Raw genomic sequence first — 115,343 nt, 5'->3', positions numbered from 1 at the left:
TGTGGGCACGGACCGCTCTGTTCGTGATGTTCGACGAGAATGACGGCTTTTTCGACCATGTCCCGCCGCCCGCGCCGCCGTCGCGCGGGGCCGATGGCCGTCCGCTCGGCGGGTCGACCGTCGACCTGACGGGCGAGTATCATGACGTGCCCTCGACCGGCGACGCAGATGTCGACAAGCCCGCCTATCGCGGCCGCCCCTATGGCCTGGGCCCGCGCGTGCCCATGTATGTCGTGTCGCCGTGGAGCCGGGGCGGCTGGGTCAACTCGCAGGTCTTCGACCACACCAGCGTCATCCGCTTCCTGGAGACGCGGTTCGGCTTTCACGAGCCCAATATCTCCCCCTGGCGACGCGCGATCTGCGGCGACCTGACCAGCGCGTTCGACTTTGCCGCGACTGGGGATGCCCAGCCCCGCCTGCCCGATCCGCGCGGCGACGCGATCCGGGCGGCCGCGATCAAGGGACAGGTCAGCCCGCAGGCACCCTTGTCGCCCGGCATGCCCCGTCAGGAGCCCGGCCTCCGCCGCGCCCGCCCCCTGCCCTATCGGCTCGAGGTGCAGGAACTGGCGGGGGTCGACGGCCTTGGCCTGCGGTTCCAGGCGGAGGGCGCGGGCGCGGTGTTCCATGTCTATGACCGGCTGGCGCTCGACCGCGTGCCGCGCCGCTATACGCTCGACGCCGGCACCCGGATCGAGGATCGCTGGAACCTCGATGGCGAGGGACGCTACGATTTGTGGATCCTGGGACCGGGCGGGTTCCACCGGCATCTGGCGGGACGGGGCGCGATGCCACAGCCGCTGCAATGGCGGATCGCCGAGGACATGCTGCACCTGACCGTCCCCGCCGCGATCGCCGATCTTCGCATGGTGCGCGCCACGGCGGGCGGCGGCGAGACGCGGACCGTGGCGCTGGCCCCCGGCGCGCATCGCTGGTCGCTGGCCGCCGATCTGGGCTGGTACGACATGATGCTGACCCGTGCGACTCAACCCGATTATCGCCGTCGCCTGGCCGGGCGGCAGGACCAGGCGAACCGCGCCACGGTGAGCGACCCGTTCATGGCCTGACCGGGCAAATCAACCACTTCCCCGCCGCATGACGGGGCGATAGGGGTTAGCGGTCACATAATCGGGTTTCAAAAGGGGATGAGGATCATGCGAAGCATAGCGCGCGCCACGGCGCCGGGCGACCGACGCGGACGAATGGCGAAGCGACTGATCGCCGCCGCCGCGCTGCTCTGCGGCAGCGCCCCGCTCGCCCTCTCCGCCGATCCGCTGGCGACGATCGAGCGCAACGGCGCGCAGGTCTCGGTCGAACCCTATGCCCCCGGCATCGTCCGCGTCACCATCGCGATGGACCGCACGCTGGCGGAGGCCAAGCCCGGCTATGGTATCACCGCCCGGAGCGATGCGACCGGCTGGACCCATCGCACCGATGCCAGCGGCGATATCTTCACCTCGGCCGGGCTGAACGTCACCGTCACCGCCCAGCCCTGGCCCAAGCCGCCCAGCCAGATGGAGCGCTACTTCGCCCCCTCGCTGCCCCCCGTCGCGATCAGCTTCGCCGGGGCCGACGGCAAGCCGCTGACCCGGATGAACGGGTGGGAGATGGCGCCGCACACCGTCTCGGGCGAGGCGACGTTCAAGGTCGGCGCGAACTTCGCCGACACGCCCGACACCCATTATTACGGGCTGGGCCAATATCAGGACGGCGTGCTCGACCTGCGCGGCCGGACGATCGACTGCCGCCACGACTATGACCGGCCCGGCGGCGAGTCCGTCTGCGTGCCGTTCATGGTGACGGACAAGGGCTATGCGATCCTGTGGGACAATCCCTCGGCCGCGACCGTCTCGCCCGGCCTGATGAACGCGACGAAGTTCCAGTCCAATGTCGGCGAGCGGGTGTCGTTCTTCGTGATCGCGGGCAAGACGGCGGACGAGCTCTATGCGGGTTACGCCCGCCTGACCGGCGCGACGCCCTTGCCGCCCAAGGCCGCGTTCGGCCTGATCCAGAGCAAGGCGCGTTACGAGACGCAGAGCCAGCTGACCGAGATCGCCGACGGCTATCGCAGCCGAGGCCTGCCGCTCGACATCATGGTGCTCGACTGGTTCTACTGGACCCGGATGGGGCAGCTCGACATCGACCGCACTGCCTTTCCCGATCCGGCGGCGATGAACGCGCATCTGAAATCGATGGGCATGCGCAGCATCATCAGCATCTGGCCGCGTTTCGAGCGCGAGAGCCGCTGGTTCGACACGCTGGCGGCCAAGGGCTGGCTGATGAAGGACAAGGACGGCAAGCCGGTTGACGGCCTGCCCATCCGTTCCGACCGGGCGGGCGCGCTGATCGACAGCACCAATCCGGAGGCGCGCGAGTGGTTCTGGGGCAAGATCCGCGACAATATCTTCTCGAACGACTTCGACTATGCCTGGCTGGACGAGACCGAACCCGATCTGGTGCCCGAGGGGCATTTCTTCGCGATCGGCTCGGGCGACCGCTATCGCAACGTCTATCCGCTGCTCCACACCGCCAGCGTCGCGGACGGGTCGGCGCGCGACCGGCCGACCATGCGCAACGTCATCCTGTGCCGTGCCGCCTATCTGGGGACGCAGGCCAATGGCTGCCTGTTCTGGTCGTCCGACGTCCAGTCCAACTGGGAGGCGCTGAAGCGGCAGGTGCCCGCCGGGCTCGGCATGACCGCCAGCGGCATCGCCTATTGGTCGAGCGACACGGGCGGCTGGCAATGGCCGAACGGGCCGGAGGCGCAGGCCCCGGTGCTGGTCGATCCGGCGGGTGCAACCGCGATGGCGCCGTCCTATCGCGATTATCCCGAGCTGTTCGTCCGCTGGTTCCAGTATAACGCCTTCACCCCGACGCTGCGCATCCATGGCCAGCGGCCGGGCACCGCCCTGTGGGACTATGGCAAGGCGGCCGAACCGATCCTGGCGAGCAGCCTGCGGCTTCGTTATGCGCTGATGCCCTATATCTATGCGCTGGGGCGGCAGACGAACCAGAGCGGCGCGCCGTTCATGCGCGCGCTGTTCATGGACTTTCCCAATGATCCGGTCGTGAAGACGCTGGGCGACGAATATATGTTCGGCCCCGCCTTCCTGGTCGCGCCCGTCACCGAACAGGGGCAGACGGCGCGCCGCGTCTATCTGCCGGGCGGTGCCGACTGGTATGACTGGTGGACCGACAAGCGCTATACGGGCGGCCAGTGGATCGAGGCGGCGGCGCCGATCGATCATATCCCGCTGTTCGTGCGGGCGGGGTCGATCGTGCCGATGGGCGTCCAGGTGCCCAGCACCGCGACCGCGCAAGCCCTGGAGAGCATCCGCGTCTATCCCGGCCGCGATGCCAGTTTCACCCTTTATGACGATGACGGCACCACCAATGCTTATCGCACCGGCGGCGGGCGCAGCGCCACGCTGCGCTGGAACGACGCCACCCGCCAGCTGAGCGCCGGGGGCCGCCTGCCGACCGGCCAGACACTGGCGCCGCTGGTCAGGATCGTCGGCCAGTAAGCGATCGCGCCCGGCGAGTTTCCCCTTGAGGAAAACGGACCGGGCGCGATACGATTTTGGCGACGGACCGGAACGACCGGCCGTTCCAAAATGGGGAGAAGGAGCATGATCGGACTTATTGCCATGCTGTTGGCCACGCTGCCCGCCGCGCCGGGACAGGCCGCACCTAGCGCCGCCGCGCAGCCCAGCATCTTCGACAAGGCGGTCAACGCACCGGGCATTGGGTGGAATCCCTATGGCCCCAACCAGACCGCCAGGCAGGTAGCCGCCGCCGAGGTTCCCGGCGGGGCCGCGGTCCAGATCAAGGTCGCACGCGCCGGGGCCAATCCCTGGGACAGCGGCGTCACCTATCCGACGGTCAAGCCGATCGCGGCAGGCGACACGATGCTGGTCATGGTCTTCCTGCGCGCGCCCGATGCGACCGACGCCGCGCCGGTGACGATCCCGGTGGGGATGGGCGGATCGGAGCCGCCTTACACCCCGATCGCGACCGAGCCGGTTCGGGTCGGATCGACCTGGAAACGCTATTATGTCACCGGCGTCGCGAACCAGGCCTATGCCGCGGGCAAGGCCAATATCTCGGTCCAGCTGGCGGGCGCCAAGCAGGTGATCGAGGTCGGACCGGCCTTCCTGCTCGATCTGGGGCCGGGCTTCGATCGGTCGAAATTGCCGCATAACTGATGGGCTGAACGGGGGGCGGGAATCCCTCCGCCATTCAAAAAGGACCGCCCGCCTCCCCACGGGAAACGGGCGGTCGCACGTCACGTAACGCTCCGGCCGGAGCCCGAAGGCCCCGGCCGAACCTTGCCGATCAGAAGGTGCCGCGAAGCGCGAAGGTGAAGCGGCGGTCGTTGACGATGTACGAGCGCGGCGCCGTGGCGGTCGAACCGCTGATATAGGCCTGCTCGGTCTTGATGACCTGATTGGCCAGGTTCACGCCCTGCACGCCGATCTTCAGATATTTGTTCAGGTTGATGAACGCCGACGCGTCGAGCTGCCCGCCTGCATCCTGATAGATGGAGGTATAGGGAAAGATCACGTCCGCCGGGGTCAGCAGATATTTCGAACGCCAGTTATACGCCGCCCGCAGCGACACCGGACCCTTTTCATAGAAGAGCGCGGCGTTGACCGTATGCCGCGACAGCCCCTCCAGCGGAATATTGCCCGGCTTGATGTTCGAATTGTTCGCCGGAGCACCGCCGTTCAGGAACGAGTTGGGCAGGCCCGAGCTGTCGATATAGGTATAGCTGCCGCTCGCCCCCAGACCACCGAGCAGCCCCGGCAGGAAGTCGAAGGTCTGCTGATACGCCGCCTCGAAGCCCTTGATCTTGCCCGTGCCGTCATAGTTGGACGGCCCGCGCACCAGCACCGACTGGGTGATGCCGTTGCTGGTGATGTTGCGGGTGGTGACCGACTGGTAGAAGAAGTCCTTCACCGACTTGTAGAAGACGTCCAACGACAGCTGGCCGACACGGGCGAAATACCATTCGACCGTGGCGTCGAACTGCCACGCGGTGGCCGGCTTCAAATAGGGATTGCCCGCCGTCGCGGTGATCTGGCCGCCATTGGCATCAAAGCCGAGTTGCAGGAAGTTGCGGATATTGGCGAAGTCCGGACGCGTCATCACCTTCGACGCCGCCAGACGCAGCACCACGTCGCGACCGATCCCGAACTTCAGGTTCATGCTCGGCAGCCAGTAATGATATTGGCTGCGCGCCGTATCGGGCGTCGTGACCCCGGTCGAGAATTGCCGGATCGCGTTATAGGCTGGCCTGCCGAGCTGGCAGATGCCCGTCGGCACGGCGGTGACGCTGACGCCATTTTGCGTCGTGGTCTGCGGCGCGCACCGGACCTCGAACTCGTCGGTCGTGCCCGTCTGCTGCCGGGTCGGCGCACCGATCGAGCCTGCCGAGGTCACGTCGGTCAGGACATAGCGGACGCCGATATTGCCGCTCATCCGAACGCCCGGGAACAGGTCGCCCGGCGTCGCGAAGTTCAGCTGCGCAAAGGCGTTCTTGTCCTGCTGGTTCACCAGCTGGATTTCCGATGGCAGATACGGCGTGCCCGACACGACGCCCGCCCGCTGCGCCAGCGGCGACCAGGTCGTGGCGGTCGAACCATTGGCCGACTTCCACAAATTGCCGATCGACTGGAAATAGGCCGCCGCCTGCTGATAATCATCCGTCATGTTGCCGGTATAATAATAGGCGGACGGCGAACCGTTGGTCGCACCACGGAAGAAGTTCGGGAAGGTATAGAGCTCGGTCTGGCCCGGCTGCTGTGCGAAGGACACGGGGTTGCTGCCCGACCAGACTTCCGACAGCGCACCCCAGTTATAGGTGGTGTAGCGCACTTCCGACGCACGGTCGGCATAGCGGGCGCCGAACCGGGCGCGGGTAAAGAAGCTGCCTTCGTCGAACTTATAGTCGACATCGGCCTTGAACGCATATTCGCGGCCCACGCTCTCTTCGAGATGGTCCATCGCCGCGCGCCAGAACTGGACGTTGCGGTTGGCGAAATATTGCGAATCGCTCTGCTGGTTCAAGGTCGGGTTGGGCGTTGCCCAGCTCGCCTGGAGCGTCGTCGGCTTGTGCGGGATGACGACCGGCAAATTGCCCGACAGGTCGAGTTCGGAGTCGGCGAAGGTCGAGCCGAACACGCGCAGATCGGTGTTGGTCTTCTTCGCACGGGTATAGTCGCCGTCGAGATTGACCGACCAATGGTCGTCGAGCTGGGTCTTCAGGTTGACGCCGAAGTCGGTGACGGTGTTCTCGTCCCGCGTCATGCCGCGCGCCAGCGACTGCTGCGTACCGCCGGTGGGAACCCAGCAGGTCGCCTGACCGCTGCAGCTGGCGCGATACCCGTTGCCCGGCGCGGTGATGTACCCCGACTGGAACAGGCCGTTGGCGTCGTAGACATAGTTCTTGGTCGTGCCGGTCGGGCACTGGGCGATCGTCGCGTTGTTGGGGCCCAGATTGTTCTGCAGACAGCCCACCGGATAGGTGTTGTATTCGGCCAGATCGGGCGCGGTCTCGAAGGTCCGCTCCGACGTGTTGTTGACCGTGTGGGTCCGCAAGAATTGCGCCGTCAGGACGGTGCGCTCGTCATTGCTCTGCCACTGGCCCGCCAACGCGATGCCGTCACGCTTGCGATCGAATTCCTGCGTCGCGAACTGGCCGCCGATCGGTGCGTAGCGCAGCGATGCCGGGTCGAGATAGCCGTCCGCGCCCGGCGTGCTGGCCGCGCCGCACGCGAACCCGGTCGTGCCGCCCACGGGCAGCGTCGTCTGGTCGACCGTGCCGGGCAAGGGGTTGCGGCAATTCTGCGCGGTGGTCGAATTGGCCGCCAGCGCCAGCGTGTTGTCGCGGGTCTGGATATTGGTGATGCGGATGCTGTCCGCCCGGCTGCGGACGCGCGAGTAGGAGATGTTGCCGAGCAGGCCGAAGCGGCCGATGCCGGTATCCCAGGTGTTGCTGACCAGCAGAGAGCCCGTCGGCGACCATTTCTTCTTGAAGTCGCCATAATTGCCCTCGGCCGTGAAGCCGATATGGAAACCCTTGTTGTCGAACGGCTTGCGGGTGTTCAGGTTGACCGTACCGGCTAGGCCGCCCTCGATCAGATCGGCGGTGGCGTTCTTGTACACCTCGACCGAGCCGAGCAGTTCGGCGGGCACGTCGGAGAAGTTGATCGCCTGCCCGCCGATACCCGCCGAGAAGGTGTCGCGGCCGTTGAACTCGGACCGGACGAAGGTCAGGCCGCGCACCGCGACGCCCGAACCCTCGACCGAGAAGTGGTCGGGATCGTTGGCGGCGGCGAAGCGGCTGATCGACACGCCGGGCACGCGCTGCAACGCCTCGGTCACCGAACGGTCGGGCAGCGCGCCGATGTCGCTGGCGGTGATCGCGTCGACCACGGTGTCGGAATTGCGCTTGATCGACTGGGCGTTGGCCAGGCTCTGGCGGATGCCGGTGACGACGACTTCCTTTTCGCTGCCGAGCTCGTCGCCCGCGGCGGGCTGCGATCCGGCGGTGCCGACAGCGGCGCTGGTCGGCGGCGTCGCCGATCCGGCCGTGCCCTGGCCCGCGACGGATCCGGTCGGCGAGGAGGTGGACTGGTCCGCTCCGGCCGCAGCCTGCGGATCGGCGGCCTGCGCGAAGGCGGGCGCGCTCAGCGAGGCGATGCACAGCGCACCGGCGGACGCCCCGAACAGAAGGCGCGAAAAACGATTGGTATTGGACGTGAGCGGCGCAAAGCTGCGCATAACGGTCATCCCCCCCTTTTGTGCGCGCCACTATTGACGTCGCAGACTAGGTCGCGATCGCGACTGTTACCGCGATTCACCGCAACATGATTGCGCTACCAGTCGCGAAACAACAAGATACTGATCTTAAAAATGGCCGATCCGGGACAAGGTGCGACATTCCTGCCACGCTTCGCGTCGCGACGGATTGCGGCAAGGGCCAAGGCGCGGCATGACTTGGAGAATTGGCACGGGAATCGAGGCCAAAGGGGGGGATGGTAGCGTGACAACGGATCGGCTGCGGGTCGTCATCGTGGGCGGCGGGACCGCCGGGTGGATGGCCGGCGCCGCGCTGACGCGTCTCGTTTCAGGACGCTGTTCGGTACGGCTGATCGAATCCGAGGCGATCGGCGTGGTCGGTGTCGGCGAGGCCACCCTGCCCCATATCCGCGCCTTCAACGAACGGCTGGGCATCGCCGAGGCCGATTTCATGGCGCGCACCCGCGCGACGTTCAAACTGGGGATCGAGTTTCGCGACTGGGGCCGGATCGGGGACAGCTATATCCATCCCTTCGGCACCTTCGGACGCGGTTCGGGCCCGATCGACTTCCACCATTACTGGACGCGGCTGGCGCGGGAGGGGCACGCGCCGCCGCCGCTCGACCGGCTGTCCTATGCCTGCGCGCTGGCGCGCGCGGGGCGGTTCGACCATCCGGGGCGGGATCGCGAGGATCTCTCCTCGACCTTCGGCTATGCCTATCAGTTCGACGCGCTGCTCTTTGCCCCCTATCTGCGGCAATTGGCCGAGGAGGCCGGCGCGGTGCGGACCGAAGGGATGGTCGTCAATGTCGAGCGCGACGGCGAGAGCGGCCTGATCCGCGCGGTCACGCTGGCGGATGGCGAGCGGGTGGAGGGCGACCTCTTCATCGACTGTTCGGGCTTCCGCTCGCTCCTGCTCGGGCAGACGCTGGAGGAGCCGTTCGAGGACTGGTCGAAATGGCTGCCGACCGACCGCGCGGTGGCGATGCCGTGCCGGACCGAGACCGCCGTCACCCCCTATACCAGCGCGATCGCGATGCCCGCCGGATGGCGCTGGCGCATTCCGCTCCAGCATCGCACCGGCAATGGCTATGTCTATGCCAGCGACTTTATCGGCGACGACGAGGCGGCGCGCGCGCTGGAGCAGGCGGTGGAGGGCGAACCGCTCGCCAGCCCGCGCCTCTTGCGATTCAAGGCGGGGCGGCGGCGGCGCAGCTGGGTCGGCAATTGCGTGGCCATAGGGCTGGCCAGCGGCTTTCTGGAGCCGCTGGAATCGACCAGCATCTATCTGGTGCAGCAGGCGATCACCGCGCTGATCGAGCTGTTTCCCGAGCGCGGGATGGCCGCGTCGGACCGCGACGAGTTCAACCGGATCATCGACCTGGAATATGACCGGATCCGCGACTTCCTGATCCTGCATTATCACGCCACGACCCGCGACGATTCCCCCTTCTGGAACTATGTCCGCACCATGCCCATCCCGGACAGCCTGGCCGAGAAGATGGAATTGTGGCGCAGGCGGGCGCGGGTGGTGAAATATCGCGAGGGCGTGTTCCTGGATGCCAGCTGGATCGCGGTCTATCTGGGCCAGGGCATCCTGCCCGAAGGCTGGGACCCGCGCGCCGATGTCGCAAGGGCCGACGCGCTGACCCGCGCGGTCGCGGACCTGCAGGCGGAGATCGATGCCGATGTCGGCGCGCGGGCCGATCACCGCGCCTTCCTGCAACGCTATTGCCCGATGGTGGAGGCGGCATGACGGCGCGCGCCATCACGCGGGTCCTGGTCGCGGGCGGCGGGCTGACCGGCTGGTGCGCCGCCGCCGCGCTCAAGCGGCGCGCGCCGTTCCTCGACGTCACGCTGCTCGCCACCGCGATCGCGCCCGATGCGCTGGCCGACCGGATCGCCTGCACCCTGCCCTCGCTTCCCGGTTTCCAGGCCGATCTGGGGCTGGGCGAGGATGACGGGGTGACGCGTGCCGGGGCGGGCTATCGGCTGGGCACGCGCTTTGCGGGCTGGGCCGAGGGGTTGCCCGATTACGTCCATGCCTATGGCTCCTATGGCCATGCCATCGGTCCGGCCGCCTTCCATCTCCACTGGGTACGGGCGGCACGCGAGGGCAGCACCACCCCGTTCGACGGCTTTTCCCCCGCCGCCCAAGCCGCGCGTGCGGGGCGCTTCGTACCGCCGACGCCCGACACGCTGTTCGCCGCGCACGACTATGGCCTGACGCTCGACCTGGACCGGCACCGCGCGATGATGCGCGCCTTCGCCCTGCATGTCGGGGTGCGCGAGACGGTCGGCGAGATCGCCGAGGCCGCCTGCGACGCGCGCGGCTTCCTCTCCGGCATCCGGCTGACCGGCGGCGAGACGCTGGCCGCCGACCTCTATGTCGATGCGACCGGCCCGGCGGCACGGCTGCGCGGCGCGATCGACGCGGAGCGGCAGGACTGGAGCGCCTGGCTGCCCTGCGACCGGGTGTTGCTCGGCAGCCGCCAGGGGGGCGAAGGGCCGCCGGTGCTCACCCCCGTCACCGCCCATGCGGCGGGATGGCGCTGGTCGAGCGGCGGGCAGGTCGGGATCGCCTATGCCTCCGCCCATCTGTCCGATGCGCAGGCCGCCACGATGCTGGCGGACGGCGCGACACCGGACCGGCCCGTCACGATCCGCCCCGGCACCCGCGCCCAGCCCTGGCGTGGCAATTGCGTCGCGATCGGCGATGCCGCCACCCAGGTCGAGCCGCTGGAATGGTGCAACCTCCATCTGGCGCTGAGCGCGATCGACCGGCTGGTCGCGATGCTGCCCGATGCGGACATGGCCCCGGTCGAGCGCGCGGATTTCAACCGCCAGACCCTGACCGAGGCCGAGCGGGTGCGCGACTTCCTCGCCGCGCATTACCGCACCGCGTGCCGCCCCGAGCCGATGTGGCAGGCGGTGGCGCGTGCCGAGCCGCCCGCCAGCCTGGCGCATACGCTGGCGCAATTCGCCGAGCGCGGCCGCCTGCCCTTCTATGAGGAAGAGACGTTCGCGCGCGACAGCTGGGCCGCGATCCTGCTGGGTCAGGGTGTCCTGCCGCGTCGCGTCGATCCGCTGGCCGAGACCATGACCTTCGCCGAGTTGCGGGGCATGATGGACCGCTTCACCAACGCCATCGCCGCCGCCCTGCCCCGCCTTCCCGCCCATGCCGAATGGCGGGCGGCCCAGATGAGACGCCTTGCCCGATGACGACATCCCATGACCACAGCATCCGCCGGGTCGTCATCGTCGGCGGCGGCACCGCCGGATGGATGGCCGCCGCCGCCTTCGCGCGGCTGCTCAACAACGGCTATACCCAGGTCACGCTGATCGAGTCCGAGGAGATCGGCACGGTCGGCGTCGGCGAGGCGACGATCCCGCCGATCATCACCTTCAACCAGATGCTGGGGCTGGACGAGAATGAGTTTCTCGCCGCGACCGGCGGCACGTTCAAGCTGGGGATCGAGTTCGTCGACTGGGGCGAGCGCGGCGAACGCTATTTCCACCCTTTCGGACGCTATGGCCAGGATTTGCAGGGCGTCCATTTCCACCAGCTCTGGCTGCGCGAGAAGAGCCGCACGCCCGCCCTGCCCGACATCGCCGACTGGGCGATGAGCGCGGTCGCGGCGCGTGGGGGCAAGTTCGGCCGCGCCAAACCCGATGCGCGCTCGCCGATCCGCGAGCTGTTCTACGCCTTCCACTTCGATGCCTCGCTCTATGCCCGCTACCTGCGCGGCTATGCCGAGCGTGGCGGGGTGACACGGATTGAGGGGCGGATCGAGGCGGTCGGGCTGCGCCCAGAGGATGGTTATGTCGAGGCGGTGACGCTGGCCGATGGCCGCCGGATCGAGGGCGACCTGTTCATCGACTGCTCGGGCTTTCGCGGCCTGCTGATCGAGGAGGCGCTGGGCACCGGCTATGAAAGCTATGCCCGGTGGCTGCCCTGCGACCGCGCGGTTGCCGCCCCGTGCGCGCTGCCCGACCCGCGCGAACCCGATCCCTTCACCCGCGCGACCGCGCGGCAGGCGGGCTGGCAATGGCGCATCCCGCTTCAGCACCGGATGGGCAATGGCCTGGTCTATTGCAGCGAATATCTGGACGACGATGCCGCGCGCGCGCAGCTGCTCGGCAGCCTGGAGGGCGAGTTGCTGGGCGATCCGCGCCAGCTGCGCTTCACCGCCGGGCGGCGTCGGCAAAGCTGGAACCGCAACGTCGTGGCGCTGGGCCTGTCGAGCGGCTTTCTGGAACCGCTGGAATCGACCAGCATCCATCTGGTGCAGGCCGCGATCCAGCGGCTGATCGCGCTGTTCCCCGACGCCCGCTTCGACCCGGCCGAGCGGGACGAGTTCAACCGCCAGATGCACGACCTGTACGAGGATGTGCGCGACTTCATCATCCTCCACTACAAGGCGACGCGGCGCGGCGACACGCCCTTCTGGGACCGGGTGCGCACCATGGACGTGCCCGACAGCCTGGCGCGCAAGATGGCACTGTGGTCGGGCAAGGGGCGGTTGTTCCGCGAAGGCTATGACCTGTTCGGCAATCCCAGCTGGGTCGCGGTCTGCCTGGGCCAGGGGCTGGTTCCGCAGGGGTGGGAGCCTGCCGCCGACGCGCTCGACGAAAATCTGGTGGCGCAGGCGCTGGCGCAGATGCATCAGGGCTATGCCGAGACGGGGGCGCGGCTGCCCAGCCATGGCGATTTCCTGCGCGCCGTCGCGCCCTCGCCGCTGGCCCCCGCGATAACGGGCATGACGGGGGCGTCGAAGGCCGACGACACCGGCTATGATTTTGCGCGCACCGCCCCCGATGCCGGGCGGGCGCAGGGAGTGATCTTGTGAAGCGGTTCGTTCTTCCCCTGCTGGCGCTGGCCGCGATCGGTGCGACCGACGCGCCGGGGCCCCATCTCAACCAGATCGGCTTTCGCCCCGACACCGCCAAGCGCGCCATCCTGGCGCATGACGGCATGCAGCCCTTGCCCTGGCGGCTCTTGAACGAAAGCGGCGCGACGGTGGCGGAGGGGCGGAGCACGCCCTTCGGTCCCGATGCCGCCTCGGGCGACACGGTCCACCAGATCGATTTCGGCCGCTTCGCCGCGCCGGGCCGCTACCGGCTTCAGGTGGACGGGCGGACCAGCCCCGTCTTCACCATCGACGCAGGCGTCTATGCCCCGCTGGCCCGCGCCGCTCTGAACTTCTTCTACCAGCAGCGCGCAGGCGTGCCGATCGAGGCGCGTTTCGCCGGCGGGCCGCAATGGGCGCGGGCCGCCGGTCATACGAAGGAAGTCGTGACCTGCTTCAAGGGGGCGGATCTGGCGGGCACGGTCTGGCCAGGCTGCCCCTATAGGCTGGACGTCACCGGCGGATGGTATGATGCGGGCGACCAGGGCAAATATGTCGTCAATGGCGGCATCGCGCTGTGGATGCTGCAAAATCTCTATGAGGTCGATGCCGCGTCGCCGCCCTTCCCCGATGGCGCCGCCGCGCTGCCCGAGGCGGGGAACCGGATCAACGACCTGCTGGACGAGACGGCATGGGAGATGCGCTTCCTGCTGGCGATGCAGGTGCCCGACGGCCAGACGCTGGCGCTGCCGGTCGGGCGGCAGGCCGGGCGCGTCAAGCAGCTGACGCCGGTCGATGCGGGTGGGATGGCGCATCACAAGATCGCCGACCGCAACTGGACGGCGCTGCCCACCGCGCCCGCCGACGATCATGAGGAACGGCTGCTCTATCCGCCCAGCACCGCCGCGACGCTGAACCTGGCGGCGACGGCGGCGCAATGCGCGCGCATCTGGCGCGGGATCGACGACGCCTTCGCCAGACGCTGCCTGGTCGCGGCGGGCAAGGCGTATCGCGCGGCGCGGCGCAATCCCGACATCTATGCCGCGCAGGACTTCAACGGCAGCGGCGGTTACGGCGATGGCGAGCTGTCCGACGAACTCTATTGGGCGACCGCCGAGCTCTATGCCGCGACCGGGATGCCCGAACTGGCCCAGGCGCTGCACGCCATGCCGCTCCATGCCGCGCCGCTGACCGCCGAGCCGAGCTGGGGCAGCACCGCCGCGTTGGGCACCATCACGCTGGCGACCGCGACCGGAGTGGCGCCCGCCGAACGCGCCGCCGCGCGCGCCAAGCTGGTGGCACTGGCCGACCGCTTTCTGGCCGAGGAAGCGCGGTCGGGCTATCACATCCCCTTTGCCGACACCGCCTATCACTGGGGGTCGAACAGCGGCATTCTGGGCCGGGGCATGATCCTGGCGCTGGCCGCGCGCTTCACCGGGCAGGCCCGCTACCGCGACGCGGCGGTCGACACGATGGATTATGCGCTGGGCCGCAATCCGCTCGACCAGAGCTATGTCAGCGGCTTCGGGTGGAAGCCCATGAAGAACCCGCATCACCGTTTCTGGGCGCATCAGATGGATGCCCGCATGCCTGGACCGCCGCCCGGCGTGCTGAGTGGCGGGGCCAACAGCACCGTCTTTCCCGAGCCCGCCTCCGCGCCGATGAAGGGGCATTGCGTGGGCCAGCGCTGCTGGATCGACGATGCCCGCGCCTATGCGCATAACGAGGTCGCGATCAACTGGAACGCGCCGCTGGTCTGGCTGGCCAGCGACCTGACCCGGCCGGCCGCCCCGGCACGCTGACAGCCCGGGTTCACCAAGTTTCTGCAAAATTCGCTTTCAGGACAAAAGGACATTCGATGGATCGTCGTGATTTCATGAAGACCGGCATGGCGATGGGCGGTGCCGCGCTCGCCACCGGCGGCGGCACGCTGGCCGCCGCACGCGCCGCCGCGCAGACCGCCGATCTGAGCTTTCCCAAGGACTTCCTCTGGGGCTGCGCCACCGCCGCCTATCAGATCGAGGGTGCGGTCAAGGAGGATGGACGTGGGCCGACCAACTGGGACGTGTTCTCGCACACGCCGGGCAAGGTCGCCAATGGCGACACCGGCGACGTCGCCTGCGACAGCTATCACCGCTACAAGGACGACATCGCGCTGCTCAGCGATCTGGGCGTGAAGGCCTATCGCATGTCGATCGCCTGGTCGCGCATCTTCCCCGAGGGGCGCGGCAAGGTCAACCAGAAGGGCCTCGACTATTATAACCGCGTCATCGACGCGCTGCTGGCGGCGGGCATCCAGCCCAATGTCACCATGTTCCACTGGGACCTGCCCCAGGCGCTGCCCGGCGGCTGGCAGAATCGCGACACGGCCAAGGCGTTCGCGGACTATGCGGGCTTCATGGCGGGCAAGCTGTCCGACCGCGTCCACCGCTTCATGACGGTCAACGAGCTGCGCTGCTTCACCGATCTGGGCCATATGGTCGGCATCCACGCGCCGGGCCTGAAGCTACCCCCCGCACAGGTGAACCAGGTCCGCCATCACGGCGTCCTGGCGCACGGCCTGGGCGTGCAGGCGATCCGCGCCCATGCCAAGGCGGGGACCGAGGTCGGCATCGCCGACAATGCCAGCATCTTCGTCCCCGTCATCGAGACGCCCGAGCATATCGAGGCGACCAAGAAGGCGATGCGCGACGAGAATGCGATGTTCCTGACCGCCGTCATGGAAGGCCGCTATATCGACAGCTATCTCGCCTCGGCCGGGGCGGATGCGCCCAAGGTGCAGGCGGGCGACATGGCCGCGATCGGCAGCCCGCTCGATTTCGTCGCGCTCAACATCTACACGCCGACCTTCGTGAAGGCCGATGCGAGCGATCCGCGCGGCTACGTCCCCCTGCCCCATCTGCCGCAGTCGCCGCGCATGGCCTCGCCCTGGCTCTATGTCGGGCCCGAGGCCGCCTATTGGGGCGTCCGCGCGGCCAGCGAGCTGTGGAAGCCCAAGGCGATCTACATCTCCGAAAACGGCACTTCGGCCGATGACGTGCTGAACGGCACCGGCACGGTCGATGACGGCGACCGGATCATGTATCTGCGCAACTATCTGGGCCAGTTCCGCCGCGCGGCGGCCGAGGGATTCCCGCTCAAGGGCTATTTCCTCTGGAGCCTGATGGACAATTTCGAATGGGCCGACGGCTATGGCAAGCGGTTCGGCATCCATTATGTCGACTTCGCCACCCAAAAGCGCACCCCCAAGCTGTCCGCGCGCTGGTACAAGGAACTGATCCGCCGCAACGCGCTAGTCTGATCCTTCCCACATGACAAAAAACCCCGCCGATCGGCCGATCGGCGGGGTTTTCCATGCCTGTCGGCCAGGCGGGTCGGCTGTCAGAAGCGGAAGCGGACGCCTACGCCATAATAGCGGCCTTCGTCGCGCACATCGCGCGGATAGACCAGTCCCTCGCCATATTGGCGATAATTGTTGAAGGGTTTGGCCAGCAGGTTCGCGACATCGAACGCGATCGTGATTTCCTTGGTGATGTTATAGTTGAACCCGAAGTCCAGGCGCTGAATCCGCGTCGTCCCTTCCCCCTGATAGATACCGTCCGCGGTGAAGAAATTCCCGTTCAGGAACGCGTCCCGATTGTTGAAGGACAAGCGGGTGGAGACATCCCCCTTTTCATAGAAGAGAGCGATGTTGTAGGTCCATTTGGACAGATTGGGGATGGCGACGAAAGGCGGCTGCGTCGTCCCGCCCGTCGAGACGAACAGATTGGCGGGATAACGCTGCTTGCCGTCGAGATACGTCATATTGGCCTGGATGCCGAACCCGCTCCACAGTCCCGGCAGGAAGTCGAAGAAGGTCTGGCCGCCCACTTCGATGCCCTTGATCCGGCCCGCGCCTGCATTTTCCGGACGCGAGATTTCCAGCAGGCCGTAGACCGGATCGATCACGCGATTGGTATAATTGCTGATGAAGCCGTTGAGATCGCGATAGAAGACCGCTGCCGTAACCGACGCGGTCGGCGAGAAATAATATTCGACCGACATGTCGTAATTGGTCGAGGTCAGGGGCTGCAGGCCGGGATTGCCGCCACTGCCATAGGCATCAGGCCGTCCGCGCAACCCCGGACCGAACCGCGTATCCTCCACCGCGCCCGGCACCACCGCAGCCGTATTCTGCGTGATGTTGATCGCCGGGTTAAGTTGTCCGAATTCGGGCTTGGTCCGCGTCTTGGTGATGCCGAAACGGATTTGCAGCTTGTCGTCGGGACGAATGCGCAGCGAGACATTGGGTAGGACGTCGACATAGTTGGCACGGGTCGAACGCGGTTCGCTGCGCCGAACGCCATTGAACTCGACGCTGGACACACCGCGATAGGATCCCACCGTATTGACGATGCGCGTGCCGATCAGGCCGTCGAAGCGGACCGAACCCAGATAGAATTCATATTTGGCCTGCCCATAGAAGCTATAGGTCTGCTCATCCGCCAGAAAGGCCTGCAACGGATCGAGTTGGACTTCCGGCGTCGCAAAGCGGTTCAACGCATCGCGATAGCCGGTATTATCGGGGTTTCCGGCGACCAGCCGTTGAAGGGCTTCAAAGGAGAATTGCCGTAACCGGGCGGCATTGCCGGCGATCCCCTCGCGCGTCGGCATCAGCCAACTGGTGAAACCCTGGTCCCCACGAAAGGCGTTCTGGGTCAACGCCAGATCGCCTGTCGGGGTGTCGGCCAGCCCGATGGCGAGCGGTTCGGTCGAGGCATAACGATTGCCCCGACGCAGCGACGCATCGCGATCCGTCCAACGGAAACCGAATTGCAGCCGGGGAAACAGCGACACATCCGTTTCCAGGTCCAGATCCGTGCGCCATTGCCACCCCTTCCCCTTCACCCGGTAAGTGGCTTCGAAATATCCGCGCCAGATATAGTTGGCGGGATTGGTGGCGTCGAAGCCCGGCAGATCGAACGAAATGCCGTCATTGACGAAGAAGCGGACATCAGCGGTCGGCGACTTGGCAAATGCCGTGTCGAAGCTCCACTCATCCGAGCCATATTGCGACGTCGTATAGGCCAGATCGGTCGACAGATGCGCCCGGCCAATATCCCATTTCGCTCCGCCTGCGACCTGATAGGTATCGGTATATCCCTTGACCGTGCTGCGATAGGCTTCGGGACGGAAGCCCCCGGTCTTCGTCAGGCTGTCAACCTGTGCCGACTGGCCAGGGCGAAGCACGATGTTGCTGAGTGTCGGATTGCTGTCGAGCAGCGGGACGCGGAGCCAGTCATTCGCGATCTCGCCACGATAGCTTTGGTAAAGGAAATCATAATAAAGTTCGAGATTGTGGGCCGGACGCCACTGCACACTGGCGTTGACAGCGGGGCGCCAGCGTTTGCCGCTGTCATTATACACCCCGATCGCCGTCGGAATCTCGAAATTGCGCCCGACCGAACTCGGAAGGACGGTCACGCCGTCCGACGGTTTTGCCGAGTTGTTCTCGCCCCAGCGCACCGCGTTGCGATACTGGGCCTGGGTATAGGCGGCGTTGATGAGCCAGCCGATCTCGCCGATCGCGGTATCCGCCCGCTGGCTGATCTGCAGATTCCCCAGCGGGTCGAACTTCTTGGTCTGGTCGTTATAGGTTCCGCGCACGCCGCCCGCGACGGTCAGCCCCTTTTCGAAGTCGAAGGGGCGGCGCGACCGCACGTTGATGAGGCCCGCCAGCCCCGGCTCGAGCAGATCGGCTGTCCCCGACTTGTAGACTTCCAGACCCGCCAGCGCGCCCGCCGGAAAATCCTGGAGCGCAACCCGCCTGCCTTCGGCGGTGAAGATGTCGCGGCCGTTGAAGGTCGTCGCTACGTCGGGCAGGCCGCGGACCAGCACCTGGGTCACTTCGTCGCTGTACCGGCTGACCTGGATGCCGGTCACGCGCGCCAGCGATTCGGCCGCCGTATTGTCGGGCAACTTGCCGATGTCCTGCGCCACGATGGCGTCGAGGATCGCATCCGAGTTGCGCTTGATCGCCTGCGCGCTGCCCAGGCTGGCGCGGTAGCCGGTGACGACGATGTCGCGGGGATCGGCCTGATCGTCCTCCAGGCCGGTGGTCGAGGCCTGGACCGGGCTGCGATTGGGGACTTCGGAAAGATCCTGCTCGATCCCGACGGCGGTCTGCGCCTCGACCGGGGCGTTGGGATCGGTCGTCTGGGCCTTGGTCGCGGGTGCGGCGGTCTGCGCCTGGGCGGGCGCCGCCAGCAGCGCGATCGGTGCGACCGACAGCAGCAGAATGTGATGCTTCATAACCTCTCCCCTCATCGGACCCGAGTTTTCGGTGTCACCTTCGGGAGCATTTGTCTGACTATCCTTCGTGATCGTCAAGCCGTTGATGAACGAATTATGAAAGACGATGTAGTCCGTTGATTTTCCGCAACACCAGGGCACAAGGAGGGCAACGGCATGTTAGCGCGAACAATCGCTCATGCGATTGATCCGTCGCCACTAGTTCAAGTCCGCCCAGGCGAAACCCGGAAAGGCGGACACTGGCCTGACTTGTCGGTCTTAATGACCCGAATCATACCAAGGTCGGACCATTGACCAGCGGCCGTCCGAAATCGGGCGTCCCATCGGCGCGATAGCCGAAACGCTGGACGCGCGTATCGCGATTGGGATCGTAGAGGGGATCGCCGCTGATCTTCTCATAATCGCGCGCGTGATAGACGAGCACATCGCCCCCCGCCCGGTCGACGGTGAAGCTGTTGTGGCCGGGACCATAGATGTGGCGCGCGGCGTCGGTGCGGAACACCGGCTCGGGCGACTTGGTCCAGGCGGCGGGGTCCATCAAGTCGGCATCGTCGCGCGCGGTCAGCATGCCCATGCAATAGCGCGCATCGGTGGCGCTGGCCGAATAGGTCATGAAGATGCGGCCGTTGCGGATCAGCGGCGCGGGCCCCTCGGCCACCTTGAACCCCTGTATCTCCCAAGGCAGCGTCGGCACGGTCAGCCGGGTCGGCCGCGCCGCCAGCGTGGTCGGCGTCGCCATCGGCGCCAGATACAGGTTGGAATTGGTGTCGATCCCCGGCTCCTTCTGCGCCCAGGCCAGATAGCGGGTGCCGCGATGGACGAAGCTGGTCGAATCGAGCGTGAACGTATCCCACGGCGTCTCCAGCTGGCCGAGCACCGACCAGCGGCCGGTCACCGGGTCCGCACCGTCGCATTGCAGGACATAGGTGCGGATATGGAACACGTCGCCGCCGTCACCCGCCGCGACATAGACATACCAGCGGCCATCGATCCGATGGATTTCGGGCGCCCAGATATGCCCCGCCATCCGACCCGATGCGGGCCGCCGCCAGAGCACCGTTTCGGGCGCGGTCGCCAGCCCGGCGATGGTCTTTGCCCGGCGCAGCACCACCCGGTCATATTCGGGGACCGAGGCCATGAAGGTGTAGAGCCCATCGTCCTGAAGCGCGATCTGCGCATCGGCGCGCTGGCGGATCAACGGATTGCGCACCCGCTCGCCCCCGGCGGCACCGGCCCGCGCCAGAAGCGGCGCGGCGGCCAGCGCGGCGCCCCCCGCGACCAGAGCGCGCCGGGTCATCTCGATCTGGGTCATGGGTTTTCCTTTCCGATGAAGGGCCAGCCCGCCGCGTCCCAGCGCAACCGGGCGATGCGCAGCGTGGGGGCTCCCCCCGCCGCCGCGTCATAGGCATGATGGATCAGATAGTCGCGGCCGCCGCGATCGTGCAGGACACCGGCATGGCCCGGCCCGCGAAACCGGTCGCGCCCCGCCGCATCCGCCTGCAACAGCACCGTCCCGCCGCCATCCAGCATCGCGCGCCCGGCGCGGTCGACATAGGGCCCCTCGATCGCGCGCGACCGCCCGACCGCCAGATGATAGCTGCTCTTCACGCCGCGACAGCATAGGTCGAACGAGACGATCAGCCAGTACCAGCCGCCATAATCGACGATGAACGGCGCCTCGATCGCATTCGCGCCGCCCGCCCCTTCGCCCGGCCCGCGTCGTGCGATGGGTTTCGGGACCGCGCCGGGCATGGCCTTGCCGGTGCGCGGGTCGAGCCGGATCAGCTGGATGCCGCCCCAGAAGCTGCCAAAGGCCAGCCACTCGCCCCCCTGCCGGTCGCGGGCGAAGGCGGGATCGATCGCGTTATAGGCGTCGCCCGCCTTCGACGCGACGACCAGCCCCTCATCGCGCCAGCCATAGGCCGGGCTCGCCGGATCGAGCGTGGCAGAGGTCGCCAGCCCGATCACCGATTGCTGCCGACCGAAGCGCGACACCGAGTAATAAAGCCGGTAGCGGCCCCCGACCCGCGCGATGTCGGGCGCCCACATCTCGCGCGCGCCAGGCACCGCCGCCAGCGCCCAGTCGGGGATGGCAGTCAAAGGCGACGGCAACGCGGTCCAGTGCCGCAGATCGCGCGACCGCCGCGCGACCAGCGGCACCCGGTCCCGCTGCCCGGTCGAATAGCTATGATAATCCAAGCCTTCGCGGATCAGGACCGGATCATGGGCGGGCACCACATCGCCCGACAGGGCCATGTCCTGTGCGGCGACGGGATCGATGGGCATCGAAAGCAGGGCCATGCCCAGCAGCGCAGGACGCAAGGCGCACAGGCTCCGGAATCGGCGCGGCTGGCGCATGATGCTTGGCGTCCTCCCATGATAAAGCCGTGATTTTGTCCGGCTATTGATGACAGCGATATAGTCCGACATATGCGATGGCAAGCGGCTTTCGCCCGTGGCCGCGGGATCGCGTCTGCCCCTCTTGTCGCACGCCCGGCGACGCGGCACTAAGCCGTCATGCGGATCGCGATTATCGATACCAGCAGCACGCGCGCGGCGATCATCTCGGACGGGCTGCGCGAGGCAGGGCTGACCGATCTGGTGGTGATCGACCCCGGCGGGCCGCTGGCCGCGCAGGTCGAACGCGCCGCGCCCGAGGTGGTCCTGATCAACCTCGAAAATCCCAGCCGCGACGTGCTGGAGGATTTCTTCGCCATGTCGCGCGCGCTCGACCGGCCGATCGCGATGTTCGTCGACCAGTCGGAGCCCGAGGCGACGATGGCGGCGGTCGATGCGGGCGTGTCCGCCTATGTCGTCGACGGCCTGGCCAAGCAGCGGATCAAGCCGATCCTCGACCTGGCCGTTCGTCGCTTCCAGGCCTTTTCCCGGCTCCAGACCGAATTGGCCGAGGCGCGGACCGCGCTCGCCGACCGGCAGGTGATCGACCGGGCCAAGGCGATCCTGATGCGGCGGCGCGGGCTGGACGAACCCGCCGCCTATGCCTTGCTGCGCAGCCATGCCATGACCACCAACCGCCGCATCGCCGACGTGGCCGAGGCGATCGTGACCAGCGAGCAGTTGATGGGAGACCTGCCATGACCGCCGAGACGTTCCGTATCGGCTTTCTGCCGCTGGTCGATGCCGCCCTGCCCATCCTTGCGCGCGAACTGGGCTTTGCCGAGGCCGAGGCGGTCGAGATCGAACTGGTCCGCGACGTGACCTGGGCGGCGGTGCGCGACCGATTGCTCTATGGCCATACCGACGCCGCGCATCTGGTCGCGCCGCTCGCCATCTCCACCGCCTTGGGGCGCGACCGTCCGGCGGTGCCGATGGCGGTGCCCTTCGCGCTGGGCCTGAACGGCAATGCGATTACCTTTTCGACCGCGCTGGGCGAGGCGGTGGGCCTGGGCGAGACGCTAGGCGATCCGGTGGCGATCGGCGCGGCGCTGAAGGGTGTGGCCGAACAGCGCCGGGATGCGGGCAGGCCGCTGCGCTTCGGCGTGGTGCATCGCTATTCCAGCCATAATTACATGCTGCGCTACTGGCTGGCGGGGGTCGGCATCCGGCCCGACGCCGATGTCGAGATCCTGGTCACCAGCCCGCCCTTCGCCGCCGACGCGCTGGCCGCCGGAGAGGTGGACGGCATCTGCGTCGGCGAGCCGTGGAACTCGATCGCGGTCGATCGTGGCGTGGGCCGGATCGCCCTCGCCACCGCGCAGATCTGGCGACGCGGGGTGGAGAAGGTGCTGGCGCTGCGCGGCGACCGGGCGGAGGAGCGCCGCGACGGCGTTCTCCGGCTGATCCGCGCGCTCCACGCGGCGGCCGCGCATTTCGTCGATCCCGAGACGGTCGAACAGAGCGCGACGATCCTGTCGCGCCGCGAATATCTGGACGCGCCGGTCGATGCGGTCCTGCGGGCGATCACCGACCGCATCCGCGTCGTACCCGGCGGCGAGCCGGTCCATTATCCCGACTTCATGTTCCAGTATCGCGAGGCGGCGAACTTTCCGTGGCGCAGCCAGGCGGCCTGGCTCTATGCCCAGATGGTGCGGTGGGAGGGGCTGCCCTTCTCCGCACAGGATGCCGCGACCGCACAGGGCGTGTTCCGCCCCGATCTCTATCGCGCCGCGCTGGCCGGATCGGGCGCGCCGCTGCCGGGCGCCAGTTCCAAGCTGGAGGGCGCGCTGGTCGAGCCGATCGGCGCGGGCTCGACGCAGGGACGGCTGGTGCTGGGCAGCGACCGCTTCTTCGACGGCCGCGCCTTCGATCCGGATGACATTCCGGGGTATCTGGCGGGATTGCCCTGACGCCCCTTCCCGGCGCGAGGGAGGATCGATTGCTGCGATTGCGAAAGGGACTTGCGCCGGGACCGCGAATCAGGCAATTTTCCATTCGCCCGGCAATGGCGTCGGGCACGAGATAGCAGCGAATGCCGCTCCAACGACGGGGTAGCACGCTGGCGGAAGCGGGCTGAGGCGCGCGTTCCGCTTGGAGGCAACGAAGCCGCCAGGATGTGACCCACGGGTCCACGTCCTGGCGGCTTTTTCCGTTTGAGCCCGGATCAGGGGGAGAAAGCACGATGGCGACGGCATTCTGGGACGACAGCAAGACAGGGAAGGCAGCGGATGACGGCGGCTTCTGGTCGAGCGGACATACGCCGACCCTGATCGCGGCCTTTCTGTATTTCGATCTGGCGTTCATGGTCTGGGTGCTGCTCGGGCCGCTCGCGCCGCAGATTTCGGCCACCCTCGCCCTCACCCCGGCGCAAAAGGGCGTGATGGTCGCGGTGCCGACGCTGGCGGGCGCGATCCTGCGCGTGGTCAACGGCCTGCTGGTCGACCGGATCGGGCCGAAGCGCGCAGGCGCGATCAGCCAGATCATCGTGATCGCCGGGCTGTTCTCCGCCTGGGCGCTGGGCGTCAGCAGCTTTGGCGGCACGCTGGCGCTGGGCGTCATCCTGGGCTTTGCGGGCGCCAGCTTCGCGATCGCGCTTCCGCTCGCCAGCCGCTGGTATCCGCCCGAGCATCAGGGCAAGGCCATGGGCCTGGCGGGCATGGGCAATTCGGGCACGGTGCTCGCCGCACTGTTCGCCCCGGCGCTCGCCAAGCTGTTCGGCTGGAACGCGGTGCTGGGTCTGGCCTGCATTCCGCTGGGCATCGTCTTCCTGACCTATATGGTGATGGCCAAGGACGCGCCCGGCGCGCCGCCGCCGCGCCGGTTCGTCGAATATCTGGCGCCGCTGCGTCAGGCCGATGCCTGGTGGCTGATGGGCTTCTACGCCGTCACCTTCGGCGGGTTCGTCGGGCTCGCCGCCAGCCTGCCCATCTATTTCACCGATCGCTTCGGCCTGACCCCAGTACAGGCGGGCTACGCCACCGCCGCCTGCGTCTTTGCGGGCTCGCTGGTGCGGCCGATGGGCGGGGCGCTCGCCGATGCGATCGGCGGCGTGAAGGCGCTGATGGCGGTGTTCGCCGCCGCCGCCGTGACGCTGACGGGCGTGGCGATGGTCGACGGGTTTGCGGCCTCGCTCGCGCTGTTCGTCCTGTCGATGCTGGCGCTTGGCGTCGGCAACGGCTCGGTGTTCCAGCTCGTGCCGCAGCGTTTCTCGGCCGAGATCGGCGTGATGACCGGTCTGGTCGGCATGGCGGGGGGCATTGGCGGCTTCTACCTCGCCTCCTCGCTGGGTCTCGCCAAGCAGTGGACCGGCAGCTTTTCCGGCGGCTTCCTGATCTTCGCCGGACTTGCGCTGGTCGCGCTGGCCGGGCTGCTGACGGTCAAGGGCCGGTGGCGCCGGACCTGGGGCGCGGCCGAAGGCGTGCGGATCTGATGACGATGCGCAGCCCCGCCCTCTTCCTCCTGTCGAGCTCCGCCCTGGTCGCGGCCCCGGCCGCCGCGCAGACGGTGACGCTGAAGCCGCTCGTCGATGCCCGGCTGCGCTGGGAGCAGGTGGACCAAGACGGCCTGCCCCTCACCTCGGATGCGGTCACCGCCCGCCTCCGTACCGGGGTGGCCGCCACCTCGGGCCGCTGGTCGGCCCTGGCGGAGGCGCAGGGCAATCTGGCGATCGTGCCCGATTATTTCGACGGGGTCCACCCGAATGCCGACCGCCCGCTGATCGGCGATCCGCAGAGCATCGGCCTGTACCGCGCCCAGGTGCAGTACAAGTCGGCCCCGCTGACCCTGACCGTCGGGCGGCAGCGCATCACGCTGGACGACGAGCGTTTCGTCGGCCAGGCCGCGATCCGCAACAACGGCCAGACCTTCGACGCGGTGCGCGCCGAGATCGTGCCGGTGAAGGGCGTGAAGGCGGATGTCAGCTATGTCTGGGGCGTCCGCACCGTCTGGGGCATCGACGGGACCGGCGTGCGGCCCCGCTCGGTCGGCGGCAACACCGTCCTCGCCAATCTGGGCTGGGCCTCGCCGATCGGTACGCTGACCGGCTTTGCCTATCTGATCGACGAGGACGAGGCGGCGGTGCAGGGCTTTCGCCTGTCCAGCCAGACCTATGGCACGCGCCTTTCGGGCATGCGGCCGATCGGCAAGGCCAAGCTGTCCTATCAGGCCAGCTGGGCGCGGCAGTCGGACTATCACCGCAATCCCAACCGCTATGCGGCCGATTACTGGCTGGCAGATCTCGCGCTGGACTTGAACGGCCCGCGTCTGGGCGGCGGCTATGAGGTGCTGGGCGGCGATAAGGGCCAGGCACTGACCAGCTTCCAGACGCCCTTGTCCTCGATCTTTAAGTTCCAGGGCTGGGCCGACAAGTTCACCACCACCCCACCCGACGGCATCCGCGATCTCTATGCCAGCACCGGCTGGGGCTGGAAGCAGGTCGGCGCGGTCAAGGCGGTCAGCCTGTCCGCCACCTGGCACCGGTTCGAGAGCGACCGTCTGGTCCGCCATTACGGCGACGAGATCGACCTGCTGGCGCAGGGCAAGGTCGGCCGCACCACCGCCTCGCTGCGCTACGCCGGTTATCAGGCGGATCGCTTCGGCGCGGATACCAAGAAATTCTGGCTCCAACTGGACTGGACCATCTGATGGAACACACCCCCGTCGTCGCGGCGACCGATACCCGCGAGCACCTCATCGTCATTGGCAACGGCATGGCCGGGTGCCGTGCGGTCGAGGAATTGCTGGCGCGCGATCCCAGCCGCTACCGCATCACCATCTTCGGCGCCGAGCCACTGGTGAATTACAACCGGATCATGCTGTCGCCTGTGCTGGCGGGCGAGAAGACGTTCGACGAGATCGTCATCAACGGGCTCGACTGGTATGCTGGCAACGGCATCACCCTGGTCAGCGGCGATCCCGTCACCGCGATCGATCGCGTGGGCCGGACGGTGACCGCCAAGAGCGGCATGGTGCTGAACTATGACCGGCTGCTGATCGCGACCGGCTCCGACCCGTTCATCATCCCGGTGCCCCGGCCACAACTTGCCCGGCGTCATCAGCTTCCGCGACATGAAGGATGTCGAGCACATGCTTGCCGCCGCCGAGCGGGGCGGCAGCGCGGTCGTGATCGGCGGCGGCCTGCTGGGCCTGGAGGCCGCGCATGGCCTTTCCTTGCGGGGCATGAAAGTCACCGTCCTCCACCTGATGCCGACGCTGATGGAACGGCAGCTGGACGAGGCGGCGGGCTGGCTGCTGAAACAGGCGCTGGAGGCGCGCGGCCAGACCGTGCTGACCGGCGCCGATACCGCCGAGATCGTCGGCGACGGCAAGGTCGAGGCGATCCGCCTGAAGGACGGGCGCGAAATTCCCGCTGACCTGGTGGTCATGGCGGTCGGCATCCGCCCCTCGGTCGCGCTCGCCCGCGCCGCCGGGCTGGACGTAGGGCGCGGGATCAAGGTGGACGACCATATGGTCACCTCCGATCCGCGCATCCTGGCGGTCGGCGAGTGTGTCGAGCATGACGGGCAGGTCTACGGCCTGGTCGCGCCGCTCTGGGACATGTGCCGCAGCCTGGCCGATGCGCTGACCGACGCGCCCTCAGGCTATCGCCCCACCGCCACCGCGACCAAGCTGAAGGTCGCCGGGCTCGACGTCTTCTCGGCAGGCGATTTCGGCGGCGGCGACGGCGCGGAGGACATCGTCCTGCGCGACGCGGCGCGCGGCATCTACAAGCGCGTGGTGGTCAAGGACGACCGGATCGTCGGCGCGGTGCTGTACGGCGACACCGCCGACGGCAACTGGTATTTCGACCTGCTCAAGAAGGGCGAGAGCGTCGGCGACATTCGCGACGCGCTGATCTTCGGCCAAGCCTTTGCCCAGGGGGGCGCCTCCGCGGACCCTAAGGCGGCCGTTGCGGCGCTTTCCGACGATGCGGAAATCTGCGGCTGCAACGGCGTGACCAAGGGCAAGGTCTTCGCCTGCATCGACGGCGGCGCGCACAGCCTGGATGCGGTCCGCTCGGGCTGCAAGGCGTCGGCGAGCTGCGGCTCGTGCACCGGCATCGTCGAGAGCCTGTTGGCGATCCGCCTGGGCGGCGAGGTCGAGGCGGGACCGAAGACGATGTGCAAATGCACCAGCTTCGGCCACGACGACGTCCGCCGCGAGATCGTCGCGCAGGGGATGCGCTCGATCCCCGAGGTGATGCAGAAGCTGCACTGGTCGACCCCCGATGGCTGTTCGTCCTGCCGCCCCGCGCTCAACTATTATCTGCTCTGCGCGCTGCCCGGCGAATATGTCGACGATCAGCAGAGCCGCTTCGTCAACGAGCGGATGCACGCCAACATCCAGAAGGACGGCACCTATTCGGTCGTGCCGCGCATGTGGGGCGGCATCACCAGCCCCAAGGAGCTGCGCGCGATCGCCGATGTGGTCGAGAAGTTCAACGCGCCGATGGTCAAGGTGACGGGCGGCCAGCGGCTCGACATCTTCGGCATCAAGAAGGAGGATCTGCCCGCCGTCTGGGCCGATCTGAACGCGGCGGGGATGGTTTCCGGCCATGCCTATGGCAAGTCGCTGCGTACCGTGAAGACGTGCGTCGGTTCCGAATGGTGCCGCTTCGGCACGCAGGATTCGACCGGCCTCGGCGTCAAGCTGGAGCGGGCGACCTGGGGCTCGTGGATGCCGCACAAGTTCAAGATCGCGGTGTCGGGCTGTCCGCGCAACTGTGCCGAGGCGACGATCAAGGATTTCGGCGTGGTCTGCGTCGACAGCGGTTACGAGCTGCACGTCGGCGGCAATGGCGGGATCAAGGTCCGCGCCACCGACCTGCTCTGCAAGGTGGCGACCGAGGCGGAGGCGATGGAGATGTGCGCGGCCTTCATCCAGCTCTATCGCGAGGAGGCGCGCTATCTGGAACGTACCGCGCCGTGGATCGAGCGGGTCGGGCTGGCCTATATCCAGTCGCGCCTGCTGCCCGACGAGGAGGCGCGGGCCGAACTCGCCCGCCGCTTCTTCTTCTCGCAGAGCTTCTCGCAGGACGATCCCTGGGCGGCGCGGGTCGCCGGGGCCGAACGCGAGATCCATGCACCGATGGCGCGCTTTCAGCCCGCCAGGGAAATGATGGGAGAAATGGCATGATGGGCGAGTGGCTGGATATCGGCTGGCTCGAGGAAATTCCCCTGCGCGGCAGCCGCACGGTGCAGGTCGAGGGCGGCGATGACATCGCCGTCTTCCGCACCGGAGACGACAGCGTCTTCGCGCTGCTCGACCGCTGTCCGCACAAGCATGGGCGGCTGAGCCAGGGGATCGTCCATGGCGGCGCGGTGGCATGCCCGCTGCACAATTGGCGGATCAGCCTGACCACCGGCGAGGCGCTGGGCGAGGACAAGGGCTGCACACCGACCGTGCCGGTGAAGATCAGCGGCGGCCGCGTGCTGATCTGCCGCGCCTCGACCCTGAAGGCGGCGGCGTGAGCAGCATCCACCTCCCTCTCCCCTCCGGGGAGAGGGTCGGGGTGAGGGGCGGGTGTCTCACCGAGCCGAACCCCTCTGCGAGGCCCCTGCCCCTCACCCAACCCTCTCCCCGAGGGGGAGAGGGCTAATGACCATCAAGACCACCTGCGCCTATTGCGGCGTCGGCTGCGGCATCCGCGCGACCGTGACCGGCGACCGGCAGGTGCGGATCGAGGGCGATCCCGACCATCCCGCCAATCAGGGCAGGCTCTGCTCCAAGGGCACCCATCTGGGCGAGACGGTCGGCCTGGAGGGTCGCCTGCTCCACCCGATGATCGGCAAGCGCCGCGCGAGCTGGGACAAGGCGCTGGACCTTGTCGCGAAACGCTTTCGCGACACCATCGCGCAGCATGGGCCGGACAGCGTGGCCTTCTACGTCTCGGGCCAGTTGCTGACCGAGGATTATTACGTCGCCAACAAGCTGATGAAGGGATTCATCGGCTCGGCCAATATCGACACCAATTCGCGGCTGTGCATGTCGAGCGCGGTGGCGGGTCACAATCGCGCATTCGGCGAGGATATCGTGCCCGCCAGCTATGACGATCTCGACGAGGCCGACCTGATCATACTGGTCGGCAGCAACACCGCCTGGTGCCACCCGATCGTCTATCAGCGCATCCGTGCCCGGTGCGATGCGGGCGCGAAGCTCGTCGTCATCGACCCGCGCCGCACCGAAACGGCGGAGCAGGCCGACCTTCACCTCGCCATCCGGCCGGGCAGCGACGTGGCGCTGATGAACGGCGCCCTCGCCTGGGCACGTGCCGCGGGCGTGGTGGACGCGGACTTCCTCTCCGCCTCGGTCGCGGTGCCGGAGGATTTCTGGGCGGCGCTGGAAGCGGGCAGCGACCTGTGGTCGGTCGCCAGGACCTGCGACGTCGCGCCCGCCGACCTGCGCCGATTCTACGAGCTGTTCGCCGCCACGCCGCGCACGGTGACGATGTTCAGCCAGGGTATCAACCAGTCGGTCACGGGCACCGATCAGGTGAACGCGATCCTCAACCTGCACCTTGCGACGGGACGGATCGGCAAGCCCGGCGCGGCCCCCTTCTCGATCACCGGCCAGCCCAATGCGATGGGCGGTCGCGAAGTCGGCGGGCTCGCCTCGACGCTGGCCGCGCATATGGACTTCGCGCCCGAGAATCGCGCCCGCGTGCAGCGTTTCTGGGCCTCCCCCGCCATCGCGCCCAAGCCGGGCCTGAAGGCGGTCGATCTCTTCCGCGAACTGGGCCAGGGCCGGATCAAGGCGCTATGGATCATGGCGACCAACCCCGCCGTCTCGATGCCCGACGCCGGGTCGGTGCGCGAGGCGCTGGCCGCCTGCCCCTTCGTGGTGGTCAGCGATGTGATCGCCGAAACCGACAGCTCGGTGAACGCGCATGTCCGCCTGCCCGCCGCCGCCTGGGGCGAGAAGGACGGCACCGTCACCAATAGCGACCGCACGGTCAGCCGCCAGCGGGCACTGTTTCCCCTGCCCGGCGAGGCCCGGCCCGACTGGTGGATCGTCAAGGAAGTCGGCCGCCGCATGGGGTGGAAGACCGCCTTCGCCTATGACCGCCCGGCCGAGATCTGGCGCGAGCATTGCCGCCTGTCCCATTATGAAAACGACGGTTCACGCCTGTTTGCGCTGCCCGGCCGGTCGAGCGGCGGCAATGCCGATTATGACGCGATGCAGCCGTTCCGCTGGGGCGGCGTGCCCTTTGCCGATGGCCGTTTCCCCACGCCGGACGGCCGCGCCCGGCTGGTTCCCGTCGCACAGAAGACGCTCCCCGAGCCGCTGCGCGACTGGCCGATGACGCTCAACACGGGCCGCTACCGCGATCATTGGCACACGATGACCCGCACCGGCCTGGCCCCCAAGCTGGCGCGTCACCGCGAAGAACCGCTGGTCGAGGTCCATCCCGACGATGCCGCGCGGCTGGACCTGACCGATGGCGGGCTGGCGCGGGTCGGCACGCCGCAGGGAACGAGCCTCTACCGCGTCTCGGTCAGCGCCGGGCAACGGCCGGGCGAGCTGTTCGTGCCGATCCACTGGACCGACCAGACCGCGACCGGCGGCCGCACCGGGCTGCTTTCCCGCCCGCTGACCGACCCCTATTCGGGCCAGCCTGGCTTCAAGCGCACCCCCGCCGCCATCACCCCCGTCGCGACCCGCTGGCGCGGCTTCGTCATCCTGTCGGGGGAGGCCCGCGCGACGCCGGATTGCCTCTGGGCAACGCGGGTCGCGATTCCCGGCGGCTGGTTGTGGGAAGTGGCGGGCGACGGCGATGCCGGGGCACTGGAGACGATGCTCCCCAAGGGCCAGCGGATCGAGGCCACCGATCCCGCGCGGGGATCGCACCGGATCGCGGTGATCGCCGACGGTCAGCTTGCTGCCGCCCTGTTCCTGACCGAACGCGGCGAATTGCCGACACGCGATTGGCTGATCGCGCAGTTGAGCGCCAGCGAGGTCGCCCCCACCGTCCTTGCGGGTCGCGCGCCCGGTGCGCCGGTCGATCGCGGCGCGATCGTCTGCGCCTGTTTCGATATCGGCGTGCGGACCATCGTCGCCGCGATCCGCGACCAGAAACTGACCGATGTCGCCGCGATCGGCGCGGCTCTGGGCGCGGGCACCAATTGCGGATCGTGCCGCCCCGCCCTTGCCCGCCTGCTCACCGAAGCCCAGGAGCCCGCCCATGCGCATGGATGATTTTCCCGCCGGTTCGGTCTGGCTGGTCGGTGCGGGTCCCGGCGATCCCGACCTGCTGACCCGCAAGGCCGAACGCCTGATCGCCGCCGCCGACATCGTCTTCTACGACGCGCTGGTGGGACCCGATATCCTGGCGCTCGTCCCCGACACCGCCGAACGGGCGAGCGTCGGCAAACGCTCGGGCCGTCATTCCAAGGACCAGGGGACGATCGACAGCTTGATCGTCGCGGCGGCGCGCGCAGGGCGGCGCGTGGTCCGGTTGAAGGGCGGCGATCCGTCGATCTTCGGCCGCTCGACCGAGGAGATCGACGCGTGCCGCGCCGCCGGTATCCCGGTTCGGATCTGCCCCGGCATCACCGCGGCCAGCGCGGCGGCGGCATCGGGCATGATCTCGCTGACGCTGCGCGGCCTGTCGCGCCGCCTGACCCTGGTGACCGCGCATCTGCGCGAGGGCGAGCCGCTTTCGCTCGACTGGCAGGCGCTGGCCGCGCCCGATGCGACGCTGGCGGTTTATATGGGCCGCGCCGCCGCGCCGGAGATCGCCCGACAGCTGATGGCGGCGGGCATGGCGCCGGAGACGCCGGTGATGATCGCGGTCAACGTCTCGCTCCCCTCGGAGCGACTGATCACCGGCCGCCTCGACGCGCTCGGCTTCCTGACCCGCACGATCGGCGACAGGGACCCCGCGCTGCTGCTGATCGGGGAGGCGGTGGGGGCCGGGCGAGTCGCGGACGGCGGCATCACGCTTCCCCGCCGCGCTGCGGTGGAGGCATAGCCCCAACCCTATGCGCGCACTATGCGAAAGGGCGAAACCGCGCTCGAAATGCTATGCCGCGCCCGATAGGTGGACAGCCGCAACAAGGATTGTGGCATGGCAAAATGGCATCGCTCCCGACGCGCCGATCTGGGCCTGCGTGCTCTCGGAGCCATTCTCTGCGGGCTCGCCTATCTGGCGATCCGGACGCTTTGCGCCCTCCCCTCCACCGCGATGGCGGCGCATCTCCTGCCGGCCGAACTGGCCACCGCCGGCTTCCTGAGCGCCAGCGCGGGGAGCGCTCTGGCGATGCTGGGCGCGCATCTGTTCGACGACATGATGGTCAGCGCCCGCTGGTGACGGTGGAAAGCCATATCTAGGGCATCGGCGACCATCCTGTTCAATCGGGTCGATCCTGAGCCGGTGCGCTTTTCCAAGCCTCCGCAGTCTCCGCAGCGAACGCCGCATAGCGCCTCGGCGCGCGGCCCAGCAATGTCGTCATGGTCGAAAGGTCTTCGGCGCTGGCGCGGGCGCCATGACGCTGGAAGGCGCGAAGCATCAGCGCCAGATCGTAAGCGAACCCCGCTGGCACGAACGGCTTGAGCCGATCCTGGAACACATCCAGATCGTCACCGGCATAGGTCACGGCACGGCCAAGGGCTTCGCTCCAGATCCGCGTGATCGTCTCCGGCGTCAGATCGTCCGGACCGACGATATTATAGCTGTCCCTGGGCAGCGGGGTCGGGGCCGCGTGGCGCCGCAGGAGCTGCTTGGCCGCGATCTCGGCAAGGTCGCGGGTATCGACGGCCGCAATGCCGACATGGCCCAGCGGCATGCCATAGACCCCATGATCCAGCAGCTGCGCCTTCTGCCCCAGGTCGTTCTGCATGAAATAGGCGGAGCGTAGGGTCGTCGCGGGCAGATCGCATCGTTCGATCATCCGTTCCGCCGCGACCTTGCAGGCGAAATGCGGAACGTCGGCATGACGATCGCATTCGAAGACCGACAGATAAACGATCCCGCGCACACCCGCGTCCCGGGCCAGAGCGAGCGCGGTAAGCGTCTGGTTCAGTTCGTCCGGAACGTTGGGCGCCACCAGCAAAAGCGTCTCAACCCCCTCGAGCGCGCTCCGCATGACCTCGATATCGGACAGGTCGCCCTGCACCGGCGTCACACCGGCCGGGAAGCGGGCCTTGTCGGGCGAGCGCGTCAAAGCCCTTACCGGAACAGCTTGCGACGCGAGCATGCGGGCGACGTCCATACCCGTATGGCCGGTGCTTCCCGTCAACAGAATGGCCATTGGTCGCTTCTCTTTCTCTGACTGTGTCGGTGTTCGGCGCAGTGGCCGGAGGGTGTTTGAGGAAGGCTGTGGGCGCACGCGACGGCGTCAGGCCGATCGCCTAACGGGATCGCACCATCGAGGAGAACACGCCGTCGCGGTAAACCCAGCCGTGCAGCAGAGCCGCCGAAAGATGAGCGATCACCACGGCGAACAGCAACCAGGCCAGAATGCCATGGGCATCGCGCAAAAGGGCATAGAGCGTCGGGTCGACCGGGGCGATCGGCGGCACATTCCATCCCTTGATCATCCTGACCGGCCAGCCCCCGGCCGACCGCATCCCCCAGCCGAGGAGCGGGATCAGGACCATCAGGCCGTATAGCATCCAGTGGCTGCCCAGCGCCGCCAGCGCCTGCCAGCGGGGTGTCTCGGCCGGTAGCGGCGGTGCACCGTGACGCAACCGGTTGGCCAGCCGGACGACGACCAGCAGCAGGATGGCGAGCCCGAGCGGCTGGTGCAGGTCGAGCAGGGCCGGACGCCAGGTCAGCGACGTCGTCATGCTGACACCGATGAACAGCATGGCGAAGATCGCCGCCGCCATCGCCCAATGCAGCACCCGCGCCAGCCGATTGAAATGCCTCTTGTCCGTCATCGGCCGTCCTTCCTGCCGACCGCATCGGTGGCCCGGCCATAGCCGATCTCGCGCAGGCGGGCGTTATAGGAATGCGCGTAGATCCCGCCGCGCGCGGCCAGCACCGGATCGTTCGTCAGCGCCATACCCTTCGGCACCAGCGTCGGATCGAAATTGACGTCCCGGCATGCCCCCTTGGCCTGGTCGACCACACGCGTGACCTCCAGCGTGCCGCCGACGATCTGCCTGCGTGTCGCGGGCCATGGCTGCGACGGATCGTCGACGGGGTCCCCCGGCTCGGCCAGTTGCAGCACGAGGTCCCAGCGCAGCGGGCCGTGCGTCAAACGCTCGGCAATATCCCTGAACAGGTGATCGCGATTGGCCTTGGCGCGCTCCTCGACGCTCCAGCCGGTGAAATCGGCATGCGGGCGCCACCACCATCGCACCGGCTGGCGGCGGCCATCCGGGCCGACGAACAGATAGGCGTGGATCGCATAATAATGCACGCCCGCGAAGCTGCTGGGCCATGGCGCCCTGGCCTTCGCTTCGATGACGCCGCGCGCCTCGGGATAGACGCGGTAGAATGCGGCGACCTTCGCCGGATCGGGCTGGCCGGTCGCCGGATCGGGCGCAAAGGCCGCGATGCGGGCGAGGAAGCCTTGCGCATCATGCGTCGGGAAGAGCGGCTCATTGTTCATTTTCATGCGCCATTGCTCACCGTCATCGGCGGCGATCAGCATGGCCATGCTGACGGTGCGTGTCGAATTGTCCGGCGCATAGGGATCGGCCGTTCCGATCGAGAAACGACCGATCGCCGGTGTCTGCGCTTGGGAAAACACGCGCGATGTCGAAATCGACGCGGCGGCCCCGCTCGCGCGGAAGACCCCGTCGAAGCAGATGCCCTTGCCATGCGCGCGGCGATAGCCTGCCGGAAAGGATTTCGGCGTGTCGGCCAGGAAGGTCGAAGTGGTGATCCGGTCGCCGACCAGTCCCGCGCTCCAGGCAAATGCCGCGCCCAGCGATCCGGCGATCGTCGCGATGCCGACCAGCGGAAGCCAAGCGCGTCTCAACGAACCCCTGCCAGCCATAGACGACTCCTGATCCCGCTCGATCACCCCGACCGGCGCTTGCTTGCCCCTGACATGCGATCTCTAGCCGCAAAGACTTGCGACGATTAGATGGACAATCCCGAATGAGCTGGTGAATGATATCGAACAATGGGCCGACATCTTCAGGAAATCGCCGCGTTCGTGGCCGTCGCCGACCGGCTCAGCTTTCAGCGGGCCGCGCTGGATCGCGGGGTCACCCGGTCCACGCTCAGCCACGCGGTCCGGACGCTGGAGGAACGGCTGGGGGTTCGGCTGCTCAACAGGACCACGCGCAGCGTTTCGCTCACCGAGGCCGGTCGCGTCCTGCATTCCCGTGCGAAGCAGGCATTGGGCGACCTCGACCACGCCGTCGATGCGATCGACGATTTCCGCGACCAGCCGCATGGATCGCTTCGCATCACCGTGCCCCGGTCGGTCAGCGCCAGCATCATCGGGGCGGTCACCGCGCTGGCCACGACCTATCCCGGCTTGTCGGTGGAGATCGATGCGAACGACCAGATGGTCGACATCGTCGCCGAGGGTTACGACGCCGGTATCCGGTTCGGCATCGCCATGCAGCAGGACATGATCGCGGTGCGGCTGAACCAGGCATTCCACTTCGCGGTCCTCGCCTCGCCCGCCTATCTGGCCGGGCGAGACCTGCCGATGAGCCCGGACGACCTCGCGCACCACCGCTGCATCCTGTACCGGCTGCCGAGCGGCGTGTTGACACCCTGGATGTTCGAGCGGAATGGCCAGATCAGCAAGACGAACGTCGCGGGATCGCTGATCCTCAACGATCAATCGCTCATGATCGAAGCCGCCCTGCAAGGCGCCGGCCTCGCCTTCGTCTTCGAAGAGGGGGCGCGGGCCCATCTGGACAGCGGGCGGCTGATCCGGTGCCTGCCCGATTATCGCGCGCAGTTCAGCGAATTGTTCCTTTATTATTCGGGGCACCGGCATGTGTCCGCCGCCCTCAGGTCGCTTATCGACCATTTGAAGAGTCCGAAGTGAAACGGCGGTGGCGAAGAGTTCGCCCGCATCGGCCAGCCGGGCGGATCTGAACCACGCCGGGTTTGCCGGAGGCCCCGATGACGCCAATCGGGTCAGCGCGACGCCTGCCCGCTTCCACGTCCGTGGATCATTGTGTGAAGGCCGTTCCGGGGCCTCCTGGCAAGCGGACGGAAAACGCGGCCTTGCCAGCATCGCCAATCTAATAGTTTTATGAACCGATCGCCATGATGACGCTCTTAACCTCCGCAGCGTAGACGCGCCACAAGAGGGAGGCGTCGTATTTTCCCCTACATATGCTCAACCCATAATGGTATTCGCAATATAACGTCGACTTCACATTCCGTGTCAGCGGCGCAACATCCGCGCGACTTTTGGATCATGAAATATTGGCGTCATTTACAGCCGGAACGCGCCACCAATACTAGGTCCACCTACGAAATATTGCCGAGGCCACAGGTCACGGAAAAAGGGTGGAGTATCGAGACATGACCAGCGTATCCGTCATCCGCGCAACCCTGTTGCGGGGAACCGCCGCGCCCGCCGTGCTGATCGGCAGCCTTCTGGTGGCCAGCCCGGCGTTGGCTCAGGATAACGCCACCCCGGCTCAGGGCGCGCCGTCCGCCAGCACCGCCCCCGCCGCTGCCCCGTCCGACACCAATGGCAAGGACATCGTCGTCACCGGCACGCTGTTCCGTCGTACCAATACCGAAACCCCCTCGCCGGTCACCATCCTGTCGGCCGACAATCTGAAGAAGGCCGGGATCAACAACGTCTCGGACGCGATCCGTTCGATCTCGGCCGACAGCAGCGGGTCGATCCCGACCGCCTTTGCCAATGGCTTCGGCGCAGGTTCTTCGGCGGTGTCGCTGCGCGGCCTGACCGTCAACTCGACGCTGACCCTCATCGACGGGATGCGCACCGCCAATTATCCGCTGTCGGATGACGGCCAGCGCTCCTTCGTCGACCTGAACACCATTCCCGACGCGATCGTCGACCGGGTCGAGGTGCTGAAGGACGGCGCCTCGTCCAGCTATGGCGCCGACGCGATCGGCGGCGTGGTCAACATCATCATGAAGAAGGAAATCACCGGCGTCGCCGGCACGCTGGAAGGCGGCGTGACCCAGCGCGGCGATGGCGGCGAGCAGCGCGCGACCCTGACGCTGGGCACCGGCAAGCTGAAGGAGCAGGGCTTCAACGTCTATATCAGCGGCGAATATCAGCATGACGACCCGATCTGGTCGCGCAATCGCGGCTTTCCGTTCAACACCGCCGATCTGACCCGCATTGGCGGCGACAACAACCAGGCCGGCTCGGTCGTGCCCGGTTCGACGACCAGCGCGCTGGTCGCCCCGACGACGCAGCTGACGCCCGGCAACATCCTGTCGGGTTCGGGCGTGGCCAACGGCCCCTTCCAGGTCCTGAACCCCAATGGCTGCACCGGCACCACCTCGCCGGTCAGCGGCGCGCTGGGCAATGGCTGCACCCAGAACACCGTCGCCGATTACGGCCAGATCGCCCCCGAACAGACCCGGTTCGGCGTGACCGGCCATGCGACGGTGCAGGTCAACGCGCAGACCCAGGCCTATCTGATGGCCTCTTATTACCAGAACGAGGTTCTGGCGGCGGGCGGCCCGGCCAATATCCGCTCGATCAACCCGATCAACACCCAGAACATCGTCTTGCCCGCGGTGCTGGCCAATGGGCAGTTGAACCCGAACAATCCCTATGCGGCGTCGGGCCAGCCCGCCGCGATCCGCTATCTGTTCGGCGACATCCCCGCCTCGTCCGACTATAAGAACCATGTGCTGCGCGCCGCCGCCGGGATCGACGGCGCGTTCGGCGACGGCTGGACCTATTCGGTGTCGGGCACGATCGCGCATAGCTGGCTCGACATCACCCAGAACGGCTATCTGAACCTGGCCGCGCTGACCAACGCGATCAACAACGGCACCTATAACTTCGTCGACCCGACGCAGAACAGCGCTGCGGTCCGCAACGCCCTGTCCCCGGCGGTCCATACCCAGGCGACGACCGACCTGGACATGATCCAGGGCGTGATCACCAAGGAGGTCGTGCAACTCCCCGGCGGCCCGTTGCAGGTCGGCGTCGGCGGATCCTTCCGCTACGAGGCGCAGAACGATCCCAACCAGAATCCGAACCTGACCACGCTGGGCCTCAACCAGTTCTCGGCGATCGGCCATCGCACCGTGGAGTCGGGCTATTTCGAGATCAACGCGCCGATCCTCACCAGCCTGGAGATCGACGGATCGGGCCGCTACGACCATTATGAGGAAGGCTATAACCGCTTCTCGCCCAAGGTCGGGATCAAGTTCACGCCGTTCAAGCAACTGGCCCTGCGCGGCACCTTCTCCAAGGGCTTCCGCGCGCCGAGTTTCGCCGAAAGCGCGGGCACGGTCATCGGCTTCACCTCGACCAAGGCCCCCTGCTCGATCCAGCTCCAGCATGGCGCGACCGCGACGGCCACCGGCTGCACCGGCGGCAGCGCCTATAACCAGAGCTATTCGATCGGGTTCAACACGGTCGGCAATCCCAACATCAAGCCCGAATTGTCGCAGAGCTTCACGGCGGGGGCCGTCGTCCAGCCGACGCCCTGGCTGAGCTTCACCGCGGACTATTACAACATCAAGAAGACCGACGTGATCACCGGCGGTCCGCTGTCCAACCAGGCGCTGGCGGCCTTTTACGGCAATGGCACGATGCCCGCGGGCTATTCGGTGACGCCCGACGTCATCGACCCCGCTTTCCCCAACGCCCCGACGCGCGCGCTGTTCGTCAATGCGCCCTTCGCCAATGCGGCGGCGCTCAAGACCTCGGGCATCGACGTGTCGGCGCAGGTGCAGTTGCATCGCGATGATCTGCGCTTCACCAGCCGCGCCGAGGCGACCTACATTCTGCATTATCTGTTCAAGCCGAGCGCGGACCAACCCTATACCGACTTTGTCGGCACCCAGTCGCCCTATGTGACTTCGTCGGGTGCGGGCACGCCGCAATGGCGCGGCAACTGGCAGAACAGCGTCGACTACGGCCCCTACTCGCTGACCGCGACCACCTATTACGTGTCGGGCTACAAGGCGGTCGGGTTCGACCAGTTCGGCACGATGGATTGCAACGGCGGCAGCACCTATGGCGGTTCCGACCCCAACTTCAACTGCCATGTCCGCCGCTTCATCGACGTCGACCTGGTCGGCAGCGTGCGGGTCAACGACAAGTTCACCTTCTATATGGACGTCATCAACCTGACCGACGAGAAGGCGCCGTTGAACGCGGGCAACTATGCCGCGACCAACTATAATCCGACCTATACGCAGATCGGCGCGGTGGGGCGGACGTTCCGCTTCGGCGCGAATTTCCGGTTCTGACGACCGGCATCGGCGGGGGGCCATTGCGGTCCCCCGCCGACCACGGACGAAGGCTGGCGCTGGCGTATCCGTCGGGCCAGGTCTCGATCGGGTGGCTTGGCGGTGCCCGCCAGGCTGCGACGCGCCAGTTCCGCCAGCCTATTTACGTTGACGACCAGATGTCATTTAGTTATGTTATCTCATTACATAGTATAATGTTCATGTCGTGGCCCTATAACCCTATGCCCGTGCTCATAGCGCCTCTGCCCGCTTGTCCGAACGCGTGCCAGACATTCTCGCCCGGCCACATCCTCGTGCATGTCGGCTCCGCACCGCTCTGGTCTGAACCGAGACCGTGACGACCCTGCCCTTCCTGCTCGGCGCGATGGCAAGCCTGTCGACCTATGTCGGCGGCAGGCTGGCGATGCGCTGGGGGCAGCGGCGCGACCTGTTGTTTGGGCTGACCGGCGGCATGGTCATCGGGCTGGCCCTTCTCGATCTATTGCCCGAGGCCCTGGAAAGTGGCGAAAGCGTACACGGCGCCGACATCGTCTTCGGTGCGACGGTGGCTGGCGTGGCCCTCTATATCCTGCTTCACCGGATGCCAGCCGCCGGTGCGGCGGGGCGGATCAGCCTGATCCTGCACAGCGTGATGGACGGCCTCGGCATCGGCATCGCCTTTCAGCTTTCGAGCGCAACCGGCTGGCTGGTCGCGATCGCGGTGCTCGCGCATGACATGGCCGATGGCGCCAACATGGTCGGCTTGAGCACGCTGGCGGGCAAGACCGAACGCACGCATCGGTGGCTCATCGTCAATGCCGCCGCGCCGCTGGCCGGTGTCGCGATCGGTCAGGCCGTGCCCGTCGATCTCGAACGCTTCTCGCTGCTGCTTGCGCTCTTCGCCGGTGGCTTCCTCTATATCGGCGCGTCGGAACTGCTGCCCCGCAGCCGGTGTGGACGGTCCGGTGCGGCAAGCGGGCTGGCGAGCCTGTGCGGCATCGTCGCCATGGCCGGAGTGGTTCATTTCGCCGGTTAGCCTTCCACGTCTTTCCTCAGCCTCATCAAAGGAACTTATAGCCTCATGCGCCTTCTGACGATCCCCCTCCTGACCGCCCTGACGATCGCAGCCCCCGCCCTGGCGCAGGATGCGCCCAAGGACGCGCAGCCCGGCGGAAAGTCTCCCGCTGCGATCCATGACGAGAAGGTGGCGCAGGATCTGGCCGACGCCTGGGTGGCGCCCCCCGCCAAGGAGCAGGAAAGCGTGACCGCGCACAGCGTCGTCGTCGATGGCCGCACGCTCAAATATCATGCCACCGCCGGGACGGTCACGATCAAGGACGACGACGCCAAGCCGACCGCCAGCGTCTTCTACGTCGCCTATACGCTCGACGGCGCCGCGCCCGGCACGCGGCCGGTGACCTTCTTCTACAATGGCGGTCCCGGCTCCTCGTCGGTGTGGCTGCACATGGGGTCTTTCGCGCCGGTGCGGGTGAAGACCGCCAATCCCGAATATATCCGCCCCGCCCCCTATGGCTTTGGCCCCAACCCGGACACGCTGCTGGACAAGACCGATCTCGTCTTCATCGACATGGTCGGCGCCGGCTATTCACGCCCGCTCGGCGATGCGAAGGGCAAGCAGTTCTGGGGCGTCGACGAGGATGCCGACGCCTTCGCCAAGACGATCCTTCGCTGGACGACGAAGAACGGCCGCTGGACCAGCCCCAAATTCCTGTTCGGCGAAAGCTATGGCACGACACGCTCGGCGGCCCTCGCCTATCAGTTGCAGGATCGGGGCATGGCGCTGAACGGCGTGGTGCTGCTCTCGTCGATCCTCAACTACGGCATCGAGCAGCAGGGTTATGACCAGAGCTATATCAGCTATCTGCCAAGCTATGCCGCGACCGCATGGTATCATGATCGCCTCGCGAACAAGCCCGCCGATCTTCCGGCCTTTCTGAAGGAGGTACGCGCCTTCGCCGCCGGTCCCTATGCGCAGGCGCTCAGCAAGGGACAGGATCTGTCCGATGCCGAGGAGGATGCGATTGCCACCCGGATGGCCGCCTATACCGGCCTGTCTGCGACCTTCATCAAGCGCGCCAAGCTGCGCGTCGATCTCGGCCGTTTCCAGAAGGAGCTGCTGCGCGACCAGGCGCTGACGGTGGGACGGTTCGACAGCCGCTATACGGGGGTCGATGCGGACTCCGCTGGCGAGAATCCCGATTTCGACGCCTCGGATACCGCGATTTCCGGCGCGTTCGTCACGACGTTCAGCGACTATGTGCAACGCGACCTGAACTACAAACCGGGGCTGGATTATCGCATCGGCACCTATGGCCTCAAGGACTTCGACTGGAACTGGAAGCATAAGGCGCCGGGATCGGGTTATCCGATGAACAACCCCGATGTCGCCGTCGATCTCGCCGCCGCGATCCGCACCAACCCCTATCTCAAGGTCCTGTCCTTGAACGGGTGGTACGACATGGCGACGCCGTTCTTCGCCACCGAATACGACATTTCGCACATGCTGCTGGACAAGAAATTGCGCGGCAATGTCAGCTTCAAATACTATCCCTCGGGGCACATGATCTATCTCAACCCGGACGCCTTGCACCAGCTCCATACCGATCTGGCGAACTTCTATGACAAGACGCTGGCCGCGTCCGTGCAGAACCGTCCGGCGGGGCGGGAACGCTGACGATGCCGGGCCTCGCCCCCGCGGGTCTGACTGGCGTTTCGAGCTTACCTTCTCCCGCCCTTCGCCGAACCAGCGCGGGCGGGAATGCGGCGGCTGTCTTGATCGGCATCTTCCCAACGTCGCCCCCAGCCCGAACCGCTGGCACCGCCTCAGCGGAGCCAGCGGCGGACCAAAGCGCCGTGCCGCGCGCTTCTGGCTATGATCAACGCGTCCTGACCCTAGAAACGGTAGCGGATCACGCCACCATAGGTCCGCGCCATGAAGATGACGTCGCGCGGCTGATCGGGATAGCCGTAGAAGCTGCGCCGGGCGCTCGCCAGGACGTTCTGGACCTGAAGCGAGAACCCGAGGTTCTTCAGCGGCCCGTTGGGAATCGTATAGTTGATCGCCGCGTCCATCCATTCTCGTGGAATGATGTAGCTCGAATTTTCTATCGGCGAAAATTGCTGATCGAGTTGCGTCCCATTATAATTGAAGCTTACCCGCGCGTTCAGCAACCCTCGTTCGAATAGCCCGGCAACGTTATAGACATATTTGGCGACACCAAAGATTGGCGCCTTCACCGGCGGGGATGATTTTGCGCCGGGCAGGCTGTTATAGGTCTGTTCGGATTCGGTATAAGTGAAATTGGCACTCGCGCCGAAATTCTTCAAAATGCCCGGCAGGAAAGTGAAGAAGGTCTGCGCCTGCGCCTCGACGCCGCGCCGATATCCCGAGCCAGCATTATACGGACGGCTGACGGTATAAAGGCGCCCGTCCTGCCCATTCTCGAGCAATTCCTCGGTCTGGAAGTTCGTGATGCTGCCGTTCAATTTCCAGTAATAGGGATTGATCGTGATGAGGCCGACCCGCCCGAAATAATATTCGAAGATCGCGTCGTAGCGCGTCGTCCGCTCCGGTCGCAGATTGGGGTTGCCTGCGGACCCGAAACCGTTGACGTCGCTAAAGGATACAAAGGGGGTCACAAGGCTCACGTCCGGACGGCGAACACCGACATTATAAGACAACCGGGTCTGAAACTTGTCGGAAAACTTGATGATCGCCGTGACCGTCGGCTCGACCGAAACATAATTGCCCCGACCGGATAGAGGCTCGACAAGCAAGGTATCCGTTGTGACGCCGTTCACCACGCGGCGCACGGTCCGCGAACTGTAGGACAAGGCGGAGCTGGTCCAGTTGGTGATGCGCGCGCCGATCAAACCGCTGATCGGGAAGATCAGCTTGGTGTTGTAATATGCGGTCGCATAGGCCGCGACGCTGCGTTCGGTGGCCCGGAAGAACTGCGAACGGTCTTCCGGAAGCTCATCCGTCGCGAAGGCCGGGAAAAATGGCGTGAGGAACTGCCGCAGAGCGGCATAGTCGTCGCGCGCTGCGGAACGATCATAGCTGAGCCACCGCGCATTGTTGACGACGCCGGTTCCTCCGAACCCCTCGGCGATCGGCACCAGTTTGCCCCAGCCCGCAGGCAGATCCGATAGCGGAATCTGCAGGGCGGTGGCGTTCCGGCTCCCATAGTCGCGCGACCGCTGCGTCTGCGTGAATCGCATACCCACCTGGAACCGATCAATGAAATTGCCAAATGTCCGCAACGTCAGGTCGGCACGGGTAAAGATGCTGCTATTCTGGCCCCTCAGCCGGTCTTCGAATACGCCGAAGAAGCGATATTGATTGGGGTCCAGCAAGTCGAGATTGCGGAACTGAAGGTTCATCATCGGAAAGCGGAACTTGTCCGATGCGAATTCGACGTCATAGACGGGCCGATTGACGAAACGATTGCGCGTTTCCAGCTGCGATCGGTCAAAGTGGCTGCCGGTGACGGCAATCTCGGTGGTCGCGTCGAACCGATCCTCGCTATGCCGTCCGGACAGTTTGAGCAGGTAATTGTCGCTGTTCTCCTGGTTCAGGTAGGAGATCGGCCCCACCTGATTGACGGGCGACACGGTGACCGATGCGATGCGATTGGTACCCGGAACCAGCGTGATATTACTTAGCGCGGGCAAGGCGTTGGTGGACGTCGCCTGGATCGTGATCGGCATGTACAGCTGGTTGGTATGCCGATCGAATTTGGGCGTCGCATAATTGCCTTCGAGCACGATGCTGGTCTTGTCATTGGTCCACTGGACCGAAGCGCTATAGCTGGGCGTCGCGCGTGCGCCGGTCGTGTACTGGAAGAAGACCTGATTGGGCGCATAGGTCGGCAGCGGCAGGATTTGCGGGCCGACGACCTGGCGCGTCTGAACCTGTCCAAGCGGATCATTACGTGCCTGGGATTCCAGGAACGGGTTCTTGTTCCAGGTGAAACCCAATTGCGCACCCAGATCGCCGATCCCGGTTTCGAAGCGATAGTTCACGATGCCGGTATAGGTCTGGTTATACTGACGCGCCTGATTGTTGTAGCGCGCCGCAACGTTGCCGCTGAAGGTGAAGCCGTAGTTGAAGTCGGTCGGCTGGCGGAACTGGATGTTGATCGTGCCCGCGCCTGCACCGTCCACCTGATCGGGCGTTCGCGTCTTGTATACCTCAACCGACTTGACGAGGTCGGAAGGCAGATCGGCGATCGAGGCGACGCGTGCCGCACCGCTTTCGATCGGGGTGCCGCCGATCGTAGTTTGCACGCCGCCCAGACCGCGCAGCTGAATATTGTCGACCTCGCCTTCGCGCCGGAAAACATTGATGCCCGGGATAGAGGCGATCACGTCGCCGACGGTGTTGTTCGGCAGCTTGCCGATGTCGTCGGCCTCGACGATGTCGACGATCGTGTCGGCCTTTTTCTTTTTGTCGCGCGCCTGAGCCAAGCTGCTGCGAACACCGGTGACGACGACGTCCTTGTCCTTTTCGTCCCGCAGCGCGTCATTGTCCGACTGCGGGGGCAAGGGCTTGTCGTTACCGGCCTTGTTGCTGGCCTTTTTTGATCCGCCCTGTTCGACATCTTCCGGCGGCAGGCCCGGAACCATCGCGAGCGTGGTGAGCGCAGTCAGGCGCGGCGGCATTGTCACAAACTGCGGCAAATCCTGCGCGAAAGCCGGTCCGGCGGCCGCGCACCCGGCGACGATCAATGCCATCGTCGACGCTCGAACGAGCAAAGCTGTGTGGCTCATATCCCTGTTCCCCCATTGACCTTCTTGTCCGGTCTGCGGCGACGCTCTGGTCGCGCGGACGACGGCACCCCCCGGTTGCGTCAGCCGCTGTTGGCGCTGCTTTGCTTCAACACGCCATTCAGCCCCGCCGGGAAGAAGCCTCCAGAGGTCGTCGTTGCCTGAGTCATGTAGAAGGTGTTGATCGTCAGGTTGGGCAGGCGACCATAGATTTCGCCATCACCGTCCGCCGGATTGATATCCGCCGTGGCCAAGCCCGATCCGGTGGTACCGGCGGCGACCCCGCGATCGTCGTCGACCGGGGCGAAGGTGTCGCGAATGTCGCTCAACCGGATCGTCGACTGGCGCAACTGGCTGCCCGAAACGCCCCCCCGCGCGAACAATTGCGAGCGGATGAGCCCGGCATGGGCCGCGCTGGTTCCCAACAGGCCCGCCGCGACATCGATATTGCTGGCACTGACCATCAGGGTGGCCACACCGCGCCATCCCGCCATGACCGCGTCCTCGATCAGGAAGGCGCCCAGCAAAAATTGCTCTTGATTGGCGTAGACGTCGCCGATCACCGCCGTGCTTGCCGTCGAATTGACGGTGGAAGTCGGCGCCGAGGCCAGCGCATTGTATCGCCCGAATACGCCGTCCGTGCCGGTGGCCAGATTGATGGCGGGGCGGGCGGGTGCCGAAGAACCGAGCACGGCGCGCAGACGAACGACTTGGTCGATCTTTTCCGCCGCAATCTCGCGCAAGATGTCAGCCAGAATGGGGTCCGCGATTGTTACCGCACGGGGGCCCGTTACGTCGCCTGCAATCCCGGAACCGCTCGTCAGACTTGCGGGCAGCGGCGCCCCCAAAATCGCTCGGCTGTAAAACTCAGCCTGGAGATAATGGAGTTGGAGCATCAGGACGAGCATGTCCGTGTCGGTCACGGGCAGGATCGTCGGGGTTGATGTGGCCGTCGGTGTCGGGTTCGTTTTGGCGAGCGGAGACTGATCGCCCTCACCGCAGCCTGCCAAAATCATGACCTGCCCGAGCGCGGCACCGACCGCTGCACGGCGCAGGAAGCGCCGGCGATCGCTATTCGGCGCTTGCCCCCCAGGCGCATCGGCAAAGGACGACGCGTGGGCGGCGTCTGTAATGACGGAGTTTCTCATATGGGTATCCTCCAAGACGAAGGCAGCGGGTCAGGCGCTGGCGCTGGTACGGATCGTGCCGTTGACCCCCTCGGGAAAGAAACCACCGGACGCGGTCGCGGCGCTGCTAAGATAGAATTGATTGAGCATCTGCCCCGCCGAGCGGCCGCTTACCGCGCCGTCAGATTGCGCGGGTGCGATATTGGCCACCGTGATGGGCGAAGCCGACACAGCAGTCGTTCGGGTGCGCGGCGACACACCCTGGAAGACGCCGCCGCCATTCAGGCTGTTCTGGTACGCAGCGATCTTGTCGGCATTGTCGCGCAACCGCTGATTGGTTGCGCCGCGGGCGTAGAGGTAGCTGCGGATCGTGGCGAGGTGGATCGCTTCGGCTCCCAGCAGGCCGGTGAAATTCTGCACCACCACGCGGTTGCTGATCGTCGACGCCAGACCGCGATAGGTTGCGACGCTGACATTCTTCAGGAAGAACATCGCATACAGGAAGTTTTCTTCCGATGCATAAGGATTGAAGGTCACCCCCGCGCCCACAACCCCGGCCTGCTGCATCAACATCGAAAACGGAGCGGTTGGGGAAACGGAGATATCGATCAGCGGCTGGCGGACCGATAGCGCTCCGATGACGTTGCGGATCGGCAGCAGATGATTGCGATTGTCGTTCGCCATCTCCTGAACCATTGAGCGCAAGACGGTGTCGGAGAAGGAAACCGCCGCTCCGCCACGTACCGCGACACCGGCGATCCCGTTCCCGGTCAGACGATCAGCCGGCACGGCTGCCGCCACCGCCGCGCTCTCGAACTGAGCCAGGAGATATTCCATGTTTAAGACGAGATTAAGCGCGTCGATATCGCCAGCGGTTTGCGCCTTGGCGGGTGTCGCCGTCATCACCGCACCGGCGAGGACCGCTGATGCGAAAGCCGCACGTATCACTTCCCTGCGACCCGTATAGTCGCAGGGCTCCCTAAGGGATTCCATATTCCCTCCTCCCGTTGCTTGCGATCTTTGTATACGAAACCGGCGTCTCTGGCAATGTTGTATTACAAAAATGGGAGAAAGAATGTGTCATCCTGTCGTTGCAGCGCGACGGAGTTTCGCTGCAAAACTTATGATCCTATATTTTCAGGATTTATTGGATCGCTCAGATTATGGGATTGCGCGCCCCAGAACGACGCGACGCCTAGTCAGGCCAATGCGCGATGGCCTCCTATCGGCAGGCGAATATGGTTAAGATAGCCAGAACCGTTTGGTCAAAATTCAAAACCGGAAATTTTATTGTTTAGACACAGGATTTTACCCGGCCTTCGACGTGACATTTATCTGAGCGATCGATCGAAGTCGGATGTCCGGCGAAGGGAATGCGCACGGCATCCTCAGGCTTGTCATACAATTTCAAACTTCAGCGACTCAGCGTGCCAGCCAGCCGCCATCGACTGCCAGAATATGGCCATGGACATAGTCGGCCGCAGAGGACGCCAGAAAAACGGCAGCCCCTCCCAAATCCTCGGGCTCTCCCCAACGATGGGCCGGAATACGGTCGAGGATCAATTGGTGGCGCGTCGCATCGTCTCGCAGGGCCCTGGTGTTGTTCGTTGCAATATACCCCGGTGCAATCGCGTTGACGTTAATGCCGCTGGACGCCCACTCATTGGCCAGCAGCTTGGTCAAACCGCCGATACCGCTCTTTGCGGCGGTATAGCTCGCCACCCGGATGCCGCCTTGAAAGGTCAGCATAGAGGCGATGTTGATGATCTTACCCCGGCCCTTGGGAAGCATCGTACGGGCGGCGGCCTGGGACAGGAAGAACGCGGACTTCAAATTGGTATCCATCACCGCATCCCAGTCGGCCTCGGTGAAGTCCACCGCATCCGCCCGACGGATGATCCCCGCATTGTTGACCAGAATGTCGAGCCCGCCCAGTCGCTCGACGGTTTCCGCCACGATACGACCCGCCGGAGACGCCCTCGACAGGTCGGCAGCGATCAGTCCCACCTTTCGCCCCATTGCGTGGATACGCTCGGCAGTGTCTTCGGCAGGCGTTCGCCCGACCGCCGCGATATCTGCACCTGCCGCCGCTAAGGCAATGGCGATCGCCTGACCAATGCCCGTATTGGCACCCGTGACGATCGCAACGCGACCCGTAAGGTCGAACATCCGATCCGTCACACCAACTGGCAGATGTCACACACCTGCATATCGGCATAATCCATATTTTCCCCCGCCATTGCCCAAATGAACGTATAGTTGCTCGTCCCCGCCCCCATATGGACCGACCAGGGCGGCGAAATGACCGCCTGTTCATTCTCCATGACCAGATGGCGCAAATGATCGGGCTGGCCCATGAAATGGAACACTCGGTCATTGTCATCCATGTCAAAATAGAGATAGATTTCGCTACGGCGCTCGTGAACGTGCGGCGGCATAGTGTTCCACACGCTGCCCGGCTTCAATTTGGTAAGGCCAAGGCAAAGGGAGGCACTCTTGCACAAATGGGGAAGGATCAGCTGGTAGATGGTTCGAGCGTTTGAGCCTTCCAGGCTGCCCCGCTCCATCGGGTTGGCCTCGTCCAATGTTACCTTGCAAAGAGGATAGGCTACCTGAGCGGGTACGCTCAGCAGGTAGAAGCGCGCGCCCGCTCCCTCGAAAGTGACGACTTGCGATCCCATCGGCACGTAAAGAGCTTCATACCTGTCCAGCGTGATCGCCTCGCCTTCTACCGTGACGATGCCGCGCCCTTTGCCGATATTGACGACACCCAGTTCGCGACTCGTCAGAAAGGCCTGACCCGCAGCACTGGGCGGTTCGCTATGCGACGGCAGCGTCAGAATTGCGTCGCCCGGCACTGCACCGCCGATCACAAACCGCTCGCCGTGCGAATAGGTCAGGACAAGTTCACCCGGCCGGAACAGATTGGACACGAGGTATCGATCACGAAGATCACCATTGGATGCCCCGTCCATCATCTGCGGATGTGTGGCGTAATATGTCTTTTCGTACACGATGGAGTCCTTGATCAAGAAGGTTGCGCGGGCATGCTGAGCTTTGCCGGCTGCAATCTGGGGCTGAGCAGGTGTAAGGCCGTCAGGGCGGCCAGATAGGCCGTTCCCGCCACGGTAAAGATCAGCGCATAGCTTCCGGTGGCCTCAAGCACGTAACCCACGAATTTGGCGATCAGCATACCGCCGATCGCACCTGCCGTACCGCCGATGCCGACCACCGATGCGACCGCCTGGCGCGGGAAAAGGTCGGAGGGCAAGGTCAACAGATTGGCGGAGAAAGCCTGGTGCGCCGCAGCCGCAAGGCCGATAAGCGACACCGCAAGCCAAAGCCCGTCCACATACTGAACCGTGATGATCGGCAAGACCGCCAGGCCACAGATCGACATGGTCGTCTTGCGTGCCGCATTGGGGGACCATCCCGACCGAATCCAACGGGACGAAATCCAGCCGCCGATCACGCTGCCAGCGTCCGAAATCACGTAGATGACTACCAACGGTAGCCCGAAACCCTTCAGATCGAGACCATATCGCTTGCCGAGAAAGTCCGGCAACCAGAATAGAAACATCCACCAGACGGGATCGGTCATGAATTTCGGTACGGCATATGCCCAGGTTTCACGTACCAGAAACAGTCTAGACCAAGATATTCTTTCGGATACGAGTTGCGGATCGCTTCGGATCAGGGCGAGTTCGGATTCGTCTATTCGCGAATGCTCCTCGGGCCGCCTGTAGATAAGGAGCCAGGCCCCTAACCAGATCACGCTGAAGGCACCTGTCACGACAAACGCGGCACGCCAACCATAGGATAGCGCGATGGCGGGAACGACAAGCGGCGTGACGATGGCACCCACATTGGCCCCCGCGTTGAACAGGCCGACGGCAAGGGCGCGCTCGCGCTGTGGAAACCAGTCGGCCACAGCCTTCAACCCCGACGGGAAATTTCCGGCTTCGCCCAGCCCGAGGGCGAACCGCACCACGACGAACTGTGTGACGGAATGCACAAGGCCATGGGCCATATGGGCAAGCGTCCATATGCCGAACGCGATGGCATAGCCAAATCGGGCCCCCGCTCGGTCGATCAATCGGCCCATCAGGAGAAAGCCGACCGCATAAGCGGCCTGGAACCAGAATACGATGTCGGCATATTGCCGCTCGCTCCAACCCAGATCAGCCTGGATGGCGGGCTTCAGAACCCCGATCATCTGACGATCAATGTAGTTGATGGCGGTGGCGGCAAATAGAAGGGCGCAGACTTTCCACCGATATCGCCCGGAGCGCCGCGCTGCCCCCGCAATAATATCGCCGTCCGTCACCCAATGCTCCTCAGCTTTTGGTGCAAAAAAGCGATATCTGCCCCGAAGGACAGATATCGCAGAGTGGAGACGTCAAATTTCGCCATCGAGAAGAAGGTGGGGGCAAAGCCATTCGGAGAAGCCACGCTCGCCGAACGCCATGAACAAGGCACCGCCTTTGGGAGACAGAAGCCCATCCCTGCGCTGGTTGATGCAGCGATCACCTTCGCCGCCGACGAGGCAACGCGGTTTTAACGCCATGGCAAATACCCCCCCGAGATTCAGTAATTGCACCTAACAATCTATCATACAAATCATACCGCCCGTCAAATGCAAGTCCAGCGAACACCTGATCGAGCACGCCACACCCCATTAAATTATTGTATTTACTCGATAATATTAATTTATACGATTTTTTCTTGCACAACCCTCCGCAGCGCTGCATCCTGTTTGTCATATAAGATTGCAGTAAAAGAGATAATTGCTCATGCTACGGCATGAGGCTGCGGTTTTGATCCGGGCTTGTGCTGCGATACATTGTGGGAAGAACTGATGATACGCGGTCAGCATGCCCCATCTTGAAGCAGAATGTGGCGGATAGTCCGATGAGAGCGGGCACGACGCACAGGGTTCGCCTGATGAAGGGGCGGCCGAACCGAGGCCGGGGCCTGGCAATGCCAGCCCTTCTGCTGACCCTGGCGGCAACGGGGGTGGCATACGGGCAACAGGCGGGGCCGGTCATGCCGATTGACAAGCCGCTACCCCCTCCCCCCGATCGACGGGCCGCCTCTGTCGCCGTGCTGGCCGATTATCGGCACGATGATCTGTTGTGGGAAAACGACCGTACGGCGCACCGCATATATGGGCATGCTCTGGAAGCGGTGGAACCGCCATCAGGGTCCGGGATCGATAGCTGGGGCAAGCAATATCCCTGGCCTTTTGCCGACCGGCAACTTCGCACCGGCGACCAGCATAGCTATCACGGCGAAGGCGTCGACTTCTACAATGTCGGCACCGGACGGGGGGCTGGCGGGCTCGGCGTGTGGCTGGACAATAAGCTGTGGACGTCACGCAACTTCGTCCGCCACCATATTCTGAAGAGCGGCGGCAATGTGGCCGACTTCGTGGTCGAGTATGCGCCCTGGCCGGTCGGAGTTGACCGCCGGGTCTGGGAAACCCGCCGGTTCACCCTGCCGCTCGGCACGCATTTCACTCGCATGGTATCCACCCTGTCCTCGAACCGGCCCGAGGCGTTGATCGTTGGCATCGGGATCGGCAAGAGGACCACAGGCGCGTCCGATGGCCACGTCGTGATCGATCGCCCCCACGGCGTCATGACCTGGTGGGGGCCCAGCGATCAGGTGCATGGCCGGATGGCCATCGCCTTGCGGGTCGATCCGGCGATGATCGTCGACCAGCGTAGCGACTTCGACAACCATCTGTTTCTCGTACGCGTCTCGCCCGGCCACCCCTTTGTTTATTATTCCGGCTCTGCCTGGGATCGCGGCGCGGGGGCCTTCTCCACGCATGACCAATGGCACCGTTATGCCGAAGGCGAACATCTCGATTTCACACCTCCCGCCCGTTGACGAAGGGGAAATCCATGCAGCGACGCGAGTTCATGAGTGCCGTCTTGGGCGGCGGCGCGGCGGCATCGCTGCCATCGGCCGGATTGTCGCGAGAAAAGGGGGCAAAGCCCGCGCTCCTGCCAAGCGGCGTATCCGACCGCGCCTTCATGCTAGGACTGTTAGAAAAGATGGCGTCGCCGATCCTGTCGCGCATGTCGGCGGGGCGCCTGCAAAGCGAATGGAAACCCGAACTCAGCCCGACCTGGGACAAGCGCGATCCCAAAGTATCCTATATGGAAGGCTTTGCGCGCCTGATCGATGGCATCGCGCCCTGGCTCGCACTGCCTGACGGCGAGGATGCCGAAAGTCGGTTGCGGCATATTTTGCGCGAACAGGCGGTGCAAAGCTATGTCCATTCGGTCGACCCCGCCAGCCCGGACCGACTGGGCTGGGAAGGCCATGGTCAAGCCCTGGTCGACAGCGCCTACTTCACCAGCGCGCTCCTACGAGCGCCGAAAAGTCTCTGGGACCCGCTGGATGCCAAGACCAAACAGCGCATCGTCTCGGCCATCAAGGGGCTTCGCCGTATCTCGCCGCCCTATCAGAATTGGCTGCTCTTTGCCGCGATGAACGAAATCTTCCTTTTGTCGATCGGCGAGGACTGGGACCCCATGCGCGTCGACATGACGGTCAAGCTGTTTGCAGGCGATTGGTATGCAGGCGACGGCTGGTATAAGGACGGCGACAGTTTCCATTATGACTATTACAACAGCTATGTGATCCATCCGATGATGGTCCAGGTCCTGGAAACTCTGGCGACGCACAAGACTTCGTTCAACAGCTTGCGACCCCAAGTCGAATTCGACCGCGCCCTGAAGCGCATGAAGCGGTTCGGGGAGCATCTCGAACGCATGATCGGACCGGACGGTGCCTATGCCGCGATCGGCCGTTCGCTGACTTACCGCATCGCGGCGCATCAGGTTCTGGGCGTGCTGGCATGGCGCCATTGGTTGCCCGAAGCGCTGCCCGCGCCGCAAGTGCGAGCGGCGACGGTGGCAGCGGCACGGCGCATCTTTGCCGACCCCTCGAATTTCAATGCGCAGGGCTTCATGACCATCGGCTTCACCCGCGCCCAGCCGACATTGGGCGACTGGTATTCCAACGCCGGGAGCATGTATATCGCGTCCGAAGGATTGATTGCCCTGGGATTGCCAGCAACCGATACCTATTGGGCGTCGCCCGCTATGCCGTGGACCATGCGACGCGCCTATTCCGGCGAGGATTTCCGCAAGGACTATCCGGTTGGTTATTGAGAGCGGCCACCGCCCCACATGACTGGACCAATGGGACGCAACGGCATATTGATATGACAAACACGGCTTAGCAGGAATCTTCGATGGCCAAGGCCGCTTCTATGGCAGACGAGCTATTTGCAAAGCTGGAAGCCAGCATTCTCTCCGGTGCTTTGCAGCCCGGCGAGCAGATGCCCACGCAAAAGGCGATTGCGGAATCCGAGGAGGTCAGCCGAACGGTCGTCCGCGAAGCCGTTGCGCGACTGGAAGCCCAGGGACTGGTCGTGGCCCGGCAAGGGTCTGGCGTCTATGTTGCCGAGGACGCCCGCTACCGCGCATTCCAGGTGACCCGTAACGAACTATCGGAATTGGCCGATGTCATCCGGCTCTTGGAAACCCGATTGGCGATCGAGACCGAGATGGCCGCTTTCGCGGCGGCGCGTCGATCGACCGAAGATATTGCCGCTATGCGGATCGCCTTGCGTCACATGGCACAGGTTAGCGATGATCCGATCGCCGCAGCCGCCGCCGATGTCCAGTTCCACCTCGCCATCGCGCGTGCGACCCGCAACGACTATTTCGTTCGCCTTATCGACTTTCTCGGCCTTCGGCTCGTTCCGCCCCGCAACCTCTATCTGCGCGATCAGCCGGACGACGCGCATCAGGCCTATGTCGCAAAGGTGCGCGCCGAGCATGAGGCCATATTGGATGCCATAACGCGGATGGACGTACCGCGCGCACGGCAAGCGGCATGGGACCATATGCAGGAAAGCCTCAACCGCCATTCGGAACTTAGCGATGTGGAACTGGAAGCGCAGCCGCCTGCCAACACACCCTGAGGTGGGCCCACCCAAAGTTATCCTATGAATTTTGCCATGTTGTGCGGATTCCGTGCGTAATCCGGATCAAGGATGCAATCGCCCGCGACATCCAACTGGCCTGCCATGACCAAGCCGCCATCGCGCAACGACGATCAGGGAGGGACAATCATTGAGCCGTTTCCGCTTCTACCCCTTGGCCGCGCTGACTTGCGCCATGGCCGCCCCACTCGCGGCGGCTTCGGCGGACACGATCGATCCGGTTGTGGTTCGCGATACGGCGGTACGCCTTGCAGACTGGCAACTCGCCCGGCTGGCCCCCCGCCACATCGAAAAGGCAACCGGCGAAACCCGCAATCCCCGTGCTTGGGAACAGGCCGTTTTCTGGGTCGGCATGACGGCGCTCGCTGATATGCCCGGCGCCCCGCTACGCATGAAGCAGGCCCTTTTTGAGATGGGTGAGCGCAATCAGTGGACTCCGGGCCACCGCCCGTATTTCGCCGATGATCATACGATCGCTCAGGCCTATCTATGGGCGGCCCGACGCGGCGCGGGTGCTGCTGCACGCGCGCCGACCCGCATCGTTTTTGATCGCGTCATAGACAAGCCGGCGGTCACCACCCTGGCCTTTGCCGTTCCAAAGAACGGTGGCTATGGCGCGACCGAATGCCTTGATCGCTGGTGCTGGTGCGATGCCCTGTTCATGGCCCCACCCGCTTTCGTGGAAATGACGAACCAGACGGGCAATATCAAATATCGCGCCTTTGCCATGAAGGAATTCTGGGCAACGACCGACTTTCTGTTCGATCCGGTCGAGCATCTTTACTACCGCGACAGTCGCTTCTTCGAACGACGCGACGACCGGGATCGCAAGCAGTTCTGGGCACGAGGGAATGGCTGGGTCTTTGGCGGCATGGCGCGGATCATTCCATACCTTCCAGTCGGGAGCCCAGACCGCAAGCATATGGAAGCGCTGTTCCGTGAAATGGCGGCCAAGCTTCTGACGTTACAAAGGGCCGACGGCTATTGGAGCCCGTCGCTGCTCGCGCCGGAAAACGCGCCGCCCGAGACGAGCGGGACCGGCTTCTTCACCTATGGTTTTGCCTGGGGCATCCGGTCTGGACTGCTGGACCGAGCAACCTATCGCCCGGCGGCCATTCGCGGCTGGAACGCGCTCACCCGGGCGATCCAGCCCGACGGACGGCTGGGTTGGGTGCAGCAGGTCAGCGACCGTCCAGACAAGGTCTTACCATCCGATACGCAATATTACGGAGTCGGCGCTTTCCTGCTTGCCGCATCCGCAATTGCGGATCTCGATCGCCCCAGGACTGGGCGAATTCAGCCCAACAATCGCCCTCATCACTAGAGGCTGTTATGAACCTGCGGCGAACGCGGCAGCCTGCTTCATCATGATGCAGGCGAAAGCGACGACGTGAAGTCCGGCGAGTGTTTGAGCATAGCGTTCATAGTCTTTGACGAGACGGCGGAAGCGGGTTGCCCAGGCGAATGACCGCTCGACGACCCAGCGGCGCGGCAGGAGAACAAAGCCGCGCTTGGCCTGCGGCAGTTTGACGACTTCGAGCGCGATGCCGTGCAAGGCTGCGGCATCGGCGGCCCGCCCGCCGGTATAGCCCTGGTCCACCCAGGCCAGCTCGACCGTGTCGCCGGTGACCGCCTGTACGGTGCGGGCGAGCCGCTCCACCTCGCCGCGATCCTCGGCGCTGGCTGGCGTGACATGGAGGGCCAGCAGATGGCCCAGCGTATCGACGGCCATGGGGATCTTCGAGCCCTTCTTGCGCTTGGCCCCGTCATAGCCGGCCCGCTCGCCACTCTCGGGCGTCGATCGAAGCGTCCGGCTGTCGATGATCGCAGCGGTCGGCTCGGCCTTGTGCCCCGCTGACAGCCGCAGCACCGCGCGCAAGTCGTCCACCAGCGCCTCGAAGCAGCCCGCCGCCAGCCAGCGCTGTGTCTGCTGGTACACAGCTGCCCAGGGCGGCAGATCGTTCGGCATCCACCGCCATGGCGCGCCCGTCTTAACAATGTAGCCAAGGCCGTTGAACACCTCCCGCAGGTCATGCTCCCGCTGCCCGGCATCCTCGCGTTGCAGCAGTAGGTACGGTGCAACCAGCAACCATTCCTCGTCGCTCACGTCAGATGGATACGGCTTGCCGCAAATGCTCATCCCACCTCGGATGAATCAGCAAACCTCTCAAGTCCATAACAGCCTCTAGAGCGGATTCTGATCAGTCTGGATCATAACCACAGGAGGTGAAGTAGTTGGCGCATTCCTGTGGTTGGAACAGATCGACTGAGCTGGCCCCCATTTCGACCGGACGGATTCAAGCCTAAGAAGGAGGCTTGGGGCTATCCCCTAAGCATAGGCTTATGTCCGTGTCCGAAATCATCACCGACGGCGGTCGTCGCCGTCACTGGAGCACGCCTGAGAAGCTGAGGATCGTCGAGGAGACGCTCGATGGTCGCGAGAGCATATCGGTGGTGGCACGCCGCAACGGCGTGGCGCCGAACCTGCTGTACCGCTGGCGGCGGCTGATGCTGGAGGGCGGGAGCGTCGCGGTCGCCGGCGACGACGACGTGACCAGCAATCGCCAGGTCCGCGAGATGGAGACCCGCATCCGCGAACTGGAGCGCCAGCTCGGCCGCAAGACGCTGGAGGTCGAGATCCTGAAGGAGGCGCTGGAGCGCTCACGCCCAAAAAAAGCGAGCTTGCTCATGCACTCGCCGTTGCCGGAGACTATCCGGTGAGCCTGGTCGCCAAGACGCTCGGGGTCGGGCGCTCGACGGTGTACGACCGCCTGACCGGCCGCACCCGGACGCGCGGGCCGTACGCCAAGGCCGACGACGCGGACCTGCTGCCCCGCATACGCCAGATCGCCGCGCAGCGGCCCACCTACGGCTACCGCCGCATCGCGGCAGTCCTCAATCGACAGCAACGCGCCGAAGGACTGGCGCCGGTCAATCACAAGCGCGTCTATCGCATCATGGCCGCGGACCGCCTGCTGCTGGCGCGGCGCTACACCGAGCGGGCCGACTATGGCCATGACGGCGTCGTGGTGGCGATCCGCTCGAACCTGCGCTGGTGCTCGGACGGCTTCGAGTTCACCTGCTGGAACGGCGAGGTCGTGCGCGGCGCCTTCATCATCGACGCCCATGACCGCGAGATCATCGCCTGGCGCGCGATCGCCAATGCGGGCATCAGCGGCTCGGACGTGCGCGACATCATGCTGGAAGCCGTGGAAACCCGCTTCGGCGGTATGCGCGCGCCCGTGCCGGTCGAGATGCTGTCCGATAACGGCTCGGCCTATACTGCCCGCGAAACACGCACCTTTGCCCGGCAGCTGGGCCTCAAACCCTGCTTCACGCCCGTTCGCAGCCCGCAGTCCAACGGCATCTCGGAGGCCTTCGTTCATACCCTCAAGCGCGATTACGTCCGCGTCTCGCCGCTGCCTGATGCTCCCACCGCGTTGACATCGCTTGCCGGATGGATCGAGGACTACAACGACAACCACCCCCATTCAGGGCTCAAAATGCGTTCACCGCGCGAACATCGCGCACTGGTTTCTGCAACCGCCTGAATCCGTCCGGTGAAACGGGGGCCAGATCATCGACCAACCTGCCGATGAGGGACCACAAGCCCGACACGGTGCGTTCGCCGGCCCTGCGCAGCATAGCCTTGAGGCGGGCGAAGGCCTTCTCGATCGGGTTGAAGTCGGGACTGTAGGGCGGGAGAAACATGAGGCGGGCGCCTGCGGCTTCGATGGCTTCACGGACGCCGGCACGCTTGTGGCTGGACAGGTTGTCCATGATGACCACGTCGCCGCGTCCGAGGTCGGGCACGAGAACCTGTCGGACGTAGGCCTCGAACCAGTCGCCGTTGATCGGGCCGTCGAGCACCATCGGCGCGATCATGCCGGTCATGCGCAGGCCAGCGACCAGCGTGGTCGTCTTGCGATGACCATGTGGGTAACCCATCCGCAGCCGCTCGCCCCGCCGGCAGCGGCCGTGGCTGCGGGTCATATTGGTCGCCGTCCAGGTCTCGTCGATGAAGACGAGCCGCGCAGGGTCGAGGTCGAGCTGGCCATCAAACCAGTCCTCACGCGCACTCAGGACGTCGGCGCGATCCTGCTCGATCGCATGCCCGGTCTTTTTTTGCGCGTGATCCCGTGACGGGCAAAGAAGCGGTGCAGCGTCGAGATCGCCACCGTCACGCCCGCCTGACCCAGCTCGCGACGCAGCTCGTCCAGCGTGATGTCGCGACGCGCTTCGTGCAGCGCCAGGATCGTGGGCGCATGCGGCTTCGATCCGCCGCGACCGCGTGTCCCCGCCCTGCGGCTTGGCGGCATAGGTGCCCGTGCTGCGGCGCTGGTCGTGCCACCGGATCACCGTCGCGGCCGCCACACCGAACCGCACCGCCGCAGCCCGGCAACTCATCCCCTCGTCAACCGCGGCCAGCGCTCGCGATCGTAGATCCATCGACAACGGCTTGCCCATCAATGCCGGCCTCCATCCAGCCAGCACCGTGAATCAGATCAGCTCGGCCATGGGAATCCCCCTTCGACTCAGGTCGGCCGGAAAACGCTCTAGGTGATTGGTCCCACGGTTTGATGATGCATCCGTTCGTTGAAATAGAGAAAGGCCGTATGTGAAAGGTGCGTCATGGGTAACGCCACGGCCACGCACGCCGTCCGGACAGCAATATAGCGGGCCAAGCTTCGTTAGCGACGGTCAGCTTTCGAACTTGGAATCAATCCCAAGACGGTTGCGAAGGGGCGCAAGCGGGTAACTGTCGAGGATCTGAAGACTGGGCCGAAGTCCCCTCATTCTGCGATCCGTACGGTCCGCAGACCACCTGCGACAACCGCTTCGTGCGATGGCGAAAGGCGGGCATCTGGGATCGGCCGATGGATGCCATTACCGCCACGCACGACGGCGAGATACAGATGATCGACAGCACCTCCGTTCGCGTCCACCAGCAGGCCGCGACGGCAAAAAGGGGGGTGCAGATCACTGTCTCGGTCGATCACGCGGCGGGCTTACGACCAAGATCCACGTGGTCGTCGATGCGCAAGGCCTCCCGATCCGGCTTGGCTTGACCGCCGGGCAAACCCACGACGGGCAGATCGCCGACACGTTGCTCGACCACCTCGGCCCGCGCACGATCGTGCTCGCCGACAAAGCCTACGACGCCGACCGCATCCGCGAACTGATCCAGGACCAGGGTGCCACGCACAACATCCCGCCGAAGAGCAATCGCAAGTGGAAGCCGTGCTTCAGCAAGCGGCTGTACCGCGAGCGCAACCTCGTCGAGCGGTTCTTCTCCAAGCTGAAGCACTTCCGCCGTGTCGCCACCCGCTACGACAAGCTCGCCACCAACTTCCTTGCCATGATCCAGTTCGCCTCCATGCGGCTGTGGCTGCGAGCTTATGAGTCTACGGCCTAGTTCGCCAAGCAGCCTCGTAACTGAAACACCGCTTGGCCCCGCCAGATGCGCTTCGACAGGATTTGCGAAGCACCGACATCGAGCACCAGCCACCTAACCGAACCCTCCCTGGACCAGCGCGCCAGTCGAGCGGATGAACCGCACTATCGAGAATGGCGACCGTCAAACGCATCCGTTGTGACAGTCATAACCAGCTGCGGACGCCCCTCGCCGACTTCCATGGCTGCCTATAATTTCGCCCGCCGGCTCAAGACGCTCAGCGCGCTCATACCCTTAAAATACATCGCCAGGATCCGGATCTCAGAGCCGGATCGGTTCATCGCCGACCTGATCCACCAGATGCAGGAGTGAACACCAGACGGTATCGACCGCCGGAAATAACAGGAGCCATCATCACGCTTGAGCAGGTACGGGCTCGTCCTTGCCTCGCCACGATTGTAGCAGGCACTCGTCACAAGCAGCGATTTCCGCGAAATACCCAGCCTCTTCAAAAGCTTGGGAAAGTGGTGCCCCTGGCCGGACTCGAACCAGCATGCCTTGCGGCGTTCGATTTTGAGTCGAATGCGTCTACCAATTTCGCCACAGGGGCAGCGAAGGGGTGCTGCTAGACGAGGGTGATGCGTCGCGCAAGCGGGGATTGTCGGCAATATCGCCCCTTATGCCGCAGGCCGATCAATTCACCGGCGGACGCTGGCGATAGCTGAGCGCTTCGGCGACATGGATGCGGCCCACCTGCTCCACCCCCGCCAGGTCGGCGATCGTCCGGGCGACGCGCAGGACGCGGGTATAGCCCCGCGCGGTCAGGCGAATCCGCTCCGCCGCCTCGACCAGCAAGGCGCGGCCCGACTCGTCCGGGGTGGCCCAGCGTTCGAGCCAGGCGCCATCGGCCTCGGCATTGGTGCGGATCGTGACCGGGGCGTCGCGATAGCGCTGGGTCTGGCGCGCGCGGGCGGCGGCGACCCTTTGGGCGACGATCGCGGACGATTCGGCGGCGGCGGGGGCGAACAGGTCGATGGCGCGGACCGGCTGGACCTCGACGGACAGGTCGATGCGGTCGAGCAGCGGCCCGGAAATCTTGGCCTGATAATCCGCCGCACAGCGCGGCGCCCTGGCACAAGCAAGCGCCGCGTCGCCCAGATGGCCGCAGCGACACGGGTTCATCGCCGCGACCAGCTGGACCCGCGCCGGAAAGGTCACATGGGCGTTGGCGCGCGCGATGCTGACCGTGCCCGTCTCGAGCGGCTGGCGGAGCGAATCGAGCACGGCGCGCTGGAATTCGGGCAGCTCGTCGAGGAACAGGACGCCCAGATGCGCCAGGCTCACCTCGCCCGGCCTCGCCTTCAACCCGCCGCCGGTCAGCGCCGCCATCGAGGCCGAGTGATGCGGCGCGCGGAACGGACGCGTGCGGGTCAGCCGTCCTCCAGCCAGCGTCCCGGCGACCGACTGGACCATGGACACCTCGAGCGCCTCGGCCGCATCGAGCGGCGGTAGGATGCCGGGCAGGCACGCCGCCATCAGCGACTTGCCCGACCCCGGCGGGCCGCTCATCAACAGGTTGTGACCACCCGCCGCCGCGATCTCCAGCGCGCGGCGGGCATTTTCCTGGCCCTTCACCTGCGACAGGTCGGGGCCGGGCACGCCGTCCTCGACCACCCCGCCCTGCGGCATGGGCAGCAGCGAATGCCCCTTGAGATGGTTGATCAGCGACAGCAGGTCGGGCGCGGCGATCACCGCCCCGCCCCCGGCCCAGCTCGCCTCGGCGCCTTGCGCGGCGGGACAGATCAGCCCTTTGTCGAGCGACCCCGCATGGAGCGCGGCCAGCAACACCCCCGGCGACGGCCCGATCCGCCCGTCCAGCGCCAGCTCACCGACCACGACATGATCGGCCAGCAACTCGGCATCGATCACGCCCATCGCCGCCAGCAGGGCGAGCGCGATCGGCAGGTCGAAATGCGATCCTTCCTTGGGCAGGTCGGCGGGCGACAGGTTCACCGCGATCCGCTTGGGCGGCAGGGCCAGGCCCATCGCGGCGATCGCGGCGCGCACCCGCTCCCGGCTTTCGCCCACCGCCTTGTCGGCGAGGCCCACCAGGTTGAAGGCGGGCAGTCCGGCGATCAGTTGGACCTGCACCTCGACCGCACGCGCCTCCAGCCCCAGATAGGCCACCGTGGACACGATCGTCGCCATGCAAATCCCCCTGTACGGACGCTCCCCTGCCCGCTTATGCTTCCTGCAAAGGATGCCGCCCGATCGCAAGGGGCGACGGGTGTACGGGTATCGCGTGCGGCGGATTGACTTGAAACCCCGCTTTGCGTAAGCGGCTTGCCACCAAGGCCGTCCTCGTGGCGGCCGTTTGTTATTCAGACGTATCCAAGGAATGAACGATGAAGCGGACCTTTCAGCCCAGCAACCTGGTGCGCGCTCGCCGTCACGGCTTCCGTGCGCGGATGGCGACCCCCGGTGGCCGTGCGGTGATCCGGGCGCGTCGCGCGCGCGGCCGCAAGAAGCTGTCGGCGTAATCACGACGCTGACCCGCCGCCGCGACTTCCTCGCGGCCAATGGCGGGCGACGCGTGGCGATGCCCGGCTTCGTGCTGCAGGTTCGCCCGCGTGACGATGGTGAGGCCACGATTCGCGTCGGCTTCACCGTCACCAAGAAGATCGGCAACGCGGTCGTTCGCAACCGGATGAAACGCCGGTTGCGGGCGCTCGCGCGCGATCTTTTGCCGGTAAAGGGCATTGCGGGCGCCGATCATGTCCTGATCGGACGGCAAGGCGGGATCGAGCGCGATTATGCCGCCCTCACCGCCGAGCTGGCCAAGGCGCTGACCCGCGCCGCCTCGCCCGACACCGGCGGCGACCAGAAACCGCGCGAACCGCGCGTGCATCATGGTCGCGGCAAGGGGCGCAGCCCCCGCGGCGGCGCGCATCGCCAGCCCGCTACACCGTCTCAGGAGCCCGCGTGACCCTGTTCGCGCGGGCCTTGATTCTGATCGCGCGGGGCTGGCAACTCGGCCCGTCGCTCATTTTACCGCCCACTTGCCGCTATCAACCATCCTGTTCGGCCTATGCAATACAGGCCATTGGCCGCTATGGCGCGGTCAAAGGGGGCTGGTTGGCGCTCAAGCGCATTGCGCGGTGCCATCCCTGGGGCGGGCACGGACCCGACCCGGTCCCCTGACGTAACTGGCGTCACAACTGGGGTTTCCACGTGAACCAAGACCGCAAGAATTTCGTCGTGTTCGCGGTGATCGCGGCGCTGATCCTGTTCGGATGGCCGCTCATCCAGAACAAGTTCTTCCCGAGCAACCCGCCCGCGACGAAGATCGTCGACGGCAAGCAGGTGCCGGTGGCCAACTCGACGGCCAATCCGACCGCGACGACGCCCTCGGCGATTCGCGACCGCCGCGTCGTGCTGGCCGAAACCCCGCGCGTGGCGATCGAAACGCCGCGCCTGAAGGGCTCAATCAACCTGAAGGGCGCGCGGATCGATGACCTCGTCCTGCTCGACTATAAGGAAACGGTCGCCAAGGATTCGCCGCCGATCCGCCTGTTGTCGCCCGCCGGCGCGCAGGGTGCCTATTTCGCCGGTTTCGGCTGGCGCACCGACGGGCTGAACCCGCCCGCCGCCGATGCCGTCTGGACCGCCAGCGCGCCCGTGCTGCGCCCCGGCCAGCCGGTCACGCTGACCGCCGCCAACGCGACCGGCCAGCGTTTCCAGATCACCCTGTCGGTCGACAAGGATTATATGTTCACCGTCCAGCAGACGGTGGCGAACGGCGGCAATGCGGCCGTGCCGGTCGCGGCATACGGCTATGTCAATCGCGGCATCTCGGCCGATCCGGACACTTGGACGATCCATGTCGGCCCGATGTCGGTCAATGACGGCACCGCGCATTATGGCCCCAACTGGAAGGATCTGGACAAGGCCCCGACCCGCTTCACCACCACCGGCGGCTGGCTGGGCTTTACCGACAAATACTGGCTGGCGACGCTGATCCCCGACCAGTCCAAGGCCTTTGACGGCCAGTTCCGCGCGGGCGCGGGCCAGACCTATCAGGCCGACTATACGCTCCAGCCGCAAACGCTGGCGCCGGGCAAGCAGATCACCCAGACGACCCGTTTCTTCGCGGGCGCCAAGGAAGTCGCGCTGCTCGACCGCTATACCGACAAGGAAGGCGCGACGAAGCTCGATTACGCGCTCGACTGGGGCTATCTGCGGGTCCTCGAAAAGCCGATCTTCTATTATCTCGACTGGCTGTTCCGCCTGGTCGGCAATTTCGGCGTCGCGATCATCCTGCTGACCGTCACCATCCGCGCGCTGATGTTCCCGATCGCGCAGCGCCAGTTCGCCTCGATGGCGGCGATGCGCGCGGTGCAGCCCAAGATGAAGGCGCTGCAGGAGCGGTTCAAGGACGACAAGGTCCGGATGCAGCAGGAGGTCATGGCCCTCTACAAGCAGGAGAAGGTCAATCCGCTGGCGGGCTGCCTGCCCACGCTGATCCAGATCCCGATCTTCTATGCGCTCTACAAGGTGCTGATGCTGACGATCGAGATGCGGCACCAGCCGTTCGTCGCCTGGATCAAGGACCTGTCCGCCCCCGATCCGCTGACCCCGGTCAACCTGTTCGGCCTGCTGCCCTTCGTGCCCCCGCACTTCATCGCGATCGGCGTGGTGCCGATCCTGCTGGGCATCTCGATGTACTTCCAGTTCAAGATGAACCCGCAGCCGATGGACGATGCGCAGAAGCAGGTCTTCGCGATCCTGCCCTGGGTGCTGATGTTCGTGATGGCGCCGTTCGCGGTCGGCCTTCAGGTCTACTGGATCACGACCAACTGCATCTCGATCCTGCAGCAGCGCCTGCTCTATGCCCGCCATCCGGGCCTGAAGCAGCCGGTCGCCAAGTGAGCGAGCTTCCCACCCCCCTCCCCTCCGAAGAGCCGACCGGTTTTTCGGAGGAGCTGGTCGAGTCGGCGCGCAAGCTGTTCGCCGGTCCCGTCTCGTTCCTGAAGTCCGCGCCCGCGCTGAAATTCCTGCCCGATCCGATCGTGCCGGAAGTCGCGGTGGCGGGCCGGTCGAACGTCGGCAAGTCGTCGCTGCTCAACGCGATGACCAACCGCAACGGCCTGGCCCGCACCTCGAACACGCCGGGCCGGACGCAGGAGCTGAACTTCTTCGACGTCGGCACGCCGCCGACGCTGCGGCTGGTCGACATGCCGGGCTATGGCTTTGCCAAGGCGCCCAAGGACATGGTCAAGCAGTGGCGATTCCTGGTGAACGACTTCCTGCGCGGACGGCAGGCGCTGAAGCGCGCATTGGTGCTGATCGACTCGCGTCACGGCATCAAGGAGGTCGATCGCGAGATCCTGGAGATGCTCGACCGCGCGGCGGTCAGCTATCGCATCGTCCTGACCAAGGCGGACAAGGTGAAGGCGAGCGAACTGGCCGCCGTCGTCGAGCGGACCGAGGCGGAGGCTCGCAAGCGGGCCGCAGCGCATCCCGAGATCCTCGCCACCTCCAGCGAGGGCGGGCTGGGCATTCCCGAACTGCGCGCCGCCGTACTCGAAGCGATCGGCTGAATCGGCCATGGGAGCCCGGCCGCGTGGCGGCGGGCTCCCGTCTTGCCATGACATTCCGGCCACATGTCGGAACCTAGGTCGGATCGGCATTCAGCATTGCTTCTTCCTCCCCTCTCCCCTGGACAGGGGAGAGGGTTAGCGCAGCTTGCCAGCCTGCTGGCTAGCGCAGCTTGGGTGAGGGGTTGAGCGAGCCCAAAGGCTCGCGCGCTCGCTTCGCGAGCGCCCACCCCTCACCCAGCTCCGACTAGGCCTTTGCTTTAGCAAAGACCAAGTCTGCGCAACCCTCTCCCCTCTGCGAGGGGCGAGGGAAGGAAAGGCATCGCTGAATGTCGATCGGGCCGAGACGAACTAACTGATATTGTTGCAAAAATGCAGCGACGCCTGACAAATGTCAGCAAATATGACGCTTTTATTGACCTCCTGTCATACGCAGGAATAGCCCCATGAAAACAAGACCATAACATGGGGAAAGCGTATCATGTCCCGGAATATCCGCTCGCGCGCCTTGCGCGACGTCAGCGCCGTCGCGCTGCTCACTCTGCTTGCGGCCCCCGCCGCCGCGCAGACCCTGCCCCCCAACGCGCCGGAAACCACCACCGCGCAGGATAGCCCGGCGGATCAGGACGCGGCGGGCAGCCAGGACGTGGTCGTCACCGGATCGCGCATCGCCCGTCCCGAGTTCGAAACCTTGCAGCCGACCCAGGTCGTGGGCGCGGCGCAGATCGAAAATCGCGGCTATACCAATGTCGGCCAGGTGCTGAGCGAAATCCCCGCCTTCGGCCCTCCGGGCAATAGCGGCGTCGGCGCCCAGTCGTCCTTCGGCCCCGCCCAGACCTTTGTCGACTTTTTCGGCCTGGGCACCCAGCGCACGCTGGTACTGATCAATGGCCGCCGCTTCGTGTCGTCGAACACCGCCAGCATCTTCGGCCCCGTCTCGGCCGGTACGCAGGTCGACCTGAACAACATCCCGACCACGCTGGTCGATCGGGTCGAGACCGTCGCCATCGGCGGCGCGCCGATCTATGGTTCGGATGCGATCGCGGGCACCGTCAACATCATCCTGAAGCGCAATTACGAGGGGCTTCAGCTCGAGGGCCAGGCAGGCGTCTCGCAGCGGGGCGACGCCCCCGACCAGCGGCTGAGCGTGCTGGCGGGCAAGAATTTCGCCGACGGGCGCGGCAACATCACCATCTCGGGCGAGTATAACCGCGTCACCGGCCTGACCTATGCCGATCGCGAAGTGACCGCCGAGGGCCGCTTCTTCGGTACGCCGACCGATACCAGCTCGCCGTTCCAGCGCATCCTCTATCCGTCGCAGCGTTACAGCGCATTCACCGTGGGCGGCGTGCCGTTCAGCGCGGACGACTATCTCGCCCGCCGGTCGGGCATCCGCAACGCAGCGGGCCAGCTGCTCCAGTTCGGCGCGGACGGCTCGCTCGTTCCGCTCGACCTCGGCACGCCGATGCGCCAGGGTTACATCAGCAGCGGCGGCAACGGCTTCAACCTGCCGCTCCAGAACAATCTGCTGACCAATTCCGAACGCTATATCGCCAGCGCGCAGGCCAGCTATCAGATCAGCGACCGCATCCGCTTCTTCGGCGAGGCCTGGTACACGCACAGCAAGGGCGTGAACCTGATCGACCAGCCGAATTACAACACCGCGCTGTTCGACGCTGCGGGCACGGCCGACGGCAACATCATCGTCAATCTGGACAATCCGTTCCTGTCCGCCGCCGACCGCGCGACGATTGCCGCCAACCTGCCCGCAGGACAGAACCAATTCTATCTGGGCCGCGCGCTCGCCGACCTGACCACGGGCCGCGCCGAGGCGAAGGTCGAGACCTATCGCTTCGTCGGCGGGTTCGACGGCACGGTGCCGCTGCTCGGCCGCGATTTCAAATGGGAAGCCTCGGGCGTTTATGGCCGTTCGCAGACCGACGGCCGCAATTACGAGCTGGTGCAGCAGAATTTCGCCAATGCGATCGACGCGGTGCGCGATGCGTCGGGCAACATCACCTGCCGCCCCGGCGTCGTGAACGCGACCATCCCGACCGCGAACCAGAGCTGCACGCCCCTCAACATCTTCGGCATCGGCCAGGCCAGCCAGGCGGCGCGTGACTATATCTTCGCGGTCGCCACGCCGCGTTCGGTCAACGAACAGATCGTGCTCAACGCCAACATCAACGGCCCGGTCTTCCAGCTGTTCGGCAACGACGTCTCGCTGTCGCTGGGTTACGAGCATCGTGAGGAAAAGACCCGCTTCGATCCCGGCACCTATTATTATGGCGAGCCGCAGGCGGACGGCAGCCGTGTCCAATATGGCCGGATCATCCCGATCGACCCGATCCGTGGCAAGTTCCACACCAACGAGGTGTTCGGCGAATTGGTCGTCCCCTTCGTGTCGAGCAAGAACGAGCTGCGCTGGCTCAAGACGCTCGAGTTCGACGGGGCGGCACGCTATGTCGACAACTCGCTGTCGGGCGGCGACCTGACCTGGACCGCCGGCGGCCGGGTCGGCTTCTTCCAGGGGCTGACCTTCCGCGGCAACTTCACCCGCTCGATCCGCTCGCCCGCGATCACGGAGGTGTTCAACCCGACCTCGCGCGCATTCGATTCGGGCAACGATCCGTGTGATGCCCGCTATGTCGGCAATGGTCCCAATCCCGCCGTCCGTCGCGCAAACTGCGTCGCCGCCGGGATCAATCCGGACAGCTTCACGTCGAACTTCAGCGACTTCACCGTGCCGGTCACGGTCGCGGGCAACCCGAATCTGCGCAACGAGAAGGCGGACAGCTGGACCGTCGGCGCCATCGCGCAGCCGCGCTTCATCCCCGGCCTGTCGATCGCGGTCGATTGGGTGAACATCAAGCTGAACGATGCCATTGCCTCGCTGGGCGGGACGGACATTCTGAACGCCTGCTATGATTCGTCGAGCTATCCCAACCAGTTCTGCGGCCTGCTGGATCGCGGTGCCGACGGGCAGATCACGACCATCCGCGAAGGCTATTACAACGCCGCCGTGCTGGAGACGGCCGGGCTGCAATCGACCATCGCCTATCGCCTGCCGCTCGACCGGGTCGGGCTGACCGACGGAGGAACCGTCGGCCTGTCGGTCAACTATTTCTACCGCGACAAGCTGCAGACCCAGGTCGGCACCGGCGACATCAACCATAATGCGGGTGAGATCGGCTATCCGCGCCATTCGGGCACCGCGAACCTCACCTATGAGGGCCGCAACTTCAACGTCCTGTTCCAGGGGCAATATACCGGCAAGGTCCGCTTCGACATGGACGAGGCCGCCAATGCCCGCGACGTGAAGGGTGCCAGCGACTGGATGGTGTTCAACACCACGGTCGGCATGAAGGTGAACGAGCAGTTCAACCTGCGCTTCATCGTGGACAATGTGTTCAACGCCCGGCCGCCTTACCCGCTGCCGGTCGGCACCACGGGCGTCCGCCCCTATTATTCGGGCATCATCGGGCGCTTCTTCCGCGTGGCGGCCACCGCCCGCTTCTGATCGGCCCCGGCCGAAACGAAAAGGCCCGTCCGGTTCCCTCCGGGCGGGCTTTTTTGTGTGGTTGCGGCGTCGCGTCGGGCCGGTTACGCCTTGGCCTATGAAGCTGATCATCGGTAACAAGGCCTATTCCTCCTGGTCGCTGCGCGGCTGGCTCGCCTGTCGGCAGTCGGGCATCGCGTTCGAGGAAGTGGTCGTGCCGCTCTATGACGAGGATTGGGACCGCCGCCGCGAGGGTGCCGAGTTCGCCCCCTCCTCGGGCAAGGTGCCGATCCTGTGGGACGGCGAGGCGGTCGTGTGGGACAGCCTGGCGATCATCGACTATCTGGCCGACAAGGTGGGCCGCGACCGTTTCTGGCCCCAGGACGATGCCGCGCGCGCCATGGCGCGGTCGATGGCGGCCGAGATGCATTCCAGCTTCGTCGCGCTGCGCCGCAAGCACAGCATGAACATCCGCCAGGTCTATGCAGCGCAAACGCCAGACGAGGACGTCATCGTCGATCTGAAGCGCATCATGGAACTATGGGCCCAGGCACGCGCGCGCTTCGGCGGCGGGGGCGACTTCCTGTTCGGGGCGTTCGGCGCGGTCGACATCATGTTCGCGCCGGTCGTCACCCGCATCGTGACCTATCAGCTGCCCGTCGCGCGCTTCGCCGTGCCCTATATGGACGCGGTGCTGCGCCATCCCTTCATGCAGGACTGGATCGCCGCCGCGCAGGAAGAGGAATGGGTGATCGAGCGGTTCGAGCAGCCCGTGGCGTGACCGCCGCCCCTCCGCTCGCACCTCGACAGGGCGCGAGCGGAGGCGGAACCTAGCGCGCGGTCGGCCGCACCTCGTTCAGTGGCGCGCGCTGTTCGTCCGCCGGTTCGGCTACGCGCGTGCTGAAGGTGTAGAGCAGGATTCCCGCAATCCCCAGCGCGATCACCAGCCACATCAGCAATCGTCCACCCGCCTTGTGCCCCTTATGATCGGGATCGTTCATCGCATCGCTCCTGTTGTCCGGGGACAGAACGAAGCCGGGCGGCGCAGGGGTCCAAGCCGTCGCCCTTGAGCTTTACGTCAAACGGGGAATTGCCGAGCGGCCATGCGGTGCCTATGCCGCCGGGCATGACCGAAGTTCTCGACCTCGCCCAGGCGCTGATCCGCGCCGACAGCGTCACGCCCGCGATGGGAAGCGTGTTCGACGTGCTGGAAGCGGCGCTGACCCCGCTCGGCTTTGCGGTGGATCGCTTCGTGGCGGGCGAGGCCCCCGACGGTCCGGTCGAGAATCTGCTGGCGACGCGCGGCGGCAGCGGCACCCATCTGGCGTTTGCGGGCCATGTCGATGTCGTGCCCGCGGGCGATGGCTGGCAGGGCTCGCCCTTTTCGGGGGACGTGCGCGACGGTCTGTTGTTCGGGCGCGGCGCGGTCGACATGAAGGGCGCGGTCGCCGCCTTCGTTGCGGCGGTCGCCGCCTGCCCCGCGACCATCCCCCTATCGCTGATCATCACCGGCGACGAGGAAGGCCCCGCCATCTACGGCACCCGCGCGCTGATCGACCGGATGGCGGCGCGCGGGATCGCACCCGATCTGTGCCTGGTCGGCGAGCCGACCTCGACCCAGCGGCTGGGCGACATGATGAAGATCGGACGGCGCGGCTCGGTCAATATCTGGATCACCGTGCCCGGCCGGCAGGGCCATGTCGCCTATCCCCATCTGGCCGACAATCCGATCACTCCGCTGGTCGCGATGCTGGCGGAGATCGAGGGGATCACGCTCGACACCGGCAATGCCTGGTTCCAGCCGTCGAATATCGAGATCACCGACCTGCATGTCGGCAATCCGGCGACCAACGTCATTCCCGGCTCGGCCCAGGCGCGGCTGTCGATCCGCTTCAACGACGAACAGAGCGGCGACGCGCTGGTCGAGCGGATCACCGCGATCGCGCAGAGCCACGCCCCCGCCGCGCAGGTGACGGGCCGCATCTCGGGCGAGGCCTTCCTGACCCAGCCCGGCGCCTTCTCCGCGATGATCGCGGAGGCCATCCGTGCCGAAACCGGGATCGAGCCGGAGCTGTCGACCACCGGCGGCACCTCCGACGCGCGCTTCCTGTCGAAGCTGTGCCCGACGGTCGAGTTCGGCCTGCTGAACGCCACGATGCACAAGGTCGACGAAGCGGTGGCGGTCGACGACCTGCGCGCGCTGACCCGAATCTATGCCGGTGTCATCGCTCGCGCGGGCGCCTGAACACAATATAGAGCGCGCCCAGCCCGCCATGGCGCGGATGGGCGCCCCGGATCGCCGCGATCGCATCGGCATGGCGCGACGCCCCCAGCCAGTCGCTGATCGCCGCACGGATCGCACCGCGCGCATGGGGCCGTTCGCTTTCGGGGCGCGGCGGCTTGCCGGTGACGAGCAACAGCACCCGGTCCCCCCGCGCGATCGCCCGGCCCAGCCCCTGGTCAAGCAGCGCATGCGCTGAGGCCAGCGTATGGCCATGCAGGTCGAGCGAGCTGTCGGGCATCACGCTGCCCCGCGACAGCCGCTTGTCCCAACCGCCGTCCAGCGTCTCGCCCGGCCCCTTCTTTGGCGCGGCGGGCGGCGGCGCGGGCTGGCGCAGCGGCGGTACCCGTCCCTTCACACGAACCTTGGGCGCGCCGGGGGTTTCGTGGAACACCGCCTCCATGCTGGGCGGGGGCGGCGCAGGACGTGCGGGGACGATGGCGGCGCGCAAAGGGCGCACCGTCTCCATCACCCGCGCCCAGAGCTGCGCTTCGTCAGCGTTGAGGGGGCGCACCGGGCGTTCCGCTCGCGCTCGCCAAACCTGCCCGTGCCAGCGTGCCCACCGGCAGCAGCAGGAACGCGGTGCCGCGCGCCGACATGCCGCCCGCGACGCTGCGCGCCGTGTCGCCCGCGCCCCAAAAGGTGTCGAAGCGGTTGGAGCCCTTGATCGCACCTCCGGTGTCCTGCACGACCCACAGGCCGGTCACGTCCTGCCGGTCCATCGACAGGAAGACCGGCGCGCCCAGCGGCACGAATTTTGGATCGGCGGCGGCGCTGACCTGCCCGGTCACCGCATAGCCCATCGCCCCCTGGGGTGCGCCGTTCAGCTCGCGGAAGAAGACGAAGCTCTTATTCTCGCGCATGATCGCGCGGCCTTCCTCGGGATGCTCGTGCAGCCACGCGACGATGCCCTGCATCGAAGTCTGCCCCGGCCCCAGCAGCCCGCGCGCCTTCATCAGCGCGCCGATGCCGGTATAGTCGCGGCCATTCTGGCTGTCATAGCCGATCCGCATGACCGACCCGTCGGGCTGGCGCAGCCGCCCCGATCCCTGGATCTGGAGGAAGAACACCTCGACCGGATCGGCACCCCAGGCCAGGATCGGCGCACGCCCCGCCAGCGATCCCTGCTCGATCGCGGTGCGGTCGTCATAGGGGACAAGGTTGCTGCCCTGCACCTTGCCGCGCACCTTCTTGCCCTTCAGATCAGTCGAGAAGGCGCCCAGATCGACATCGATCAGGTCGCGCGGCCGGGCATAGATCGGCACGTCATAGCCTGCGCGCCGGTCGCGCGATCCGGCGATTTCGGGCTCGTAATAGCCGGTGGCGAGCGAGCGGCCGTCGCCGACCTGCACCGCCTCGAAATAGCGCGCGAAGAAGTCGCGGGCCTGCCCGGGCGGTACGCTGGCGGCGGCCTGGCAGGCGGGTTGCCAGTCGGCGCCCTGCGTCAGGCCGCTGGCATCGGTACGCCGCATCAGGCCGGGGCAGGATAGCGCGAAGGCGGCGCGCGCGGCCTCCGCCTGCGGCTCGGTGATGGGAAGCGAGGCGACGGGCGGCCCGGCCAGGATACCCGATTGCGCCGCGTTCAGCGCGCCCGCAACGGGCACGACCGGGGTGGCGGGCAGCGGCGTCGCTCCCACGATCCGGGCCGGACCATTGGGCACGCGCGACACGCTGGGACCGCCCGGCTGAACCGCCGCGCCACCGGCACGGGGCCGGGCGGGCTCCGGCCGAACCCCATGTCCGCGCGACGGCACCTCACCCGCCGCGCCCGGCGGCACGATCCGTCCGGCACAGGCCGCCAAGCTCAACGATAGCGCGACCGTCGCCGCGAGCCTCAGCCCCCTCACCGCTTTCCTGTCCCCCATATGGCCGCGTCAGGCTTCGTCGGTGTCGATGAGCTTCCAGTTCGGATCGCCGCTCTTGAGCGTCCGGGCAAAGGTCCACACGTCGTGCGTCTCGACCGCGTCGCTCAGCGAACCGGCAATGACGTTGCCATCGGCATCGCGCGTGATCGCGGCGATATCGGCATCGAAGCGGACGGTGATGCGCGCATCGCGGCCCTGCACCTGCGCGTCGACGATCTTGGCGCTCTCGATACGGATCAGGCGGTTGTCGAGCGTCTGGCCCGCCGCGCGCCGCTGTTCGATCGCCTCGGCAAAGGCGCCCAGCACATCGGCCTCGACCAGATCGGCCAGCACATCCTCGTCGCCCTTCCAAAAGGCTTCCAGCGTCATGCGATAGGCCGCCTGCGCGCCGTTCAGGAACTGCGCCACGTCGAAACCGGACTCGCCCGCGATCACCGCGCGCAGGCCCTGTTCGGCGCGCGGATCGATGTTGCGGTTCATCACCGGCATCGCCGCCTGCGCCGGTTCGGGCGCGCGGGGCAGCGTGACCGGCAAGGCCCGATCGTCGGCGCTGCGCGCCAGCGGCTGCTGTTCATGACCGGTGCGCTTGCCCAGCACGCTGTACAGCCTCAGCGCGAGGAAGAGCGCGACCATCGCGAGAAGAACGACGTAGAATAACAACGCAGGCGCCTTTCACTAATAGGGCCGATATAGGCGCGCGGCCCGACAATGGAAACCCGCACGGCCCATGCAAGAGGCCAAGGTTGAATCCCCGTCGACCCGCTGCTACGCGAAGCGGCCATTGGGCCGAACGCGCGAACCCGCCCTTTCGGTTCCCTTTTCCCCTTTATGCTACGCTAGAAGGTATTGACGATGGACGAACAGGGTTTGCCGCAGGGCTTCGAAGCGCCGACCGCCGAGGGTGAGGATGGCGGCCCCGCCGCCGGTCTGATCTCGCAATATGTGAAGGACCTGTCGTTCGAGAACCCGAACGCGCCGGGCATCTACCAGGCGCAGGCCGCCCCCGGCATCGACGTGCAGTTCAACATCTCGGCGTCGCAGGTCGGCGAGGAAGTGCACGAACTGGTCCTGAAGATCGAGGTGCGCGCCGAGTCCGAGGGCAAGACCGCCTTCATCGTCGACCTCAGCTATGCCGGCCTGTTCGGTTTCCGCAACGTGCCGGTCGACCAGATCCAGCCCTTCATGCTGGGCGAAGCGCCCCGCCTGCTCTTCCCCTTCGCGCGCCGCGTGCTGGCCGATGCCGTCCGCGACGGCGGCTTCCCGCCGCTGATGCTGGAGCCGATCGACTTCGCGCAGCTCTATGTCCAGCAGTCCGAAGCGCAGGGCACGGCCCAGCCGAACACCCCGGAAACCGGCCACGCCTGACCCGGACTGATCGATGAACCTGACCAAGGCGCTGGGCTCGGTCGGCGGGCTGACTCTGGCCAGCCGCGTGCTTGGTCTGGTTCGCGACTCGCTGTTCTTCCGCTTCGTGGGCGCGAACTTCGCCTCCGACGCGTTCCAGATCGCGTTTCGCCTGCCCAACCTCTTCCGCGCCCTCTTCGCCGAGGGCGCCTTTTCCGCCGCCTTCATCCCGATGTTCAACCGCAAGGTGGCGGAGGGGGACAAGGCGGCGGAAGGCTCCGGCCTGGCGCTGGGGCTGGCCTTTGCCGAAAATGCGCTGTCGGTGCTGTTGCCCGTCCTGATCGTGATGACCGCGATCGTCGAGGTCGCCGCCTGGCCCGTCACCTGGCTCCAGACCTTCGGCTATGGCGACGGGACGGCCGCGCAGTTCGATTATATCGTGCTGCTCAACCGGCTGACCTTTCCCTATCTGCTGTTCATCAGCCTGGTGTCGCTGCTGGGCGGCATCCTCAACTCGCTGCACCGTTTCTGGGTTAATGCGGCCGCCCCCATCCTGCTCAACCTGACGCTGATCGCGGCCCTTCTGCTGTTCCACGCGCATGATCCGCTGCCCACCGCGCGCAACCAGGCGATCGCGGTGTCGGCCGCGGGCGTCCTGCAATTCGTCTGGCTATGGTGGGCCTGCCGCCGCGCCGGGGTTAGGTTGCGGCTGAAGCGGCCGACGATCAATGACGACGTCAAGCGGCTGCTCAAGCTGATCCTGCCCGCCGCCGCCGGGGCGGGCGCGGTGCAGATCAACCTGCTGATCTCGACCGGGCTGGCGGCGCGGTTCCTGCCTGCGGGCTCGGTGTCCTATATCTACGCCGCCGACCGGCTGAACCAGTTACCGCTGGGGCTGATCGGCATCGGCCTGGGCACCGTCCTCCTGCCCACCATCTCGCGCCTGCTGGGCGCGGGCAAGGAGGCCGAGGCGATGGAGACGCAGAACCGAGGCATGGAGCTGGCGCTGCTGCTCACCCTGCCCGCCACGGTCGCGCTGATCGTCTGCGGCCAGCCGATCACCGCCGCGCTGTTCCAGCATGGCAAGTTCACCGCGACCAACAGCCTCTACACCTCGCAGGCGCTGGCCGCCTTCTCGATCGGGCTGCCCAGCTATATTCTGGTCAAGGTGCTGACGCCGGGCTTCTACGCCCGTGCCGATACCCGTACGCCGGTGCGCTTCGCCACCCAGTCGATGCTGGTCAATCTGGTGCTCAACCTGATCCTGATCTGGCCGCTCAAGCATATGGGCCCGCCGCTCGCCACCGCGATCGCCTCGACTGTGAACGTCGCGCTCCTCTACCGCACCCTGTCGAAGCGCGGGCATTTCGTCGCGGATGCGCAGCTGCGCCGCCGGGCGTGGCGGATGGGGGTCGCGGCGTTGCTGATGGGCGCGGCGATGGCGCTGCTCAACACGCAGTTCCAGCCCTATGTGACCGGCTCCAACCTCGAACGCTGGGGTGCGCTCCTCCTACTGGTCGCCACCGGCATGCTGGTCTATGCGATGGCCACCTTCGCGACCGGCGCTTTCCGGATCGCGGACATCAAGCGGCTCGTTCGCCGCAACAGTTGAGGACCATCATGCGCGTCGTTTCCGGCATCAAGCCCACGGGCAACCTTCATCTCGGCAATTATCTGGGCGCCGTGAAGCAGTGGGTGGCGATGCAGGACCAGATCCAGGCGCAGGGCGGCGAGACGATGTACTTCATCGCCGACCTGCACGGCCTGACCGAGTGGATCGCGCCCGAGGCGATGGCGGCCAACACGATCGAGATGACCGCGACCCTGATCGCGGCCGGGATCGATCCCGAACGCTCGATCCTGTTCAACCAGACCCGCGTACCCGCGCATAGCGAGCTGGGCTGGCTGCTCAACAATGTCGCGCGGGTCGGCTGGCTGAACCGCATGACCCAGTTCAAGGACAAGGCGGGCAAGAACCGCGAGGGGGCCAGCGTCGGCCTGTACGACTATCCGGTGCTGATGGCGGCCGACGTGCTGCTCTACAACGCCACCCATGTGCCGGTGGGCGAGGACCAGAAGCAGCATCTGGAGCTGGCCCGCGACATCGCGACCAAGTTCAACAACGACTATGGCCGCGAGGTCTTCACCCTGCCCGAACCGCTGATCAGCGCCGCCGCGCCGCGCATCATGTCCCTGCGCGACGGATCGGCCAAGATGTCCAAGTCCAACCCGTCGGAGATGTCGCTGGTCAAGCTGATCGACAGCAACGACCAGATCGCCGAGAAATTCCGCAAGGCCAAGACCGACCCGGACGTGCTGCCCGAGACGCTGGAGGGGCTGGAGGGCCGCCCCGAGGCGCGCAACCTGATCACCATCTATGCCGCGATGGCGGACCGCGCGCCCGCCGATGTGCTGGCGCAGTTTGCGGGCCAGGGCTTCGGCGCGTTCAAGCCCGAGCTGGCTGATCTGGCGGTCGCGACGCTGGGCCCGATCCGCGAGCGGCTGACCCGGTTGCTCGACGATCGCGGCGAGGTGGGCCGCATTCTGGAACGCGGCGCCGAGAAGGCGCGCGATCTGGCCGCGCCGATGCTGCTCGACGTGCAGCGGACCATGGGCCTGCAAATCTGATGCCCCCCGGCCCCGTCACCCGCATCATGGTGATGGGGCCGCCGGGTAGCGGCAAGTCGACGCTGGCCCGGCAATTGGGCGAACGCCTGGACCTGCCCGTCTGGCACGCCGATGCGCTGTTTCATGGTCCCGGCTGGGTCGCCCGGCCGAGGGAGGCGTTCATCGCCGATCTGGCGGCGATCGCCGCGCAGCCCCGATGGGTCATCGACGGCAATTATTCCCATGCCCGCCATGGGCCTGCGATTGGCGAACGGCTGGCACGGGCGGATCGGATCATCCTGCTCGATCTGCCGCGCCGCGTGACCATGCCGCGTGTCCTGCGGCGCGTGGCACGCTATCGAGGGCAGGTCCGGCCCGATAGCGCGCCCGGATGCCCCGAACGGCTGGATCTGGCGTTCCTGCTATATGGCTGGCGATGGCGACGCGCCGTGCGGCCGGGGATCTTGCAGGTGCTGGAAGCCGTCGGGGAACGGGTGATCCGCTATGAGCGGGCGCCGACGCTCGAGCGTGTGCTGGCCGATCTGGGGTGAATGAACGGGCGTGGCCTTCGACTTCGCTCAGGCTGAACGGCTGTTGGCACGGGGCTTGTTTCCCTCGCTCCGTTCAGCCTGAGCGAAGTCGAAGGCCACGCCCCCGCCCCGCCCGGCGGAACCTCAGCCCTCCAGTTCCTTCATCAGCACCCGCACCGCATTGTCGATATCGCGGTCGGTATCGCGCAGTTCCTCGATCTTGCGCACCGCATAGATCACGGTCGAATGGTCGCGCCCGCCGAACTTGCGGCCGATCTCGGGCAGCGAGCGGGTGGTCAGGCGCTTGGCGAGATACATGGCGATCTGGCGCGGGCGCGCGATCGCGCGGGCGCGGCGGGCCGAGACCAGGTCGAGCGGCTTGAGCTCGAAATGGCGGCTCACCAGCTTCTGGATCTCGTCGATGGTGATTCGCCGCTGGGCACCGCGCAGCACCTCGCCCAGCGTCGCCACCGCGAATTCCAGGTCGATCTTGTCGCCAGTCAGCTGCGCATAGGCGACGACGCGGTTCAGCGCGCCCTCCAGCTCGCGGATATTGCCACGAATCCGCGAGGCGAGCAGGTCGAGCACGTCGTTCGGGACATTCTCGGGCAGGTCGGCGACCTTGCGGTTCAGGATCGTGCGGCGGAGCGTCAGGTCGGGCGCCTTGATGTCGGCGACCAGCCCGGCGCCCAGGCGACCGATGATGCGCGGCTCCACCCCGTCGAGCGACTGGGGCGAACGATCGGCCGAAATGACCAGCCGCTTGCCCGCACCGACCAGCTCGTTGACCGTGTGGAAGAATTCTTCCTGCGTCGAATCCTTGCCCGCGATGAACTGGAGATCGTCGATCAGCAGCAGGTCGGCCGAGCGCAGCCGCGACTTGAAGCTGTGCGTATCGCGCGCGCGCATCGCGGCGACGAAATCGAACATGAACCGCTCGGCCGACATGCACAGCACGACCGCCTCGGGATGCGATTCGAGAAAGGCATGCGCGATGGCATGCATCAGGTGGGTCTTGCCCTGCCCGGTGCCGCCATGGAGGAAGAGCGGGCTGAAGCGCGGCGGGCCCGGTTCGGCGAGCGACAGCGCCGCATTGAACGCGACCCGGTTCGACGAATCGACCACGAATCGGTCGAAGGTCAGGCGCGGGTCGAGCGGCGGGCGGTCGCTCGTCACCCGAATCGCGGGCGTGGCGGTGGTCGCGGGAGCGGCCTCCTGCGCGACCGGATGCGGCGCGGCGGCGGGGGCCGCACGCGGCGCGCGGGCCCGCGACGGCGCAGGCGGCGCGGCCACCGGCTCGGCCGGAACCGCGAACAGCGACGGCTGCTCGGCGGGCGGCGCGGCCTCCTCGACACGCGGCGCGGCGACCGCACGCAGCGGGGTCACGACGTCGAGCGTGTCCGCGCTGGTCAGCCGTGCGGTGCGGCTGGGCGCGCGGGTTTCGATGACGACCGAGCGGACCTCGGGCAGCACCGCCTTGAATTCCAGGTGGAGCCGGTCCGCATAATGGCTGCGCACCCAGTTGGTCGCAAAGGCCGAGGGAAGCGCCAGGCGGACCGTATCGGGCTCATCGCCCTCGATCAGTTCCATGGGCTTGAGCCACTGGTCGAACAGCCGCGCCCCTGCCGATTCGCGCAGGTTCGCGCGGACGCGCGCCCAGGCACGAGCCTGGTCCGACGTCGGTCGCGTTGCCTGCCAATTCGTCACCCGCGCACTCCATACTCACCGGCCGCCGCTGACGGCCGACCCTGTTTCACTTGGCGACAGGACATCCCTGGAGCGAATCGAGGGGATTCGGCCCGGTCCTGTCACCTTGCTATTTCCATGACGCGGCGACGTAACGCCGCTGCTGGGATACCGATTATGAGCCATGGTGGGGTCTGATCAAGACCGTGTCCGGCCATAAATCTGAAATAAACCGGATTGACAGGCAAAAGCCCGCAGAAACCCGTCCAATTATCTCTTAACCCACTGAAATCGCTACAAATTAACCAAGGCGCACGAAAGCCTTCCCCGGACCCGATCTAGTCGAATCGCGGAGAATCCTAGGGTTCGGCAAAGCGCGGATTTGTTCCCGACGCCCGATACGGAATCGATGCGTTAACCCGGGACAGGCGCACGAAAAAACCCGCCGGGGGACCGCCCCCGGCGGGTTTCGTTCGTCGCTTTGAGAGGCTTAGGCCAGCGCGGCGATGCGCTTGGTCAGGCGCGAGAACTTGCGCGCCACGGTGTTCTTGTGCAGCACACCCTTGGCAACGCCACGCGCCATTTCGGGCTGCGCCGCGGCCAGAGCGACCGTCGCGGTTTCCTTGTCACCGGCGGCCAGGGCGGCTTCGACCTTCTTCACGAAGGTACGGATGCGGCTGACGCGGTTGCCGTTGATGACGGCGCGACGTTCGTTGCGACGGATACGCTTTTTGGCCTGCGGCGTGTTCGCCATGAAAACCTCTAAATTTCGATCAAAAGGAATAGCGGCGCGACGCACCAGCTTTGAAGCCGCGCCCCTTAAACCTTGGCGGGACGGTCGTCAACTCCGCTGGCAGGTCGCACACCAGAAAGTCGACCGCCCCGAATCGGTCCGGCGCCGGACGATCGCCCCGCATTCGCAGGCCTCGCCCTCGCGACCATAGACCCGCCACTCCTTCGAGAAATAGCCCAGTTCGCCATCGGGGCGGACATAATCGCGCAGCGACGACCCGCCCGCCAGGATCGCGGCCTCCAGCACCGCCCGGATCGCCTCGACCAGCCGCACGAGTCGCGCCCGCGAAATCTGCCCGGCCGCACGCCCCGGCGTGATCCGCGCCATGTGCAGCGCCTCGCACACATAGATATTGCCCAGGCCCGCGACGATTCGCTGGTCGAGCAGCATCGCCTTGATCGGGGCCGCCCGCCCCTCCAGCGCCGTCGCCAGATAGTCGGCGGTAAAGTCGGGGCCCAGCGGCTCGGGCCCCATGGCGAGGAACGGCGGATAGCCGGCCAGTTCGGCGGTCGGCCACAGATCGACGAAACCGAACCGCCGGGGATCGTTCAGCGCCAGCCGCCGCCCCGCCCCCGTCTCCAGCAGCAGATGGTCATGGACCAGCGGCTCGCCCGGATCGATCCGCCAGCGGCCCGACATGCCCAGGTGGAAGACCATGGTATCGCCCCGATCGGTGTCGATCAGGCCGTATTTGGCGCGACGCCCCAGCGCCGTGACCGTCGCGCCCGTCATCCGCTGGCGCAGCTCGGCGGGGAACGGGCGACGCAGGTCGGCACGGCGCGGCTCGACCAGCGTCAACCGCTCGCCCGCCAGCACCGGCGTCAGGCCGCGCACGGTGGTTTCGACCTCGGGAAGTTCGGGCATCGTCCCTCTGAATGGCTTTCGTCGCCCAAACAGCTAGGTAGCGTTTGCCCCGCCAGCAAGGCCGGGCTAGGGCAAGTCCATGAGCGATACCGTCTCCTTCGGCTATGAAGATGTGCCCCGCGACGAGAAGGCTGCCCGTGTCGGCGGGGTCTTCACCAACGTCGCCTCCAAATACGACCTGATGAACGACGCCATGTCGGGCGGCATGCACCGGCTGTGGAAGGATCGCTTCGTCCGCCGGGTGAAGCCGCGCGCCAGCGACCAGATCCTCGACATGGCGGGCGGCACCGGCGACATCGCCTTCCGCCTGGCCGAATCAGGGGCGAGCATCACGGTCGCCGACATCAATCCGGCGATGCTGGAAGTCGGCATGAAGCGTGCGCAGGACCGCGGCATCGACGGCCTGGTCTGGACCGAGGCCAATGCCGAGGTCCTGACCTTCCCCGACAAATTCTTCGATGCCTATACGATCGCGTTCGGCATCCGGAACGTCACCGACATCCCGGCCGCGCTCAAGGAAGCGCACCGCGTGCTGCGCCGTGGCGGGCGTTTCTTCTGCCTGGAATTCTCGACCACCGTCTGGCCGGGCTTTTCGGAAGTCTATGACGCCTATTCGCACAAGCTGGTCCCCAAGCTGGGCCAGATGCTGGCGGGCGATGCCGACAGCTATCGCTATCTGATCGAATCGATCCGCCGCTTCCCCGACATGCCGACCTTCGAGCGGATGATCCGCGAGGCGGGCTTCGTCGAGACCAAGGTCGAGCCGATCATGGGCGGCCTGGTCGCGATCCATTCGGGCTGGAAGATTTGATGCAGCCAGGCATGGGCGGGTACGCCCTGTGACCCAGCCGGTGGTGCATCTCTGGCGTCTGCTCAAATGGGGGCGGACGCTGGCGCGGCATGGCGCGCTGCGGGGTATCGAGCGCGATCCCAACACGCCCGCCCCCGTCCGGCGGCTGGCGCGCGTCGCGCGATTCGGCGCGCGCGTGCCCGTCCAGCCCGCCTATGCCGATGCCTTCCAGGCGATCGGCCCGGCGGCGATCAAGCTGGGCCAGACGCTGGCCACCCGCCCCGATCTGGTCGGCGAGGAGGCCGCGCAGGATCTGCTGCGGCTTCAGGACCAGCTGCCCCCCGTCCCCTTCGCGACGATCTGCGCCGCGATGGAGGCCAGCATGGGCCGCCCGCCCTCGCATTTCTTCACCTCGATCGAGGAGACGCCGGTCGGGGCCGCCTCGATCGCGCAGGTGCACCGTGCGGTCACGACTGATGGCCGGACGGTCGCGGTCAAGGTGCTGCGCCCCGGCGTGGAGGAGGACTTCACCCGCGCCATCGACACCTATCAATGGGCCGCCGCGCAGGTCGAGGGGATGAGCGGCGAGGCGGCACGCCTGCGCCCGCGCCTGACGGTCGAGAATTTCCGCCGCTGGACGCTGCGCGAACTCAACTTCCGGCGGGAGGCCGCCTCGGCCTCCGAACTCGCCGAGGCGATGACCGCCGAGCCCGATTTCGTCGTGCCGCAGATCGACTGGGCGCGCTCGACCGCCAAAGTGCTGACGGTCGAATGGATCGACGGGATCAAGCTGTCCAACCGGCAGGCGCTGGTCGAGGCGGGGTATGACCTGCCGCACCTCGCCCAGACGCTGGTGCGCGCGTTCCTGCGCCAGGCGATCGCGGAGGGCTTCTTCCATGCCGACATGCACCAGGGCAATCTCTTCGCCCTGCCCGGCAACAAGATCGCCGCGATCGATTTCGGCATCATGGGCCGGATCGACCGGCGCGCGCGGGTCTGGCTGGCCGAGATCCTCTATGGCCTGATCACCGGCAACTATAAGCGCGTCGCCGAAATCCATTTCGAGGCGGGCTATGTGCCCGCGCACCACAATGTCGCCGAGTTCGCCACCGCCCTGCGTGCGGTGGGCGAGCCGATGCGCGGGTTGCCGGTCAAGGACATGTCGATCGGCATGATGCTGGACGGCCTGTTCTCGATCACCCGCGATTTCGACATGGTGACGCAGCCGCACCTGCTGCTGCTGCAAAAGACCATGGTGATGGTCGAGGGCGTGGCGACCAGTCTCGACCCCGATATCAACCTGTGGGACTCGGCCGCACCGTTCGTGCGCGAGTGGATCCGCACCGAGCTGGGCCCCGAGGCCAAGATCGCCGACCGGCTGATCGAGGATGTGCAGACGCTCGCCCGCCTGCCCGAACTGGTCCGCCGGATCGAGGCGCGCTACCCCGCGCCGGGTGGCGAGCCGCCCGCCCCGCCGCTCAAGGAGATCGAGGTCGTGCGGATCGGCGGCGGCTGGCGCTATGCGCTGCTGTCCATGGCCTCGGCGGCGGTCGGGGTCGCGGCAACACTGGCCGTGCTTCGGTAGGAATGCCGGGCAGCGCGCCGCCTGTTCCCGTGCGCCGCCTGTCGCGGCCGCTCTGGCTGGGCCAGCCGGGGCGGATGACGGGCGTGTCGCCCATGGTGGCGCGCGCGGTGCTGGCGCTGCTGATCCTGCTGGTCGCGATCGGCTATGCCACGCAGGGCGCCTTCGAGCCGGTGGCCGAGCGGCTGTCGCCGGTGACCATGGCGATCCTCGACCATGTGCGGCACGGCCAGTCCTTCTATCCGGCCGCGCTCGACGCTTTGCGCGAGAATGGCCGGGCGCTTCGTCCCGCGCTGCTGGCGGTTCCGCTGCCCGCGTTGTTCGTCACGCTGGCCGCCCTGCCGCCGCTGGTCTGGCATGCGGGAATGATGGTGCTGGGCGTCGGGCTGGTCATGGGGTGGCTGCGGCGGATCGTGCCGGTGCTGGAGGGGCGGATCGCGATCGGGCTGGCGGCGATCCTGCTGATCGCGGGCTTCTTCCCGCTTCCCAACCTGCCGATGGTGACCACGCCCGAAGGCTGGGCGGGGGCGCTTATCGCGCTGTCGCTGGTCCAGCGGCGGCCCGAGGCAGGCCTGAGCGCGGTGGCGCTGGGGCTGGTCGCGATGATCCTGACCCCGATGGCGCTGCCCTATGCCGTCATCATGCTGGTGCTGGCGGCGCAGGCGGGCGCGCGGCGCGAGGCGATCGGATGGATGACCGCGCTGGCGGTCGCGCTGCTGGTGCTGGCGGCGCATGCGCATGCGCTGCACGGCATGGTGACCGCGATCGACCCGGCGATGGACGGCCCGGTCCATCCGATCGCGCCCGGCACGCTGATCGCGTCGATCGCAGCGGCGCAGCCGGTCGGCGGCCTGCCGATCAGCATGGTCGTACCGCTGGCGGTGCTGGCCGCGCTCGGCTGGGCGCATTGGCGGCAACCCGTGGCGCGGCGGGCGGTCGCGACCATGGCGGTCTATGCGGCGCTGGCGCTGGTAACGGGGTCGCCCGCCATGGTGCTGGGCCTGTCGCCGATCTTCTTCCTCGGCGTCGTCTTCGCCCCCGATGCGGTTCGCGAGCTGATCGCGGCCGCGCGCGACCGGCGACGCATCACCGTTACGCGAGTCGTGCGATGAGCCAAATCCTGTTGATCGTCGGCGGCGGCATCGCCGCGTACAAGGCGTGCGAGCTGATCCGCCTGCTCCGCCGGAACGGGCATGGCGTGCGCTGTGTCTTGACTGAGGGGGGCAGCCATTTCGTCACCCCGATGACGCTGGCCGCGCTATCGGAGAATCAGGTCTTCACCACCCTGTGGGACCTGAAGGACGAAGCGGAGATGGGGCATATCCAGCTCAGCCGCCAGGCCGACCTGATCGTCGTCGCGCCCGCCACCGCCGACCTGATGGCGCGGATGGCGGGCGGCCATGCCGACGATCTGGCGACGACGTTGCTGCTCGCCACCGATACGCCGGTGTTGGTCGCGCCCGCGATGAACGTCCGCATGTGGCAGCATCCCGCGACGCAGCGCAACGTCGCGCGGCTGCGCGCGGACGGGCTGACCGTCATGGCCCCCGACGAAGGGGCCATGGCCTGTGGCGAGTTCGGCCCCGGCCGCCTGCCCGAGCCGCCCGCCATCCTGGCCGCAATCGAGGCCGCGCTGGCCCCCAGGGCCGGTCCGCTGAACGGCCGCCATATCCTGGTCACCGCCGGGCCGACGCGTGAGCCGATCGACCCCGTCCGCTATATCGCCAACCGCTCCTCGGGGCGGCAGGGTTTCGCCATGGCCGAGGCGCTCGCCCGGCTGGGTGCGCGCGTGACCCTGGTCGCGGGGCCGGTGACGCTGCCGACGCCCGTGGGGGTGGACCGGATCGATGTCGAGACCGCGCGCCAGATGGCCGATGCCGTCGCGGCCGCGCTGCCCGCCGATGCGGCGGTGATGGTCGCCGCGGTCGCCGACTGGCGGGTCGAGGCGGCCGGGCAGAAGGTCAAGAAGGACGGCGGTGCGGCCCCTGCCCTGACGCTGGTCGAAAATCCCGACATATTGGCAAGCGTCGCCGCCGCGCCGAACCGCCCCGCGCTGGTTGTCGGCTTCGCCGCCGAGACCGAGCATGTCATCGACCATGCCGTCGCCAAGCGCGCCCGCAAGCGTGCCGACTGGATCGTCGCCAATGACGTATCTTCGGACGTGTTCGGGGGCGAGGCGAACAGCATCCACCTGGTCACCGCCGATGGCGTCGAGAGCTGGGACCGGATGGGCAAGGACGCGGTCGCCAGGGGGCTCGCGCAACGCATTGCCGATGCGCTACAAGCGCGGTCATGACGATTGCACCCATTTCGATTGCTCTCAAACGCTTGCCCCATGGCGAGGGGCTTCCCCTGCCCGGCTATGCCACGCCCGGCGCGGCCGGGATGGACGTGGTCGCGGCCGAGACGCTGACGCTGGAGCCCGGACGGCGCGCCGCCGTCGCGACCGGGTTCGCCATCGCCATCCCGCCGGGTTACGAGGTGCAGGTGCGCCCCCGCTCGGGCCTGGCGCTCAAGCATGGCATCACCTGCCTCAACACCCCCGGCACCATCGACGAGGATTATCGCGGCGAGGTGAAGGTGATCCTCGCCAATCTGGGCGACGAGCCCTTTGCGGTGGTGCGCGGCGAGCGGATCGCGCAGTTGGTCCCCGCCCCCGTCCAGCGCGCCATGCTGACCGAGGTCGATGAACTGGACGCGACCGAGCGCGGGAGCGGCGGTTTCGGATCGACCGGCCGATGATCGCGCTCGCCACCCTGTTCGCGCTCCAGACCGTGTCGGTCGCGCCGCAGGTGACGGTGCCCCAGCCCCCGCCCCCGGCGGCGGCGCCCTCCGCCAGCGAGCCGCCGCACGACTGGACCACGCTTCCCACCCTCACCCTGCCGCCCGCCGGGCCGGATATGGTCCGCTTCGTCCACGCCGAGGTCCAGGCCGGGCGTTGCCCGCGCGATCGGGTGACCGAGGAGGGGCAGGTGGTGCTGGTCGTGCCGATGGCGGTCTGGCTCAACGCCGATGGCAGCGCGCAGAGCGTGGTGCCGCTGGCCATCGGCTGCCCCACGGTCGAGCAATATAGCGCGGGCGTGGCACAGCGGATGATCCGGCAAATGCCGTACCGCCCGATGCGCCAGGGCGACCGCTGGTATCGGACCGTCATCACCTATACATGGCCGGGATGATCCTGACCGACGACGAACTGGCCCGCTATGCCCGTCACATCGTGCTGCGCGAATTTGGCGGCGGGGGCCAGCTCCGGCTGAAACAGGCGCGGGTCGCGGTGATCGGCGCGGGCGGGATCGGCTCTCCCGCCATCCAGTATCTCGCCGCCGCCGGGGTGGGATCGCTGGTCCTGATCGATGACGATGTCGTCGAGCCGTCCAATCTGCAACGCCAGACGATCTTCACGACGGAGGATCGCGGCACGCCCAAGGTGGAGGCCGCCGCCCGCTTCGCGCGCCGCCTGAACCCGCATGTCGCGGTGGACACGCACCGCGCGCGGGTGACGCCCGACACCGTGCTGTCGCTAATCGACGGCGCCGATGTCGTGCTCGACGGATGCGACAATTTCGCCACCCGGCTGACGGTGGCCGACGCCGCGCTGTCGCGGCGCATCCCCCTGGTCTCGGCCGCGGTCGGGCAGTTCGAGGGGCAGCTGGCGACCTATCGCGGCTGGGAAGCCGACAAGCCCTGTTATCGCTGTTTCGTCGGCGACGCGGTCGATCAGGCCGGGCTGACCTGCGCCGATGACGGTGTGCTGGGGCCGGTGACGGGCATCATGGGCAGCCTGGCCGCGCTGGAGGTGCTGCGCGCCATCGCCCCCTTCGGTCGCGACAGCGCGGGGAGCGTGCTGATCGCCGATCTCCTGTCGCTGCGCTTCCGCACGCTTGCTTTGCCCAAGGACCCTGGCTGCCGCTGCGCCGGCGCGGCGGTGGCGGCATGAGCGGGGCTCCCCGGCCGCCCTCGGGCTGGCTCGACTGGACGGGGGACAAGGGGTGGATCGGCCAGGTCACCGGCCTGCCCGACAGCACGCTGCATGTGCATGCGGGCATGGCGATCCTGGTGCTCGCCGCGCTGGTGATGCGGCGCAAGCCCTGGGACTGGCGGTGCTGGCTGACCGTGCTGGCGATCGAGACGGTCAACGAGGCCTATGACCTGCTCCAGCCCTTCTATCCCACCGACGAGGGCAATCTGGCCGCCAGCTGGTCGGACATGTGGGCGACGATGCTGTGGCCGACGGTGATCCTGCTGACCTTCGCCTGGCTGTCGCGGCGAGGGCGATGAACGACCTGTCCGGGACGGCAAAGCTCCGCCACCATCGCTGACGCGATGGTCCCCCTCCCCAGTCGGCGCTCGGGGGAGGGAATGAAAAAGGGGCGGCGGCCTTTCGGCCCCGCCCCTTCTCCAAACACAAGGAAGGCGATCAGCCGAGCAGCGTCTTGGCGAATTCGCGCACCGCCGGGCCAATGTCCTCGCGCGCGAGGCCCAGTGCCAGGTTGGCGGTCAGCCAGCCCGCCTTGTCGCCACAGTCGTAACGCTGGCCGTCGAAGGTGAAGCCGTGGAACGGCTGGTTGCCGATCAGCTTGGCCATCGCGTCGGTCAGCTGGATCTCGCCGCCCGCACCCGGCTCCTGCGCGTCGAGGATCTGCATGACCTCGGGCTGGAGGATGTAGCGGCCGGGGATCATCAGGTTCGACGGCGCCTTGCCCTTGGGCTTCTCGACCAGCGCGGTCACTTCGGTCAGGCGACCGTCCTGCTTGCCGGGCGAGATGATGCCGTATTTGTCGGTCTCGCTGTCGGGCACTTCCAGCGCGCCGATGACGTTGCCGCCGACCTGGTCATAGGCTTCGACCATCTGCTTCATGAAGCCGCCGACCATCAGTTCGTCGGGCAGCAGCACCGCGAACGGCTCGTCGCCGACGATCTCGCGCGCGCACCACACGGCATGGCCCAGGCCCAGCGGCTCCTGCTGGCGGACATAGACGGGGCTGCCCGGCTTCTGGCGGATGCCCTCGATCACGGCGAGCGACTTGCCGCGCGCCTTCATCGTGGCTTCCAGTTCGTAGGAGATGTCGAAATGATCCTCCAACGCGCCCTTGCCGCGGCCGGTGACGAAGATGATCTGCTCGATCCCCGCTTCCAGCGCTTCCTCGACCGCATATTGGATCAGCGGCTTGTCGACGACGGTCAGCATTTCCTTGGGCATCGACTTGGTCGCCGGCAGGAACCGCGTACCGAGCCCGGCCACCGGGAAAACCGCTTTGCGAACTTTCTTGATCGTCATGAAACCTCCCTGGGACGAAGCGGCCCTATCTGCATCATGCACTGCAACAAAGTGCCGTGATGACAAAACGCGGTTAGGGTGTCTTTAAATGCGACAAGCTACAGGTAAACCGCATGAATCGGGCCCCCATCCTCGTCGTCTTCGGCACAAGACCCGAAGCGATCAAATTGTTTCCCGTGATCCGGGCCCTGTCGCTGGCGACGGGGCGGCCGGTGCGGACCTGCGTCACCGCGCAGCATCGCGGGATGCTGGACCAGGTGCTGGCGATCGCCGGGCTGACGCCCGACCATGACCTGGACCTGATGGAGCCAGGCCAGTCGCTCGATCGGCTGACCGCACGGCTGCTGACCGGGCTGGGCGAGGTGATGGATCGCGAGGCCCCCGCGATGGTCGTCGTGCAGGGCGATACCGCCACCGCCATGGCGGGCGCGCTGGCCGCCTATTACCGCAAGGTGCCGATCGCCCATGTCGAGGCCGGACTGCGTTCGGGCGACATCTATCAACCCTGGCCCGAGGAAGTGAACCGGCGGATGATCGCCCCGATCGCCGCGCTCCATTTCGCCCCGACCGAAACCGCCGCCGCCGCGCTCCGGGCCGAGGGGATCGCCGCCGAGCGCGTGCATGTCACCGGCAACAGCGTGATCGACGCGCTGCACTGGACCCGCTCGCGCATCGCCGCCGAGCCTGCGCTGGCCGCCGACCTTGATCCGGTGCTGGCGCGGATGGCGGGTCGGCGGATCGTCCTGGTCACGACCCATCGGCGGGAGAATTTCGGCGACGGCATGGCCGCCATCGCCCGTGCGCTGCGCCGGATCGCCGCGCGGGCGGATGTCGGCATCGTCTTTCCCGTCCACCCCAATCCGCAGGTCGCCAGCGTGATGGACCGCGAGCTGGGCGACCATCCCGGTATCGCGCGCATCGCGCCGCTCGACTATCCGCATTTCGTCCGGGCGCTGGACGCCGCGCATATCGTCCTGACCGATTCGGGCGGCGTGCAGGAGGAAGCCCCCGCGCTCGGCAAGCCGGTGCTCGTCATGCGCGAGACGACCGAGCGGCCCGAGGGCGTCGCGGCGGGCACCGCGCGGCTGGTCGGCACCGACGAGGACCGGATCGTCGCCGAACTGTTCGCGCTGCTCGACCAGCCCGACCGCTATGCCGCGATGGCGCGCGCGCACAACCCCTTCGGCGACGGCGACAGCGCCGACCGGATCAGCAGGATCATCACACATGCCCTTGGACACTGAATTCGCGGTCACGGTCATGGGGCTGGGCTATATCGGCCTGCCCACCGCCGCGATCATCGCGCGCACCGGCGCGATGGTGACCGGCGTCGACGTCACGCCGTCGGTCGTGGAGACGATCAATTCGGGCCGCGTGCATATCGAGGAGGTCGATCTCGACGGTCTCGTCTCCGGCGTGGTGTCGCGCGGATTGCTCAGGGCGGCGCTGACGGTCGCGCCCGCCGACGTGTTCGTCATCGCGGTGCCGACGCCCTTTACCGAGGAGCGACAGCCCGACATCACCTATGTCCTCGACGCCGCGCGTGCGGTCGCCCCGGTGCTGAAGACCGGCGACACGGTGATCCTCGAATCGACCTCGCCCGTCGGCACGACCGAGCAGGTGCGCGACCTGATCGCCACCTTGCGCCCCGACCTGAAGATGCCGGGGCTGGCGCGTGCGGGCGAGCAGGCCGATCTCGCCATCGCCTATTGTCCCGAACGCGTCCTGCCGGGGCGCATCCTGGTCGAGCTCATCGACAATGACCGGGTGATCGGCGGCATCACCCCGCGCTGCGCGCGCAAGGCGCTGGCCTTTTACCGGCGCTTCGTGCGCGGCGCCTGCGTCACCACGACCGCGCGCGCGGCGGAGATGACCAAGCTCACCGAAAACGCGTTCCGCGACGTCAACATCGCCTTCGCCAACGAACTCAGCCTGGTCGCCGACACGCTGGGCGTCGATGTGTGGGAGGTGATCCGCCTCGCCAACCGCCATCCGCGCGTCAACATCCTGTCGCCCGGCCCCGGCGTCGGCGGGCATTGCATCGCGGTCGACCCCTGGTTCCTGGTCGCCGCAGACCCGCAGAACACACCGCTGATCCGCACCGCGCGCGAAGTGAATGACGGCAAGACCGCGCATATCATCGCCCGCGCCAGCGCGATGATCGAGGCGCAGGGACCGGACCGTCCGGTCGCCTGTCTCGGCCTCGCCTTCAAAGCGAATATCGACGATTTCCGCGAAAGCCCCGCGCTGAAGGTCGCCGCCGCCCTGGCCCGACGCTTCGGCGCGCGAATCCGGATCGTCGAGCCTTATGCCCGGTCGCTGCCCTCCGGCTTCGACGGGACCGGCGCCACCCTGATCGACATCGACACCGCGCTGGAAACTTGCGACGCCATGGTCGTTCTGGTCGATCACGACATCTTCCGATCGGTTCCCCTGGAAGAGCGACGCGGCAAGACGGTGCTGGATACGCGCGGGCTGTGGCCCGACCAGGCCTGAGACCGCGCTTCGCGTTTGCGTGGGGGGCCGGGGGAGATTAAGGACAACCGCCTGTTGCGGATTTAAAGCCACCCATGCTTGCCAAATTATTGAATCTGCGCAAACGCGCGCCCGAGTTCGTGCCCTTCATGCAGCCTGGCCTTCGGGTCTATGCGATCGGTGACATTCACGGTCGGCTCGACCTGCTCGACATGCTGCTGGCGCGGATCGAGGCCGATCATGCGGCGCGCGGTCCGGCCGAGCGGCATATCATCTTTCTCGGCGACCTGATCGACCGTGGCCCCCATTCGGCCGGGGTGCTGGAGCGGGTGCGCGGACTGTGCGCGGCGGACCACCGGGTGCATTGCCTGATGGGTAATCACGAGGAGATCCTGATTCGTGCCCTCCAGGGCGAGGACAAGGCGCTCCGGCTGTTCTGCCGCGTCGGTGGTCGGGAGACGATGCTGAGCTATGGCGTGACGGCCGAGGACTATGAACGGCTCGACTATGCCGAGGTCGCCGAGCGGTTGAAGGCCGTCATCCCCGCCACGCATCGCGAGTTCCTGAGCGATCTGAAAGAGATCATGGTGCTGGGCGATTATGCCTTCGTCCATGCGGGCGTCCGGCCGGGTATCGCCATCGCCGACCAGAAGCTGGCCGAGACCCGCTGGATCCGCGATCCCTTTCTCGACCATCGCGGGGTGCTGGAGAAGGTCGTCGTGCATGGCCATACCGTTGCGGACGAGGTGGAAATTATGCCGCATCGCATCGGCATAGACACCGGCGCCTATCAGACCGATCGCCTGTCGGCGCTGATGCTGGAAGACGGTATCCAGGAGATTTTCACCACTTGAGGTCGCTTTACCGAGGCGAAACGTTTGCCGGGGCATTCCGTTTGTCGGTAAAGCACAGTATAGCCGCAGGGCGGTGAAGCAATGTTGCAATGCCGCATCAGTGTGGGAGCATAACTGTCCCGCACTCGTTGGTGGGGTTGCCATGATACGGCTGCCGTGTCATGAGCCCACTGACATTTATCAAGGGAGTTTAACATGCGTCTTGGGAAGTTTCTCGTCGCCGCTGCCGCCGTTTCGATGACCGTTGCCCCGGCGATGGCTGCGAACCCGGCTGCCAGCCTCTCGGTTTCGAAGTCGGTTCGCGCTTCGGCTCCGGCCGCCAAGAAGAACGGCCTGGCCGGCGGTGGCGTTCTCGTTGCGGTTCTGGCGGCTGCTGCCGTCGTAGCCGGCATCGTGGTTGTCGCCGACTCGTCGGACAGCAACTAAGCTGCTTCAGCCTCACGGCTGAAAGGAATAGCGGCCTTCGGGCCGCTATTTTTTTGCCTGACGTCCGAGGCTCGCGGGGCTATGGCGCTTGGAATACCCGCGGGGGTGTCGCGCAGCGATCCAGCTAAATCGCACTTCCTTTTGGGCTAAGACCGCCAGACCGGCCTAGGGCCGATCGACATTCAGCGATGCCTTATCCTTCCCTCGCCCCTCGCAGAGGGGAGAGGGTTGCGCAGACTTGGCCTTTGCGAGAGCAAAGGCTTAGTCGGAGCTGGGTGAGGGGTGGGCGCTCGCGAAGCGAGCGCGCGAGCCTTTGGGCTCGCTCACCCCCTCACCCAAGCTGCGCTAGCCAGCAGGCTGGCAAGCTTCGCTAACCCTCTCCCCCGTCCAAGGGAGAGGGGAAGAAGACACAATACTGAATGTCGATCCGGCCTAGATCCATAGCTGGGGATTTGGCGCAAGACAGGCACCGCTCTGGCCTTCGACTTCGCTCGGGTCGACCGGCGAAAGCAGAGTTATGCTGATCCGCTTCCTCTGGAAACTCACAACGAGGCAGCGTCGAACGGCTACAATAGACTGCTATCCCTACCCCGCAGGCAAACGAAAATCGCCGGAGTCCATGGGACTCCGGCGACTATTTTCGATCGGCAGGAGGGTCGCTCGTGCGACCGACCGGTCAGCGCGGCGAGGGGGCGCTGGGGACGCCGCCGGGCATCGCCCCGGGCGCGCCGCCCATCATCGACTGCTGGGCCTGCATCTGGCGCAGGACCGATTCGGGGATGAAGTCGATCAGATCGACATCGAACACCAGCGTCGAATTTGCCGGGATCGCACCGTTCGCGCGGTCGCCATAGCCCAGCTTGGCGGGCAGCCAGAAGCGATACTTCGCGCCCTTGGGCATCAGCTTGAGCGCCTCGGCAAAGCCCGGCAGGACACCCGAAAGCGGCATCGGGGCCGGCTGCTGCGACTTGTCGAAGACGGTGCCGTCGATCAGACGACCGGTATAGTTGATCAGCGCCACGTCGCTGGCGGTCGGATGCGCACCGCCATTGCCGGGCACCAGCACCTTGTACTGCAGGCCCGAAGCGGTCGTCTCGACACCCGGTCCACGCGCCTCGCGCAGGAGCGCAGCATCACCCTGGCGTGCCAGCAAGGCCGCCACCACGATCGCGGCAGCCACCGCGACCCATATCCAGACCAGATAGGCACGCCGGACGGGACGAAGGGGAACAGCGGTTACGGACATGCCTGTTTCTCGCTCTGTGCGTTGGCGTTCGTGGTACGCATCAAGGATGCGGCGCGCGAAGCGCGAATCGATTCGTCCAGGCGAATCGATGGCCGGTGGAACCGTTCCCCACCCCAGGCCGCTCGGAGCGACGGGGCGGGGACGATCCGCCGGATATTACCGGGCGCCGTCGCGCTCGGCGCGCTTGCGCTCCAGCTTGCGCGCACGACGAACCGCCGCCGCACGCTCACGAGCGCGCTTTTCCGACGGCTTCTCGTAGTGGCGACGGAGCTTCATCTCGCGATACACGCCTTCGCGCTGCAGCTTCTTCTTGAGCGCGCGGAGGGCCTGATCCACATTGTTGTCGCGAACGATGATCTGCATAAAAACGAATTGCTCCGGCAAAACAGGATAAAGCGGCCACAGAACAACTGTAGCCGCATCGTTGGGCGCTCCTAGCAGGGGAGTCTGTCCAATACAACCCGTCGGTGCGGATTTCGCCCCGTCCGCCAAGGCGACATGAACCATAATGTCATGTGCCAGCCATGCCGACGTGATGTCGCCACCGCTATCACGCCGTTCGTCCGGTTTCATCCCCGTGTACCGGACACCCCTGTATGACATGTCGGCTCATTCCCCCGAGTGACCGGCATCATGACGCGGCGCCTCCCCTGTCGCTGCGTTTGCCCCGGTCCGAACTCCCGTCGGACCGGGGCCCCCTTTCGGGGGACAGGCGACATGGCTAAGGCAGGCCGCATGACCGCGCCCGACCTTTCCAATCCGCTGATCCTCTACAACAGCCTGACCCGCGCGCCCGAGACGTTCCGGCCGATCGATCCGGCCAATGTCCGCGTCTATTCCTGCGGGCCGACCGTCTATAACTATGCGCATATCGGCAATCTGCGCGCCTATGTCTTCACCGACACCCTGGCGCGCGTGCTGCGCTGGAAGGGGTGGCCGCTGACCCATATCATCAACATCACCGATGTCGGCCACCTGACCTCCGACGCCGATGCGGGCGACGACAAGATGGAGGCCGCCGCGAAGAAGAGCGGCCAGGACATCTGGGCGATCGCCGCGCATTACACCCGGACCTTCAAGCAGAATCTGAAGGATCTGGGCATCGCCGAGCCGACCCGCTTTCCGCTGGCGACCGATCACGTGCCCCAGATGATCGCCTTCGCCAAGGCGATCGAGACCAAGCATTGCTATCGCCTGCCCGACGGGCTGTATTTCGACGTGACGACGGTGCCCGATTATGGCCGCCTAGCCCGCCATCAGGACGATGAGGGCGAAAGCCGGATCGATCCCGTCGCGGGCAAGCGCCATCCGGCCGACTTCGCCATCTGGCGCGCCTCGGCACCCGGCGAGAATCGCCAGATGGAATGGGACAGCCCCTGGGGCCGCGGCGCGCCTGGCTGGCATCTGGAATGCTCGGTGATGAGCAAGCAATATCTGGGCGCGCAGTTCGACATCCATACCGGCGGCATCGACCACCGCGAGATCCACCATCCCAACGAGATCGCGCAGAACCAGGCGCATGGCTGCACCGCCGAGACCGGCGCCAATATCTGGATGCACAACAACTTCCTGGTCGACCGCACCGGCAAGATGTCCAAGTCCTCGGGCGAGTTCCTGACGCTCCAGGCGCTGGTCGATCGTGGCTTCCACCCCCTCGCCTATCGGCTGATGTGCCTTCAGGCGCAGTATCGTTCGGAAATGGAGTTTGGCTGGGACGGCCTCGCCGCCGCGCAGGTGCGACTGAAGCGGCTGGTCCAGACGGTCGAGGGGCTGCGCACGCGGGCCGATGCGCCCGCCAAGGGCGATGCGGCGACCTATCGCGAGCGGCTGGACGCCGCGCTGTCGGACGATCTCGCGACGCCGCGCGCGCTGCCCGTGCTCGACGAGATGCTGGCCGACAAGAAGCTGTCGCCCGGCGTCCGGCTGGCCGCGCTGGCCGATTTCGACGCGACGCTGGGGCTGCAACTCGCGACGCTGACCCGCGCCGACCTGCGCACCCGGCCCAAGGCGGCCACGCTGGACGAAGCGGGGATCGAGGCACAGCTGGCCGAGCGGCGCGCGGCGCGGGCGGAGAAGGACTTTGCCCGGTCGGATGCGATCCGCGACACGCTGCTCGCCGCCGGGGTCGAGGTGATGGACGGCGATCCGCTGGGCTGGGACTGGAAGCCGGTGTTACCGGCCGCCTGATCCCCGGCGCCAGCCGCCATATCCGCCGCGCGGTGACCGCAGGCGCAGGCCGATGAACAGCACGGTGGGCCAGAACATCGTATTGGCGATGTCGCCCAGCGTGTCGGCCCAGCGCCACGACCCGTAATGCAGCCGGTCGAGGACCTCGTTGCCCGCCTCGGCCAGCGCGACGCAGAGCAGCGGGATCGGGGTCGCCAGCGACTTGCGGGTCAGGATGCGGGCGAGGAACAGGACCGCCATGCCCGCATGGACGTGCAGCAGGCTGTCGGCCATGCCGGTTCCGTCGCCGACCCATTGGATGAAGGCGGCATAGCGTGCGGGAATATCCATGGCGGCCGCTTGCCCGGCCCGGACAGGGGTGACAAGCCCCTTCCTCCGAATGCGAAAGGCCCGCCACCCCGACGACCGGGATGGCGGGCCTTTTATCGACCGCTCAACGGGATAGGACGTCGATCAGAAGCTGCTCCAATCGTCATCGTCCTGCCTGACCGCCAGATTGCCCTGGGAGGGCACCGGCGCGGCCATGCGGCGCGGCGCGGGCGATACCGCCGCCGGCCGCCGGATCGCGACGACGGGCGCGGCGGGCTGGGGCAAGCCGCCCTCGATCCGGAAGCGGCCGATCTGCTCCTCCAGCGCCTGGGTCTCGGCGGACAGCGCCCGGACGGCGGCCGTCACCTCCTCGACCATGGCGGCATTGGCCTGGGTCACGCCGTCCATGTCGTTGATCGCCAGATTGACCTGCTGGATGCTGGTCGCCTGCTCGGACGCCCCGCCCGCGATCGATTCGACCAGTCCGGCGATGTCCTGCATCCCGGTCGCAATCAGGCGCAGCGAATCGTCGGTCTTGTTGGCCAGTTCCACGCCGCTGCGCACCCGGTCGACCGTGGTGGTGATCCGCGCGCTGATGTCGCGCGCCGCCTCCGCCGAGCGTTCGGCCAGCGCACGCACTTCGGAGGCGACGACCGCAAAGCCCTTGCCCGCGTCGCCCGCCCGCGCCGCCTCGACGCCCGCATTCAGCGCGAGCAAATTGGTCTGGAAGGCCAGGCCGTCGATCACCGCGATGATCTCGGCGATTTCGCTCGACGAACGCTCGATGTCGCCGATCGCCGACACGGTGCGGCGGACGATCTCCTCGCTGTTGCCGACATCGCTGCTCGCCTTGCGGACGATCGTCTGCGCCGATTGCGCCTTGGCCGCGGCGGCGGTGACCGACTGGGCGATCTCGTTCATCGCGGCCGAGGTTTCCTCGATGCTGGCCGCCTGCTGCTCGGCGCGGCGGGCCAGATCGTCGGCGGCCTGGTTCATCTCCACCGTGCCGCTGCTGATCCCGGCCGCATTGACCCGCACCGCGCCCAGCGAGCCCGACAGCCGCGACACCGCCATGTTGAAGTCGCGCTCGATGGCGGCATAGGAAGGCGGGAAGCCGCTCAGCTTGACCGTCAGGTCCGAACCGGCGAGCTGCTCCAGCGCCTCGCCGATCTGGCTTACCATCTGGTTCTGCTCGGCATCGGCCTGCGCCTTGGCGACCGCGGTGTCGCGGAAGACGACGACGGCGCGCGACATGCTGCCCAGTTCGTCGCCGCGTTCGGCATCGGGAATCGCGATGTCGTTCCGCCCCCGCGCCAGCGCATCCATCACCCCGGTCAGCCGGACGATCGGCCGACCCAGCGCCCGCGACAACAAAATGGCCATCGCGACGGCGACACTGATCATGATCAGGCCGCCGATGGCGAGGCTCCATTGCGCCGTCCGCAGCACGATCTTGCGCTCGTTGCGGACCGCCCCCATCATCTCGACCCTTCGGGCGCGCAGATCACGCAAGGGTTGCAGGATCACCGTGACCCGCGACCGCTCGCTATTGGCACGGAGCCAGGCCTGCGCGCCCTCGCGGTCGGTCCGGCTGCGCGCGATCAGCGGGTCGCCGATGTCGCGGCGCCATTCCTCCATCCTGGCATGCGACGCCGCTACCTCGGCGCGCGCCCTGGGGTCCTCGACCAGCGCCCTGTCCAGCTCCGCCGCCGCCTGCCTCTCGGCGGCCCGTGCCGTATAATATTGCGTCAGATAGGCCTCGTCCCCGGTGATCAGGAAGCCGCGCATCTGGCTGTTCTCGCGCTGGACGCCGCCCTCCATGTCCAGCGTGGTGGTATAGGTGGTCTGCGCATGGACGCTTTTTTTCGTCGTCCCCTCGATCCGTGACAATGCCCACCACAAGGTCCCCATCATCGCCAGCACCGACAGGACGACGATGGCGAAGGACAGACCGATTTTCTTCGGTATGGGCATGGAAGAGAGCATGACGAATCCTGGCAGGTCGAAAGCCCCTTCGCTTCCGATTGCCTCCGACTCCTAAGCGGTGACTCCAAATAGTTGGTTAAGCCGTTACACAGGGAATGGGTTTTGCGACGGACCGATTATTGCAGCGCCGCCCCCGCCCGGTCGATCAGCGCGGGGCGATAGGGAATCGGCGCCCCCGTCGGGATCGCGGCGATCTCGGCCGCCACCGCATCGGCACGCGCCGAGGACGAGGGATGGGTCCGGCTGCGGAACAGGCCGCCATCGACCTCGCCGCCATGTTCGCGCCAGAAGCGCACCGCATCCTGCGGGTCATAGCCCGCATTGCGCATGAGGTGCGCGCCCAGCAGATCGGCCTCGGTCTCGGTCTGGCGGAACAGCCGCCCGTTGCGCCCGAACTCAGACAGCAACCCGCGCTTGACGCCCGCCGCGTCCAGCCGCTCGCGATGGTGCAGGATGTTGTGCGAGAATTCATGCGCGACGACAACCGCGATCATCCGGTCGTCGAACCGCTCGAAGAAGCGCGATCCGATCTGGACGATGTCCCCGTCCGCCGAGGCGGTCAGGTCGGGGCCGATCCTCATCTCGAACCGCGACCGGCAACCCGGCTGCGCGGCCACCGTCACGTCGCGCCGCTCACCATGGCGCAGGATGGTCAGGCGCAGCGGACGATCGGCGGGCTCGGCGGCGATCCGGCGCTGGGCGGCGTCGCGCGTGGCGCTGTTGGCCTGCGTCGCACCGGCCGGATCGACCGCCAGGGGCTGGCCGTCGACCGCCAGGATCGTGTCGTCGGGGGCGATCCCCGCCTTGTCCGCCGCGCTGCCTGGCACCACCGCCTCGACCGCGACCGGCCCCTCGAACCCGAAGGTCGCGGGGAGTTCCTTGCGCAGCGCGGGCTCATATTGGTCGATCGCATGGATGACGAGGCCGGGCGTCGGCGCCGTATCCCGGCACAGCGTGACATTGGCCGTCGCCAGCCGCCACGCGATCGTCGCCAGCCGAAGATCCGCCGCGCGCATCGCATCGAACAGCGCCCGGTCGTCCGTCGCCTCCACCGCAACCGTGGACACGGCGTGGGCCGGCACGGGCGGCGCCACGGCCAGCGATAGAGCGGACAGCGCGACCATGGCGGCCGATGGGATGAGCGAACGCGACATGGCCCCCCTGCTAACCGCTTCCCCACCGATCCGCAAAGCCCGCCGCCGCAACCGCCAACGGCTCGGCGCAAAGCCGTATCATGCGCAACAATCGGCGCGACTTGAGGGGCCCAAACGCCAACTTCATTGCGTATCCCCACGATTCGGCGCATGGCGGGCAAATCAACAAAGAAGACGAAAGAGCAGGATATCATGGCCGCGAAATGGGCCCCCGACAGCTGGACGAGCGCCGAAGCCCGCCAGCTTCCCAACTATCCCGACCGCAACGCGCTGGACGCCGCGACCCGTACGCTGGCGACCTATCCCCCGCTGGTCTTTGCGGGCGAGGCGCGCAGCCTGACCGCCGAGCTGGCCGAGGTGGCGGCGGGCCGGGGTTTCCTGCTCCAGGGCGGCGACTGTGCCGAGAGCTTTGCCGAGCATAGCGCCAACAACATCCGCGACACCTTCCGCGTCATCCTCCAGATGGCGGTCGTCCTGACCTTCGCCTCCAAGCTGCCGGTGGTGAAGCTGGGCCGCATGGCGGGCCAGTTCGCCAAGCCGCGCTCGGCCGATACCGAGGTGATCGGCGGGGTCGAGCTGCCCAGCTATCGCGGCGACAATGTCAACGACATCGCCTTCACCGCCGAGGCCCGCATACCCGATCCGCAGCGGATGCTGCGCTCCTATGCCCAGTCGGCGGCGACGCTGAACCTGCTGCGCGCGTTCGCGCAGGGCGGCTATGCCAATCTGCACCAGGTGCATCGCTGGACCCATGACTTCATGGGCCGCAGCCCCTGGGCGCAGAAATATGCCGAGACCGCCGACCGCATCGGCGAGGCGCTGGACTTCATGGCGGCCTGCGGCATCGACCCCGCCTCTGTGCCCCAGCTGGCGCAGACCAGCTTCTACACCAGCCACGAGGCGCTGCTGCTCCCCTATGAGCAGGCGCTGACCCGGCAGGATTCGCTGACCGGCGACTGGTACGACACCTCGGCCCACTTCCTGTGGATCGGCGACCGCACCCGCTTCGAGGGCTCGGCGCATGTCGAGTTCCTGCGCGGCATCGACAACCCGATCGGCGTGAAGTGCGGACCCAGCCTCGAGCCCGAGGCGCTGCTGCGCATGCTCGACACGCTCAATCCGGGCCGCGTGCCGGGCCGGATGACGCTCATCACCCGCTATGGCCATGACAAGATCGAGGCGCATCTGCCCAGGCTGGTCCGCGCCGTCACGCGCGAGGGGCATCCGGTCGTCTGGTCGTGCGACCCGATGCACGGCAACACGGTCAAAGCCGCGACCGGCTACAAGACCCGCCCCTTCGACCGTATCCTGGCCGAGGTGCGCGGCTTCTTCGCCGTCCACCGCGCCGAGGGCACGCATGCGGGCGGCATCCATGCCGAGATGACCGGGCAGAACGTCACCGAATGCACCGGCGGCGCGATCGACGTCACCGAACAGTCGCTGGCCGACCGCTATCACACGCATTGCGACCCGCGCCTGAATGCGGGCCAGAGCCTGGAGCTGGCCTTCCTGCTGGCTGAGATGCTCAACGAGGAAATGGCCGAACGCCGCAAGGCCGCCGCCTGACCGGTATGCGGGGCGGGGAAGCCGCAAGGCTCCCCGCCCCGATCTTATCCACAGTTTCCGTACACCGTCCGCTTGACGCCCCGCCCCACCCCCGCTAATTGCGCCCCTCCACCGCAAACGGCCCCTTCGTCTAGCGGTCTAGGACGTCGCCCTCTCACGGCGAAAACACGGGTTCGAGTCCCGTAGGGGTCACCAGCCTTTTCAAAGGTTGGATAGCGCTTGGTATGGTTCAGCCATGTGCCGATAGGCGAAGAGCCACACCCGTCGGATCAGCGACCTTTTCACACGTCGATCGCTCCCGACCAGACACGGCCCCCCGCCTCAATCCGTGCCCGTGCAGGCCAGCATGGCGAAGCTCGCCAGCCAGTGTTCGCCCATATAGTCGCCTGCGACCTCGTCGATCGCCGCGGCGAGGTGGTCGGCGGCGGCGGCTTGCAGGGCGTCGCGCAGCCTGGCCTCCGGTGTCGCCGCCAGCGCCTGCATCGCCCAGGCGCGGCTGAGGTTCAGGCCGTCGAGATGCGCGATCCGGCCGTCGCTGCGGTCGCTGACGCGTGCCGGGGTGGCCAGCGTATCGGGAAGCCCCGGCAGGAACGCCGCGAACCAGTCGGCAAAGGCGTCGGCGGGCAACAGGCGCTGCATCGCCATGGCCTCCATCAGCGTCGGGGACAGGAAATCCTCGCCGCTCGGCTCCCAGACCTGAGCCTGGCGATCCGCGCCGAACCAGTGGTGCGCGCGCTCGATCATCGCGCCGCGCATCGCCTGGTCGTTGGCGACCCGCGCATAGCGATCGGCGAGCACCAGCGCGAAGGCGGTGTTGGCATGCGTCCCCGCGCGCACCGGATAGGTCATCAGCGGCAAATGCGCGCGCCATCGTGCCGCAAAGGCCTCCGCCAGCGGTCGCAGCGTGTCCGCATGGCCCAGCCCCGCGACCATCAACTCGCTCTGGAGCATCAGCAGCCACGCCCAGCCATAGGGCCGCTCGAACCCGCGCGCGCTCGGCCGGTCGAGATAGGCGCACTCCGCCGCGACCTTTTCGGGGGTGAAGGCCGCGTCGAACAGCGCGTCGATGGCGGCGACCTCGGCCAGATCGGGGAACAGCCGCCGGATCCGGGCGAGCAGCCAATAGCCATGGACGCAACTATGCCAGTCGAAACTGCCGAAGAAGATCGGATGCACCGCGCGCGGGCGATACGGGTCGTCCTCGCCGGTCATCACATGATCGGCCTTGTGCGGATATTCGCGGGTGACATGGCCGAGCGCGATCCGCGCGAATGTCGCGGCACGAATGGGGGTCATCGCAATCCTCCAGGAAAGGCGCAGAGCGTCAGCACCGCGATATTGAACGCCAGCAGCATCAGCGCGGTCGGCCACTGGACGCGGATCACCCCGAACCGGTCCCGCAGTTCGAGGACCGCCGCAGGCACCAGGTTGAAGTTCGCCGCCATCGGCGTCATCAGCGTCCCGCAAAAGCCCGACAACATGCCCAGCGCCGCGACCACCGCCGGATCGCCGCCGAAATGGCGGATCAGCAGCGGCAGGCCGATGCCCGCCGTCATGATCGGAAAGGCGGCAAAGGCATTGCCCAGCACCATCGTGAACAGCGCCATCCCGACGCAATAGGCGATCGTCCCGGCCAGCGGCGTGTCGAGCGCGACGATGTTCACGACGCCGCTCGCAACGACCTTGCCCACGCCCGCCATCGCGAACACGCCGCCCAGCGCCGCCAGCATCTGGGGCAAGACCATCGCCCAGCCGATCGAGTCGACCAGCCGCCGCGCCTCGGCGACCGGCGCGGTGCGCGGCGGCCGGGTGAGACGCACGGCCAGCAGGAGGGCGACGATCGAACCGGCCACCAGCGCGACCAGGGTCACCTGTTTCGGGTCGATCAGCGCCACACCCGCGATCCGGCCCTTGCCGACCGATAGCGTCCCCGCCAGCGTGACGGCGGGCAGCATCAGCGCGGGCACGAACAGCCGGCGGCCCAGTCGCGCCGCGGAGGCGGCGCGCTGCTCCGCGTCGCTGCTGGCGACGGCCGAGGGACGCAGCCCCCAGGTCGCGAGGCCCACCATCACGAGGACGAGACACCCGGCGAGCAGATCGGGCAGCCACGGCCCCACCCCCAGCAGCGCCGCGAAGAGTCCCCAGAACCCGGCGTTGCGCCAGCGCGTCGGCGCCCCCCGATCGCAGGCATGATGCGCCGCCACCGCCGCGGGCAGCGTCGCCGCCGCCATCCCGATCGCATCGAGCCCGATCATGCCCGCCGCCGCAACCGCCGGTCGAGCAGCAACAGGCGCGCGCCGTGGATCAGGAACGCCGCGACGGCGGTCGGGATCGCCCAGAGCGCGACGTCCAGCGGTGCGACCGCCACGCCGTCCTGTTCGAGGATCGCGCGGATCAGCAGGATCGATCCGATCGCGATGAACACATCCTCGCCGAAGAACACGCCGATATTGTCGACGGCGGCGGCATGCGCGCGGATTTGGTCGCGCGTGTCGGGGTCGAGCGGCTGGCGCTCGTCGCGCTCCTCCGCCCCCTCTGCCATCGGGGCGACGATCGGCCGGACCATCTGGACATGCCCGCCCAGCGACACCAGCCCCAGCGCCGCCGTGATCTGACGCAATGCGAGATAACCGAGCAGCACCCGCCCGGTCGTCGCCCGGCGCAACCCCCGCACGATGTCGCGCGCCTTTTCGCGCAGCCCTGCGCGCTCCAGAAGACCGATCATCGGCAGCGCCAGGAACGGGACCGCCAGGAACCGCGCATCGACAAAGGCCCGCCCGATCATTGCGATCACCGCGACCGGCCCGAACCCCGCAGCCGCCGCACTGGCTAGCGCGGCGACGGTCACCACCAGCAACGGGTTCACGCCCAGCGCGAAGCCGATGATGATGATTGCGATTCCCGACAGGACGAGCATGGCGGCGGCCTCTCGCTAAAGCGTCGCGGCAGCTCGCGCCGCCTGGTTATACTGGCCCGACAGCGAGCGCAGCAGGTCGGCCGCCTCCGACAGCGCCTGGCCGTCCGGACCGTCGGCGACGACGGCGCTGGCCAGCACGCGTTCGCGGATGTCGCGATAGTGCAGGCAGAAATCGCGGCCCGCCTCGGTCGCCGCGATCCGCTTTTCCTTGCCGGACCGATCGGTGGCGACAAGTCCCGCGCGTTCCAGCTTGCGGATCGCATAGGTGATGAGATGCGTGTCCTCGACATCCAGCACCAGCGCGATGTCGGCGATCCGCTTGGCGCGATCGCGGTGGCGGACGGTGTGCAGGATCAGCACCTCCAGCGGTGCCAGCGCCAGTCCCGCCGCCGCCGCGCAGCGCACGATCCAGCGTTGATAGGCGGCGGCGGCCAGCGTCAGGCTGAACTCCAGCTCGGACAGCGCCGGGGCCGCGCCATCGGCCAGATGCGCCGAAGATACGATCGCCCGCTTGTCGTTGGTCATGCCGCCTCCTGCGCGATCAGGGTTGCGGCGTTTCTATGGGCTGTCAATCCATCGCCGATAGTTTATCGACGATTCGTCGACAATTTCTCATGGAGGTGGCGCGATGGCAGGCTGGTCGTTCTGGATCGATCGTGGCGGCACCTTTACCGACGTGGTCGCCCGCGCCCCCGACGGAACGCTGACCACCGCCAAGCTGTTGAGCGAGGCGCCCGAACGTTATGCCGATGCGGCTATCGCGGGCATCCGCACGATCCTGGGGCTCGCGGACGACGCGCCCCTGCCCGCCGATCGCATCGCCGAGGTCAAGATGGGGACGACCGTCGCGACCAATGCGCTGCTGGAACGCAAAGGTGCGCGGACGCTGCTGGTGGTCGACCGGGGCTTTGCCAATCTGCTCGTCATCGGCGACCAGACCCGCCCGCGCCTGTTCGACCTCGCCGTTCGCCGCCCCGCCCCGCTCTATGACGGGGTGATCGAGATTGGCGGCCGGATCGACGCCGACGGCATGGTGGTCCTACCGCTGGACGAGGAGGAAACCGCCGCGCAGCTGGCGGCGAAACGCGCGGAGGGTTTCGAGGCGGTGGCGATCGCGCTCACCCATGGCTGGGCGCATGGCGACACCGAAGCGCGCGTCGCCGCGCTGGCGCGCGCGGCGGGCTTCACCCAGATTTCTGCCAGCCATGTCGTCAGCCCGATGATCGGCCTGGTCGCGCGCGGGCGGACGGCGGTGGTCGATGCCTATCTGTCGCCCGTGCTGCGTCGCTATGTCGATCGGGTGGCGGGCGCGTTGGGGCCGATCCCGCTCCACTTCATGCAGTCCAGCGGCGGGCTGGCCGATGCGCGCGCCTTTCAGGGCAAGGACGCGATCCTGTCGGGCCCGGCCGGAGGCGTCGTCGCCGCCGCGCGCACCGCGCAGGCGGCGGGGATCGACCGGGTGATCGGCTTCGACATGGGGGGCACCTCCACCGACGTCGCGCTCTATGCCGGGCGGTTCGAGCGGGTGCTCGATGCCGAGGTCGCGGGCGTCGAGATGCGCGTGCCGATGATGGCGATCGACACGGTCGCGGCGGGCGGCGGATCGATCCTGCATTATGACGGATCGCGGTTCCGCGTCGGCCCGGACAGCGCGGGCGCCCATCCCGGCCCCGCCTGCTATCGGCGCGGCGGCCCGCTGACCGTGACCGACGCCAATGTGCTGGTCGGCAAGATCCAGCCCGCGCATTTCCCCGCGGTCTTCGGCCCGAACGGCGACCAGCCGCTCGACATGGAGGCACCCCGCCGCGCCTTTGCCGAGCTGGCGGCGGAGATGGGCATGGCCGATCCCCGCGCCGTGGCGGAGGGATTCCTGGAGGTGGCCGTCGCGCATATGGCGGCGGCCATCAAGCGTGTCGCGCTGGAGCGCGGCGAGGACGTGACCGGCTTCGCGCTGCAATGTTTCGGCGGGGCCGGTGGGCAACATGCCTGCCGCGTCGCCGAGGTGCTGGGGATGCGCACGGTGCTGATCCATCCGCTAGCGGGCGTGCTGTCGGCCTATGGCATGGGACTGGCCGACCGGGTGGCGATCCGTCAACGATCGGTCGAGCGGCCGCTGGGCACGCCGCTGGACGCCATCATGGCGGCACTCGGCGACGAAGCGGCGGCGGAGGTCGGCGCCGGGGCACGCCGCGTCGCCACCGTTCACCTGCGCTATGCCGGGACCGACACCGCGCTGCCCGTCGACTGGGCCGAGGACGACGCCATGCACGCCGCGTTCGAGGCGGCGCACCGGGCGCGCTTCGGCTTCGTCAGCCCGAACGCCGAACTGGTCGTCGAAAGCGTGATGGTCGAGGCGATCCTGCCCGGCGAGCCGGTGACGCCCCCGCCGCTCCCGCCGCGCGAGGGTCCGCTGCCGCCGCCGCTTTCGCATGTGTCGGTCTGGACGAACGGTGCGGAGCACGCGACCCCCGTCCATGACCGCGCCACGCTGAGACCCGGCGACCGCATCGCAGGCCCCGCGCTGATCCGCGAGGCGATCGCGACGACGATGGTCGAGCCGGGCTGGACGCTGCGCGTCGGCGACGGCGGCGAACTGCTGCTCGCGCATGACGCATCGGACACGCGTAGCGCCCCCGACCCGCGCCTGGTCGATCCGGTGCAGCTCGAACTGTTCAACACCCGCTTCATGGGCATCGCCGAGCGCATGGGCGTCGTCCTGCGCAACACCTCGCGCAGCGTGAACATGAAGGAGCGGCTCGACTTCTCCTGCGCGCTCTTCGACGGCCAGGGACGGCTGGTCGCCAACGCGCCGCACGTCCCCGTCCATCTGGGCGCGATGGGCGAAAGCGTCCGCGCCGTCATCGCCAGCCGGTCCGCCACGCTCAAGCCCGGCGATGTCGTCGCGCTCAACAACCCGTTCAACGGCGGCACCCACCTGCCCGACGTGACGGTGATCGCCCCCGTCTTCGACGAGGCGGGCGAGCATATCCGCTTCTTCGTCGCCAATCGCGGCCATCATGCCGATATCGGTGGGCTGACCCCCGGATCGACCCCGCCGCTGTCGCGCACGCTGGAGGAAGAGGGCGTGGTGATCGACGACTTCCTGCTGGTCGATGGCGGCACGCTGCGTGAGGCGGCGTTTCGCGAGCTGCTGGCCGGGGCGCGCTATCCCGCGCGCAGCCCGGACACCAATGTCGCCGACATCAAGGCGCAGCTCGCCGCCAACGCGACCGGCATCGCCGAGCTGAACGCGCTGATCGCCGCCAGCGGCTGGCCGATGGTGCACGCCTATATGGGGCATGTCATGGACCAGGCGGAGGAAAGCATCCGCCGTGTCCTGTCGCGGCTGGAGGACGGGGCCTTCGCCTATGCGATGGACGACGGCACGCCGCTGGCGGTGCGGGTCACGGTCGACCGGGCGGCGCGGGCGGCGACGATCGACTTCACCGGCACCGGCCCTGCCCGCCCCGGCAATTTCAACGCGCCCCCGGCGGTCACCCGCGCGGTCGTGCTCTATGCCTTTCGCTGCCTGATCGGCGAGGACCTGCCGCTGAACGAGGGATGCCTGGCGCCGCTGACCATCATCATCCCGGCGGGCAGCTTCCTGTCGCCCCCGCCCGGCAGCGCGGTGGTGGCGGGCAATACCGAGGTGAGCCAAGCGGTCTGCAACGCCCTGCTCGGCGCGCTGGGGGCTTGCGCCGCGTCGCAGGGGACGATGAACAACTTCCTGTTCGGCAACGACCGCTATCAATATTACGAGACGATCTGCGGCGGAACCGGTGCCGGGCCGGGCTTTGACGGCGCATCGGCGGTGCACAGCCATATGACGAACACGCGGATCACCGATCCCGAGATACTGGAACTCCGCTATCCCGTCCGACTCGACCGGTTCGACATCCGCCGGGGATCGGGGGGCAGCGGTCACCATCGCGGCGGCGACGGGGCCATTCGCGAGATCACCGCGCTGGAGCCGATGACCGCCACCATCGTCGCCTCGCGCCGGATCGTCGCGCCCTTCGGCCTGGCGGGTGGCGGTGCCGGAGCCGTGGGCCGACAATGGCTGGTCCAGGCGGACGGCACCAGGCACGCCCTGCCCGGCGTCGATCAGGTCGAGCTCCAGGCGGGGGACCGGATCGTCATCGAGACACCCGGCGGGGGCGGCGCGGGCCTCTGACCGCTCGCGCCCATCTCCGCTTCAGGGTTGGAGGCGGATCATCGCCACGCCGTGCGGCGCCACCTCCGCCTCGTAGCGGCGGGACAGACGGCCCAGATCCTTGTGCGTCCACAGGTCGCGCGCGCGCAGGCGGGTTGTGGCGGGCAGGCCGAGTTGCGTCCAGTCCGCCCCGATCCGCGCGGGGGTCTCGCCCCGGTTCCAGAACAGCAGGGCGCGGCCGCCATCGGCCATGGGCTTGACCCAGACCTCGCGCTGGCCGTCGCGCGCCACCCGGTGGCCCTGCGCGCCCAGCGGGTCCTGATCGACCGCGATGACGTCGCGGTTCAGCAGGATGTCGCGGGTCGCGGGCGTCATGGCCGCGACGTCCGTTGCCCGCGATCAACGGCGCGGCCATCATCGCCCAGAGCGAGAAATGCGCGCGATATTCGGTGTCGCTCAATCCGCCATTGCCGACCTCCAGCATGTCGGGATCGTTCCAGTGCCCCGGCCCGGCAAAGGGCCAGAGCGGCTCGTTCATGTCGACGATCGACGCCACGCCCCAGCTATAGCCGTGCTTGCCTTCCCATTTGTCGGTGATGTCGCCGGTGGTGCGCCACATATTGCCGATCTTCGCACCCCATAGCCAGGGCCGCGAATGGCCCCATTCGCATAGCGAGAACAGGATCGGCCGCCCCGTCGCGCGCAGCGCATCGGCCATGGTCGCATAGGCTTCCTCGGCATTGCGCACGCCCGTCGAGCACCAGTCATATTTCAGATAGTCGACGCCCCAGCGCGCAAATTTCAGCGCGTCCTGATATTCATGCCCCTGGCTGCCCGGACGCCCGCCACAGGTCTTGGTGCCCGCATCCGAATAGATGCCGAACTTCAGCCCCTTGGCATGGATATAGTCGCCCAGCGCCTTCAGCCCGCCGGGAAAGCGCTGGCGATCCTCGGTGATGAAGCCATTGGCGTCGCGCGCGCCGTGCCAGCAATCGTCGATGACGATATATTCATATCCCGCCGCCTTCATCCCGTTGGAGGCCATCGCATCCGCCGTCCGGCGGATCACATCCTCGTTCACGTTGCAGGCGAACTTGTTCCAGCTGTTCCAGCCCATGGGCGGGGTCTGGGCGAGGCCATTGGCGGTGCGCTTGGGGTCCTGGGACGGGGCGAGCGTGTTGGGGTCGGTGTCCAGCACCTCCTGCGCCGTGGCGGGAACGGCCATCTGGAGCAGCAGCGCGGCGGCGAGCGGGCGGGCGAAACGACGGAGCATGGCGGCCTGTCCTTGCGCTTATCGGGTCTTGGGGAGACGGGCGACGGCCGCGGCATGGTCCGCGACGATGCGGACCGTCGTGTCGCCGGTGAAGATGCCGTACCAGCCCTGCGGCTCGTGCGGCGGATCGCCCATATATTGGCCGTCGCCGTCGCGGAACCGATAGTCGGGATGCTGCGCGCGCGCCTCGCCGTTCCAGGCCCAGAAATTGGTGCCCGCGATCGGCCCGCCCGCCGCCATGTCGCGCAGCGCGGCGGCATAGATCAGCCGGTAGAAACGGTCCTTATAGGTCGTCGCTACCTTCGGATCGTTGCTGCCGCCGTCGCGCGGATAGCCGAACTCCTCGATGATGAGCGGCTTGTCCAGCTGGTGGGCATAGCCGACATGGCGGGCGATATAGTCCTGGGTCAGCGTCTCGCCGCGCTTGTAGGTGTTCGCCAGATCGGCCTGTTTCACCCAGTCCCAATTGTTGGGCCAGATATGCGCGGTCAAATAATCGATCGCGTCGATGCCATGTTCGGCCAGCAGGATGTCGGGCTTCTCCAGCGTGCCCTTCAGCCCCTCCGATCCGGTGCACACCAGATGGTTGGGATCGAGCGACTTGATCAGCGTCGCGCTGTCGCGGACCCAGCCATGGAATTGGTCGAGATCGGCATGGGCCAGGTCGCCCGCCGGGCGCGGCTCGTTGGACAGCTGCCACGCCATGATCGTCGGGTCGGCCGCATAAAGCTTCGCGGTGACGCTGTTGGTGCGCGACACGATGGTGCGGATCCAGTCGCGGTACATCTCCTTGGCGCGCGCATTGCCATAGAATTGCGCGTTGAAATTGGCGAAGGCGGGCCAGGGATGCGCCGGGTCGTTGGCGTTCAGGAACTGGCCGCCGTTCACATAGGACAGATAGGTCATCATGCCCCCCGACCATTCCCAGAAATTGGTCAGGTACAGGACCGCGCGCATGTTGCGCTTGGCCATCTCCGCCAGCGCATAGTCGAGCCCGGCGAGCAAGGTCCGGTTGGTCGTGGTGGCGGTGCGGAAACCCGGCTTGATCGAGTCGCGCAAGGGGCCTTCCTCGGCCGAGGCGAGGATGCGGATATTGGTCACGCCCATCGCCGCCAGCGCGTCCAGCTCACGCCGCAGCCGAGCGCGGTCGCCATAAGGAGCATCGGCGCCCAGATAGGCGGCATACCACATATTGGCCCCGACGAAGCGATAGGCTGCGTCGCCGATCATCAGGCGGGTGCCCTTGCGACGGACGAACTCGTTGCGGGCCGCTCCGGCCGCATCGGCCCGCCCCGCGACGCCGGCGCATCCCGCCAGCAAGGCCGCCGACCCCAGAAAGCCGCGACGATCGATATCCATGGTCATGCCCGCATCCTCCCCCTCATATCGTTTCCCGACGCGGCTTTGCCGTCGTCATGGTGCAGGTCGATCGACCTGATTCCATTGGCATAACGAAGAATAATGCAAATTGCTTGCGGTATTTTGAGTGGCCGAAACCCTCCCCCACCCGTCACCTCGGCGACGGCCGGGGTCCAGTTACGGGGCGATGGCAACAACCTACCAGCGCTTGCCCAACTGGATCCCGGCCTGCGCCGGGATGGTCAGGTGTTTTCGCAGCGCCTCCCTTACGGAGAGGATAGCCGATCAGCGCATCCCGCAGCTGACCGGGCCCGGCGGCGCGCTGGCGATGCGGATCGACGAGATGTCGAGGCCCAGCTCGCCGGTCGTCACGATCGTCCATGGCTTCGTCACCGAGGCCATGGTCACGCCGCCATCCGCGAAACAGCGCAGCGGCACCGCCAGTTGGCGCCATTCGCCGAGCGTCCCCTTCAGCAGCCCGGTGATCGGCACGGTGGCGGGCTTGCCGCCTTCCATGCCGAGCAGGACCTCGGCGGTAGGGGCCTGGGTCACGCGGTAATCGACCAACAGGCTCAACTGGCCGTTGGACTCGCGGGTGATGTCGATCGGCTTGGCTTCCTCGATCGCGGCGCTCGCCGGGCCGGTGCCCGCGAAGGTGAAGCGCAGGCTGTCCTCCTGCGCGGCGCGGTCGACGCGGCTCTGCTGCACCGCGCCCGCCACGTCCAGCCGCGCCCCCGCGACCACCCGGCCGCGCACGAACAGCGCATTCTGGTCCCCCGCCGCCACCGCCGGACGCGCCTCGCTCAGCACCGGCACGGTCGCGCCCTGCGCATAGGTCAGGCCATAGCCGATCGGGAAGAGCGGGTCGTAATTCGCGTCCCGCTTGTTCAGCACATATTGGTCGAGCCGCTTGGGCCAGGAAAAGCTGAGCTTGCCATGGAAGTCGTGGCGCGGCTTGCCATCGCGCCCGGCGATCAGCACGTCCGCCACGCCGCCGCCCTCGGTGCCCGGCAGGAACGCCGCGACAAAGGCGTCCGCCGCGTTCATCTCCGGGTTCACCCAGAGCGGGCGCCCCGACAGGAACACCGCGACGACCGGGATACCGGCGGCCTTCAGCTTCTTGAGCAGCGCCAGGTCGCTCTTGTCCTCGGGGCTGTATTCCAGTGTCGGGCGGTCGCCGGTAAACTCGGCATAGGGGGTTTCGCCGAACACCACGATCGCGGCATCGGGCTTGGCGCTATAGGCGCCGTCGACCGCCAGCACCGCCTTGCCGCCGCCCGCGCGGACCGCCTCGTCGATGCCCGCCCAGATCGACTGGCCGTTGGGGAAGTTGGCGTTGGTGACGCCGGTGCCCTGCCAGGTGATCGACCAGCCGCCCGCCTGCTGCCCGATATTGTCCGCGCCGCGCCCCGCGACCAGGATATTGGCGCCGGGCTTGAGCGGCAACAGGCTGCCATTGTTCTTCAGGAGGACCATCGACTCGCGCACCGCCTGACGCGCGATGGCGCGGTGCTCGGGCGATCCGATCAGGTCGAACTTGCCCGACACAGGCCGCGAGGACGGACGCCCCGCCTCGAAGCTGCCCGCCAATATCTTCACGCGCAGGATGCGGCGCACCGCATCGTCCAGCCGCGCGGCCGGGATCGTGCCGTCCTTCGCCTCGCGCAGCGTATTGGCGTAAAGCTGCTTCCAGCCCGCGCCCGAATACATGAACATGTCGAGCCCGGCATTGATCGCCGCCGGGCAATCCTCGTTGTTGCAGCCGGGCACCTGGCCATGGGCGTTCCAGTCACCGATGGTGAAGCCGTCAAAGCCGAGCTTGTCCTTCAGCACGCCGGTCAACAGGCTCTTGTTGCCGGTCATCTTGGTGCCGTTCCAGCTGGAGAAGCTGGGCATCACGGTCAGCGCGCCCGCGACCAGGCCGCTGCGATAACCGGCGGCGTGCACGTCGCGCAGCACTTCCTCGGACACGCGCGTATCGCCCTGGTCGCGACCGCCGGTGCCGCCATCGCCCAGGAAATGCTTGATCGACGAGATGACATGGCCCGGCTTCATGAAGTCGCCGCCGACGCTGCCCTGAATGCCCTCGACCATCTTTCCGGCATAGGATTCGACGATCGCCGGGTCCTCCGAATAGCTTTCATAGGTGCGGCCCCAGCGGTCGTCCTGCACCACCGCCACGGTCGGCGCGAAGCTCCAGTCGATGCCGGTCGCCGCCGTCTCCGCCGCCGTCGCCGCGCCGATCTTGCGGATCAGCTCGGGATCGCGCGCCGCGCCGAGGCCGATATTGTGCGGGAACAGCGTCGCGCCGACGATATTGTTCGCGCCGTGCACCGCGTCGGTGCCCCAGATCAGCGGCACCTGCGGACGGCCATCGCTGCGCTTCGCCGAGGCGTCGTAAAAGGCGTCGAACAGCTTCAGCCATTCGGGCGCGGGCGCGAACTCGTCATTATTGGGCGCCGAATTGCCGCCGTTCAGGATCGAGCCGAGCTTGTACGTCTCAAGGTCCTTGGGCGTGATCGAGGCGATGTCGACCTGGATCAGCTGGCCGACTTTGTCCTCGACGCTCATCTTGGACAGGATCTGCTCGACCCGCGCCTCGACCTTCGGGTCGCGCTGCCGCTTCAGGGGCAGTCGGGGCCAGAGATCGGGATGCGCGACCGCCGAGGCCTCGGCGGGGCTGGCGGCCTGTTGCCCGGCTGTCTGGGCGGAAACGCCGCTGCTGAGCGCGGTTGCGGCCACCATCAGGGCCAGCGTGCGGGAAAACGGCATCGTACATCCTCTCCTGTCGATTTTCATGCGACGTTCCGGCTTCATGACAGCGCTGTCAACAAAACATATTTCAAATTTTCTTTTTACCGCTCTACGCTTCGCAACGGTTTCGTCGGATATGACCGAGGGCACGAAAAACAAAGGCGGCGCCGTGCCTTGCGACCGCCTGATGCTTGCTGGAGACGTTGATGCGCTACGCCACTGCCCTTCTGCTGCTGCTCGGTGCCGGAGCCTCCGCGCAGCAGACGCCGCCGCCCGCCGCCAAGCCCGACGAGGGCGAAATCCGGCTGCACAATGATTTCGGCTGGCTGGGACGCTACCAACAGGCCAATGCCCGCGTGACCGGGCCGGTGACGATCGTCTTCATGGGCGATTCCATCACGCAAGGCTGGTTCGACAAGATGCCGGGCTTCTTCACGCCGGGCCGGATCGGGCGCGGCATCGGCGGCCAGACGACGACCCAGATGCTGCTCCGCTTCCGCCAGGACGTGATCGACCTGAAGCCCAAGGTCGTCCAGATCATGGCGGGCACCAACGACATTGCGGGCAATACCGGCCCGATGACGCCCGAACAGACCGAGGCGAACATCATGTCCATGGCCGAGCTGGCGCGTGCGCATGGCATCCGCGTCATCCTGGCCTCCATCCCGCCCGCCGATCATTTCCCCTGGCGGCCGGGCCTCGACACCGCGTCGCGGATCGCGGTGCTCAACGACTGGATGAAGGGCTATGCGGCGCGCACGGGGGCGACCTATGCCGATTACTGGTCGGCGCTGCACGACGGCCAGGCGACCCGCGCCAGCCTGACCTATGACGGCGTCCACCCCAATGAGGCGGGCTATGCCGTGATGGCCCCGGTCGCCGAGGCCGCGATCCGCACCGCGCTGGCCAGACCAGCGCCCAAGCCCATCGCCCGCTGATCGGCTCGGGAAAAAACAAGGGCCGCGGTGTCGCCACCGCGGCCCTTTTTCATGCGATCGTGCCGACCGATCAGTAGGTCAGGCGGACGCTCAGCTGGAACTGGCGATCGCTCTTGAAGTACGAACGCGGCGCTTCCAGGCCCGAGCTGTTCAGCACGAAGGTCGTGCGCGTCGTCGCGTCGAGCAGGTTCTGGACCTGCAGACCGATCTTGAACTGCTTGTTGACCGTGTAGAACAGCGAGGCGTCCGCCTGGCCCGCCGCCAGCGAATAGACCGGCAGGAACGGGAAGCAGCAGTCGCGGTTGGTCAGCAGATACTTCGACCGCCAGCTATAGGCGATGCGCGCATAGATGCCCGCATAGTCATAGAAGGCCGACACGTTGAAGTTGTACTTCGACAGCTGGGCCAGCGGCAGCGTGCTGTACAGCCCCGCAACGTCGACCGGCGGACGGTTGCCGTCGGCAGGCCCGTTGTTCGGCGTCGCATTGGGGATCTTGCCCGGATCGACATAGGTGAACGTCGCCTGCGTCCCCAGGCCGCGCAGGATGCCCGGCAGGAAGTCGTAGGTCTGCTGGTACGAGATTTCCGCGCCCTTGATATGCGCCGTGCCCGGTGCATTGGCGGGGCCGTTCACCGACACGGCGTAGGTCTGGCCGTTGTTGGTGAAGTCGCGGACGAACCCGTAATTGTCGAGGATGATGTTCGACAATTCCTTGTAGAACACCGCACCCGTCAGCGAGCCGACCTTGGCGAAATACCATTCGGCGGTCAGGTCGACCTGCTTGGCGTCGACCGGACGCAGATAGGGGTTCCGCGCGCTCGACTGGAAGCCATAGGACCCGGTCGTGTTGCTGCCCGACGGGCTGAGGCCGACGAAGTTGCGCAGATCGGTGAAGCCGGGGCGCGAGATCGCCTTGGACGCCGCCAGACGGAACAGCAGGGTCGGCGTCACTTGGTACTTCAGGTTCAGGCTGGGCAGCCACTTGTCGAAGCTCTGCTTGGCCACGTCGGTGGTCGATGCGCCGTTCGAGAAGG

The 115,343-nt window shown here is 66.7% G+C and carries 91 protein-coding genes, 2 tRNA genes and 5 pseudogenes (2 of these 98 running past the window's edge); 57 read left to right on the top strand and 41 right to left on the bottom strand.

Going from position 1 to position 115,343, the window contains the following annotated elements:
• The 3 genes from QE385_RS17945 to QE385_RS17935 all read left to right on the top strand — a co-directional run.
• Window positions 1-1,064, top strand: partial view of a phosphocholine-specific phospholipase C gene (locus QE385_RS17945; protein WP_307104191.1) — the 3' portion only. The gene continues 1,006 nt to the left of window position 1, outside the view; 1,064 of the gene's 2,070 nt are visible here — the last part of the coding sequence; its start codon lies off the left edge, out of view; it ends in the stop codon at window positions 1,062-1,064.
• A 135-nt stretch (window positions 1,065-1,199) separates the two neighbouring features.
• The gene (locus QE385_RS17940) at window positions 1,200-3,521 is read left to right on the top strand and encodes a TIM-barrel domain-containing protein (protein WP_307104815.1); all 2,322 of its coding nucleotides are present in this window, start codon (window positions 1,200-1,202) and stop codon (window positions 3,519-3,521) included.
• Between the two features lie 105 nt (window positions 3,522-3,626).
• The gene (locus QE385_RS17935; RefSeq protein ID WP_307104189.1) at window positions 3,627-4,202 is read left to right on the top strand and encodes a hypothetical protein; all 576 of its coding nucleotides are present in this window, start codon (window positions 3,627-3,629) and stop codon (window positions 4,200-4,202) included.
• A 130-nt stretch (window positions 4,203-4,332) separates the two neighbouring features.
• On the opposite strand, the gene QE385_RS17930 is transcribed toward QE385_RS17935, so the two are convergent.
• Window positions 4,333-7,791 carry a TonB-dependent receptor gene (locus QE385_RS17930; protein WP_307104187.1) on the bottom strand — a complete coding sequence of 1,153 codons (3,459 nt, stop codon included), beginning with the start codon at window positions 7,789-7,791 and terminating at the stop codon, window positions 4,333-4,335.
• Window positions 7,792-7,993: 202 nt separating this feature from the next.
• Here QE385_RS17930 and QE385_RS17925 point away from each other — a divergent pair, with 202 nt between their 5' ends.
• From QE385_RS17925 to QE385_RS17905, 5 genes are read left to right on the top strand one after another with little or no spacing between them, the layout of a single operon-like run.
• Window positions 7,994-9,556 carry a tryptophan halogenase family protein gene (locus tag QE385_RS17925; RefSeq protein ID WP_373424699.1) on the top strand — a complete coding sequence of 521 codons (1,563 nt, stop codon included), beginning with the start codon at window positions 7,994-7,996 and terminating at the stop codon, window positions 9,554-9,556.
• Entirely contained in the window at window positions 9,553-11,022 is a 1,470-nt protein-coding gene (locus QE385_RS17920; RefSeq protein ID WP_307104181.1) for a tryptophan halogenase family protein, read from the top strand. The genes QE385_RS17925 and QE385_RS17920 overlap by 4 nt, the downstream gene beginning before the upstream one ends.
• Window positions 11,019-12,650, top strand: coding sequence for a tryptophan halogenase family protein (locus QE385_RS17915; protein ID WP_307104179.1), 1,632 nt, complete (start codon window positions 11,019-11,021; stop codon window positions 12,648-12,650). Before QE385_RS17920 ends, QE385_RS17915 begins: the two co-directional genes overlap by 4 nt.
• Window positions 12,647-14,452, top strand: coding sequence for a glycoside hydrolase family 9 protein (locus tag QE385_RS17910; RefSeq protein ID WP_307104177.1), 1,806 nt, complete (start codon window positions 12,647-12,649; stop codon window positions 14,450-14,452). The genes QE385_RS17915 and QE385_RS17910 overlap by 4 nt, the downstream gene beginning before the upstream one ends.
• 56 nt (window positions 14,453-14,508) lie before the next feature.
• On the top strand, window positions 14,509-15,951 hold the full coding sequence (locus QE385_RS17905) for a GH1 family beta-glucosidase (protein ID WP_307104175.1): 1,443 nt from the start codon (window positions 14,509-14,511) through the stop codon (window positions 15,949-15,951).
• 80 nt (window positions 15,952-16,031) lie between these two features.
• On the opposite strand, the gene QE385_RS17900 is transcribed toward QE385_RS17905, so the two are convergent.
• From QE385_RS17900 to QE385_RS17890, 3 genes are all read right to left on the bottom strand, one after another.
• On the bottom strand, window positions 16,032-18,941 hold the full coding sequence (locus QE385_RS17900; protein WP_307104173.1) for a TonB-dependent receptor: 2,910 nt from the start codon (window positions 18,939-18,941) through the stop codon (window positions 16,032-16,034).
• A gap of 271 nt (window positions 18,942-19,212) precedes the next feature.
• A complete protein-coding gene (locus tag QE385_RS17895; RefSeq protein ID WP_307104171.1) occupies window positions 19,213-20,253 on the bottom strand; it encodes a glycoside hydrolase family 43 protein in 1,041 nt (346 codons plus the stop codon).
• Complete coding sequence (locus tag QE385_RS17890) at window positions 20,250-21,227, bottom strand: arabinan endo-1,5-alpha-L-arabinosidase (RefSeq protein ID WP_307104168.1); 978 nt, start codon at window positions 21,225-21,227, stop codon at window positions 20,250-20,252. The genes QE385_RS17895 and QE385_RS17890 overlap by 4 nt, the downstream gene beginning before the upstream one ends.
• A gap of 231 nt (window positions 21,228-21,458) precedes the next feature.
• On the opposite strand from QE385_RS17890, the gene QE385_RS17885 reads away from it, so the two are divergent.
• From QE385_RS17885 to QE385_RS17845, 9 genes and pseudogenes are all read left to right on the top strand, one after another.
• A complete protein-coding gene (locus QE385_RS17885) occupies window positions 21,459-22,040 on the top strand; it encodes an ANTAR domain-containing response regulator (RefSeq protein ID WP_307104166.1) in 582 nt (193 codons plus the stop codon).
• Window positions 22,037-23,248: an ABC transporter substrate-binding protein gene (locus QE385_RS17880; RefSeq protein WP_307104164.1), complete on the top strand. Its 1,212-nt coding sequence runs from the start codon at window positions 22,037-22,039 to the stop codon at window positions 23,246-23,248. Before QE385_RS17885 ends, QE385_RS17880 begins: the two co-directional genes overlap by 4 nt.
• 272 nt (window positions 23,249-23,520) lie before the next feature.
• On the top strand, window positions 23,521-24,768 hold the full coding sequence (locus QE385_RS17875; protein ID WP_307104162.1) for a NarK/NasA family nitrate transporter: 1,248 nt from the start codon (window positions 23,521-23,523) through the stop codon (window positions 24,766-24,768).
• The gene (locus QE385_RS17870) at window positions 24,768-25,982 is read left to right on the top strand and encodes an alginate export family protein (RefSeq protein WP_373424697.1); all 1,215 of its coding nucleotides are present in this window, start codon (window positions 24,768-24,770) and stop codon (window positions 25,980-25,982) included. Before QE385_RS17875 ends, QE385_RS17870 begins: the two co-directional genes overlap by 1 nt.
• A pseudogene (gene nirB, locus QE385_RS17865) lies at window positions 25,982-28,472 on the top strand (nitrite reductase large subunit NirB). The gene QE385_RS17870 and the pseudogene nirB overlap by 1 nt, the downstream one beginning before the upstream one ends.
• On the top strand, window positions 28,469-28,807 hold the full coding sequence (nirD, locus tag QE385_RS17860; protein WP_307104160.1) for a nitrite reductase small subunit NirD: 339 nt from the start codon (window positions 28,469-28,471) through the stop codon (window positions 28,805-28,807). The pseudogene nirB and the gene nirD overlap by 4 nt, the downstream one beginning before the upstream one ends.
• 127 nt (window positions 28,808-28,934) lie before the next feature.
• Window positions 28,935-31,532, top strand: coding sequence for a nitrate reductase (locus tag QE385_RS17855; protein ID WP_307104157.1), 2,598 nt, complete (start codon window positions 28,935-28,937; stop codon window positions 31,530-31,532).
• Window positions 31,525-32,307 carry a uroporphyrinogen-III C-methyltransferase gene (gene cobA / locus QE385_RS17850; RefSeq protein ID WP_373424735.1) on the top strand — a complete coding sequence of 261 codons (783 nt, stop codon included), beginning with the start codon at window positions 31,525-31,527 and terminating at the stop codon, window positions 32,305-32,307. Before QE385_RS17855 ends, cobA begins: the two co-directional genes overlap by 8 nt.
• Window positions 32,308-32,403: 96 nt before the next feature.
• Window positions 32,404-32,646, top strand: a complete 243-nt coding sequence (locus QE385_RS17845) for a hypothetical protein (RefSeq protein ID WP_307104152.1) — start codon at window positions 32,404-32,406, stop codon at window positions 32,644-32,646.
• 40 nt (window positions 32,647-32,686) lie between these two features.
• Here QE385_RS17845 and QE385_RS17840 read toward each other — a convergent pair whose 3' ends face one another.
• Genes QE385_RS17840 through QE385_RS17830 form a run of 3 tightly spaced genes read right to left on the bottom strand, consistent with a single transcriptional unit; the run spans window position 32,687 to window position 35,266 of the window.
• On the bottom strand, window positions 32,687-33,664 hold the full coding sequence (locus QE385_RS17840) for an SDR family oxidoreductase (protein ID WP_307104150.1): 978 nt from the start codon (window positions 33,662-33,664) through the stop codon (window positions 32,687-32,689).
• A gap of 22 nt (window positions 33,665-33,686) precedes the next feature.
• Window positions 33,687-34,217: a cytochrome b gene (locus tag QE385_RS17835; protein ID WP_307104148.1), complete on the bottom strand. Its 531-nt coding sequence runs from the start codon at window positions 34,215-34,217 to the stop codon at window positions 33,687-33,689.
• Complete coding sequence (locus QE385_RS17830; protein ID WP_307104146.1) at window positions 34,214-35,266, bottom strand: catalase family peroxidase; 1,053 nt, start codon at window positions 35,264-35,266, stop codon at window positions 34,214-34,216. Before QE385_RS17830 ends, QE385_RS17835 begins: the two co-directional genes overlap by 4 nt.
• A 147-nt stretch (window positions 35,267-35,413) precedes the next feature.
• Between QE385_RS17830 and QE385_RS17825 the strand changes: the two genes are divergently transcribed.
• The 4 genes from QE385_RS17825 (at window position 35,414) to QE385_RS17810 (ending at window position 42,352) form a co-directional block, all read left to right on the top strand.
• A complete protein-coding gene (locus QE385_RS17825) occupies window positions 35,414-36,298 on the top strand; it encodes a LysR family transcriptional regulator (RefSeq protein WP_307104144.1) in 885 nt (294 codons plus the stop codon).
• Between the two features lie 485 nt (window positions 36,299-36,783).
• Entirely contained in the window at window positions 36,784-39,678 is a 2,895-nt protein-coding gene (locus QE385_RS17820) for a TonB-dependent siderophore receptor (protein WP_307104141.1), read from the top strand.
• Between the two features lie 334 nt (window positions 39,679-40,012).
• A complete protein-coding gene (locus tag QE385_RS17815) occupies window positions 40,013-40,693 on the top strand; it encodes a ZIP family metal transporter (protein WP_307104139.1) in 681 nt (226 codons plus the stop codon).
• Window positions 40,694-40,738: 45 nt separating this feature from the next.
• On the top strand, window positions 40,739-42,352 hold the full coding sequence (locus QE385_RS17810) for a S10 family peptidase (RefSeq protein ID WP_307104137.1): 1,614 nt from the start codon (window positions 40,739-40,741) through the stop codon (window positions 42,350-42,352).
• A gap of 218 nt (window positions 42,353-42,570) precedes the next feature.
• Here QE385_RS17810 and QE385_RS17805 read toward each other — a convergent pair whose 3' ends face one another.
• The 7 genes from QE385_RS17805 to QE385_RS17775 all read right to left on the bottom strand — a co-directional run bounded on the left by QE385_RS17805 (window position 42,571) and on the right by QE385_RS17775 (window position 51,174).
• Window positions 42,571-45,414, bottom strand: coding sequence for a TonB-dependent receptor (locus QE385_RS17805; protein WP_307104135.1), 2,844 nt, complete (start codon window positions 45,412-45,414; stop codon window positions 42,571-42,573).
• 116 nt (window positions 45,415-45,530) lie between these two features.
• Complete coding sequence (locus tag QE385_RS17800) at window positions 45,531-46,595, bottom strand: ferritin-like domain-containing protein (protein WP_307104133.1); 1,065 nt, start codon at window positions 46,593-46,595, stop codon at window positions 45,531-45,533.
• A 30-nt stretch (window positions 46,596-46,625) separates the two neighbouring features.
• On the bottom strand, window positions 46,626-47,477 hold the full coding sequence (locus QE385_RS17795) for a ferritin-like domain-containing protein (protein ID WP_307104131.1): 852 nt from the start codon (window positions 47,475-47,477) through the stop codon (window positions 46,626-46,628).
• A 519-nt stretch (window positions 47,478-47,996) separates the two neighbouring features.
• Window positions 47,997-48,743: a 2-dehydro-3-deoxy-D-gluconate 5-dehydrogenase KduD gene (kduD, locus tag QE385_RS17790; RefSeq protein ID WP_307104128.1), complete on the bottom strand. Its 747-nt coding sequence runs from the start codon at window positions 48,741-48,743 to the stop codon at window positions 47,997-47,999.
• 8 nt (window positions 48,744-48,751) lie between these two features.
• The gene (kduI, locus tag QE385_RS17785; RefSeq protein ID WP_307104126.1) at window positions 48,752-49,588 is read right to left on the bottom strand and encodes a 5-dehydro-4-deoxy-D-glucuronate isomerase; all 837 of its coding nucleotides are present in this window, start codon (window positions 49,586-49,588) and stop codon (window positions 48,752-48,754) included.
• A gap of 14 nt (window positions 49,589-49,602) precedes the next feature.
• Window positions 49,603-50,901 (bottom strand): MFS transporter, encoded by a 1,299-nt coding sequence (locus tag QE385_RS17780; protein ID WP_307104124.1) that lies wholly within the window; start codon window positions 50,899-50,901, stop codon window positions 49,603-49,605.
• A gap of 72 nt (window positions 50,902-50,973) precedes the next feature.
• Window positions 50,974-51,174, bottom strand: coding sequence for a hypothetical protein (locus QE385_RS17775; RefSeq protein ID WP_307104121.1), 201 nt, complete (start codon window positions 51,172-51,174; stop codon window positions 50,974-50,976).
• A 344-nt stretch (window positions 51,175-51,518) separates the two neighbouring features.
• Between QE385_RS17775 and QE385_RS17770 the strand changes: the two genes are divergently transcribed.
• Window positions 51,519-52,469: a DUF4861 family protein gene (locus QE385_RS17770; RefSeq protein ID WP_307104119.1), complete on the top strand. Its 951-nt coding sequence runs from the start codon at window positions 51,519-51,521 to the stop codon at window positions 52,467-52,469.
• Here the strand turns inward: QE385_RS17770 and QE385_RS17765 are convergent.
• Window positions 52,450-52,617 carry a hypothetical protein gene (locus QE385_RS17765; protein ID WP_307104117.1) on the bottom strand — a complete coding sequence of 56 codons (168 nt, stop codon included), beginning with the start codon at window positions 52,615-52,617 and terminating at the stop codon, window positions 52,450-52,452. The genes QE385_RS17770 and QE385_RS17765 overlap by 20 nt on opposite strands.
• Window positions 52,618-52,636: 19 nt before the next feature.
• On the opposite strand from QE385_RS17765, the gene QE385_RS17760 reads away from it, so the two are divergent.
• The 3 genes from QE385_RS17760 to QE385_RS17750 all read left to right on the top strand — a co-directional run bounded on the left by QE385_RS17760 (window position 52,637) and on the right by QE385_RS17750 (window position 55,924).
• Window positions 52,637-53,761 carry a DUF2264 domain-containing protein gene (locus QE385_RS17760; RefSeq protein WP_307104115.1) on the top strand — a complete coding sequence of 375 codons (1,125 nt, stop codon included), beginning with the start codon at window positions 52,637-52,639 and terminating at the stop codon, window positions 53,759-53,761.
• 83 nt (window positions 53,762-53,844) lie between these two features.
• The gene (locus tag QE385_RS17755; protein WP_307104113.1) at window positions 53,845-54,579 is read left to right on the top strand and encodes a FadR/GntR family transcriptional regulator; all 735 of its coding nucleotides are present in this window, start codon (window positions 53,845-53,847) and stop codon (window positions 54,577-54,579) included.
• A 151-nt stretch (window positions 54,580-54,730) separates the two neighbouring features.
• Complete coding sequence (locus QE385_RS17750; RefSeq protein WP_307104112.1) at window positions 54,731-55,924, top strand: glycoside hydrolase family 105 protein; 1,194 nt, start codon at window positions 54,731-54,733, stop codon at window positions 55,922-55,924.
• Window positions 55,925-55,930: 6 nt separating this feature from the next.
• Here QE385_RS17750 and QE385_RS17745 read toward each other — a convergent pair whose 3' ends face one another.
• Entirely contained in the window at window positions 55,931-56,740 is an 810-nt protein-coding gene (locus QE385_RS17745) for an IS5 family transposase (protein ID WP_307104109.1), read from the bottom strand.
• Window positions 56,741-56,943: 203 nt separating this feature from the next.
• On the opposite strand from QE385_RS17745, the gene QE385_RS17740 reads away from it, so the two are divergent.
• A protein-coding gene (locus QE385_RS17740) for an IS3-like element ISGbe2 family transposase (protein ID WP_307098189.1) occupies window positions 56,944-58,151 on the top strand; the annotation gives its coding sequence in 2 pieces (ribosomal slippage) (window positions 56,944-57,268 and window positions 57,268-58,151; 1,209 coding nt in all).
• Here QE385_RS17740 and QE385_RS17735 read toward each other — a convergent pair.
• Window positions 58,099-59,067 (bottom strand): annotated as a pseudogene (locus tag QE385_RS17735) (IS630 family transposase). The gene QE385_RS17740 and the pseudogene QE385_RS17735 sit on opposite strands and share 53 nt — an antisense overlap.
• A 338-nt stretch (window positions 59,068-59,405) precedes the next feature.
• On the opposite strand from QE385_RS17735, the pseudogene QE385_RS17730 reads away from it, so the two are divergent.
• A pseudogene (locus tag QE385_RS17730) lies at window positions 59,406-60,016 on the top strand (IS5 family transposase); the annotation flags it as partial.
• A gap of 106 nt (window positions 60,017-60,122) precedes the next feature.
• Window positions 60,123-60,367, top strand: a pseudogene (locus QE385_RS17725) (IS481 family transposase); the annotation flags it as partial.
• A 153-nt stretch (window positions 60,368-60,520) separates the two neighbouring features.
• Here the strand turns inward: QE385_RS17725 and QE385_RS17720 are convergent.
• Together QE385_RS17720 and QE385_RS17715 are read right to left on the bottom strand one after the other, a co-directional pair.
• A tRNA-Leu gene (locus QE385_RS17720) sits at window positions 60,521-60,605 on the bottom strand.
• An 83-nt stretch (window positions 60,606-60,688) separates the two neighbouring features.
• Window positions 60,689-62,203, bottom strand: a complete 1,515-nt coding sequence (locus QE385_RS17715) for a YifB family Mg chelatase-like AAA ATPase (RefSeq protein WP_307104107.1) — start codon at window positions 62,201-62,203, stop codon at window positions 60,689-60,691.
• A gap of 197 nt (window positions 62,204-62,400) precedes the next feature.
• Between QE385_RS17715 and rpmH the strand changes: the two genes are divergently transcribed.
• The 7 genes from rpmH (at window position 62,401) to QE385_RS17680 (ending at window position 69,872) form a co-directional block, all read left to right on the top strand.
• Entirely contained in the window at window positions 62,401-62,535 is a 135-nt protein-coding gene (rpmH, locus tag QE385_RS17710; protein WP_007404632.1) for a 50S ribosomal protein L34, read from the top strand.
• Between the two features lie 59 nt (window positions 62,536-62,594).
• Window positions 62,595-62,981: a ribonuclease P protein component gene (gene rnpA, locus QE385_RS17705; RefSeq protein WP_373424734.1), complete on the top strand. Its 387-nt coding sequence runs from the start codon at window positions 62,595-62,597 to the stop codon at window positions 62,979-62,981.
• Between the two features lie 2 nt (window positions 62,982-62,983).
• Window positions 62,984-63,196 (top strand): membrane protein insertion efficiency factor YidD, encoded by a 213-nt coding sequence (yidD, locus tag QE385_RS17700; RefSeq protein ID WP_042490341.1) that lies wholly within the window; start codon window positions 62,984-62,986, stop codon window positions 63,194-63,196.
• 30 nt (window positions 63,197-63,226) lie between these two features.
• Window positions 63,227-64,924, top strand: coding sequence for a membrane protein insertase YidC (gene yidC / locus QE385_RS17695; RefSeq protein ID WP_307104105.1), 1,698 nt, complete (start codon window positions 63,227-63,229; stop codon window positions 64,922-64,924).
• Window positions 64,921-65,595: a ribosome biogenesis GTP-binding protein YihA/YsxC gene (yihA, locus tag QE385_RS17690; protein WP_307104103.1), complete on the top strand. Its 675-nt coding sequence runs from the start codon at window positions 64,921-64,923 to the stop codon at window positions 65,593-65,595. Before yidC ends, yihA begins: the two co-directional genes overlap by 4 nt.
• Before the next feature lie 478 nt (window positions 65,596-66,073).
• Window positions 66,074-69,112: a TonB-dependent siderophore receptor gene (locus QE385_RS17685; protein ID WP_307104101.1), complete on the top strand. Its 3,039-nt coding sequence runs from the start codon at window positions 66,074-66,076 to the stop codon at window positions 69,110-69,112.
• Window positions 69,113-69,209: 97 nt separating this feature from the next.
• Complete coding sequence (locus QE385_RS17680; protein WP_307104099.1) at window positions 69,210-69,872, top strand: glutathione S-transferase; 663 nt, start codon at window positions 69,210-69,212, stop codon at window positions 69,870-69,872.
• Between the two features lie 49 nt (window positions 69,873-69,921).
• On the opposite strand, the gene QE385_RS17675 is transcribed toward QE385_RS17680, so the two are convergent.
• Window positions 69,922-70,092: a hypothetical protein gene (locus tag QE385_RS17675; protein WP_307104098.1), complete on the bottom strand. Its 171-nt coding sequence runs from the start codon at window positions 70,090-70,092 to the stop codon at window positions 69,922-69,924.
• Between the two features lie 125 nt (window positions 70,093-70,217).
• On the opposite strand from QE385_RS17675, the gene dapE reads away from it, so the two are divergent.
• Window positions 70,218-71,336 carry a succinyl-diaminopimelate desuccinylase gene (dapE, locus tag QE385_RS17670; protein ID WP_307104095.1) on the top strand — a complete coding sequence of 373 codons (1,119 nt, stop codon included), beginning with the start codon at window positions 70,218-70,220 and terminating at the stop codon, window positions 71,334-71,336.
• Here the strand turns inward: dapE and QE385_RS17665 are convergent.
• From QE385_RS17665 to QE385_RS17655, 3 genes are read right to left on the bottom strand one after another with little or no spacing between them, the layout of a single operon-like run.
• A complete protein-coding gene (locus tag QE385_RS17665; RefSeq protein ID WP_307104807.1) occupies window positions 71,314-71,841 on the bottom strand; it encodes a Smr/MutS family protein in 528 nt (175 codons plus the stop codon). The genes dapE and QE385_RS17665 overlap by 23 nt on opposite strands.
• A gap of 25 nt (window positions 71,842-71,866) precedes the next feature.
• Window positions 71,867-73,237, bottom strand: coding sequence for an MltA domain-containing protein (locus QE385_RS17660; RefSeq protein WP_307104093.1), 1,371 nt, complete (start codon window positions 73,235-73,237; stop codon window positions 71,867-71,869).
• 9 nt (window positions 73,238-73,246) lie between these two features.
• Complete coding sequence (locus QE385_RS17655) at window positions 73,247-73,870, bottom strand: Tim44/TimA family putative adaptor protein (protein ID WP_373424733.1); 624 nt, start codon at window positions 73,868-73,870, stop codon at window positions 73,247-73,249.
• Window positions 73,871-74,089: 219 nt separating this feature from the next.
• Between QE385_RS17655 and secB the strand changes: the two genes are divergently transcribed.
• From secB to QE385_RS17635, 4 genes are read left to right on the top strand one after another with little or no spacing between them, the layout of a single operon-like run.
• The gene (gene secB / locus QE385_RS17650) at window positions 74,090-74,602 is read left to right on the top strand and encodes a protein-export chaperone SecB (RefSeq protein ID WP_307104089.1); all 513 of its coding nucleotides are present in this window, start codon (window positions 74,090-74,092) and stop codon (window positions 74,600-74,602) included.
• 13 nt (window positions 74,603-74,615) lie between these two features.
• Window positions 74,616-76,193 (top strand): murein biosynthesis integral membrane protein MurJ, encoded by a 1,578-nt coding sequence (gene murJ, locus QE385_RS17645; RefSeq protein WP_307104087.1) that lies wholly within the window; start codon window positions 74,616-74,618, stop codon window positions 76,191-76,193.
• An 8-nt stretch (window positions 76,194-76,201) separates the two neighbouring features.
• Entirely contained in the window at window positions 76,202-77,209 is a 1,008-nt protein-coding gene (gene trpS / locus QE385_RS17640; protein WP_307104085.1) for a tryptophan--tRNA ligase, read from the top strand.
• A complete protein-coding gene (locus QE385_RS17635) occupies window positions 77,209-77,739 on the top strand; it encodes a topology modulation protein (protein ID WP_307104083.1) in 531 nt (176 codons plus the stop codon). The genes trpS and QE385_RS17635 overlap by 1 nt, the downstream gene beginning before the upstream one ends.
• A gap of 123 nt (window positions 77,740-77,862) precedes the next feature.
• Here the strand turns inward: QE385_RS17635 and dnaA are convergent, their stop codons facing one another.
• From dnaA to mutM, 3 genes are all read right to left on the bottom strand, one after another.
• On the bottom strand, window positions 77,863-79,425 hold the full coding sequence (gene dnaA / locus QE385_RS17630; protein ID WP_307104081.1) for a chromosomal replication initiator protein DnaA: 1,563 nt from the start codon (window positions 79,423-79,425) through the stop codon (window positions 77,863-77,865).
• A 469-nt stretch (window positions 79,426-79,894) separates the two neighbouring features.
• Window positions 79,895-80,158, bottom strand: a complete 264-nt coding sequence (gene rpsT, locus QE385_RS17625; protein WP_007404699.1) for a 30S ribosomal protein S20 — start codon at window positions 80,156-80,158, stop codon at window positions 79,895-79,897.
• 87 nt (window positions 80,159-80,245) lie between these two features.
• Complete coding sequence (mutM, locus tag QE385_RS17620) at window positions 80,246-81,061, bottom strand: bifunctional DNA-formamidopyrimidine glycosylase/DNA-(apurinic or apyrimidinic site) lyase (protein ID WP_307104079.1); 816 nt, start codon at window positions 81,059-81,061, stop codon at window positions 80,246-80,248.
• A gap of 79 nt (window positions 81,062-81,140) precedes the next feature.
• Here mutM and QE385_RS17615 point away from each other — a divergent pair, with 79 nt between their 5' ends.
• The 8 genes from QE385_RS17615 to QE385_RS17580 are packed head-to-tail and all read left to right on the top strand — an operon-like array spanning window position 81,141 to window position 87,711.
• Window positions 81,141-81,872 carry a class I SAM-dependent methyltransferase gene (locus QE385_RS17615; protein ID WP_307104077.1) on the top strand — a complete coding sequence of 244 codons (732 nt, stop codon included), beginning with the start codon at window positions 81,141-81,143 and terminating at the stop codon, window positions 81,870-81,872.
• Window positions 81,873-81,900: 28 nt separating this feature from the next.
• On the top strand, window positions 81,901-83,436 hold the full coding sequence (gene ubiB, locus QE385_RS17610) for a 2-polyprenylphenol 6-hydroxylase (RefSeq protein WP_307104075.1): 1,536 nt from the start codon (window positions 81,901-81,903) through the stop codon (window positions 83,434-83,436).
• A 29-nt stretch (window positions 83,437-83,465) separates the two neighbouring features.
• Complete coding sequence (locus QE385_RS17605) at window positions 83,466-84,545, top strand: hypothetical protein (RefSeq protein WP_307104073.1); 1,080 nt, start codon at window positions 83,466-83,468, stop codon at window positions 84,543-84,545.
• Entirely contained in the window at window positions 84,542-85,729 is a 1,188-nt protein-coding gene (coaBC, locus tag QE385_RS17600; protein WP_307104071.1) for a bifunctional phosphopantothenoylcysteine decarboxylase/phosphopantothenate--cysteine ligase CoaBC, read from the top strand. Before QE385_RS17605 ends, coaBC begins: the two co-directional genes overlap by 4 nt.
• Window positions 85,726-86,175, top strand: a complete 450-nt coding sequence (gene dut, locus QE385_RS17595) for a dUTP diphosphatase (RefSeq protein WP_307104069.1) — start codon at window positions 85,726-85,728, stop codon at window positions 86,173-86,175. The genes coaBC and dut overlap by 4 nt, the downstream gene beginning before the upstream one ends.
• Complete coding sequence (locus tag QE385_RS17590; protein WP_307104067.1) at window positions 86,172-86,609, top strand: hypothetical protein; 438 nt, start codon at window positions 86,172-86,174, stop codon at window positions 86,607-86,609. Before dut ends, QE385_RS17590 begins: the two co-directional genes overlap by 4 nt.
• Window positions 86,606-87,370 carry a HesA/MoeB/ThiF family protein gene (locus QE385_RS17585; protein WP_307104066.1) on the top strand — a complete coding sequence of 255 codons (765 nt, stop codon included), beginning with the start codon at window positions 86,606-86,608 and terminating at the stop codon, window positions 87,368-87,370. Before QE385_RS17590 ends, QE385_RS17585 begins: the two co-directional genes overlap by 4 nt.
• The gene (locus QE385_RS17580; RefSeq protein ID WP_307104064.1) at window positions 87,367-87,711 is read left to right on the top strand and encodes a hypothetical protein; all 345 of its coding nucleotides are present in this window, start codon (window positions 87,367-87,369) and stop codon (window positions 87,709-87,711) included. The genes QE385_RS17585 and QE385_RS17580 overlap by 4 nt, the downstream gene beginning before the upstream one ends.
• 139 nt (window positions 87,712-87,850) lie before the next feature.
• On the opposite strand, the gene galU is transcribed toward QE385_RS17580, so the two are convergent.
• The gene (gene galU, locus QE385_RS17575; RefSeq protein WP_307104062.1) at window positions 87,851-88,711 is read right to left on the bottom strand and encodes a UTP--glucose-1-phosphate uridylyltransferase GalU; all 861 of its coding nucleotides are present in this window, start codon (window positions 88,709-88,711) and stop codon (window positions 87,851-87,853) included.
• Between the two features lie 113 nt (window positions 88,712-88,824).
• Here galU and wecB point away from each other — a divergent pair, with 113 nt between their 5' ends.
• The 4 genes from wecB (at window position 88,825) to QE385_RS17555 (ending at window position 92,466) form a co-directional block, all read left to right on the top strand.
• A complete protein-coding gene (wecB, locus tag QE385_RS17570; protein WP_307104060.1) occupies window positions 88,825-89,955 on the top strand; it encodes a non-hydrolyzing UDP-N-acetylglucosamine 2-epimerase in 1,131 nt (376 codons plus the stop codon).
• Window positions 89,939-91,207 (top strand): UDP-N-acetyl-D-mannosamine dehydrogenase, encoded by a 1,269-nt coding sequence (gene wecC / locus QE385_RS17565; RefSeq protein WP_307104058.1) that lies wholly within the window; start codon window positions 89,939-89,941, stop codon window positions 91,205-91,207. Before wecB ends, wecC begins: the two co-directional genes overlap by 17 nt.
• A 74-nt stretch (window positions 91,208-91,281) precedes the next feature.
• Window positions 91,282-92,040, top strand: a complete 759-nt coding sequence (locus QE385_RS17560; RefSeq protein WP_307104056.1) for a metallophosphoesterase family protein — start codon at window positions 91,282-91,284, stop codon at window positions 92,038-92,040.
• 195 nt (window positions 92,041-92,235) lie between these two features.
• The gene (locus QE385_RS17555; RefSeq protein ID WP_307104054.1) at window positions 92,236-92,466 is read left to right on the top strand and encodes a hypothetical protein; all 231 of its coding nucleotides are present in this window, start codon (window positions 92,236-92,238) and stop codon (window positions 92,464-92,466) included.
• A gap of 676 nt (window positions 92,467-93,142) precedes the next feature.
• On the opposite strand, the gene QE385_RS17550 is transcribed toward QE385_RS17555, so the two are convergent.
• Together QE385_RS17550 and rpsU are read right to left on the bottom strand one after the other, a co-directional pair.
• Window positions 93,143-93,712, bottom strand: coding sequence for an FKBP-type peptidyl-prolyl cis-trans isomerase (locus QE385_RS17550; protein WP_307104052.1), 570 nt, complete (start codon window positions 93,710-93,712; stop codon window positions 93,143-93,145).
• A 156-nt stretch (window positions 93,713-93,868) separates the two neighbouring features.
• Window positions 93,869-94,075 (bottom strand): 30S ribosomal protein S21, encoded by a 207-nt coding sequence (gene rpsU / locus QE385_RS17545; protein ID WP_007404630.1) that lies wholly within the window; start codon window positions 94,073-94,075, stop codon window positions 93,869-93,871.
• A 372-nt stretch (window positions 94,076-94,447) separates the two neighbouring features.
• On the opposite strand from rpsU, the gene cysS reads away from it, so the two are divergent.
• The gene (gene cysS, locus QE385_RS17540) at window positions 94,448-95,899 is read left to right on the top strand and encodes a cysteine--tRNA ligase (RefSeq protein ID WP_307104049.1); all 1,452 of its coding nucleotides are present in this window, start codon (window positions 94,448-94,450) and stop codon (window positions 95,897-95,899) included.
• Here the strand turns inward: cysS and QE385_RS17535 are convergent.
• From QE385_RS17535 to QE385_RS17525, 3 genes are all read right to left on the bottom strand, one after another.
• Complete coding sequence (locus QE385_RS17535) at window positions 95,885-96,229, bottom strand: hypothetical protein (protein ID WP_307104047.1); 345 nt, start codon at window positions 96,227-96,229, stop codon at window positions 95,885-95,887. The two genes, cysS and QE385_RS17535, sit on opposite strands and share 15 nt — an antisense overlap.
• Window positions 96,230-96,352: 123 nt before the next feature.
• Window positions 96,353-98,194: a methyl-accepting chemotaxis protein gene (locus QE385_RS17530; RefSeq protein WP_307104045.1), complete on the bottom strand. Its 1,842-nt coding sequence runs from the start codon at window positions 98,192-98,194 to the stop codon at window positions 96,353-96,355.
• 116 nt (window positions 98,195-98,310) lie between these two features.
• Window positions 98,311-99,348 (bottom strand): M48 family metallopeptidase, encoded by a 1,038-nt coding sequence (locus QE385_RS17525; RefSeq protein WP_307104042.1) that lies wholly within the window; start codon window positions 99,346-99,348, stop codon window positions 98,311-98,313.
• Window positions 99,349-99,540: 192 nt separating this feature from the next.
• Between QE385_RS17525 and QE385_RS17520 the strand changes: the two genes are divergently transcribed.
• Both QE385_RS17520 and QE385_RS17515 read left to right on the top strand, forming a co-directional pair.
• Window positions 99,541-100,914, top strand: coding sequence for a class II 3-deoxy-7-phosphoheptulonate synthase (locus tag QE385_RS17520; RefSeq protein WP_307104040.1), 1,374 nt, complete (start codon window positions 99,541-99,543; stop codon window positions 100,912-100,914).
• A 119-nt stretch (window positions 100,915-101,033) separates the two neighbouring features.
• A tRNA-Glu gene (locus QE385_RS17515) sits at window positions 101,034-101,109 on the top strand.
• A gap of 126 nt (window positions 101,110-101,235) precedes the next feature.
• On the opposite strand, the gene QE385_RS17510 is transcribed toward QE385_RS17515, so the two are convergent.
• Genes QE385_RS17510 through QE385_RS17495 form a run of 4 tightly spaced genes read right to left on the bottom strand, consistent with a single transcriptional unit; the run spans window position 101,236 to window position 104,356 of the window.
• The gene (locus QE385_RS17510; protein WP_307104038.1) at window positions 101,236-102,210 is read right to left on the bottom strand and encodes a DUF2891 domain-containing protein; all 975 of its coding nucleotides are present in this window, start codon (window positions 102,208-102,210) and stop codon (window positions 101,236-101,238) included.
• Window positions 102,207-103,169, bottom strand: coding sequence for a DUF979 domain-containing protein (locus QE385_RS17505; RefSeq protein WP_307104036.1), 963 nt, complete (start codon window positions 103,167-103,169; stop codon window positions 102,207-102,209). Before QE385_RS17505 ends, QE385_RS17510 begins: the two co-directional genes overlap by 4 nt.
• The gene (locus QE385_RS17500; protein ID WP_307104034.1) at window positions 103,166-103,831 is read right to left on the bottom strand and encodes a DUF969 domain-containing protein; all 666 of its coding nucleotides are present in this window, start codon (window positions 103,829-103,831) and stop codon (window positions 103,166-103,168) included. Before QE385_RS17500 ends, QE385_RS17505 begins: the two co-directional genes overlap by 4 nt.
• 15 nt (window positions 103,832-103,846) lie before the next feature.
• Window positions 103,847-104,356, bottom strand: a complete 510-nt coding sequence (locus QE385_RS17495) for a winged helix DNA-binding protein (RefSeq protein WP_307104032.1) — start codon at window positions 104,354-104,356, stop codon at window positions 103,847-103,849.
• Window positions 104,357-104,459: 103 nt separating this feature from the next.
• Between QE385_RS17495 and QE385_RS17490 the strand changes: the two genes are divergently transcribed.
• Window positions 104,460-108,005 carry a hydantoinase B/oxoprolinase family protein gene (locus QE385_RS17490; RefSeq protein ID WP_307104030.1) on the top strand — a complete coding sequence of 1,182 codons (3,546 nt, stop codon included), beginning with the start codon at window positions 104,460-104,462 and terminating at the stop codon, window positions 108,003-108,005.
• Between the two features lie 21 nt (window positions 108,006-108,026).
• On the opposite strand, the gene QE385_RS19905 is transcribed toward QE385_RS17490, so the two are convergent.
• From QE385_RS19905 to QE385_RS17475, 4 genes and pseudogenes are all read right to left on the bottom strand, one after another.
• Window positions 108,027-108,236, bottom strand: coding sequence for a hypothetical protein (locus QE385_RS19905; protein ID WP_373424732.1), 210 nt, complete (start codon window positions 108,234-108,236; stop codon window positions 108,027-108,029).
• A gap of 184 nt (window positions 108,237-108,420) precedes the next feature.
• Window positions 108,421-109,101 (bottom strand): annotated as a pseudogene (locus QE385_RS19900) (glycoside hydrolase family 27 protein); the annotation flags it as partial.
• A 174-nt stretch (window positions 109,102-109,275) separates the two neighbouring features.
• Window positions 109,276-110,622, bottom strand: a complete 1,347-nt coding sequence (locus QE385_RS17480; RefSeq protein ID WP_307104026.1) for a cellulase family glycosylhydrolase — start codon at window positions 110,620-110,622, stop codon at window positions 109,276-109,278.
• Between the two features lie 279 nt (window positions 110,623-110,901).
• A complete protein-coding gene (locus QE385_RS17475) occupies window positions 110,902-113,388 on the bottom strand; it encodes a glycoside hydrolase family 3 protein (RefSeq protein ID WP_307104024.1) in 2,487 nt (828 codons plus the stop codon).
• A 188-nt stretch (window positions 113,389-113,576) separates the two neighbouring features.
• Between QE385_RS17475 and QE385_RS17470 the strand changes: the two genes are divergently transcribed.
• Entirely contained in the window at window positions 113,577-114,308 is a 732-nt protein-coding gene (locus QE385_RS17470; RefSeq protein ID WP_307104022.1) for a GDSL-type esterase/lipase family protein, read from the top strand.
• A 70-nt stretch (window positions 114,309-114,378) separates the two neighbouring features.
• Here QE385_RS17470 and QE385_RS17465 read toward each other — a convergent pair whose 3' ends face one another.
• Window positions 114,379-115,343, bottom strand: partial view of a TonB-dependent receptor gene (locus QE385_RS17465; protein WP_307104020.1) — the end only. 2,353 nt of this gene lie beyond the right edge of the window; the window shows 965 of its 3,318 coding nt (coding positions 2,354-3,318); its start codon lies off the right edge, out of view; the stop codon is at window positions 114,379-114,381.

The organism is Sphingomonas sp. SORGH_AS_0950, assembly GCF_030818415.1.
GTDB lineage: Bacteria > Pseudomonadota > Alphaproteobacteria > Sphingomonadales > Sphingomonadaceae > Sphingomonas.
The sequence above is the reverse complement of the archived record's forward strand: the minus strand, read 5'-3'. Positions and strand labels throughout refer to the sequence as shown.

Excerpts from the sequence above, each read along its gene's own strand:
- QE385_RS17615 (WP_307104077.1), top strand. The coding sequence starts at position 81,141 with ATGAGCGATACCGTCTCCTTCGGCTATGAAGATGTGCCCCGCGACGAG.
- QE385_RS17520 (WP_307104040.1), top strand. The coding sequence starts at position 99,541 with ATGGCCGCGAAATGGGCCCCCGACAGCTGGACGAGCGCCGAAGCCCGC.
- QE385_RS17920 (WP_307104181.1), top strand. The coding sequence starts at position 9,553 with ATGACGGCGCGCGCCATCACGCGGGTCCTGGTCGCGGGCGGCGGGCTG.
- QE385_RS17875 (WP_307104162.1), top strand. The coding sequence starts at position 23,521 with ATGGCGACGGCATTCTGGGACGACAGCAAGACAGGGAAGGCAGCGGAT.
- QE385_RS17665 (WP_307104807.1), bottom strand. The coding sequence starts at position 71,841 with ATGGAGACGGTGCGCCCTTTGCGCGCCGCCATCGTCCCCGCACGTCCT.
- QE385_RS17580 (WP_307104064.1), top strand. The coding sequence starts at position 87,367 with ATGAGCGGGGCTCCCCGGCCGCCCTCGGGCTGGCTCGACTGGACGGGG.
- wecC (WP_307104058.1), top strand. The coding sequence starts at position 89,939 with ATGCCCTTGGACACTGAATTCGCGGTCACGGTCATGGGGCTGGGCTAT.
- QE385_RS17805 (WP_307104135.1), bottom strand. The coding sequence starts at position 45,414 with ATGGCATTGATCGTCGCCGGGTGCGCGGCCGCCGGACCGGCTTTCGCG.
- QE385_RS17495 (WP_307104032.1), bottom strand. The coding sequence starts at position 104,356 with ATGACCAACGACAAGCGGGCGATCGTATCTTCGGCGCATCTGGCCGAT.
- QE385_RS19905 (WP_373424732.1), bottom strand. The coding sequence starts at position 108,236 with ATGGCCGATGGCGGCCGCGCCCTGCTGTTCTGGAACCGGGGCGAGACC.
- QE385_RS17470 (WP_307104022.1), top strand. The coding sequence starts at position 113,577 with ATGCGCTACGCCACTGCCCTTCTGCTGCTGCTCGGTGCCGGAGCCTCC.
- QE385_RS17760 (WP_307104115.1), top strand. The coding sequence starts at position 52,637 with ATGGCGTCGCCGATCCTGTCGCGCATGTCGGCGGGGCGCCTGCAAAGC.
- QE385_RS17635 (WP_307104083.1), top strand. The coding sequence starts at position 77,209 with ATGCCCCCCGGCCCCGTCACCCGCATCATGGTGATGGGGCCGCCGGGT.
- QE385_RS17770 (WP_307104119.1), top strand. The coding sequence starts at position 51,519 with ATGAAGGGGCGGCCGAACCGAGGCCGGGGCCTGGCAATGCCAGCCCTT.
- QE385_RS17480 (WP_307104026.1), bottom strand. The coding sequence starts at position 110,622 with ATGACCATGGATATCGATCGTCGCGGCTTTCTGGGGTCGGCGGCCTTG.
- QE385_RS17715 (WP_307104107.1), bottom strand. The coding sequence starts at position 62,203 with ATGGCGACGATCGTGTCCACGGTGGCCTATCTGGGGCTGGAGGCGCGT.
- rpmH (WP_007404632.1), top strand. The coding sequence starts at position 62,401 with ATGAAGCGGACCTTTCAGCCCAGCAACCTGGTGCGCGCTCGCCGTCAC.
- QE385_RS17915 (WP_307104179.1), top strand. The coding sequence starts at position 11,019 with ATGACGACATCCCATGACCACAGCATCCGCCGGGTCGTCATCGTCGGC.
- QE385_RS17555 (WP_307104054.1), top strand. The coding sequence starts at position 92,236 with ATGCGTCTTGGGAAGTTTCTCGTCGCCGCTGCCGCCGTTTCGATGACC.
- secB (WP_307104089.1), top strand. The coding sequence starts at position 74,090 with ATGGACGAACAGGGTTTGCCGCAGGGCTTCGAAGCGCCGACCGCCGAG.
- QE385_RS17490 (WP_307104030.1), top strand. The coding sequence starts at position 104,460 with ATGGCAGGCTGGTCGTTCTGGATCGATCGTGGCGGCACCTTTACCGAC.
- QE385_RS17660 (WP_307104093.1), bottom strand. The coding sequence starts at position 73,237 with ATGGGGGACAGGAAAGCGGTGAGGGGGCTGAGGCTCGCGGCGACGGTC.
- QE385_RS17820 (WP_307104141.1), top strand. The coding sequence starts at position 36,784 with ATGACCAGCGTATCCGTCATCCGCGCAACCCTGTTGCGGGGAACCGCC.
- galU (WP_307104062.1), bottom strand. The coding sequence starts at position 88,711 with ATGACGATCAAGAAAGTTCGCAAAGCGGTTTTCCCGGTGGCCGGGCTC.
- QE385_RS17880 (WP_307104164.1), top strand. The coding sequence starts at position 22,037 with ATGACCGCCGAGACGTTCCGTATCGGCTTTCTGCCGCTGGTCGATGCC.
- QE385_RS17590 (WP_307104067.1), top strand. The coding sequence starts at position 86,172 with ATGATCGCGCTCGCCACCCTGTTCGCGCTCCAGACCGTGTCGGTCGCG.
- QE385_RS17870 (WP_373424697.1), top strand. The coding sequence starts at position 24,768 with ATGACGATGCGCAGCCCCGCCCTCTTCCTCCTGTCGAGCTCCGCCCTG.
- rpsT (WP_007404699.1), bottom strand. The coding sequence starts at position 80,158 with ATGGCGAACACGCCGCAGGCCAAAAAGCGTATCCGTCGCAACGAACGT.
- QE385_RS17825 (WP_307104144.1), top strand. The coding sequence starts at position 35,414 with ATGGGCCGACATCTTCAGGAAATCGCCGCGTTCGTGGCCGTCGCCGAC.
- QE385_RS17510 (WP_307104038.1), bottom strand. The coding sequence starts at position 102,210 with ATGACCCCCATTCGTGCCGCGACATTCGCGCGGATCGCGCTCGGCCAT.
- QE385_RS17885 (WP_307104166.1), top strand. The coding sequence starts at position 21,459 with ATGCGGATCGCGATTATCGATACCAGCAGCACGCGCGCGGCGATCATC.
- QE385_RS17935 (WP_307104189.1), top strand. The coding sequence starts at position 3,627 with ATGATCGGACTTATTGCCATGCTGTTGGCCACGCTGCCCGCCGCGCCG.
- QE385_RS17800 (WP_307104133.1), bottom strand. The coding sequence starts at position 46,595 with ATGAGAAACTCCGTCATTACAGACGCCGCCCACGCGTCGTCCTTTGCC.
- QE385_RS17525 (WP_307104042.1), bottom strand. The coding sequence starts at position 99,348 with ATGTCGCGTTCGCTCATCCCATCGGCCGCCATGGTCGCGCTGTCCGCT.
- QE385_RS17930 (WP_307104187.1), bottom strand. The coding sequence starts at position 7,791 with ATGACCGTTATGCGCAGCTTTGCGCCGCTCACGTCCAATACCAATCGT.
- trpS (WP_307104085.1), top strand. The coding sequence starts at position 76,202 with ATGCGCGTCGTTTCCGGCATCAAGCCCACGGGCAACCTTCATCTCGGC.
- QE385_RS17845 (WP_307104152.1), top strand. The coding sequence starts at position 32,404 with ATGGCAAAATGGCATCGCTCCCGACGCGCCGATCTGGGCCTGCGTGCT.
- QE385_RS17895 (WP_307104171.1), bottom strand. The coding sequence starts at position 20,253 with ATGACCCAGATCGAGATGACCCGGCGCGCTCTGGTCGCGGGGGGCGCC.
- QE385_RS17680 (WP_307104099.1), top strand. The coding sequence starts at position 69,210 with ATGAAGCTGATCATCGGTAACAAGGCCTATTCCTCCTGGTCGCTGCGC.
- QE385_RS17940 (WP_307104815.1), top strand. The coding sequence starts at position 1,200 with ATGGCGAAGCGACTGATCGCCGCCGCCGCGCTGCTCTGCGGCAGCGCC.
- QE385_RS17745 (WP_307104109.1), bottom strand. The coding sequence starts at position 56,740 with ATGAGCATTTGCGGCAAGCCGTATCCATCTGACGTGAGCGACGAGGAA.
- QE385_RS17535 (WP_307104047.1), bottom strand. The coding sequence starts at position 96,229 with ATGGATATTCCCGCACGCTATGCCGCCTTCATCCAATGGGTCGGCGAC.
- QE385_RS17505 (WP_307104036.1), bottom strand. The coding sequence starts at position 103,169 with ATGATCGGGCTCGATGCGATCGGGATGGCGGCGGCGACGCTGCCCGCG.
- QE385_RS17855 (WP_307104157.1), top strand. The coding sequence starts at position 28,935 with ATGACCATCAAGACCACCTGCGCCTATTGCGGCGTCGGCTGCGGCATC.
- QE385_RS17655 (WP_373424733.1), bottom strand. The coding sequence starts at position 73,870 with ATGGTCGCGCTCTTCCTCGCGCTGAGGCTGTACAGCGTGCTGGGCAAG.
- rpsU (WP_007404630.1), bottom strand. The coding sequence starts at position 94,075 with ATGCAGATCATCGTTCGCGACAACAATGTGGATCAGGCCCTCCGCGCG.
- mutM (WP_307104079.1), bottom strand. The coding sequence starts at position 81,061 with ATGCCCGAACTTCCCGAGGTCGAAACCACCGTGCGCGGCCTGACGCCG.
- QE385_RS17900 (WP_307104173.1), bottom strand. The coding sequence starts at position 18,941 with ATGAAGCATCACATTCTGCTGCTGTCGGTCGCACCGATCGCGCTGCTG.
- QE385_RS17925 (WP_373424699.1), top strand. The coding sequence starts at position 7,994 with ATGACTTGGAGAATTGGCACGGGAATCGAGGCCAAAGGGGGGGATGGT.
- QE385_RS17560 (WP_307104056.1), top strand. The coding sequence starts at position 91,282 with ATGCTTGCCAAATTATTGAATCTGCGCAAACGCGCGCCCGAGTTCGTG.
- QE385_RS17755 (WP_307104113.1), top strand. The coding sequence starts at position 53,845 with ATGGCCAAGGCCGCTTCTATGGCAGACGAGCTATTTGCAAAGCTGGAA.
- QE385_RS17905 (WP_307104175.1), top strand. The coding sequence starts at position 14,509 with ATGGATCGTCGTGATTTCATGAAGACCGGCATGGCGATGGGCGGTGCC.
- QE385_RS17890 (WP_307104168.1), bottom strand. The coding sequence starts at position 21,227 with ATGCCCATCGATCCCGTCGCCGCACAGGACATGGCCCTGTCGGGCGAT.
- QE385_RS17475 (WP_307104024.1), bottom strand. The coding sequence starts at position 113,388 with ATGCCGTTTTCCCGCACGCTGGCCCTGATGGTGGCCGCAACCGCGCTC.
- rnpA (WP_373424734.1), top strand. The coding sequence starts at position 62,595 with ATGCCCGGCTTCGTGCTGCAGGTTCGCCCGCGTGACGATGGTGAGGCC.
- dapE (WP_307104095.1), top strand. The coding sequence starts at position 70,218 with ATGACCGAAGTTCTCGACCTCGCCCAGGCGCTGATCCGCGCCGACAGC.
- nirD (WP_307104160.1), top strand. The coding sequence starts at position 28,469 with ATGATGGGCGAGTGGCTGGATATCGGCTGGCTCGAGGAAATTCCCCTG.
- murJ (WP_307104087.1), top strand. The coding sequence starts at position 74,616 with ATGAACCTGACCAAGGCGCTGGGCTCGGTCGGCGGGCTGACTCTGGCC.
- QE385_RS17765 (WP_307104117.1), bottom strand. The coding sequence starts at position 52,617 with ATGAAGGCGCGGTCGGATACGCCGCTTGGCAGGAGCGCGGGCTTTGCC.
- kduD (WP_307104128.1), bottom strand. The coding sequence starts at position 48,743 with ATGTTCGACCTTACGGGTCGCGTTGCGATCGTCACGGGTGCCAATACG.
- wecB (WP_307104060.1), top strand. The coding sequence starts at position 88,825 with ATGAATCGGGCCCCCATCCTCGTCGTCTTCGGCACAAGACCCGAAGCG.
- coaBC (WP_307104071.1), top strand. The coding sequence starts at position 84,542 with ATGAGCCAAATCCTGTTGATCGTCGGCGGCGGCATCGCCGCGTACAAG.
- QE385_RS17585 (WP_307104066.1), top strand. The coding sequence starts at position 86,606 with ATGATCCTGACCGACGACGAACTGGCCCGCTATGCCCGTCACATCGTG.
- QE385_RS17550 (WP_307104052.1), bottom strand. The coding sequence starts at position 93,712 with ATGTCCGTAACCGCTGTTCCCCTTCGTCCCGTCCGGCGTGCCTATCTG.
- dut (WP_307104069.1), top strand. The coding sequence starts at position 85,726 with ATGACGATTGCACCCATTTCGATTGCTCTCAAACGCTTGCCCCATGGC.
- QE385_RS17810 (WP_307104137.1), top strand. The coding sequence starts at position 40,739 with ATGCGCCTTCTGACGATCCCCCTCCTGACCGCCCTGACGATCGCAGCC.
- QE385_RS17675 (WP_307104098.1), bottom strand. The coding sequence starts at position 70,092 with ATGAACGATCCCGATCATAAGGGGCACAAGGCGGGTGGACGATTGCTG.
- QE385_RS17835 (WP_307104148.1), bottom strand. The coding sequence starts at position 34,217 with ATGACGGACAAGAGGCATTTCAATCGGCTGGCGCGGGTGCTGCATTGG.
- QE385_RS17795 (WP_307104131.1), bottom strand. The coding sequence starts at position 47,477 with ATGACGGCGACACCCGCCAAGGCGCAAACCGCTGGCGATATCGACGCG.
- cobA (WP_373424735.1), top strand. The coding sequence starts at position 31,525 with ATGGATGATTTTCCCGCCGGTTCGGTCTGGCTGGTCGGTGCGGGTCCC.
- QE385_RS17685 (WP_307104101.1), top strand. The coding sequence starts at position 66,074 with ATGTCCCGGAATATCCGCTCGCGCGCCTTGCGCGACGTCAGCGCCGTC.
- cysS (WP_307104049.1), top strand. The coding sequence starts at position 94,448 with ATGACCGCGCCCGACCTTTCCAATCCGCTGATCCTCTACAACAGCCTG.
- QE385_RS17530 (WP_307104045.1), bottom strand. The coding sequence starts at position 98,194 with ATGCTCTCTTCCATGCCCATACCGAAGAAAATCGGTCTGTCCTTCGCC.
- QE385_RS17500 (WP_307104034.1), bottom strand. The coding sequence starts at position 103,831 with ATGCTCGTCCTGTCGGGAATCGCAATCATCATCATCGGCTTCGCGCTG.